Source organism: Flavobacterium sp. PS2 (genome assembly GCF_046250155.1).
Lineage (GTDB): Bacteria > Bacteroidota > Bacteroidia > Flavobacteriales > Flavobacteriaceae > Flavobacterium.
This window is the reverse complement of record NZ_CP176426.1, coordinates 807,402-922,744: the sequence shown is the minus strand read 5'-3', so window position 1 is coordinate 922,744 and position 115,343 is coordinate 807,402. Positions and strand designations below refer to the sequence as shown.

Below are 115,343 nucleotides of genomic sequence, written 5' to 3'. Positions count from 1 at the left end.
AATAAGTTTACTGTACTTGGTAAACACGTTAATGGAGAAGCAACTCAAGGAGAAAATATTGCCGATTTAGGTGGTGTTGTAGTAGGTTATGAGGCATTTAAGAAAACGGCTCAGTATAAAAATAATGAGAAAATTAGCGGATTAACGCCAGATCAACGTTATTTCCTTTCTTATGCTTATTCTTGGATGATCAATAGAAGAGATGAGTCTAAGATTAATCAAATCATGACCGACGTACATTCTCCAGAACAATTTAGAGTAAATGGACCTTTAAGCAATATGCCAGAATTCTACAAAGCATTTAATGTGAAAAAAGGGGATAAAATGTATCAGCCAGATAGTTTACGTGTGGTTATTTGGTGATTTTTTTTAAGATGCTGAGGGACTAAGGTTCTAAGGTTCTGAGATTTTTAGGTTCAAAGGCTTAAAAAAGGCTCAAAGGTTTTCTGTAGAGACGCACCGCAGTGCGTCTTTGTCAAAGAGAGTCAAATAGTTTTGAACATAAAATAAACATAACTTATTTTTTAGAGATAAGAGTAATCTCCGCAAGGAATTGACACAAACTAGTCAGTTTCTTATGGAGATTCTTTTTTTGGAAGAAAAAAGTTTGCGTTTGCTGTATGTTCAATCCAAACCTTTGTCCCTTTATAAAACCTTTGCACCTCTACGGCTTTTGAATCTTTTTTTATATCTTAGAACCTTAGTCTCTTAGAACCTTAAAAAAAAACTTTATCTAAAAAAAATGAAAAACTTTAAAATTATATTGTTGGCTGTTTTTTTATGTAGCTCCCTTTTATCTTATGGTGCCAAAGTAGATACGCTACAAATTGAGAGTGTTGCAATGGGTAAAACGTATAAAGCAGCAGTTGTTTTACCAAATTCGTATGCCAAAAGTAAAGCTTCGTTTCCTGTATTGTATTTGTTGCATGGTGCTTACGGACATTTTGGAGATTGGCTAAAAAACACACCAGATAAAAAATTGGTGCAAAATTTATCTGATCAATACAATTTGATAATTGTAATGCCCGAAGGAGAAACATTTAGTTTTTACTTGGATAGTCCAGTAAATAAAGGAAGTCAGTTTGAGACTTATATAACCAAAGAAGTAATTCAGAAAATAGATAAAACTTACCGTACAATTAGTGATAAAAAAGGAAGAGTAATCTCGGGGCTTTCGATGGGAGGCCATGGAGCATTGTATTTATCATCCAAGCATCCAGATTTGTTTTGCGCAGCAGGAAGCATGAGTGGCGCTGTAGATATGGGCGGAATGCTTAATCGTGATGCAGTACAGGTAACTAAATTAATGGAACCCGTTTTTGGTAAAGAAGGAGCACCACAAGAAGTATATGCATCATATGCTGTACTTGGTATGGTTGATAAAATGAAAGCCAATAAACTGGCATTGATAATTGATTGTGGAGTAGATGATTTTTTAATTGAACCGAATCGTGAACTACACCGAAGATTGGTTTACAGTAAAGTAGAACACGATTATACCGAAAGACCAGGAGCACATACTTGGGAATATTGGGAAAACTCATTGCCGTATCATGTATTGTATTTTAGTAAAGTATTGGCTAAAAATGGAGTTGTGGTACATTAAAACTATACAATTGTAAAAAATAGCCTTTTATGATTTAAATGTTATGTGTTGAAAATTAATGATTTGTATGTGATTGTGTAATTTTTTTTCAAGAAAATAGTACATATTATTTTTTTTGGTTTGATTTTTGGAATACCTTTATGTATAACTTAAAAAATAAAAAAACATGAAAAAGATAATTACACTTTTTGCAATAGTAGGATTGATAGTGTTCTCTAGTTGCGAAGGACCTGAAGGACCAATGGGGCCAGAAGGATTAGAAGGTTTACCAGGACCAGTTTCCGAAGTTATTGAAAGACAAGTAAATTTTAATCCAAGTGGATTTTCAGTGACAATACCATTAAGTCCACCAATTTATAAAAATGACGTTGTATTAGTTTATCATTTGTATGGTGCTTCAGCTGGAAATGATGTTTGGAGACTAATACCACAAACTTATTACATGAGTGATGGTGGAGCTCTTGATTATAACTTTGATTATACAATTAATAGAGTTAATATTTTTCTTGGTGCAGATTTTGATTTAAATACGCTTAGTCCAGATTGGACTCAAAAGCAGGTTTTTAGAATTGTAATTGTTCCGGCAGATATTTTTGAAACTGGAAAATCTGTTAATAAAGCGGATTATTCAGATTACAATGAGGTTATTAAAAAATATAATATTAATGATAGCAATGTTCAAAGAGTGAAGTTGTAATCTAAAAATAAAGTAAAAAAGGGAATCGTAAGATTCCCTTTTTTACTTTCTAAAAAATCCGTTTAATCCGTTTAATCCGTGTTTTCGCTTTAGCGAATCCGCATCATCCGCGTTCCATCTACATTTAGGAGAGAGTTAGAGGATTTTTAATGAATCTTAATCTCTTAATGGTTCGAAAAAAAACTGTTATATTTCTATTCTTCTGTTTTAGAAATCTTCTCTTTGTTTTTGCTTAATCGTAATGAAACAATGATTCCTATAATTAATGAAAGTCCGATAAAGGTAAGTGAACCCCATTCGGGTACTTCGATATAATCGTGTAGGAGCATTTTAAGACCTACGAAACTTAAAATAGCAATAAGGCTGTATTCTAAATAACTGAATTTAGCCAACATATTAGCAAGGAAAAAATACATCGAACGTAATCCGAGAATAGCAAAGATATTAGAGCTAAAGACTAAAAAAGGATCTTTGGTAATGGCAAGAATTGCAGGAACGCTGTCGATTGCAAATAAAACGTCCATAAACTCAATTACTATTAAAGCAACAAATAGCGGAGTGGCAGCTTTTTTTCCTTTTTCAGTTAAAGTGAAAAATTTTTCATGCTCCATGTGAGAGGTAATCGGAATTACTTTTCCTAATACCTTATATATAAAAGAGTCTTTTGGATGAAAATCTTCCTCTTTGCCCGAAAATAACATTTTCATTGCTGTTAACAGTAAGAAAGCACCAAATACATAAGTTGTCCAGGTGAATTTATTGATAAGCATAACGCCAAAGAAAATCATCAATCCGCGGAAAATGACAGCGCCTAGAATTCCCCAAAATAAAACACGATGCTGGTATTTTTGTGGAATCTTGAAAGAAGCAAAAATAATAGCAATCACAAAAATATTATCTACGCTTAAAGATAATTCGATTAGATATCCGGTAATGAATTTTATTGCGGCAGCAGCTGGTTTTAGTCCGTCGGGATTTTCGATATAATCAGTACCATATAACCAATATATTACGCCAGAGAATAAAAACGAAACGCTTACCCAGATAAGTGTCCACCTGCTAGCTTCTTTTGTGCTTATAATGTGTGGTGTTTTATTAAATACGCCAAGGTCTAGAGCAAGAATAAGTACTATTGCTATTAAAAAAAGTATCCAGACTATCATAAGCCGATTTTTTTAGTGAATTACAAAGATAGTTTTTGATTTTATACCTAAAAAGCATATTTCCAATATTTTAAATGCTGATTTGGTGAGAAGTAAAAAAGTTTTACCATTAAGAGGTTAAGGGAAATTAAGTTTTAATCTGTGGTAGGGAATTTAACCGCAAAGAGCGCAATCCCGAAGCGTCAGATACGCAAAGGTCGCTAAGTTTCAAATTCTATGCGAAGGGGACGCGGATTAAACGGATTCGCTAAAGCGAAAACACGAATTAAAAGGATTTTCTATCTGTTGTTTTTAAAAATCCGTTTTTCATCCGCGACTTTACTTTTGTAAATCCGTATCATCCGCGTCCCTTTAGATAGACAATTTAAGATTTGGTACTATTCTTAAATTTTCTTAATTACTTAATGGTAAAAACTTTTTTACAAAAATAAAGGGCATAAAAAAAGTGCCTACATATATATGAGGCACTTTTTGGTTTTATGAAGCTATGAGATTACAATGCTGATTTTACAGTTTTGATAATTCTTGCAGCAATTTTATATGGGTCACCGTTAGATGCAGGTCTTCTGTCTTCTAACCAACCTTTCCAACCTTTTTGTACTGTAATTAACGGGATTCTTATAGATGCTCCTCTATCAGAAATACCATAAGAGAAATCATGGATAGAAGCAGTTTCATGTTTACCAGTTAAACGTAAATCGTTGTAAGCTCCGTAAACTGCAATATGCTCAGCAGTAACAGGACGGAAAGCCTCACAGATTCTTTCGTAAGTAGCTTGGTCTCCACAAGTTCTTAAAACTTCGTTAGAGAAATTAGCGTGCATTCCAGATCCATTCCAATCTGTATCACCAAGTGGTTTTGGGTGATATTCGATATAGTAACCATATTTCTCTGTTAAACGATCTAGTAAGTATCTTGCAATCCAAATTTCGTCACCAGCTTTTTTGGCACCTTTAGCAAATAATTGAAACTCCCATTGTCCGCAAGCAACCTCTTGGTTGATACCTTCAAAGTTAATTCCAGCTGCGATACATAAATCTGCATGTTCTTCGACTAATTTTCTTCCGTGAGTATTTTTCCCACCTACAGAACAGTAGTACATACCTTGTGGAGCAGGATAACCTCCAACAGGGAAACCTAATGGCAATAAAGTTTTAGTGTCCATGATGAAATATTCTTGTTCGAAACCAAACCAGAAATCATCATTATCATCATCAATAGTAGCTCTACCGTTAGAAGGATGTGGAGTTCCATCAGCATACATAACCTCAGACATTACTAAGTATCCATTAATACGAGTAGGATCTGGGTAAATTGCAACAGGAACTAATAAACAGTCAGAAGATCCACCTTCGGCTTGTTTTGTAGAAGATCCATCAAATGACCAATTACCAAGTTCTTCTAGTGTTCCTTTAAAATTTTCGTGTTCTTCAACTTTAGTTTTGCTTCTAAGATTTTGAGTTGGTTCATATCCATCTAACCAAATGTACTCTAACTTTATTTTAGCCATAATAATATAAATTAATTTTTCTTTTTTTTTGGATTTTTTTGTTGGGTCAAATATATATTTATTTTTTTATTGCTAGAAAAACGGGGGTAGTTTTTATTTAGGGTAATGTTATTTTTTGCATAAGCTTAATTTTTGCGCCCTAAATTTAAAAATAGGTAATTTTAGAGGGGGATAAAAAATAATTTCGCAATTATGGGTGGTTTTTTTGAAAAGGAGCAAGGTTTCGCGATTGGCAAATTGTTTTATAAATACCGAAAAAGCTGCTCTTTTGTTAAATTACTTCGAAAAGACAGGGGTGTAGTTTGAATTAGTTTCATAAAATGCACAAAGGGGGCTATAATAAAGGGGATTAATTATTATATTTGCACTTTATTATCAAATCTAAATTAATAATAACTTAAAATTTGTCTGCATGTCAACATTACGTTTTCAAGCTTTAAAAGAAGCTTCAACAAGAAAATCTGTTCAGTTTGAAGAAACCGACAGAAAATCAACCATTTTTGGATCTAATGTATTTAACGATAAAGCGATGAAGCAGTATTTGACTTCAGATGCATTTAAAGGAGTACAAGGAGCAGTTCAGCATGGAACTAAGATAGACAGAAAACTGGCCGATTATATTGCGATGGGTATGAAAGAATGGGCACTCTCTAAAGGGGTTACTCATTATACACACTGGTTTCAGCCATTAACAGGAACAACTGCAGAGAAACATGATGCATTTTTTGAGATTTCTTATGATGGCAGTGATCCGGTTGAGAAATTTGGAGGTGCACAATTAGTACAACAAGAACCAGATGCTTCTAGTTTTCCAAACGGAGGAATAAGAAACACATTTGAGGCAAGAGGATATACAGCTTGGGATCCTACATCTCCAGCATTTATTTTTGGAACTACTTTATGTATTCCTACCGTTTTCATTTCTTATACAGGAGAAGCATTAGATAATAAAATACCTTTATTAAGAGCATTATCTGCAATTGATGATGCAGCAACAGATGTTTGTAAATATTTTGATAAAAATGTAAAGAAAGTTACTGCAACCCTTGGATGGGAGCAGGAATATTTCCTTATAGACAGATCTCTTGCAGAATCTCGTCCTGATCTTATGATGACAGGAAGAACCTTGTTAGGACATACATCTGCTAAAGGGCAACAATTAGATGATCATTATTTTGGTTCTATTCCTACTCGTGCTTTATTATATATGAGAGATTTGGAGCAAGAATGTATGTTATTGGGTATACCAGTAAAAACACGTCATAATGAGGTAGCACCAAATCAGTTTGAGTTGGCGCCGATTTTTGAAGAAACAAACCTGGCAGTAGATCATAACTGTTTATTAATGGATGTAATGCAAAAAGTGGCAGAACGCCATGACTTTAAAGTATTATTTCATGAAAAACCTTTTAAAGGAGTAAATGGTTCTGGTAAACATAATAACTGGTCATTAGCAACAGATACAGGAGTAAACTTGTTAAGTCCAAGCAAAACTCCTATGAGTAATTTACAGTTCTTAACTTTCTTTATCAATACGATTAAGGCGGTTAATGATTATGAAGAACTATTAAGAGCAGCAATTGCTACAGCAAGCAATGATCACCGATTAGGAGCAAATGAAGCACCACCGGCAATTATCTCTGTATTTATTGGTGAGCAATTAACAAAGGTTTTGGCTGAATTAGAAGGTGTAACAACTGGAAAATTATCTCCGGAAGAAAAAACAGATTTAAAACTAAATGTAGTAGGTAAAATTCCAGATGTATTATTAGATAATACTGATAGAAACAGAACTTCACCATTTGCTTTTACAGGTAATAAATTTGAGTTTAGAGCAGTAGGTTCATCTGCAAACTGTGCTAACTCAATGACAACTCTTAATGCAATTGTTGCAAAACAATTAAAAGACTTTAAAATAGAAGTTGATGCATTGATTGAGTTAAAAGACATGAAGAAAGATGATGCTATCTTTAATGTTTTAAGAGAGTATATAAAAGTTTCTAAAAAAATCCTTTTTGAAGGAGACGGATATAGTGAAGCATGGGAAATTGAAGCTACCAAAAGAGGTTTGAGTAATCATAAAACAACTCCTGAGGCATTAAAAGCCAGAGCATCTAAAAAAGCTTTAGATTTATTCTCGGAATTGGGTATCATGAACCATGTTGAGGTTGAGGCACGTTACGAAATTGAATTGGAAGAATACACTAAGAAAATTCAAATAGAAGGAAGAGTTTTAGGAGATATTTCTAAAAATCACGTTATCCCTACAGCTATTCGTTACCAAAATACATTAATAGAGAACGTAAAAGGATTAAAAGAAATCTTTGGAGACGATTTCCTTACTATAGCAAAAGAGCAAATAGTATTGATTAAACAAATTTCTGGACATATCGAAGGAATTAATTCTAAAGTAGAAGCAATGACAAACGAGAGAAAGAAAGCAAACCATCTTACAGATGCTCAGGAAATGGCCGAAGCATATTGTAATAACGTAAAACCTTATTTTGAGGATATACGTAATCATTGCGATAAACTAGAGCTACTTGTAGATAATGAAATTTGGACATTGACTAAATATAGAGAGCTATTGTTTACAAAATAAGAGCTTAAAGCGCATTATAAAAAGGTCTGGCATTTTGCCAGACCTTTTTTGTATAATAAATTCAAAAATGGGGTTTAAAATGCATTTTTTAGAATGAAACTCAAATCTGAATATTGATTTAATGATAAAGTAACTTTTTTCTGATAGCAATTTAAGATAAAATTAGCATTTCATCGTTATTGTTTTGCAGTTCATCGAAAAGATGATTAACTTATTGAAAAATAGGTGGTTGTATTTATTTCGTTAGCAGAAAGTTATTTAAATTTGAATCGTAATTAAGAAATAAAGCTTCACACTTTCCCCTTTATTTAACCTATCAATAATTACAATTTTGCAGTGATTCCCCGTCACGAAACCTACATAATAATTTGTATTAATAACCAATTAAATATATTTATTATGAAAAAAGTAGTTTTAAGCATCTCCGCGATGCTATTTGTTGGTACAGCTGCAATTGCGCAAGCTAATGTTAGTGATGTAGATCAAACAGGCTGGATAAATGGAGCCTTGGTATCTCAGGTAGGTTATTCAAATGATTCACAAGTTACACAATTTGGTTTGGCAAATTTAGCATTTGTTAGTCAAACTGGAGATGATAATGAGTCAGATGTTTCACAAGCAGGTATTTTTAATATCGCAGCTGTAAATCAAAACGGAGATGATAATAGTGCAACAGTATTACAATTAGGTCTGGCAAACGTGGCAACAATCGACCAAATGGGAGATGATAATGATGCGTTAACTGTACAATTAGGAGCATTTAACTCAGCTTCAACTATTCAATCTGGAGATAACAATAGTGCTACAACATTACAATTCTTTGTAGGTAACTCATCAACTATTGAACAAGATGGGGATGGAAACAATGCACTTGTTGTACAATCTTATTGGTTTAACACCTCAGATATTTATCAATTAGGAGATGGAAACACAGCAATTACAGCACAACTTGGTTATGACAATACATCTAGTGTTTACCAAGATGGTACTGCTAACTTTGCGTTAACACTACAATTAGGAAACGACCACATGAGTACAATTACTCAAACAGGTATTGCAAACGGAGCTATAGTTTTCCAATCTAACTAAGCTTTACTTGAAAAGAGTAGAATTTAATTCTGCTTACAATTCAGTTTATACCAGTTTTATTTATGAAACTGGTATAAATTTTTAAAGAAGATTTATTTTAAAAATATGTCATGAAACCAGCAGTGTATTTAATATTACTTTTATTTACAAATATTGCTTTCACACAGGAGTTAAATCCTTTAGATGTATATGCTATAAAAGCATTAGAAAGTAATAATGACTATAGAAACCAAAATGCAAATCTGTTTGTTCAAAATAATAATATTGTAAAAATTATGCAAATTGGAATTTACAATGCTACAGATGTAAGTATCATTAGTAATAAATCCAATGTAGTTCTTAATCAAATTGGTAATGACAATTATATAAATATGTATAAGAAAGCACCTGAAATTAATCAATCAGTTGTTCAGTCTGGAAATAACAATATGGTAAGCGACTTTTCTTTATACTCCAGTGGAGCTATAAATATGTCGATTAATCAAAGAGGAGATAATCTGACCATTTTTAATAATGGCTCAAACTCAATATCAGAGGGAATGAGAATTACCCAAACCGGAAATTCAGGCACTATTTATATTTTCAATCACTAATATTATGGAGCGATATAATCTAAATATTATTTTAATTATTATGATGTTAGTAGTGCAAAACACATTTGCACAAGTGGTTTATACAGAGGTAAAAGCAAAAATTGAAATTGAACAAATCGAAAATTCATTAGCAATTACCGGAACTGCAGAAAATTTAAAAGCAGAGTTTAAAAACATCTCTTATAAATTATCAGTTTTAAAAGTAAATAAATCCAATACTAATAAATCCAATAATGCACAAGATGGCAGAGTTACACTAGAACCAATTCAAAAAGTAAACCTCTCCAAAACACAAGTAAATTTTACTAAAGACGACGAAATAATTATTCTATTATTAATTTATGATGATAATAATGCAGTAATAGGAAAAGACAAAGTAATATTTGGAGGAAAAGATGAATCTAAAACAGAGATTCAAACACCTACAGACGGATTAGAAATGATTGGTATAGTTTCTAACGATACCAAGACTAAGTTGGGCAATGATTTTTACGATTATTTTTATTCAGAATATTCGAAATTAAAAATCAAATCACATAAGATCGTTACAGTTCGAGAAGAATTAACCTTCGGGAGAACAACTAAAATAATGATAGATGTTGATGGAGAAATAATTGATGAATTTATTTCAAGACCAGACGAAGATTTTTTAAAATACATGGCAGAATCATCTTCGGCCAAAATTTTCAAGTATTTTAAAAATATCGAAAGACAAAATAAATTGATCACTCAGTATTAAGTTGTGCATTTAATTAGTTGACATTCGAATAGATTAATTAAATGTTTTTTGGCAGTTATTTTTAAACCCTAAAAATACCAAAATGAAGACAATAACTTTACTATTTTGTTTACTAGGAATATGTTTTACTTCGGTTGCGCAAGATTTGGCCTATAAACCTATCAACCCAGCTTTTGGCGGAGATACGTTTAACTACAATTGGCTACTTAGTTCAGCGCAAGCACAAAACGACTACAAAGAAGATAAGACAACTGGATTCGAACAAAAATCAGATTTACAACGTTTCAAGGAAAATCTTAACAATCAGTTACTAAACAAACTTTCTAATTCATTATTCGAGGATCAGTTTGGTACAGGTACAGGAGGAGGTATAGGTACTGGTGGTACAGGAGGAGGAATAAAACCGGGATCTTATGTCTTTGGGACACTCTCTGTAGATGTTTATGACTCTAATCTTGGGCTTGTTGTAGATATCCTGGATATAGAAACAGGAGAACAAACGCAAGTAATTGTTCCTGGAAACAATTAGGATTAAATTTTTATTCCTAGTAATAAGTTTTATATTTTTTATCGCTAATAAGTTAATAAAAAATCACTTATGAATCAAAAATCACTTTTTGGAGTCCTAATAGCTATTTTATTCTCAGGTTGTGGTGCTTATTTTAATCAACCCGTTGGAGTACAAAAAGCTGTTTATGGAGAGAATACACCAGCTACCTCGGCATTAACCAATATCCCTAAACCCAAAGAACAAATTGTTGTAGGGGTTTATAAATTCAAGGATCAAACAGGGCAATACAAAGCCGTAGAACTAGGTAGTACATTTAGTACAGCAGTTACACAAGGAGCAACTTCTATCTTGATAAAAGCCCTTGAAGACTCAAAATGGTTTATTCCAATTGAACGAGAAAACTTGGGGAATTTGCTTAATGAGAGAAACATCATTAGATCCACAAGACAAGAATATGCTACCAAACCCAATGAAAAAGAAGCCCCATTAACGCCTCTTTTATTTGCCGGAGTTTTGCTGGAAGGAGGTATTATATCCTATGACACAAATATAATTACAGGAGGATTTGGAGCCAGATATTTTGGTGCCGGAGCTTCGGTAAGATATAGACAAGATAGAGTTACAGTTTATCTAAGACTTGTTTCAACATCAAATGGTAAAATCTTAAATACCGTTTATGTTTCCAAAACAATTTTATCACAAAGTGTTGATGCCAATTTATTTCGATACGTAAACCTAAACAGACTTCTGGAAGTTGAAACAGGATTTACCCGAAACGAACCCATACAATTAGCCGTTACCGAAGCTATAGAAAAAGCAGTCGAAGGACTTATTGTAGATGGTATCAAAGACAAATTGTGGGAAGTAAATGCCCCACAAACCCAGGTAGATAATTTTATTGCCAATTATGACAACGAAAAAAGCGAAGCCGATTTAGCACAACTATACGGAAGAAACCTAGTCGAAAAAAGAGGTCGTTTTGGTATAGAACTAGCAGGAGGAGCAACCCTTATGAAAGGGGATTATCCTAGTCCGGTTGCAAAACCAATGGGAAGAGGAGCCGTGAAATATTTCTTTACACCAAATTTAGATATAAGTGCCTCGACAAATGTTTTTAAACTCGGTAATAAAGATAAGCTAGATGTTGGGTATGCAACCCTCGATTTAAATCTAGAATTATTGGTATTGCCCTATGACAACTTTACGCCTTACATATTTGGCGGCGGCGGAATAGGATTTAATTCTAAATATGAAAATAGGCATAGCAAAGTTCAGTTTGGAGGAGGAGTAGAGTATTTGGTAACAAGTAATCTTGGACTCAAACTGTACGGAGAATACAATGTAAATTTCACAGATATGATAGATTATGTCGATAGCGGAGTCAGGGATGATTATTACTGGCGTTTCGGATTAGGGGTAACATATTACTTCCCGAAAAACTATCACAAGAAAAAAAAGATGTAAAAAAATATCATTCAAAAAATTCGTCGAATAAACTCGATAAAGTCTAACAAAATAAAATCTACAAATGAAAATAGGATTAAGAATTTTAGTGTGTTTTATTCTTTTGATTTCTTGTAGTGAAGAACAGCTAGAGGATGGAGCAAGTGGAACTGTAAAAGGAAGAGTAGTCGAATCGGGAACATTTACTCCCATCGAAAATGTACGAATATCTTCGAGCCCTGCAACAAGTACGGTATTTACAGATAAAGATGGTTATTTTACTTTAGAGAAAGTGTTGGTTGGAGATTACTCCTTTCAGGCTCAAAAAGACGGTTATATTGCCAGATTCGAACCCGGAAAAGTTACTGCCGATGCAACTATCCAAATTATATTCGAATTGCAAATTTCTACAGCAAACAACAAACCGCCAGATATTCCGGTTTTAACAGCTCCAGTAGATAATGCAAAAGACCAACCGTTAAATTTAAATCTAACCTGGACAGCAGCCGATAAAGAATCTGATTCTTTAACTTATACCGTTACCTTAAAAAATGGAACGACCGATGAGATTAAAACATATCCAGATCTTAAAGCAAAAACGCTGGCGATAAAAGATTTAAATTATAGTACAAAATACTATTGGCAGGTAGCCGTTTCAGATGGAATTAATAAACCAACTAATAGTGTAACCAATTCATTTACAACATTGGCATTTCCAAATCCAAGATTTTTATTTGTCAAAAAAATAAATAATAACAACGTAATTTACACCGCAGACGAAGCAGGAAATCAATTACAATTAACATCATCAACTGTTAATAGTTTTAGACCAAGAAAAAACCTAAGTGTAAATAAAATTGCGTACCTTAGTTCTGATGGTTCTCAGAGTCAGATATATACGATGAATCCTGATGGATCTGGAGTATTTAGAGTTACAAATTTTGTTCCCGTTGCAGGATTTAATATGGAATATGTAAATTACTGCTGGAATACAAACGGAAGTCAGATAATTTATCCAAACTTTGATAAACTATATCGTATAGATTCAGATGGAGGAGGACTCATTCAGTTATTTCAAACACCAAACGGAAAATTTATATCCGAATGCGATTGGAGTCAGGACGGATCACAAATAGCATTAAAAGTAAACGACAGATCAGGATATAATGTAGAAATTTATGTGATAGATATGGCGGGAACAGTTTTATATACAATACAAACAGGTTTAAGTGGTGCAACAAGCGGATTAAACATTTCTATAGATAATCAGAAAGTGATTTTTACAAGAGACGTTTCCGGTTTTGAAAACACAACATACCGAAGATTAGATTCCCGAATTTTCATGTACACACGTTCAAATAATACTGCAGCAGAATTAACAACTCAAAAACAGAATGGTTTTAACGATTTAGACGTGAAATTCTCACCAAATGAAGCCGAAGTTATTTTTGTAAATACATCCAATGATGGATTATCAGCACAAAATGTACAAAAAGTAAGTGTTAATAGTGCAAGTGGTTCCGCATCGTCAAGAACCACACTATTTCAAAACGCATCAATGCCCGAATGGAAATAAGCGTGGTATGGATCTAGATTTCCAAACACTTTTTTCTAAAAATCCGATAAGAGTCTCAAACTTATCGGATTTTTTTATGTTTCAGACAGCCATAAAACCCAACAATTAAAAAAACTGGTTATCTTTGCACCACATCAACAACACAAACTAATTTCATGAGTTCAGATTCTAGCAAAAGGTACGCACAAAGAGGAGTTTCGGCATCTAAAGAAGACGTACACAACGCCATAAAAAATATTGATAAAGGATTGTTTCCACAAGCATTTTGTAAAATCGTCCCAGATTATTTAACCCAAGATCATGATTATTGCCTTATCATGCACGCCGATGGAGCAGGTACAAAATCATCTTTGGCATATATGTACTGGAAAGAAACAGGCGATATATCAGTATGGAAAGGAATTGCACAAGATGCATTAATCATGAATATAGATGATTTGTTATGCGTAGGAGCAACCGATAATATCCTACTTTCATCAACAATAGGAAGAAATAAAAACCTAATTCCAGCCGAAGTAATTTCAGCAATCATAAACGGAACCGAGGAATTAATAAAAGAACTAGACACTTTTGGCGTAACCATTCATTCCACAGGAGGAGAAACTGCCGATGTGGGCGATATCGTTCGCACCATAATCGTAGATTCTACTGTAACAGCAAGAATGAAACGTTCAAAAGTAGTAGATAATGCCAACATCAAAGCAGGCGATGTAATCGTAGGATTAGCTTCATTTGGACAATCAACTTACGAAAAAAGCTATAATGGTGGTATGGGAAGCAACGGACTAACATCTGCACGTCATGATGTTTTTGGTAAATACCTGGCAACCAAATATCCAGAAAGTTTTGACGCAGCAGTTCCCGAAGAACTAATTTATTCAGGACAAGTAAAACTTACCGATGCTGTCGAGAACAGCCCGATAGATGCAGGACAATTGGTGCTTTCGCCAACAAGAACCTACGCACCAATTATCAAGAAAATATTAGATAAATATACACCAGAACAAATTCACGGAATGGTACATTGCAGTGGAGGAGCACAAACAAAAATTCTTCATTTTGTACAGAATTTGCACATTATAAAAGACAATTTATTTCCAGTTCCACCATTGTTTCAGCTTATTCAGGAACAATCTAAAACCGATTGGAAAGAAATGTACCAAGTATTTAATTGCGGTCACCGTATGGAATTATACGTTCCCGAAGAACTTGCAGAAGACATAATTGCTATTTCAAAATCATTTAATGTCGATGCACAAATCGTAGGAAGAGTAGAAGCAGCCGACGATAAGAAACTGACAATTACCAGCGAATACGGTACATTCGAATATTAATATTTTAAGGTACAAAGGTTCAAAAGGTTCTGAGTTACAAAGGTTTTTTATACTGGAGTTTACAACGGAACCTTTTTATTAATAATAGCTTTTTTTAGGAGCTAATCCCGCTATCCGCTATATCTTTTCGGGCGAACACCGCCCAAAAAGGATGTCGCTACTATCGGGGCTAAAAATCACGTTATCATGTACGAATTACTTTTTTGGAGATACTCAGAAGGAATTTATTTAAACCATCACGAAGTTTACGAAGCACTTATCGAAGAGCAGGAAGTTGACGGTTTAGAAGAACTTCCAGTTACTGTAATCCTAAACAGGATAGGTTCATTGTTTTCCAAATGGGAAAAAGTCGATGATAATAGCTGGAAAAGCAACGAAGGAAAAGGAGCATTTCAAGTTATAACTACACCGCAAAGCGTTAGAATAGATTGTTACGGAACCCAAGGAAAAGCAATGGATATTCTGGTAGGCGCCTTAGAAGAATTTAAATGTCCGCTTTACGACCCGCAAGTTCCAGAGCGTTACGACGAAATGAGCGAATAACAAAAAGAGTTTTTAAATAGATTATAAAAATATTTTTTTTACAAAATGGATTTCAATTTCTCTGAAAATATAGTACTCGAAGACGATTTGGTTTTATTACGTCCGTTACAAAAAACCGATGTAGAGAATTTATTAGAAATTTCTATCAACGAGCCCAATACCTGGGAATATTCGTTAGTTCGTGCCAACGGAAAAGAAAACCTAGAAAACTATATAGACATTGCCTTAAAAGCAAGAGAAAAGAAAATAGAATTCCCATTTATAGTCTTTGATAAAAAATCAGGAAAATACGCCGGAAGCACTCGTTTTTACGATATGCAATTTCAGTTTAAAACCCTGCAATTAGGATATACCTGGTATGGTTCAGCCTTTAGAGGAACAGGATTAAACAAACATTGTAAATTCTTGTTATTGCAATACGCATTCGAAACCATGGGAATGGAACGAGTAGAATTCCGCGCCGATAATAATAACCAACGAAGCATAGCAGCCATGAAAAGTATTGGTTGCAAAGTCGAAGGAGTTTTACGTAATCATATGCCTACTTTTGGCAGCGAAGTACGCCGAGATTCAATTATCTTGAGTATTCTGCGAGAAGAATGGTTTGATGAGGTAAAAGAAAACTTGAGGAAAAAGCTGTAAAATAAGTTGTTGGTAAAAAAATTAACCGCAAAGTTTTTAACCGCAAAGCACGCAAAGGATAAAAAATCCGTGTAATCTTTTAATCTGTGACTAAGGAAAAGGTACTAAGATTTTTAAGTCGCAAAGGTTCAAAGGTTTTATTGATAAAAAACTTTTTCATAGAGTTTATCACAAGATAACCTCAATATTGTCATTCTGAGCGGAGTCGAAGAATCGCGAGAAACTCCATAATCTTTATATTTCGATAGCTATCATAAGTGGCAAAGCAATTAAAACTTGTTTCTACCCATCAGCAAGAATAACATTTTGCTCTTTCCTAATTTTTACAACTAGCTTATCAATATGTGTTTTTACTTTTGTAGGTAATGAATTCCAGTTTTTATCTTTTTTAAAGCTTCTGCAATAATCTAAGTCACATTCAACAGCACGTATAACATACTTTTTACCTTTATAAAGAGTAATAATTTTAATACGTCTTAAGTCACCAACATCCGTTTTTGTGCCATAAACAAGTACTGGCTCAATATAACCATCATCGTCTAAATCTTGTGTGCTGCAATATTTTGTCCAGAACCAAATAGAAGTTTCTTCAACTTCGGCACTTTCAATTAAATCATTTATTTTCCATTTTTCGATATAACCACCATGATCGTTTAAATAGCAAACAGCTTCAATTTTGGTATTTAGCGTATCCTTGTCCGAAATTACTTTTTGGTTTTCGCTTAGAACCAATTCATAAACACCACCTTTATCTTGATATTCATAGGCTCTAAAAATGGGGAATTTACCACCATCTAAATCTCTTTCGGTTATTTCGGTTTGGCTTAATACTTTGCTTTGTACAGCTTGCGAAAAACTAATTGTAGAATAAAAGAAGAAGAATAATAAAATGAAATTTTTCATGAGATCAATTACTTTTTTGAATACTCAAAGATATTCATTTTTAGCCTTATTAAAAACAAGAGAATATATGATAGTATATCAGAGCTAATAAAATTCAGTAACAATTTTCATTAATAGAATTCGCAAAGTAATTTTTAAAAAACCAATATTTATTGTAATTTTCTAACCTGAAATTGTTATTAAATCGTTTTAGTAAAAACGAATAATGCTATAAACACAAAACCATAAACTAAAAAAGACCTGATGAATATTGTAAATTATAAAAGTTTCCTTTTCGGATTATCAGTTTTAATGCTCAGTCATACTAATAAAATGATTGGGCAGGAAAGAACTAATAAACTCAAAGATTTAGTTCAATATGTAGATCCTATGATAGGAACTGCCAAGATGGGGCATACATATCCAGGCGCAACAGTACCTTTTGGGAGTGTACAATTAAGCCCGGAAACCGATACGATTCCTTACGCAACAAATGGTAAGTATAATAAAGATGTTTACAAATATTGTGCAGGATATCAATACGAAGACAAAACGATTGTAGGGTTTAGTCATACTCATTTTAGCGGAACAGGACATTCCGATTTAGGAGATTTCCTTATTATGCCTACAACAGGAAAATTACAATTAAATCCTGGTACAGCAGCGCATCCTGAAACAGGATATCGGTCAGTATTCTCGCATAAAACTGAAAAAGCCGAGCCAGCTTATTATAGCGTACTCTTAGAAGATCATAATATCAAAGCCGAACTTACTGCAACAACAAGAGTTGGGATGCATCAATATACATTTCCAAAATCAGATCAAGCACATATAATCTTAGATCTTACAGCAGGAATTTATAATTATGATAAAAAGAATGTCTGGACATTTGTTCGCGTAGAAAACGACACTTTAATTACAGGATATCGACAAACAAATGGTTGGGCAAGAACAAGAACAGTATATTTTGCAATGTCATTTAGCAAGCCAATAAAAGGATACGGACAAGCTACACCCGAAAAAAGTGTGTATAAAGGTTTTTGGAGCAGATTTGATCAAATCAAAAACTTCCCAGAAATGGCAGGAGCAAACCTAAAATTATACTTTGATTTTGATACAAATGAAAATGAAAAAGTCAAAATAAAATTTGCTATTTCTCCAGTAAGTACCCAAGGAGCTTTGGCAAATATGAAAGCAGAAATTCCGGATTGGAATTTTGAAAGAGTTAAAAAAGAAAGTCAGGAAGTTTGGAGCAAAGAACTGAATAAAATTCAGGTACAAACCATCCAAAAAGAAGACATGGTTAATTTTTATACCGCAATGTATCATGCTTTTCTAGGACCAACAGTATATATGGATGCTGATGGAAACTACAAAGGATTAGACGGAAACGTTCATAAAGCAACTACATTCCAGAACTACACAAGTTTCTCATTATGGGATACCTATAGAGCTTTACATCCTTTATTTAATCTGGTTCAGCCCAAAAGAAACTCCGATATGATTAATTCTATGTTGGCGCATTACGACCAAAGTGTGCATAAAATGTTGCCAGTTTGGTCACATTATGCCAATGAAAACTGGTGTATGATTGGGTATCATAGTGTTTCGGTAATTGCAGATGCGATAGTAAAAGGTAACACCAATTTTGATGTAGATAAAGCACTTCTTGCAACCGTAAATACAGCCAAAGTTTCCTATTATGACGGATTAGAGTATTATATGAAAAAAGGATTTGTTCCAGAAGACAAAAATGGTTCATCGGTATCTAAAACTTTAGAATATGCTTATGATGACTGGGCAATTGCACAAGCAGCAAAAAAGTTAGGAAAAGAAGATATCTATAACGAGTTCTCTAAAAGAGCAACAAATTATAAAAATGTATACGATGCCAAAACAGGTTTTATGAGACCCAAACTCGATGATGGAACATTCAAGAAAGAGTTTGATCCATTAGACACACACGGGCAAGGATTCATCGAAGGAAATTCTTGGAACTACAGTTTATATGTGCCACAAGATCCTGCCGAAATGATAAAAATGATGAATGGTGCAGATGCTTTTACAAGAAGGTTAGATTCTCTTTTTTCTATGCATTTGCCAGATAAATATTTTGAAAATACTGAGGATATTACCAAAGAGGGAATAATAGGGAATTATGTGCACGGAAACGAACCTTCGCACCATGTAGTCTATTTATACAATTGGACAAAATCTCCTTGGAAAGCGCAAGATAAAATCAGGATGATTCTTAAAAGAATGTATAAAAATGGTCCTGACGGATTAGGAGGAAACGATGATTTTGGACAAATGAGTGCTTGGTATATTTTTAGCAGTCTAGGATTTTATCCCGTAGCACCAGGATCAGAAGATTATAGTTTAGGAAGCCCGCTAGTAGCAAATGCTATTTTTAATCTTGAAAACGGAAAAACATTTGAAGTTGCTACAGTAAATCAATCTGATAAAAATGTATTTGTGAGTAAAGTGCTTTTAAACGGAAAACCACTAACAAGTCCTGTTATAAAACACAGTGATATTGTAAACGGAGGAAAGATTACATTTTATATGAGTAGTAAGCCAAATAAGAAAATATATCTGGAAAAGGGACTAAGAGACTAAGGTTCTAAGATGCAAAGGTTCAAGGGTTTTGTTGGTGAATTTAAAAAGCATTTTAATCGTTTAAATTATTTTAGTATAAGCTAGAAGTTTTAGGTTATCATTCTGCAAGATCAAGAAAAAAAACTTGCAGGAATAGAATTTCTAAGAAGATTTGAGGTTAGCTCTTAATTTTCCTTAATTTCTTAATGGTTCGGTTTCTTGTCTTTAATTTTTTATTGAATTAAAATAGAAACATAATGCAGTTTGTAAAAAACTTCACGAAATTTGCCTTTTAAATTAATAGAAAGAGACACATGAAAATAAATCCAAAGAACGGAATAGACAAGTTGTTGTTCGGTATGAAACAGAACGATGTTACAGCTATTTATGGTAAACCAGATAGAAACTATAAAGACGAAGATGATAATGTAATTTTTGCTTATAACAAGCATAAAATAAGATTGACATTCTATCAGGAAGAAGCTTTAAAATTGGGTTATGTTGTGGCATCAAGTCCAGATTTAGAAATCTTTGGTTTTAAAATTATAGGAAGAAAAATTGCTGATGTAAAAAAAGATTTGGCAACCAAAGAAATTACAAAATTCACGCAAGAAGAGTTTGATACTTTCGAGAATTACTTTAACGAAGAAAACTGGATTATCTTCCAGACAGAATTTGAAGAAGTAGTAAAATTTGAAATTGGAGCAATCATTAATAATAAAGATGAATTCGATTGGAAGTTTCCAACTAAAAAATAAAATAAAAAAGAGTATAAAAAAACCGATAGTTGTAACTATCGGTTTTTTTTATGATATATAATTTAAGTAAATTATTGTTTTGGTGTTGGTTGATCTTTATAGATTTCCAATTCAAAAACAAGAGTTGTATTTGGAGGAATCACATTACCTGCACCTCTTTCTCCATAAGCAAGTTTTGAAGGAAGGAAGAATACTGTTTTCTCACCATAAGACATAAGATCTAAACCTTCGATAAAACCAGGAATCATACCATCTTTTTTACCAGCCTGAAAAGGAAATGCTTGGTATCCTCCTTGAGCGGCACGATTTGTATCATGTTTTCCGTAAGTTTTAGCGATTTCTTCGATACTACTATCAAAAAGAGTTCCGTCTTCAAAATATCCTGCATACTTAAAATAGAAAGTAGCACCATTTGCAGGTTTTTCTCCAGTACCTTTTTGAATTACTTTATAACTTAAACCAGATGGAGTAGTTGTTGCAGTTGCTTTAGCAGTTTCTAGGTATGCTTTTTTAGCAGCAATTACAGTCGCATATTTTTCTTTGTAAAGACGTTCTTGTTCAAGAGCAGCAGCTTGTGCTTGTTTGGTCTTTTCAGCCTCAATTAAAGCTTGTTTTTTAGCATCTTCAGCTTTGTTTTCATAATAAGCAGCAAATACCTTCGGAGCATCAAATTTCTTAGCCATAGCTCCCTTACGAGTAATCGTTACAGTAAGCATTACATCATCCTGAAGAATAAGATTAACAACATCCATTCCTTGTACAACGTGACCAAATATACTGTGTTTATCGTTTAACCAAGGTGTTTCTTTATGAGTGATAAAAAATTGACTTCCGTTTGTAGTTGGACCAGAATTTGCCATTGCAAGAATTCCGCCTTTATCAAATCTAAGATCAGATACAAACTCATCTTTAAATGCATATCCAGGACCACCAGAACCATTTCCGTCAGGATCACCACCTTGAATCATGAAGTCATTAATAACTCTATGAAATTTTAAACCATCATAAAAAGGTTTTCCTTTTAATTTATCAATAGTCACATAAGGATTAGTTCCTTCTGCCAATGATACAAAATTAGCAACAGTAATAGGAGCTTTTATGTATTCTAGTTGCAATACGATATTTCCTTTTTTTGTTGCAATTGTAGCAAAAATTCCTTCGTTAACAGAAGGCTTAGTTTCAACTTTTGTAATTGTTGTTTTTTTGCCTGGAACAGGCTTTTTAGTCTGCGCTTGTAGGTTAAGTACACCCAAGCAAAATAAAAAAAGAATTTTTAATTTCATCTTATTCGATTTTAAAATCTGTTAATTTCTAAAATAAACTTATTGTTGTGGCATTTTTTCCAACAACTGTACTTCAAATATAATATTTGCATTTGGCGGAATTACACCTCCTGCACCAGCTTGTCCATAAGCTAAATGAGAAGGGATAAAAAGTACTGCTTTATCTCCAAAAGAAAGTTTCTCGATACCTTCGATAAAGCCAGGAATCATACCTTCTTTACTACCAGCTTGAAATGGTATTGGGTTGTATTGCTTAGCTTCAGCTCTGGCTGCGTCAAATTTCCCAAAAGTTTGAGCTACATTTTCTATACTAGTATCAAATAAAGTTCCGTCTTCTAGGAAACCAGCATAATGTATAAAAACTTGTGCTCCGGCAGCAGGTTTTTTACCTGAACCTTTTTCAGTAATTACATATTCTAAACCTGAACTAGTTTTTGTAGTTTTTGATTTTAAACCAGCATAGTAAGCTAATTTCTCGTCACGAACTCCTTTAAATTTAGATTCAAATTCGCTTTTTTGTTTCGCTTCAGCAGAAAAATAATCATGAAAAACCTTAACAGCATCAAATTTCTTAGCTGCCTCACCATTTCTGATAATAGTTACTTTCTTGATGTAATCATCTTGTTTAACTTGGTTAACAACTTCCATTCCTTTGTCTACAACATGACCAAAAATAGTATGTTTTCCTTCTAACCAAGGAGTCTCAACATGCGTGATAAAAAATTGACTACTATTTGTAGCAGGTCCGTTATTTGCCATTGCAAGAACACCACCTTTGTCAAATTTTAAATCGCTAAACTCATCTTTAAATTTGTATCCAGTATCTCCAGAACCAGTTCCTAATGGATCCCCAGTTTGGATCATGAAACTTTCGATAACTCTATGAAATTTTAATCCGTCAAAAAAGTGTTTCTTTTTTAATTCAGGATTAGTAACAAATTCGTTTTTACCCTCTGCAAGCGTTACAAAGTTGGCTACAGTAATAGGCGCTTTTTGATAATTTAATTCAACAATGATATTTCCTTTATTTGTTTCAATTTCGGCATATAAACCATCAGGTAAATTGCTATGTTCGTCTTTACAAGAGTAAAGAGTTGTAATTGCAAGTAATAATAATATGAGGCTTTTTTTCATTTTAAAAATATTAGTTGTTTTTATTAATTTAATGAATCTTTCTTTATTGCAGGAGCTGCAGGTGTTGTAGGTTTAGGAGTCTCAGATTTTGGTTTTTTTGTTTCCATTTGTCTTCTATAAGCAGTTTCAGGAACAAAATTGTGTAACGTAACCGTACAGATTAAAGGCTGATTAATTCCAATTCTTTTTTCATCACCATGATAACCATAAGCCATATGAGATGGAAATAAGAAATTTACAGTTTCATTCTTGTGCATTAATTTAATACCATCACGCAACCCCATCATGATTTCTTGTTTATCTACAAAATAAGTTTGAGGTCTTAATTCCATTTCACTATAAATAACATTTCCTTTTAAGTCTTTTATTTCGTAGTCAAAAAAAGCAACATCTCCTTTTTTAGGAGTTATAGTATCTGTAGTATTTTGGTTTTCGTAAGCGTACCAATATCCTTTTGTCGAAGCAATATATTTTATTTTAGGATTGTTTTTTATAACAGCCTTAATTTGTTCTTCTTCAGTAGCTACAAGTTTTTTATTTCGCTCGATAGATTTTTTCATGAAAGTTCCCGAAGAAATAGAAATGGGTCTTCTGGCATCTTCATGTTGCTTACAGCTCGAAACTAAAACGGCTAAAACAATAGCTGAAGCAAATATTTTAGGATAGTTCATGATAGGTTATATTTTTAGTTTGGTTACTAAATCTTCAAATTTTTTCAAAGTTTCTTCCATCGAATCAACTGATTTTCCTCCAGCAGCATTGCTATGTCCGCCACCATTAAAATGAGCTCTAGCAAACTCATTTACATCAAAACCACCTTGAGAACGGAAAGAAATCTTGATTATTTTCTCGTCTTTATTTTCAATAAATATAGCAGTAAAAACGATACCTTTCATACTTAAACCGTAATTTACGATTCCTTCAGTATCACCTTTTACATAATTAAACTCATCTAATTCGGCTTGAGTTAAAGAAGTATAAGAAGTTTTATGCTCAGTTAAAATCTTCAGGTTTTGCAGTGCTCTTCCAAGTAATTGCAAGCGACTGTAAGAACTGTTGTCATAAAGCAAAATCGGAATCTGCGTGTTTTCGACACCCAAATCAATAAGCTCAGCTATAATGCGATGCGTGTTTCCTGTTGTTCCAGGAAAACGGAAAGAACCAGAATCGGTTAAAATTCCAGTATAGATACAAGTTGCGATAGTTTTATCTAAATCTTCTTTTTTGTCTAAGAATGAAATAAAATTATAAACCATCTCACAAGTAGATCCAAACGAAGTATCAGAATAGGTGTAAGCGGAGTAATCATCAGGTTTTTGGTGATGATCAATCATTATAAATGGAGCTTTTAGCTTTGCCAAAGTATGTTCCATTTCGCCAGTGCGATGTAAAGCATTAAAATCTAGCGTAAAAATAAGCTCAGCTTCTTCAAGAATTTTAGTGCAGTTATCGATATCTTTTTCGAATACTTTTACAGTTTCAGAACCTGGTAACCAAGCAAGGAAATCTGGAAAATCATTCGGAGCAATTACAATTGGCTCATGATTGTTTTTTAATAAAAAGTGGTATAAACCTAAGGTTGAGCCCATGGCGTCTCCATCGGGACCTCTGTGCGGAATTATGGCAATTTTTTTGGGAGTTGCAAGTAACAACTTTATGGCTTGAATGTCTTGTATTTTCATAGTGTGCGAATTTACATTTTTTTACTGTAAACCTGAAAACATTTTAGACATTAACATGCTTTTATATCTTCTTATTTTTAGTTGATAGTTGTTGGTTTATAGTTGTTGGTTTATAGTTGTTAGTTTATAACTTTAAGTTTTCAGTTGCAGTTGCAGTTTTCAGTGAGCAACTTTAGATTTGATTTTTTAACTGCAATCGCAACTGAAAACTGAGACTGGTACTGAGAGCTGCAACTGCATACTGCAACTAAATGCTATATCAAAACCATTTCTGATACAAATCATACTTAGGACCTTTTACAATTTGCGATTTGTAAATACCTACAGAGCCCGATGATAAGTAGGCTATAACACAGGCAATGGCAATAAAAATTCCGCTTTCAATACCAAAAAGTTCTATTCCCATAACGGTGCAAGCAATAGGAGTGTGGGTTGCACCAGAAAAAACGGCAACAAAACCCATTCCGGCAAGAAGCGCAATTGGCATAGGAACAATGAGAGATAAAGCACTACCAAAAGTTGCGCCTACAAAAAACAGGGGAGTAACTTCTCCGCCTTTAAAACCAGCGCCTAAAGTAAATCCAGTAAAGAGAATCTTGAGTAAGAAATCATACCAGGCATTAGTATTTGTAAAAGCGTCAACAATTACTGGAACTCCTAATCCTGAGAATTTTGAAAATCCGAAACCAGCAATAGCAATTGCCAGAATGATTCCGCCAACAAAAGGACGAAGTGGAGGATATTTTATCGTTTTAGAGAATAACGAACCCCAAAAATGTGTGCTACGGGAGAATAATAAAGCAGCAAACCCAAATAAAGCTCCACAAATTAAAGTATAAAATAGATTAGTCGCGGTGATTTCCGGCACAAGCGGAATACTATAATGAGTGTGTTTTACCTGCCAAATTTCGACAGTAAAATAAGCTGCGTAAGCCACTAAAAAAGAAAGTAAAATGCTTTTTAAGTTAATTTTACTAAAATATACAACTTCAAGGGCGAAAATAGCACCAGCTAATGGCGTTCCAAAAACAGATGCAAAACCGGCACTAATTCCTAAGATAATTAATGTTTTTCTTTCAGAATTATCAAGTTTAAAGATTCGGGTAAATTGATCAGCAATTGCACCGCCCATTTGCACTGCAGTACCTTCGCGACCAGCCGAACCACCAAATAAATGAGTGATTATAGTTCCAAAATAAACTAAAGGAGCCATTTTTAGCGGAATAATTTGCTTAGGATTTTCATATTCTTCGAGCAATAAATTATTGCCTTTTACAACATCTTTCCCTAAGTAATAATAGCTAAAACCTACAAGTAATCCGCCAATTGGCAAAAGCCAGATAATCCAATCGTGTAGGATTCTATATTGAGTAACAAACTCTAAAGTAATTAAAAAAAACGCCGAAGCAGATCCCGATAAAACACCTATTAAAACACAAATGAAAATCCATTTGAGAATGAGAAGTATAGTTGCTTTTAAATTCATTAAAGAAGGTTAACTGTGCTTGTGTGGGTACAAATATAATAAATCAGTTTTGAACACAAATTTCACTAATTACCACTAATTCTAAAGGCTAACTTAGTTTGTGATATTAATTTCACAAATGGATTTGTGGTAATTAGTGAAATTACTTCGTCTGTTCGTTCTTTCAGGCTCGAGTCGTGTTTGATTTTTATAATTTAATGATTGTTTGTTATTCTACAATTACAGCAGTAAATTCTATTTCTACCAAGTATTCAGGAGATACAAGTTTACTAATTTCGTAAAAACCAGTTGTTGGTTTTATATCTTTAAAAAACGCCGAATGGGCTCCAGCTACAGATTCAAAAGTCGAAATATCGGTGGTAAAAATTCGTGTTCTAATTACGTCTTTCATGCCGATTCCTAAATCTTCCAATACTTTTTCGACTCTTTCCAGTATGTTCAAAGTTTGTGCGTAAGCATCATCTGCTTTAACTTTGTCGCCATCAACAATTGCAACAGTTCCCGAAACTTCTACGATGTTACCAATGCGAACTGCGCGACAGTATCCCATTTTGTCCTCCCATGGTGATCCCGTCAAGATGTTTTCTCTTTTCATTATAAGGTTGTTTTGTGTGTTTTCGAACTGCTTTTTTGTGGTTTTAAAGAGCAATTCATAGTTAGATTAATATGCTGCAATTTATAAAAAATGCACAAGAAAATCTGTAAAACACCGCTAATAATTCCTTATAAATAATCAGTTTTTGTGATAAAATTTCAGGATTTGGGCGTGTCCCTACGGGTCGGGCTGTTCACGGCAAGTCCTCGCACTTCCTTCGTCAGGCTGTGGGCTTTCTGTTGCCATCCCTCACGCGAGATTGCGAATAAGAGAAACTTCTTAAACCAATTAAAGATTGTTTTTTAACACAAAAAAGAAAGTGTTTTATAGCATATTGTGACCTATATCCATTTTTCGTTGCTAGTATAATCATTAGGGAAATAAGTAAGATATTGTACCATTCTAGGAGATGTACCTCGGTTTGCAGATGCACAATGAGGCAATGTATTTTGCCAAATAATAAAGTCGCCTGCATTTGCAACAATTGGTACAGGTTGAGTTATTTTAAATATTTCCTCTCGAGGGTTTATATCAGACTCAAGGTTTTTTAACCAAGAATCAATTTTGTTATGAAATCCAGGAACACAATGAAAAGCACCATCTTGAGCGCCACAATCAGTTAGATAAAGTAGTCCTTGCAAGCCAAAACTAATAGGCAAACTTAAACTAACATCCCAATGAAGAGCGCCGCCTAAAAAAACAAATTTCTGAGTTTCTGGCGGATTAAAGCTTACTTTATCAATCGTTTTATATATATTGTTAGTTTTATAAAGCTGTTCATACGCTTTTTTTATACGAGGAGAAAGTCTATTTCTATTCAACGTTTCATGGTCAGAAAAATTAAGCATCAATCCTTTTTGATCTTGATGATTGTTATACCATGATTCCCTTTTATCAGGATCCATTTTTAAGAAATCCCAAATAGCAAGCTGTGTGGCTTCACAATCTTTTTTAGAAATAGCATTTTTTACAATAACATAACCGTTTTTATTCCAAAAAGCGAGATCATCATCAGATAGTACATTTTCAGTAAGGTCTTCAGGTTCTAAAGTTTTGTCTTTCTTATTTTTGTTAATCCAAATTTTAAAAGCTTCAAAATCGGGTTTCTCAAAATACAGATATTGTAAAGTATCTTCCATGCTAATTCCAAATTGGTAAAGCATTTCAATTTCTTTATCCCAAGTTATATTTTCATTAGTAGTAAACGTATTTGGGTTTAAAGTACGATTCCATAGATTTTCAAGAATATTCCAAGGCATAGTTTAAAATATAGATATGGTTTAAAATTAAGAAAATAAACAGATTACTGTATCATTTCATGTGGTAATTGGTCAAAATAGACTTGGAGTATAAAATCACCCACGACAATATCATTAACTAAAAGTAAGTGACCATTTGGGGTATTGTCCCACTTTATATTTGTCGAAATTTGGTGTGCACCACCTTTATGATTTTTAATACTAAGGTTGTCAATTTTTAATGATTTCCCGTCTTTATCGACTATTTCCTGTCCAGAAAAAAGTTTGTCGGCTCTGGTATATTTTCCATTCGGGAGTAAAAAAGGCAAATTAGAGTTACAAACTAAATAAGGAGTATCATTACGATCTAAAGTCATATATACCATTTTATTTGATTGATATTGATTACCTGCACTAAAAGAAATTTTTGCTTTAGATGATGATAATTTAATTTTTCCTCTGTATAGTTTTACTGATATTGCCGATACAGCATCTCCTTTTTCAAAATGATCTATTGGTTTTAAACCTCTGGGAATCGTAATTAAAGCTTTGGAAGTTGGAGTGAAATTGTTTTTCATAGTGCATTTTTTTTAGGAAGTTGTAGACTGTATTAAAAAAAATATGACTCAAAATTAATGTATTTAAAAATCTAGTCGTTACGTATAAATACCTGTTTTAAGAGTATAAAAAAACTAATTGAATGAATTCATTTATTTCTTGTCAGCGTAATTTGAAAATAAAAAGACTTCTTGCATTTAGTTAAGTTTCATAAAGAAAATCACTAAAAGCAAGAAGTCTTTTAGAATTAAGGGAATATTATTCCGAAGAATATATTCGTATAAGCAACATCATCATAATTAAGTATACTAATTAAATTATTCAACTTGATATTGTTCAAAAAGGCGAAGCTTATTTTGGGTTGCAGTAAGGTCTTTTTGTAATGCTTCTATTTTATTTAATAAATGAGCAATAGCATCAATACCTTCTAGATTAATTTTGAGATCATAATGCATTCGTATCATTTTTTCTATAGCTGGCAATTGTTCAGGTTGCAAATATTGTTCTTCTTCCAGAACAATAATTTCTACTAAACCATAATTATTTAGTTTAGCTATAAAGGTGTCTTCAATTTCATGATATATACAAAATTGCTTTATCTGGATTAAATTTTCACTATTCATGATTTCTTATTTTAGCTAATTCTTGGAATAATTCTTTTTCCTTTTCGGATAAATTTGTTGGAATTTTGATGGTATAAGTAATATACAAATCTCCAAACTGATTGTCTTTTTTATATACAGGAAAACCTTTCCCTTTTAGTTTAACTTTAGTTCCGGGTTGAGTTTCTGCAGGAACTTTAATTTTTACTTTTCCATCAAAAGTATTTACTAAAACTTCGCCTCCTAAAATTGCCGTGTATAAATCAAGATCAACATCGGCGTATAGATTATTTCCTTCTCTTTTAAAATCAGAATCGTTTGCAATTACAAACGTAATATACAAATCGCCATTTGGGCCACCATTTGCTCCAGGACCGCCATGACTGGGGATTTTTATAATTTGTCCGTTTTCTACCCCAGCAGGAATTGTAATTCTGATATTCTTACCGTTCACAGTCAGATTTTGTTTGTGAGTAGTATAGGCCGATGCCAGATCTAATTGTAATTCGGCATTAAAATCTTGTCCTCTGTATTTAGCCTGACCTCTGGAACTTCTTCCGCCAGAACCGTACATAGAATTGAAGAATTCAGAAAAATCACTTCCCGAAAAATCACCTCCGCCAAAACCAGAATAATCGGGATTACTTTGTTGTTGTCTGGAATATTGTTGCTGGTTAGGATCATATCCTGCTTTTTCAAACTCCTCAGCATGTTTCCAGTCTTTTCCGTATTTGTCGTATTTTTTACGATTCTCCGAATTGCTTAAAACTTCATTAGCTTCGTTTATTTCTTTGAATTTTTGCTCGGCTTCTTTATCATTCGGATTCAAATCAGGATGGTACTTTCTAGCCAGCTTTCTATACGCTTTCTTGATTTCGGCTTCAGTCGCAGATTTTGTGATTCCTAATGTTTTATAATAGTCTATATAATCCATTTTTATGAGGTTTTAATAATGGTAAATTAAAGCATTGAAGTTATGAATAAGTTATTAATTATCAAAATAGTACATTTTTTTATATTAAAAATTTGAAAGAAAAGTTTTAATATTATGTAATGTCAATTAAGTCTTTTATAATTTTTTGGCAGGTTTTTTGTATCTAAAAATTAGCCTAATATATTGTTATAAAACTCTTAAAGTTGTAGAGCCCATTTAAATTATGCTATTTTTGCGTATACTCTTGATTTTAAAAAAATCTAAAAATTGATTCCATAATATTATACCCGAATGAAACAGCTTTTATTTTTTATACTATTAATCACAACTGTTACAGCATCAGCTCAAGCAGAATTTAATACTAAGTTTAAACCAATTCCTCCAGCAAGTTTTGGTATTAAGCCTAAAAAAATACCGCCTGCGGGAACAATTCCGCCTGAAATACCTAGTATAAAAGCACCAAATGTTTTTAACAGCACAAGTATTGCACCCGTACAGTCACAATTAAACTCTACATATCAAATAGGTAAAAAGGATAGCTTTACAATGACACCTTCTGATGAATTTGCAAATCCTGGAGATCGATTCATACCAGGAATGGAAAAAGATTTGAATAAAACCCTAAAAGATCAAGGTTTAAAAGAAGGAAGAGGGACGTTGCTCAAACAGAATATTTCGTTTGGAGATTTTAAAACCAAAGCAAATTATTTTATTATCAGGCTTAGAGATTTCGGAGCAATTGATGGCGATTTGGTTAAAGTATCTTCTAATGATAAAGTTATACAATCGGAAATATTTTTGGATGTTAATTTTAAAGACATCAAAATCATTCTCGAAAAAGGATTTAATAAAATGGAATTCGAAGCACTAAATATTGGTACTTTAGGAGGTAATACTGCCGAAATCCAAATATTAGATGATCAAAAAAATGTGATTGTTCATGACTATTGGAATAATCTTGCTGCAGGTTTTAAAGCATCTGTAGTAGTTACTAAAGAGGAGTAGGTCTTTTAAAGGTTCAGAGGTGCAAAGGTTCTGAGGTTCTAAGGTTTCTCTTTTTGAGGTTCATTCTTTGAGGTTTAAAGGTTCTGAGGTTTTTTATAGAAACAGAAACATTCTTGTCTTTTGATGTGAGTGAAACTCATACCATATAAATCAAACCAATAGCTCTACAGCGTATTGTAAATACAAATAACATGTTATAAACATTGCCAACGGTTTCAACCGTTGGAGCACAATGCATTATCGCAAACCGTATTACACGGTTGAAACCATGAGCTATGATTAAAATAGGATAGAATTTAGTTTTTTAAAGGTACTGAGATACAAAGGTTCTAAGGTTTCTCTTTTTGAGGTTCAAAGTTACAAAGGCTCAGAGCTGCAAAGGTTTCTTTTAAGGTTTTGCTTTACTGTTTACCTTTATTATATAAAAATCCCTTATTCTGTTTAATCGTTAATTCAATTAAAACAAAATAAGGGATTTATAAAGTAAGAGTTAAGCTAATATATATTTAGCCTAGCGAAAGAATTTGTAATCGTGAGTAAGATTATACGAATCTATAATTTGTAATTTATATGGGCTGTCGCTTAAAGGCAATTTATCAACCTCTATAGAAAATTTGTTGCTAGTGAGATTATCTACTTCTAGTACTTTACTTCCAGTACTATCATACACAATTCCTGATTTTAAATTTTTATTGGCTGTAACATCAATTTTATCAACAGCAATAGTTTTTGTTGAGTCAATCTGATATTGGACTTCATGGTATCTATTAATCTTCAAACCTAATGCGATTTTTTGCATTTTAAGGAATTCATTATAATATCTTGCACCCATTTCTCTTTGTCCAGCAGCATCAAAATGAATATCATCAAAATTATTGTTAGGTTTAGAAATTACAGAAGGGAATTCAGAATCAGCATATCCTGTGTTCATAACTCTATCAGGAGTAGCTTTGATGATTTGCTGTTGTGTTCTTCTGTTGCTTGCTGCATTTACCCAATAAGGAACCATACCACCAAGTATAAATGGGACTTCCTGAATATCTTCCTGATGAATGTCGCTACGCATATCAGCAATCATTTGATCAAGCGTTGTTTGATATGGAGCCCACCCAACATTGGCTTCACCTTGATGCCAAAGTATAGCAGTTAATCTACTTCCGGGAATATTATCTAATAGGTAATTTACCCTTTCCATAGCATCTTTATATAAATTCTGGTTTTTTGTCCAGCTTGTAATACTACTTCCTGAATATCCGCAAGGAACAATTAAAACTTTTCTTTTTGAATTTTTTAAAATGTCATTTACATAAAGGTTAGAAAACGTAGTAGAAAAACTTACTCTGTCATTTGCTCTGGTCCAGAAATCTAGTGCTGGTTTTGCAGGTGCAATTCTATAGTTTAATCCATCTAATCTATAAATAGAATAAACTCTTGAGCTAACCGTATCGATAGCTTTGTTAAGTTGGTAACCATAGTGCGTATTAGATTGTCCAGCTACTAGGATTACATCATATCCTTCGCTTTGATCTAAATTTGTATTGTTTTGGGCAATTGAAAATTGGAAACAAAATAATATTAATAGTAATTTTATATATTTCATGTCGATTATTTTTTAATTATTTTTATTTGTTTAATCACATTGTCTTCAAGTGTTACTGATACAATATGAATTCCTGTTTGAAAATGATTTACTGCAATTACAACCTCATTTTGGTCATATTTGTTTTGAAAGACTACTTGCTGACTTTGATTAAAAATGGCTATATTTTTAATCTTTGACGTTGCCGATACAGTTAAGTTGTCAGTTGTAGGATTTGGATAAACCATTACATTTTCTGCTGTAATCTCAGGTTCAATCGATACCGTTTGTGCCTCAATTGCCGGTTCAATTAATACCGCTTGTTTCTCAACCGTTGGCTCAATTACTTTGGATGTACTTAATAATTGAGGTTTTGTATCATTATTAAGCATTCTTAAAAATTCCTTATAATATCTTGCTCCCATTTCTCTTTGTCCAGCTGCATCAAAATGAATATCATCAAAATTATTATTTGGCTTTGTAATTACAGTAGGAAACTCTGAATCAGCAAATCCAGTATTTAGAACTCTACTTGGTGTACTTTTTATAATTTCTTGCTGTGTTCTTCTGTTGCTTGCTGCATTTACCCAATATGGAACCATACCACCAAGTATAAAAGGAACATCCTGAATGTTTTTTTGATCAATGTCAGAACGCATATCTGCAATCATTTTATCAAGTGTTTTTTGATAATCTGCCCAACCTACGTTAGCCTCACCTTGATGCCAAAGTATAGCTGTTAACTTACTACCAGGAACATTCTTTAAAACATAGTTTACTCTTTGCATAGCATCATTATACAAGTTTTGGTTTTTTGTCCAGCTTGTAATACTGCTTCCCGAATAACCACAAGGAATAATTAGAACTCTTCTTTTTGAATTCTTTAAAATATCATTTACATAAAGATTAGAAAAAGTTGTAACAAACCCAACTCTGTCATTTGCTCTTGTCCAGAAATCTAGTGCTGGTTTAGCAGGTGCAATTCTGTAATCTAATCCGTCAAACCTATTAAGAGAGTATACTCTTGTGCTTACCGTATCAATAGCTTTGTTAAGTTGGTAACCATAATGAGTATTTGATTGACCCGCAACCAAAATCACATCATACGAAACATCATTAGCATTTATTGGATTTTTTTTGGTTTGTGCAACTGATGTTTTTAATCCTAAAAAGGTGAATAGGACCGAAAAGAGTAATAGCGTAATTTTATTTTTCATTGACTTGTTTTTTTAGTTTATCCTTAAAAAATAGATTTAATTTAAAGGACGTAATTAATATTCAATATTTTTTTTGTAAAAAAAGTATTATAATTTTTGCAAATGTAGAACATCTTTATGTAAATTTTTTCTTAATATTAAAATAATTTTTTTCTTTTGAGAGCAATTGAGATAGTTTTTATTCTGAAAAAAAATGATTTTAATATAGAAAATGTTTAATTGGTGTTCATTTATTAAGTTATTGATTATTAAAGAGTTATTTCGTTGCTCTTTTTGTAAAAATAATTTTCACAAAATTTAAGCTAATATTTAATTGTTTTGTAAGTTTTTAGCTTTTAAAAATTACATAAAGTACTGGTTTTTAGTTAGTAATGATTTTGTTTTGTGTGGTTTTTTTAAGTCAAACAGATAACTAATAATGAAGTTTTGTAATAAAATTTTCGGGTAAATTTGAAAATGAATAAAGGATGTATGCTAAGAATGGATAAAACCTTAAAATATAAACGTTCAAAATGATAAGACGTTATTGTAATGCTTTTGAAATCTCAGAACCTTTGTGGCTTTGAACCTTTGATTCTAATTTTGAAAAAAAAATCAGAATTCAATTTTTCAATTCGGAATATAAAAAGTATTTTTGCGCATGCAACACAACGTACTTATTTTAGATTTCGGATCGCAATATACTCAGCTTATTGCGCGTAGAGTTCGCGAATTAAATATATTCTGCGAAATCTTCCCTTACAATCATTTTCCGAGTGATTTATCAAGTTATAAAGCAGTAATTTTAGGAGGAAGCCCATTCTCTGTTCGCGCAGAAGATGCTCCACATCCTGATTTATCTCAAATTCGAGGTAAACTTCCAATGTTGGCAGTTTGTTACGGAGCACAATATCTAGCTCATTTTAGCGGCGGAAAAGTAGCTGCTTCAGATACTAGAGAATATGGTAGAGCCAATTTGACTTATATTAAAGAAGACGAAGTTTTCTTTGAAGGTGTTTCTGAAAACAGTCAAGTTTGGATGAGTCATAGTGATAGTATTAAAGCTTTACCTACAAATGGAGTAAAATTAGCAAGTACTCATGACGTAGAATTTGCTGCTTACAAAATTGAAGGTGAAACTACTTATGGTATTCAATATCACCCAGAAGTTTTCCATTCTACAGATGGATCAAAAATGCTAGAAAACTTTTTAGTAAAAATTGCTGAAGTTCCTCAAAACTTTACACCAAATGCTTTTGTTGAAGAAATGGTGGGAGAATTAAAAGAGAAACTAGGTAATGATAAAGTAGTTTTAGGATTATCTGGAGGAGTAGATTCGACAGTAGCAGCTGTATTATTGCATCAAGCTATTGGTAAGAACCTATATTGTATTTTTGTAAATAACGGTTTACTTCGTAAAAACGAATTCCAAAATGTATTAGATCAATACAAAGGAATGGGATTAAACGTAAAAGGAGTAGATGCTGGTGATCGTTTCTTGTCTCAATTAGCAGGAATTAGTGATCCAGAAACCAAACGTAAAACTATTGGTCGTGTATTCATCGAAGTTTTTGATGATGAATCGCACCTTATAGAAGATGTAAAATGGTTGGCACAAGGAACAATTTATCCTGATGTTATCGAGTCGGTTTCTGTAAAAGGACCTTCGGCAACTATTAAGTCACACCATAATGTAGGTGGATTACCAGATTACATGAAACTGAAAATTGTAGAACCATTACGTATGCTTTTTAAAGATGAAGTACGTAGAGTAGGTGCTACTTTAGGAATAGATCCAGAGTTATTAGGAAGACATCCTTTTCCAGGACCTGGATTATCAATTAGAATTCTTGGAGATATTACTCCAGAAAAAGTACAAATTTTGCAAGATGTTGATGCCGTATTTATCGACGGATTAAAATCTTGGGGATTATATGATAAAGTTTGGCAAGCAGGAGCAATTTTACTTCCTGTAAATAGTGTTGGTGTTATGGGCGATGAGCGTACTTATGAAAAAGTAGTAGCGCTTAGAGCTGTAGAATCTACCGATGGTATGACTGCTGACTGGGTACATTTACCGTATGATTTCTTAATGAAAGTTTCTAACGACATTATAAATAAAGTAAAAGGCGTGAATCGTGTAGTTTACGATATCAGCTCAAAACCACCTGCAACAATTGAGTGGGAATAGTATTTTTTTTCAAATTAAGGCATTACATTTGTAATGCCTTAATTTTTTCAAACCTACTATTTATGAGAGAACTTTTAACGATTTCTCTTGTCTTTATTTTGTCTTTTAACAAAATAACTGCGCAAGAATCAATTATTGAACACAAAATCCAAAAAGGAGAAACTGCTTATTTCATTGCCCAGAAGTATAAAGTTTCCTTAGACGAGATTTACAGATTAAATCCCGAATCGCAAAGTGGATTAAAGGATAGTCAGATTATCCGAATTCCAGTACATTCTCCAGTCAAGGAGAAAGAAACCAAACAACTTACGCACACAGTTGCTGCCAAAGAAACTTTGTTTGGATTATCAAAACAATACAATGTGAGTGTTGAAGCCATTCAAAATGCAAATGCTTCGATTCTTGCTGATGGATTAAAAATTGGTCAGGAACTTATTATTCCACAAGATGCCGCCAGTATAATTAAGATTGCATCTGCAAGTAATGTTACTTCATCAAAAGTGACGCATGAGGTTTTGGCCAAAGAATCGTTATTTAGTATTGCCAGACAATACAATGTTTCGGTTCAGGATTTAGAAACCTTAAATAAAGAAACTTTATTAAATGGTTTGCAAATAGGACAAACTATTGCAATCCCTAATAAAAGAAAAACACTCGATGGTCGTGTTCGTGTTATCAACGGAGAAACTATTTTTCATGTTGTAGCACCAAAAGAGACAAAATATTCGATTGCTAAAAAATACGGAATTACAATTGATCAGCTTGAAGCTCAAAATCCCGAAATTGTAAACGGACTAGTTGAAGGAAATAAACTAGCCATCAATACCAAAGAAATTACGCCTACCAACGACAATGAAGAATTGATGCTTGCATTGGCAGAGAAACAAGTTGTAGTCGAAAAAACGAAAGCCAAGACAATTGAATTAGAAGATTTAAAAGATAGACTTGTTGTTCAGAAAGAGATGAACGAGAAGGTTATTAAAATTAATGACCTTAATGTTGATCTTAAGGGAATGGATGGTTTAAAAGGAAATTCGGTAGAAAAACTAAGATTAGTTCTGGAAGCGAATAAAAATGTTCAGGAAGTTTTAATGTCAAAATTAGATTCATTAGTTGTTAGTATGACAGATGATTTATATGACTTAAAAAAGATGGATGTGTTGAATATGAAAGAATCTAAACGTTTAGAAAAACTTTCGTACGAGGGTATTGCTAAAACTAATGAGCTTTCTTCTCAACTTAAAAAAGAATTAGCCGAGAACAGAAAATCGTATGCGGGATTGATGAATAAAGTAGAGCGAATTGCTGTAGAAGAAAATCAAGAGTATAAGAGAAAGGTTCGTGAAAACACAAAGAATAAAACTGGCGAAACTCTTTTGCAAAGTCTTTCTTTAGAAAAAATCAAATATTATAAAATTGATCAGGAGAAAAATGATGCTCAGAATCAGAAATTGATTGCCAAAATTGATTCATTAGATACTCAGAAAAAAATTGAGGTAAAGCGACATATTAGTAAAGCATCATTTTATGGATCTGAGGCCAGAGCATTTGATGATAAAGTAGCTTTGGTTAAATTAAAAAGATACCAAGATAATGCAATTCAGAATCAGGGAAATACTGAAACTTCAATTGTAGCGTTATCATTAGACGAAATAAAACAGAAAATAAAAGAAGATCCTCTTTATACTAATAAAGATGTTAAAGTTGAATTTTTTGATAACCTGAAAGCAGTTCCCAATGGATATTACTTGGTTTTAGGTATATTTACAGACGCTACGCCAAGGGATCAATTTATTATGAAACTAATAGATTCGGGGGATTTTAATGCTAGTTTTTTCTATAATGTAAACAGTCAGTCGTATTATGTTTATGCTGAGAGTTTTGAAAACATAGAAGAAGCTTTGTATAAATACAAACAAAAAGAAAATTCACCGCTTTATAAAAATTGGAGTATCGCTAAATTAGAATTATACATTAGCAAATAATTAACAAGCTTGTGGAATCTTGTTTTATACAGAAATACTATCTTGTTTAAAATTTTTTATCTTATTATGAAATACATTTCAATACTAATTACAACTGCTTTTTTGATGTCTTATTCTGTTTTCCCACAGGATAAAATTAGTAAACACACGGTTACCAAAGGAGAAACAATTAACCAAATTGCCCAAAAGTACAAAGTAACACCTTATGATATTTATAAGCTTAACCCAGATGCACAAAGTGGATTAAAGTTGGATAGTGTTTTGTTGATTCCGAATAATTCAGGAAAAACAACAAGTTCAGATAAATCTACAGCAACCGTTACTCCTAAAAAAGCAAACGGAGCAACTACGCATGAAGTAGTTGCTAAAGAAACGCTTTTTGGTATTGAAAAAAAGTATAATGTTTCGGATGAAGCTTTGAAAAAAGCAAATCCATTTCTTGAAAAAGATGGTTTACAAATAGGACAGACGCTTACTATTCCTTCAGGAAATGGTTCTAAAGCGGCCTCAAAAGATTCTAAGATACCTGCTACAAAATTAGTTCCTGCTAAGCAACAAGATAAATATGTTTACCATGATGTTTTGGCAAAAGAAACTAAATATTCGATTGCAAAAGAATACGGTATTACAATAGAAGAATTAGAGAAACGTAATCCAGAAGTGGTGCCGAGTTTGCCAGTAGGATACCGTTTAACAATAAAAGGAACAGCTCCAAAAACTGTTGCAACAACGACTACTCCGGTTAAAAACGAAGTAAAAACTCCTGTAATCGAAACTACCAAAAAAGTATCGTATGCAGATTATCAGGTAAAACCAAAAGAGACATTATATAGTTTGTCTAAAACATTTGGTGTGTCGCAAGATGAGTTACTTAAATTAAATCCAACTTTATCTGGAGGAGTTCAGGAAGGAATGATTTTAAAAGTTCCTGCAGGAATTATGCCTCCACCAGAAATTAAATCTGAGACAAGACCAGAAATTAAAGAAGAAGCAAAAGAGATAGTTACTCTGACTAAAAAGAGAAGTAATGACCGTAAAAAGATAGCGTTATTATTACCTTTTAATTTATCTAAAATTCAAAGTGATACTACCAGTGCTGCTACTCGTTTGAAAAAAGATAAATTCTTGAATATGACTTTAGATTTTTATTCTGGAGCATTAATGGCAATAGATTCTGCTAAAGTTCTTGGACTACCAATAGATGTTTCGATTTTTGATTCTCAGGAAACCAAAAACGGATCAAATGTAGCGGCTATTATACAAAACAACAGATTGCAAGAAGCTGATGCTGTTATCGGACCATTTTATCAAAGTAATGCAGAAGCAACTGCTAAGTTATTAGGAGAAAATAAAGTTCCTGTAATTTCGCCGTTGTCTAAAGATCAAGGAAATTCATTTGATAATTTATATCAAACAATCCCATCTAATGATATTCTAAAAAATACAATGTTTGATTACATGCGTTCTAAAGGAGGTAATATAGTTGCAGTTGTTGATAAGAAAAAAGAATCAATAAGACAGTATATTCAGCAAAATCAGAAAGGTGTAATTTTTGCACCAGTTACCGAAGCAGGAGATTTTAATCCGGCAGGTTTAAAAATTCAGTTTGTACCTAACAGAATGAATTATGTTGTAATGGAAACAGGAAATACAGCTATGATTAATGCTACGATTAAAGTTATGTTGAGTTCTATGTCATCATATCAGGTACAGTTGGTGATTTTAGAACCAAACAGTACATTAGATACAGATGAAGTTAGTTTTGAAAGTTTAACTAAATTGAAATTAATGTACCCATCGGTAACACGTGAAAACGAATCTTCGGGAGCACTTATTTTTGAAAAAGAGTATAGAAACAAAAATAAGATCAATCCAAATACGTATGCTACGAGAGGTTTTGATGTAACTTTTGATACTATGATGCGATTATCACAAGGAAAAACGTATGAAGAAACTGCAAGTGAAATTGCAACAGAACAAGTAGATAATAAATTTCAGTTTTATAAAAAAGAAGATGGAGGATTTGCTAATAAAGGCGTTTACATCTTATATTATGATAGTGATTTAACAATTAAAGAAGCAAACTAATGACATCAAAAGTAACCTATTTAGGGGATTTAAGAACTAAATCAGTACACGTGCAATCAGGAAATGAAATCATATCTGATGCACCTATAGATAACAACGGAAAAGGGGAAGCTTTTTCTCCAACCGATACTGTTGCTAATGCTTTGGCAAGTTGTATGATGACTATTATGGGAATTAAAGCCCGTGATTTAAATGTAGATTTCATTGGTTCAACTGCCGAAGTAACTAAGATTATGAATGCTGAACCAAGAAGAATTGGAGCAATAGAAATTGTTTTTGATATGCAAGGTGTTGCAGATGAGAAAAATAGAACAATTCTGGAACGTGCAGGAATGACTTGTCCAGTTTTCCTAAGTTTGAATGCTGATATCGAAAAGAGAATTACTTTTAACTGGAAGTAATTTTGTTTTACACATATTTAAAAAGCCATCAAGGAATAATTCTTTGATGGCTTTTTTGTGTTTACTAAATGATTCTATAATCCTTTTTCAGGTCTTAAATCTTGAAGAATAGGAGTAGGGATAGTTTTTACTTCCTTTTGAATGGTTTCATTTTTTTGCTCAAAAATAACGATGTTGTTTTTTCCTTTTTTTAGCCAACATCCCGGTAAGTAAAGTGTTTGTTGTGGACCAACACTCCAATAACGACCAATGTTTATTCCGTTTACAAATACAATTCCTTTGCCCCAATCACGCATATCCAGAAATGCATCTCCAGTTTTGCTAAGGCTAAAAGTACCTTGGTATAAAGTTGGTCGATTTACTTTTGCAGAATTTTTATAAGCGGTTAAATCTGGTTCGGTTGTCATTGGTAATTTATACATTTCCCAATCGCCTGTAATTGTTTCTCCATTGATAATAACAGGACTTATGATTCCTTTATTATTGGCATTGATTTGTGAACCGTAATTAATGCGTCCCATGTTTTCGACAACAATATCTAATGTGGCATTAAATGGAATTTCTATTTCGCAATCGTATTTTTTGTAATAACGATTTAACTCCGCTACTTTTTTTCCATTTACATATACTATTGCATAATCGCGTAATCCATTCAATTCTAATTTCCCACTAATAGGTTGAGTAAATTTTTTGCTATACCAAACATAACCATCGCCTTGATTTAATTGTTCAAATGTTTGTGGATTATCTTCGATTACAGGAGAGATTTTAGATTTTAAATCGGCTAAATCTACTGCTTTTGTCAGCTTTATATTCGGAATAGTGATTACTGGTATTTGGTCAGGAATAGCTGGAGTTTCATTTGTTTTTAATAATTCTCTTAAAGCATTATATTTTGGAGTTGCCCAACCTGCTTCACTAATCGGGGCATCATAATCATACGATGTCATATCGGGTTGAATATCGTGTTCTTTATCATAATTAGCGCCCGAAGTAAAACCGAAGTTTGTTCCTCCGTGTACCATATAATAATTAAATGAAACCTGATTGTCCAGATATTTTTTTGTTTGACGAACAGTTTGTTCTGGTTTTTGAGTGGGGAATGGTTCTGCCCAATGATCTAACCAACCAGGGTAAAACTCAGCTACCATATAAGGACCTTGATTATTATTAAATTGATTCACGACTGCTTTTAGTTTAGCGATATCACTTTCACCATTTGCAGTGGGTAATGCACCTGGTAAAGCACCTCCTTCAAACAACCAACTTCCATCAGAGGTAAAGAAAGGAACTTCAAAACCAATATCTTTTAATTGCTGAAATACGGCTGCGCTATATTTTTTATGTTCTTCGAGAGGAACATCTTTGCGTTGAGCAACATAAGAACCAAATTCGTTCTCTCCTTGCACCATGATTATTGGACCGCCTTTGGTAATTTGTAAATCCTTAACCTGATTATACAATTCGGTAAAATAGGCTTTGGTCGCAGCCAAATATGCTGTATTGTAACCACGAATTACCATATTAGGAACATTCTGCAAGAACCACGGATAACCTCCAAATTCCCATTCGGCACAAACATAAGGACCTGGGCGTAGGATTACGAACAAACCCTCTTCTTGAGCTATTTTTATATATTCGGCTAAGTTTTTATTTCCTGTTTTAAAATCCCAAACTCCGGGAGCTATTTCATGATAGTTCCAGAATACATAGGTAGCAACGGCATTTAATCCCATTGATTTCATCATTTTTAAACGATGACGCCAATACGGTTGAGGAATACGAGAGTAATGCATCTCTCCAGAATGTATCTGGATTGGTTTATCATTTAATAAAAAGTTCCCATCGCTTATGGCAAAAGTTTGTTTTTGCTGTGCTACTAGTGGGGAGAGTATAAAGAAAGAAAACAGAAGGGTTAAATAAACTTTTTTCATTTTTAATTTGAATTAAAGATTATAATTTATTGTGTTTTTGGGTTTATAGAGGTTGGTTATTAATTATGTCACCCTGAGGCGAAGTGCTATATTGAGTTTCAATAGCGCTTAGTTGGGAACGCGGATGACACAGATTTACTCCGTAAAGACACGGATAAAAACAGATTTTTTTAAATTAAGGATAAGAAAAAATCCGTTTTTATCTGCGTTTTCGTCTTTGACGAACCCGTATTATCCGCGTTCCTGACTAAGCTTGATATTGATTAAGTTTATCTAGAGCAAAGTTGAATGAAATTAGTTTGACATTTTGCCTAAGCAAATGATTATAACAAAAAGAGGGCACTTTATAATGGTGCCCTCTTGATGCAATTTAACTAACTTCAAAATTTTATTTTATTTAGAAAATTCTAAACCTTTTAATTTATTCCAACCTCCACGTGTAAAATCTGGGATTTCTACTGGAGAAGAATTGTTGTCAAGAGAAATTTCTGTTAATGGACCTAAACAAGACCATTCTGCAAGATCATATACATCCATATCAAGAGGTAATCCATTTTGTAAGCAGTGAATCAAACGGTAATCCATGATGAAATCCATTCCACCGTGTCCACCAACTTGTTTTGCTTTTTCTTCGATTCCAACTACAATTGGGTGTTTGTATTTTTCCATTAATGCTTTTTTCACATCTTCTGGCATGAATTTGTGTGCACTTAAGTTTTCGTGATCTGGTTTAATATCTGAGCTAATAGATTTAGAATCTAATGCATAACCTTCTACAGGATATTTATTAGCAAATCCTTTAGTTCCGCTTAATTGGTACATACGGCTATACGGACGTGGAGATGTTACATCATGCTGGATTTGGATAGTTTTTCCATTTTCAGTACGAATCATTGTCATAGTATGATCTCCGTTTCTAAAATCTTTAATATCGATTCCAGATTTTTCTTTGATGTAAGCAGGGTTTCCAACTGCTTTTGTGTCCATAGAAACTAAATAGTTCATTTTGTCACCACGGTGGATATTTAATGCTTGACAAGCTGGCCCCATACCATGTGTAGCATAAATATCACCACGGTGTTTTATATTGTAATCCATACGCCAGTTATTCCAGTACTCTCCCCAAAATGGTTGAAGACCGTGAATGTAAGATCCTTCTGCATGAAGAATTTCTCCAAATAAACCTTGTTGAGCCATGTTTAATGTAGTAAGCTCGAAGAAATCATACACGCAGTTTTCTAATTGCATACAGTGTTTACGAGTTTTTTCGGAAGTATCGATAAGATCCCAAATTTCTTTCATTGTCATTGCACCAGGAACTTCGATAGCTACGTTTTTGCCATCTTTCATAGCTTGAACCCCTATAATAGCGTGGTGTTTCCAGTCGGTAGCGATATAAACTAAATCTACGTTTGGAAGCGCAGTTACTTGTCTCCAAATGTTCTCATCACCATAGAATTCTTTTGCTTTAGGAAGACCTTGTTTAGTAAGGATTTCATTTGCTGATTTGGTATTTTTTTCAAGCATATCACAAAGTGCTACAATCTCTACACCTGGAATATGTGTCATACGTTCTACTGCACCTGGACCACGCATTCCTAAACCAATAAAGGCTACACGAACTGTTGGGATTGGAGCAAGTGCCAAACGTAATACATCCTTTTGTCCTTTGGCACGCGCAGGAGTAGGTGTCTTAATCATTTGAGCTGAAGAAGTAGCATATCCTAAAAAGAAGCAGGATATCAGAATAAATTTAAAGATACTAGTTTTCATGTTGAATTAATTTTAATTTAAAATTGTGGGCAATCTATTTTGGGATTGTCTTACTGTTTTTTTATGGCAAAGTACTAAAATTTATACTTGGCTTATTATGCTTTAATGGTTTTGTAAATTTAGTTTTGGCTTTAGTGTATTTGTTAAAGAAACCTCCGTCTTTTAAAAAGAAGTATCCTTTTTCGACTCCACCAGAATAATCCATTCTATATCCTTTTCTTCCAGTATTATCTACTGTAAAAATAGCCGAATCTATTTCTGTCCAAACTCCCTTATCATCGCAATACCATTGATTGTTAAACAAAACTTTGCGAGATTTATTTCCTTGTTGTGGTACGAAATTCTCTAAGAAAGAATGAAATCTTTTTAAATAAGTATTGGTTTGCGGACGGTTAAAACTTGCTATTAACATCCATTTGTTTGTTTCTGGTGCATAAAAATAGGCAGTGTACGTGGTTGAGTTATCATTTTGAGGAACTCCGTTAAGCAAGAATTTATATGTTTTGCCAGCTTTCCAGTTGTATCTTAAATAACTTTGCCCACCAGAACCTTCGTTTCCGAATTCACCAGTTTGTACATTTTCTCCTTTTTTCAGCATTTTAATTTTATGCGATTCAGGAATACTTTTTGGATCATCTGTAACAAAAGGGCTCCAAACAGAAAACAATACGCGGCGCTCTGTTTCAGAATTTACCTGAATTCCAAAATAGCCTTCGCCAAAACCGTTTGCCATATAATAAGAACCTATTTTGTCCTCATTTACAGGAACGGTGATTTCGTTATAATACCATTGAACATTTACTTTTTCGGGTACTTCGTAATTTAAATGTACCGAAGGACCTCTTCGTCCCCAGTGAAAAAAGTTGTCATCATTATTAGGTACAAAAGCCGTTTTTCCTTGGAGTGCTGACCCACTAATGATTAATTTAGAAATAGAAGGGAAATTGTTTTGTGTTTTACTAATCCCTTTTATTTTTAAAGCAACATATCCTGTATCAATAATTTTCCATTCGTTTATTATAATTGGTCTTTTGTTACTTTCGTCAAATTCGATTTTTTTCAATTCTTTGTTAATACCAAATTCTAATGTAGATTTTCCTTGAACATTTACAAATTCATCTGTTGAGATTCTAACTAATCCTGGAGTTGAAACTCTAAAATAAACTGTGAAATATTCTTTAGGATCTGTCCAGTTTTCTATTCCGTTATCGGTTATAGTATTATTACTTTCAAGATTGTAGGAACTAAAAGCATTTCCGCCAAGAGGTAAATGGATTTCGTTTTTAGAATCTTGTGCCAATACATTTGTACTTATAAGTAACAATGTAAGGAAAGAGAAAATAATTTTGTAATATTTCATTTAGCCTGATTTTAGCTATTGTTGTTTTTGCATTTAACTTCTCTAGAATCCCCCTTATTTATATAAGAGGGAAATTCTAAAGAGAGCCTTATTTACTAACTAACCATTAAACTCAAAATTAGTTTTTCAAAATCTTTATTAAGGATTTTGAGTTAAAGTTCCAGGATAAGCATTTATTTCCGATTGCGGAATGTATTGTACTACTCTTGGACTTGTTGCCGGATAATCTACCATTGGTGTATGAGGACCAGGGTAATGACGTGTCATTGTTTGTCCGTTTCTATAAACGTCATATCCACGTTGTGCTTCAAAAGCTAGTTCCAGTTGGCGTTCTTCATCAATAAGTTGTACAGCATTTGTACTAGTTAAAGAAGTATATCCACCACCTACAATTGATCTTTCTCTAACAATATTTAAATTCTTAAGAGCATTCTGATAATCTGATTTTTTAGCATAAGCTTCGGCCATATTCAAATACATTTCGGCTAATCTTGAAATAATAGGCGAGTGTAGGTGAGAGCTATTGTCTTGCAAAGAACATTTTGTAACGTAGTACATAGGATATACACGATTTAATAACATCATGTAATCTTTTTCTCCTACATAGGTTTTACCAGCGTAATTTATTGAATAACTATTTTCGGCAGCATTTACTACAGTAAGATTGTAATCTGTATTTGCTATAGTAATATAGTATGAACCGCTAGAATTAGTTTTAAGAGGTTGTTGTACATAGTTATAACCAGTTTGTACTCCACTAGCATTAAAAGCATCTGTTATAAAACGGAAAGCTTCTGTTTTATTGTTAGCAGCATCCAATGCATATTGTGGATCGATAAAAGCCCATCTTGCATCTTTCTTTAAACCAGATTTACGTAATAAATCTAAGTATTTTGCACTAGCGTACATTTCTCCCCAACCTTGTCCTTGAATATTAGCATACATACCACCAATACCATAATAATGATCAAAACCAGAGTACTCTGAAGCCACACGTTTAACAGCAAAAATAGTTTCTGTTTGTCCGCTTGCATCTGGTGCAAAAGTGTTGTATTTCATAAAATCGGCTCTGCTAAGCATATTATAACGACCGCTAGAAATTACTTTGTTAGCATACTCAATAGATAAATCAGCGTATTGTTGATTTGGTGTTTCATAAGTTCCGCTCATGTATAAATATACTCTAGAAAGCATTGCCTGAGCAGCTTCTTTAGTTGCGTAAGTAGCAGTTCTGCTTTCATTCATTAAGGCTTCCCCTTTTTTAAGATCGCTAATTGCTTGCTCGTAAGATGCTTTTACTGTAGCTCTATCCGGAAGATTGATGTTGGCAATATCCTCCGGTAATCCGTTAACAATTGGTACACCCAAATTAGTTTCTGGAGATTGTGCATAAGGTCTGCCGTATGTTTTAACTAAATAGAAATAAACCATTCCTCTTAGGTAATAAGCTTCTCCTAATTGCTGATCCATTTTAGGGCTTTCTCCTTCAGAAATCATTTTCATTAAGTCACTAGATTGTGAGATAACTTTATAACTATTATTCCAGAAAGTAGATAGTCTATCATTAACTGGACTATGCTGATAAGAAATAAAAGTATAGAATGCATCAGTAGAAGTTCCTCTAATCATGATGTTGTCTCCAGGATATTCACCAACACGGTGCATTACATCTGACCAACCTTTAAGTTGTGCATAACATCCGTTAAGAAGTACTTCGACAGCAGCTTCTTTATCCTGCATAATTTTATCTTTTGTATATGAGCCAAATGGTTCTCGCTCCAGCTCACATGAAGATAGAAAACTAAGGGTAATAAATAATATGAATATTTTTTTCATGGTTCTGTTTTTTAAAGAGTAAGATTAAAACCTAATGCAAATCTGCGTGTCTGTGGATATACTGAGGTTGAAACTCCAGTTATTGTTCTTACACCATTTCTTTCAAATGGAGGTATTTCTGGATCTACACCTGAGAAATCGGTAATTGTAAACAAGTTTTCACCAGATACAAATATTCTTAGATTAGAAATATTCAAACGCTCAATAGATAAATTATATCCAAATGATACACTTCTCATTTTTAAGTATGACCCATCTTCTAAGAAACGTGATGATGCTTTATTTGAGTTGCTCGAATTGTTATAAATTGCTTGTGGGTGTGTAGCAATATCCCCTGGTTTTTCCCAACGACTCCATCCTTTTTGAAGATTCATTTGGTTACGATCTGTATAAGCTCCATCTGAATCAAATTCTGCACGAGCATAGTTATAAATTTTACCACCTACTGAATAACTGAATGTTGCTCCAAAATCGAAATTTTTATAATTTAAACTAGTCGAGAATCCTCCGTAATAAGATGGCGTGTAGGCATCGATAGCAATTTGATTTTTAGATGCATCTCCATAGTTAGATGTCTTAACACGTTCTCCAGCTGCATTGGTTGTAAACCATTCTGGCTTTCCATTATCAGGATTTACACCAGCCCATTCTGTAAGGTACCAAGTATCTACATCTTTACCAGGTGTTAATAGTTTATTTGCTGAACCTGAGATTCCAGTTCCATCAGGAACAATAATTTGTTGTTTTGTTCCGTAAAGGCTTGTCACTTCATTTCTATTTAAACCAATATTAGCATCTACATTCCATCTCCAGTTTTCATTTTTAATGATATCTACGTTAATAGATGCCTCAAAACCTTTGTTGTTTACAGCCCCAACATTTCTCCAGATACTTGTTACTCCAATTACTCCAGGTAAGGGTACCTCGTATAATAAACCAGAGGTGTCTTTATTGTAATAGTCTAATGTTAGATTAATTCTGTTTAAGAAACTAACATCTAAACCAATACCAGTTGTAAACGTTTTTTCCCAGCTTAAATCAGGGTTTCCTATTTGAGAAATAAGCGCACCAGGATTTTCATTATAACCAGAAGACACAGAATATAAAGGTAAGTGCAAGTATAAACCATTTGGTCTGTTTCCTACTGAACCATAACTAGCTCTAAGTTTTAAGTTATTGATATAATCGGCTTTAAAGAATTTTTCTTTATGAATATTCCAACCACCACTAATAGAAAAGAAATTACCATATCTTGCATTTTCTCCAAAATTAGAAGCCCCATCACGGCGTATAGAAAATTGTGCCATGTATCTGTCGTCATATGTATAGTTGATGTTGGTAAACAAAGATTGAACCGCCCATTGAGATCTGTTACCTTTAACTTTTTCTGGAACAGTTGCAGCATCTGCAACAATAAATCCTGGAGGTATTCCAGTTGAAACACCTTCAGTACTTTTACCATTATATTCATTCCATTCGTATCCAGCAATTGCGTTTATAGCGTGTGCTCCAAATGATTTGTTGAATTTGAATAATTGACTAGTATAAAAACGATTGCTACTAGTAGTTTCATCTGTAATTCTTCCTTTTACTGATAACCCTTCAGAAGATCTTGGATCAATGTAGGTCATTGAATTATAATTTGAGAAGGTATAGTTATTTGTAGAAGTGAATGATAGCCAACTATTAATTTTAGCATCAAAGTCTAAATTGGTTCGAACACTATATCTTTCAGATTCTCCATAATTCCATTGTAAGTCATACAAATAGTTTGAACCCGTTGTATTTACCCAAGTAGGATTTGGTTGGTTACCTACCAAAGTTCCATCAGGAAGATATGGGTTATCCCAAGGCATATTGCCATACATAGCACCGACAGAATGTTGTTTGTCTTCAGTTTCTGTACGTGTAATATTAGCTTGAGGACGTATGGTTAACCAATTGTTTACTTTATAGCTAAATTTAAGTAGTAAGTTATAACGAGTATAATCATATCCTTTTATAGCACCAGTTTCGTCATATATACCAAGAGAAACATAGCTTTTAAATACGTCACTACCACCGTTAATTGATAAGTTAAAATCTCTTGCAATACCAGTTCGAGTAGCATTTTTCCACCAATCGTAATTTTTGTTTCTTAATTCAGGGTTCCACCACCATGCATTACTAAAATCTTGTTTGTTAGGGAAAGAGTCATATAAGTCATATAATTCCTGACCATTCATGATGTCAAAATTTCCTGTATTTACAGTTGTTGCAGCAGTTTTGATAGAGGCATTAATAGTTGCCTTACCACTTTTTCCGCTTTTTGTAGTAACAATGATTACACCATTTGCCCCCTGAGAACCATACACGGCTGTAGATGCAGCATCTTTAAGTACAGTTAAAGTTTCGATATCGGCTGGATTCATATTTCCAGAACTACTTCCTACAATCACACCATCGATAACCCATAAAGGATCAGTACTTCCGTTAACAGTAGTTTTTCCACGAATAACGATTTTACCAGTATCTCCTGGCTGTCCATTTCCTGAACTTACATAAACTCCAGTAGCTTTACCAGCTAATAAATTCTCTACAGATGGTGTAGTGATATCAGTAAGTTTTTTATTATCTAACGTTTGTAAAGCTCCAGTAAGACTTTCTTTTTTGATTTTGCTGTAACCAACGATAACTACTTCGTCCATTACTTCTCCAGCTTCTTTTAAAGTTACAACGATAGGTCCTTTTCCAATCGTTACTTCTTGTTCTTGCATTCCCATATAAGAAATAACCAATATTGTTTGATTATCTGCTACTTCTATGGCAAATTCACCATTGTAATCTGTTTGTACACCGATAGCAGTTCCTTTAATAAGAACATTTACTCCAGGAAGTGGCATTCCATTAGAATCGGTTACTTTACCCTTAACAATTTTTTGTACCAATGATAAATCAATTCTATTTGTGCTTACTTCTTTTGATGAAGCAGCGGTTGAAATTTGAAAAGTCAAAGCGAACAATGAAAGAATTGCTAATTTAATTTCCTTTCTAGAAGGGGCGTTTAACCGAAAACTTCTAGGTTTTTGTTTAATTAATAAATTCATACTCTTAAAAATGGGTTTGGTTAATAATTTGTTTTGTGTTGTTGTGTTAACTGGTATTCATTTTTATTATAATCGATTTAAGGAAATCTGCCTTAAATGAAATCGTGATGCTATTCTTTTTTTACTATTAATTAGCTGAAAATTCAATTTTTACAATCTCAAACGTGTACACTTTTTCTTGTTTATTTAGTTATGTTTTTTTAACATAAATTGTACTTTAATTTTTAAGATATGACGAAACTATATATTTAATTTTTATTAAACAAGGAAAAACACAAAAAATGTGCTCGAACACACAATATTTGTGTTCTCGAGCACATTTTTTTTGTGGAAAATGTTTTTTTAGTAATAAAATTCTAGTTTCTTATTAAAAAACATGAAGCTTCTTGATTATTTAAAAACTAGTATTTTGATGGTAATTACCATAAGAAGATGAAATAAAGAAAGAGGATTGATAAAAAAAGTATCAAATTCTTATATAAGGGTACAGTTGAATATTAAATATTCCTGAAATATTGTGTTAACAAAGGCGATAATATAGTATCAATAACGGTATTATAAACTTAAGATTTAGTGTGTCTTTTTAGCTTAATGGAGATAACAGGAAATCCTTCAGATGACCGCAATCATTTGAAGGATTTTTATTGTGTGTATTTAAGTTAATTTTTGTTAAAAAATGTGAATTTGGAATGAAAAGAAACCAGGCTGTAATTTCAGTTTAAATAGTAATCGAAATATCGAATACAAACGGAATATTAAAAAAGTTTAAACCTTAAAAAATTACCTTTTACTATTAAGTTGAAACAAGCCAATTTCTTTACCAGAATCATTAAGCATTTGCAAATTTAAAACTTTAGGATTGGCTTCAATTCGTATTAAAGTTCTAATTCCAGTTTCTGGTCCACCGCCAATAACAAAATGATAGGAGTGATCTTTATTTGGTTCAAACATTCCGTATTCGTGTGTGTGTCCTGCGACAAACAAATCAATTTTATATTTTTCGAATAAAGGACCAAATAACCTGCGACATTCTGTTGTTCCGTGTTCTTCATCGGAATGATAATGCGGAATGTGCATTATTACTACTCTAAACGGAGCATTCTTAAAAGCCTTAGATTTCATTTGTTTCTCTAGCCAAACTGCTTGTTCTTCTCGATAAGAATCATAATTTACAGTTCCGCCATATACAGGATGTGAGTCTTTTTTATCTTCGCCAGTATCTAAAACAATTGTAAAAACGGGACCCATTTTAAAAGTATAATACTCTTTCTTATCGTAGTTGTAGTAATAATCTAATAGATTTCTTGAGTATTTACCTCTGGTTTCATGATTTCCTCTTACAAGCATAAATGGTTTCTCAGTTGAAAATATGCTACAAGGATTAAGCAAATGATTGATGATTTGGCTTTCATCCGTTTGATAGTCAAACATATCTCCGTTAAGGAAAACAAAATCGTAAGGTTTATTTTGGTTAAGTTGTATGAGTTCTCCAAAAGATTCTGGGCGGTCGTGTATGTCGTTTAAAACGAGCCAGCTTATTTCTTTTGCTTTTGGATTGAGTGTTTTAAAATGATATGTTTCACTGTTTATAATATCTCCAAAAGTGATTTTATATGGTTGAAAATCTAAAATTTGTTTGGAGAAAACTTTATAGTAATAGGTCGTATCTGGTTTAAGATTTGTGAGTGTTACAGTATTGATTCTAGAATTAATATTCATCATACCATGAGCACATTGCTGGACTTTGATCCCTAATTTTTCGGTTTCGCCATATTCTACCCAATTTAAGCAAAGTTGGTTAGTGAGCCACATTATGGTGATACCATCATTGGTAGGAGCTTGTAAATAGGGCTTCGTTAAAAAATCATGTTTCGAGTCTAGTACTTCGACATTTGTGTTTGATGCTAATGCTGATAATGGTAAGCCTGTTGCTATAACTGTTCCCGAAATACCTGCAATAGTCTTAGTTAAGAATGAGCGACGGGAGTTTTTTTCTTCTTTCATAAAAGATAAAAATTTGGTTATTTATAGTTAAAAAGGTCGTTCTTTTGAGGTTAATAGGAACGAAACTATAGATTATATTTTATTAAACAAAGAAAAGTATTGTAAAATGTGTTCGAGCACATTATATTTGTGTTGTTGTAATAATTATGTCAAAAAGATAATTGAAGAATAATATGAATCAGGGAATTAAGAATTACGAAGTAAAGTCAATAGCTGCAAACCAATTAATTGTATCCGGAAAAGGCGATTCTGATTTATGGAAGACAGCAATTATCCTGGATGATTTTTGTTCGCCTTGGGATTCTAAAGCGGTTTCCCGAATCGAGTTTAAAGCCTTGTGGGATGGGGAACAATTGTTCTTTTGTTTTACGGTTTATGATTCCGAAATTCATATAGTAGATAAGGATGATAGTATTGATAGCATCAATAATTCCGATAGGGTAGAGCTCTTTTTTAGGGCTGATAGTTCGCTTAATCCCTATTATTGCATGGAGATGGATACTAAAGCCAGAGTAATGGATTTTATAGCGTATCCAGATAAGAATTTAAATTTTGATTGGTCTTGGCCAAAAGATGATTTAGTAGTTAAATCATCTGTAAATGAGGATTCTTTTGTTGTAGAAGGCGTAATACGTATTGCATCCTTAAAGAAGCTTAATTTAATAAAGAATAATCAAATCGAAACTGGAATTTTTAGAGCCAAATATTCTAAAACCAGTGGCTCTGATTATGAACCGACTTGGATAACTTGGGTAAATCCTGTTACCGAAACGCCCAATTTTCATATTGCATCATCATTTGGAATTTTAACCTTGAAAGACTAGATTATTCCAAATAAAAATCGGCATTTTCGGAGTTAATAATATCAATAGGTAAGAGCGTAACAGCAGGTGTTTCTTTGTGAAAAAGGAAATGCTCTACAAGATATGTTATGCCAAGATATGCTTGTCTTTTTTGGTTTTGATGAATTAAAAAATCAATTACGCCAAGATTTAGATTATTTACATTCTCATCGATTAAGTCATAACCAATCATTCGGATTTTTCTATCCTTAATCTCACTAATGGGTTTGGCTATTTGATATGCTCTGGATGTGGTAATAAAAACACCAGATAAATCAGGATTTTCAGTGATGAAGTTTTTTAGAGTGACTTCAACATTCGGGCTTTTTAGTTTTAAAGTAGTAATCTTATAATCAAGTTTTTCTTTTTCGATAAAATAATTTCTAAAACCTCTTTCTTTTTCCTGCATGTGAATTGCATTCTTGTAGGTTTCATCAATATGTATAATTGCAATATGTCCTTTGTCTAGAATTGTATTCAATAATTTGGCTGCTACGCGACCACTTCTAAACAAATCTTGCCCAACAAAATTCTTTATTAAAGTAGATTCTACCTGATTATTAAATGTATTTACAATAATATTTAAAGAATCGTATTTTTTTATAGCATCTAATGTTTCCTTATGAAATAAAGGAGCTAGCAAAACTGCATCTGGCGATTTCTCTATAATCGTTTCATTTGTGTTGGTAAACGATTTTGTTTTTTCGGGATTAAAGTAAAATGTTTCAACACGTATATTGTATGCTTTAAATTCCTGAATAGCATCTTTAATTCCTTGGATGCAAGGAAGCCAATAAGGGTCGATTTGAGGATCGGGTAATAAAATACAGATATGATAAATCTTATTGTTCTTTAAATTTCGAGCAATAAGATTGGGTTCGTAATCAATTACATTTAAAACTTCGTTTACTTTTTCTAGAGCTAGCGGAGAAACTTTTCCTCTTTTATGCAAAACCCTGTCAACAGTACCTTTCGAAACACCTGCTAATTTAGCAATATCTTTAATCGTATATTTTTTATTCATAAGGAGGCAAATATATAAAAACTTTGTATTTATTCTTTTTAGGAGATATTTATAAAGTAAATGGCTTTTTTATTTGTAATGAAGTATTTGGTTGTGTAATAAATGGTTAATTTACTGAAAAAACGGAATGTAAAACAAAAATATAAAATTAGGTATTCTTATTTCAATTAACATAAAAATCTTAATAAATTTCAAGAAGATTTTTATCAACATTTTCAGGCATCTATATAAGTGTGCTCGATAACATTATTTAAGTGTGTTCGAGCACATTTTTTGTTTTTTCTTAGGTTAATTAAAATTTAATATCTAGTTTCGTAAAGTTAAAACTAAAATAAAAGCCTATTTTATAAACTAATAATAGTGTAATTACCAGTATTGCAGTATTTTAATATATTTTAAAAGTGAAGAAAATTATATCATTGGCACCAGGACGAACGTGCCTTTTTGGAGATCATCAGGATTATTTAGGATTACCTGTTATAGCTTGTGCAATAAATAGAAATATACAATTAACAGCAGTAGAAAATGAGACTTCGGTTTTTAAACTAAACATGGAGGATATTAATGAAGTTAGAGTCATTGATATCAACGCAACTTTTGAAGAATTAGAACCACGTGATTACTTCGCTTCTTCGCTGAGAGTTTTAAGAAGACACGGTTGTATCCCTACAGTAGGATATGATATTACTGTAAAAGGAGATATTCCGATTAATTCAGGAACGTCAAGTTCATCGGCATTATTAATGGCATGGATTAACTTTTTAATTACAGCTTACGGAGTTGATTGCGAAGTTACTCCAGAGTTTATTGCGCAAATGGGGTATGCTTCAGAAGTTTTGGAACATGGAGAACCAGGCGGAATGATGGATCATTTTAGCATAGGAGTAGGAAATATTGTTCATATTAATACAAGTGTTCCGTTCTCGTACAATATAATTGGCACACAATTAAAAGGATTAATTACAGGTGTTTCGGGAGTTCCAAAAGAAACAATTGGGTTAATAGGAGAATTAAAAGGCAATGCATTATTGGCCATCGATATTATAAAACAAAATTTTAAAGATTTTGATTTGCATAAAACCGAATTAGAAGATATAGATAAATATCGTAATTATTTACCAGACAGATTGATTCCGTTTTTTGAAGCAGCTATAAAGAACTATCAATATACAAAAGAAGCTTTAAAAGAATTTGATAAACCAACGCTTGATTTGGTTAGAATTGGTGAATTAATGAATATGCACCATGCTGTTTTAAGAGATTTATTAAAAATAACAGTACCAAAAATCGACGATATGATTAATGCAGCCTTACGTGCTGGAGCTTATGGTGCCAAGATTGTTGGTTCAGGCGGCGGCGGAAGCATTGTTGTAATTGCAGATCCTAAAAAAGAAGATGCAGTTGTAGCTGCAATATTAGCAGCAGGAGCAAAAGAAGCATATACTGTAACCGTTGATCCGGGAGCAAGAGTAATATAATAATTTTAAAATTTTAAAGAACAAATTATGCATGACAATTTAATTATTTTAGCAGGCGGTGCATCTTCTCGAATGAAAAAAGAAGTTGTATTAAATAATTTAACCGAAGAAGAAATCGCTCAGGCGAATGAAAGAAGTAAAGGCTTAATAGGAGTTGGTCCTAACGGAAGACCTTTGTTAGATTATCTTTTGCTAAATGCAAAAAAAGCAGGATATAAAAATATCATCATCATTATAGGAGAGCAAGGAGATTTGTTTAAAGAATTCTACGGAAATCAAGATAAAAACAATGATTTTCATGGATTAAATATTTCATTTGCTGTACAGTATATTCCCGAAGGCAGAGTAAAACCATTTGGCACAGCCGATGCGTTATTTCAGGCAGTAGCCCAATATCCAGAGATGAACACCCAAAGTTACTCAGCTTGCAATAGTGATAATTTATATTCTACAGCAGCGTTGCTTGCGTTAAGAGAAACTAACAGCCCAAATGCTTTTATTGGCTACGACCGTGACGCATTGGATTTTCCATCTGAAAGAATTTCTCGTTTTGCAATAGCCAAACTAGATAAAAATAATCACTTATTGGATATTCTGGAAAAACCAACCGCAGACGATTTAGAAAATTACAAAGATTCCGAAGGAAAATTAAGAGTAAGTATGAATGCTTTTAAATTTGATGGAGCAATGCTATATCCTTATTTAAAAAATTGTCCGGTTAATCCAGAAAGAGACGAAAAAGAATTGCCAACAGTGCTTTTAAATACAATAAAAGACAACCCAAATACAGCTTTAGGAATCCCTTTTTCGGAACATGTTCCAGATTTAACTGCCAAAGAAGATATTGCAGAAGTAAAAGAATATCTCAAAAAAAACTACCCAGAACTAAACTGGGAATCATAAAAAATTAACAAAAATTTCATATCTAATTTAGGAATAAGAAGAACTTATTGAGCTACTTTTGTCGTAGTATTGCAAAAAAATCGCACAACCCGTGATTAATTTGCAAAAATTATGAAAGTGTTGGTGCTATTTTAGATTGAAAAAAAATAACTAATCTATTAACCATCAACCAAAAAAAAACTATGTCAAAGATTGAAAGTGCAATACGTATAGACCAGAGGAGTACCATTATTCCTATGGTTATTTTAACCGCATTATTTTTTATTTTAGGATTTGTTACCTGGCTTAACGGGCCGCTAATTCCTTTTTTCGAATTAGCCTGTGAGTTAACTGCTTCTCAAGCTTATTTTGTAACATTTGCTTTCTATATCGCCTATTTTGTAATGGCAATTCCATCTTCTTGGGTTATCGAGAAAGTAGGATACAAAAACGGAATTTCGCTTGGCTTAATTGTAATTGCAGTAGGAGCTTTTATGTTTTATCCAGCAGCAGCAACAAGAACTTTCTTATTCTTTTTATTAGCATTATTTACCATGGGAACAGGTTTAGCAATTTTGCAAACTGCTGCAAATCCTTATGTAGTTGTTATTGGGCCGAGAGAAAGCGCAGCAGCAAGAATTAGCGTTTTAGGAATTGCAAATAAGTTTGCAGGATTTATAGCCCCATTAGCTCTGACAGCTTTGGTGTTATCAAATATGCAAGAATACACAGCAGATAAAATTGCACTTTTAGATGAGGTTTCTAAAACAGAAGCCTTAAATTTGCTCACATTACAATTGCAAACACCATATCTTTATATGGGATTGGTTATTTTGGTTTTGGCACTTTTAGTTAAGCTATCACCATTACCAGAAATTGATTTAGATGAAGAAGGTGATGTACTACATTTAAGTATTTTTAAGCAAATAAAAAATGCTTTCAAACATCCACAATTAGTTTTAGGAGTAATAACTTTAATGTTATATCTGGCAGCCGAAGTTTTAGCAGGAGATTCCATTGGAGGATTCGGAAAACATTTGGGAGTATATGGTAAAGACGGTAATTTTTATTTAAAATTAACCTCATTTACAATGTCAGCAATGGTAGTAGGATATGTTTTAGGAATTACATTAATACCTAAATATCTTTCGCAAGTTACTGCATTAAAAGCATCTGGAATTTTAGGATTAATTTTAGTAATTTTAATAGTTGTAATATCACCTGCAATAACAGTTCAGTTTTCGGGGATTCCAGCGATACCATTAGTTGTCATTTTAGTAGCATTAATGGGACTTGCAAATGCACTTTGTTGGCCGGCAATATGGCCAATGGCATTACAGGATTTAAAAGGATATACCAAAATAGGAAGCGCAATTTTAATCATGGGTATTATAGGAGGAGCAATCTTTCCTTTAATTTATGGAGCTTGGGCAGAAAGTGTTAATGCAGCCAATATAGCAAATGGAGTTGCTAAAACGGCTAAAAGCGGAAATCAGATAGCATATTTAATGTTAGTGCCATGCTACTTAATGATTATATTTTTTGCATTCAAAGGACATAAATACAGAAGTTGGTCACGCAAATAAAAAACAGGATAAATAAATAAAGTAAATATAAAAAGAAGCGAATAATGTTAAAAAGTTCCATAGATAAGGCGACAGGTTTCGAAAAACGATTCGAAAATATTGACACGGTAGTTTTTGAGAATTCCACCGATGCATCCAAAGCAGTTGCGCAGCAAATAGCGGCACTTATCAAGTCAAAACAAGAGAAAAACGAATCATGTGTATTAGGATTAGCAACAGGATCATCCCCAAAAGGGTTATATGCTGAGCTAGTACGTTTACACAAAGAAGAAGGATTAAGTTTTAAAAACGTAATCACTTTTAACCTGGACGAATACTATCCAATGGAGCCAGATTCAGTAAATAGCTACGTACGATTCATGAAAGAATTGTTGATGGATCAAGTAGATATTTTACCTGAAAATTACCATATTCCAGACGGACTTTTAACTAAAGAAGAAATCGCAGATTATTGCGCAGATTACGAAGCTAAAATAGAAGCTCTGGGCGGAATCGATCTACAAGTTCTTGGAATTGGAGCAAACGGACATATCGGATTTAACGAATCAGGATCATTACAAAACTCAAAAACAAGATTAGTAGCCTTAGACCATATTACCAGAGTTGCAGCAAGTAAAGACTTTTTTGGATTAAATAATACGCCAAGAACAGCCATTACACTTGGAGTAAAAAAGATAATGGAAGCCAAACAAGTTATTCTATTAGCTTGGGGAGAAGGAAAAGCAGACGTTGTAAAAAAATCTGTAGAAGGAGAAGTTACTAATAGAATTCCTGCGTCATTTTTGCAAGAGCACAACAATGTAGTTTTTGTTCTGGATAAAGAAGCATCATCAAAACTAACAAGAATCAACAGACCATGGTTAGTAGAGAAAATTGTTTGGACAGACAAATTAACTCGTAAAGCTGTTTTAGGATTAGCACTAGATTTAAAGAAACCAATCCTAATGCTTACCGATGCCGATTATATCGAAAACGGAATGAGCGATTTATTGGCAGATTCAGGACCAGCATACGATATCAATATTAAGATATTTAATAAGCTGCAAAATACCATTACTGGATGGCCAGGAGGAAAACCAAATGCAGATGATACCAAACGCCCAGAAAGAGCTGAACCAGCAAGAAAAAGAGTATTGATATTCAGCCCGCATCCAGATGATGACATCATTAGTATGGGAGGAACATTTATGCGTTTGCAAGAGCAAGGACATGAAGTACATGTAGCATACCAAACCTCAGGGAATATTGCAGTTGCTGATGATGAAGCCTTGCGTTTTGCAAGATTCGTTACCGATTACAACGAGAAATTCGGAATCAAAAGTGCTGAAGCAGAAAATATCTATCAAAAAGCAGTAACCTTCTTAACCAATAAAAAGAATAGTGAGATAGATATTCCAGAAGTTCGTTACATAAAAGGATTAATCAGAAAAGGAGAAGCACGCTCAACAAGTCATTTTGTAGGTTTGCCAGACGAACAAATTCATTTTATGGAACTTCCATTTTATGAAACAGGAACAATCGAGAAAAAACCAATTGGAGAAGAAGATATTCAACTTACAATGGCTTTAATCGAAAAAATCAAACCACACCAAATCTATGCTGCAGGAGATTTAGCCGACCCACACGGAACACATAAAGTATGTCTGGATGCTATTTTTGAAGCAGTAAAACGATTAAAACCAAAATCGTTTATGGATGATTGTTGGTTATGGTTATACCGTGGAGCATGGCAAGAATGGGGAATTGACGAAGTAGAAATGGCAGTACCAATGAGTCCGGATCAGGTATTAGCAAAAAGACATGGAATCTTTAAACACCAATCTCAAAAAGATGGAGTTGTGTTCCAAGGGTCAGATGCACGTGAATTCTGGCAAAGAGCCGAAGACAGAAATGCAGAAACAGCCGAATTATACAACCAATTAGGTCTATCACGTTACGCTGCAATGGAAGCTTTCGTGAGATGGCATTACTAAAAGGGTCAAAGGAACAAAGTTACAAAGGTTCTGAGTTACTAAGATTCTAAGTTTCTGAGTTTTTGTTGAAAAGGTTAAAAGAAAGGTTCAAGGTTTTTAAATCTGTGAAAATCTTTTTAATCAGTGGCAAAAATAAAAGGAAAATAATAATAGCTTTGCATTCAATAGAAGCAAGAAGAGAGAATAAGTCTATATTCTTTTTTCTTGCTTCTTTTTTTCTTAAAAAAAAATGGAACAAGACAAAAAACTTCTCATAAAATTAGCCCACACCAAGATGCCTTTCGGGAAATACGAAGGACGATTTTTAATTGATCTTCCTGAATATTATGTTGTTTGGTATCATAATAAAGGATTTCCTAATGGCGAGCTAGGCCAACAATTGGCGCTCGTCTATGAACTAAAACTTAATGGTTTAGAAGAGTTAATCAGGAATATCAAAAAGCAATATCCTAAGCTGTAGTTTAGACATCTTAGATTTTTAGACTACTTAGACTTACTTAGACTTACTTAGACTTTTGGATTATTTGGTTCTAGCTATTGGGACAACTGGAGTATGTAGATTATATACTATGTTAAATATAGAGTATATACTACTTAAAAAAGATTTTTTTTTTTGATATTGATTTTAGAATTTAGTGAAGACACAATGCTATGCACCTATACATTTCGTCTAAAAATCTAAGATGTATAAGAAAGTCTAAAATTCTAAGCAAGTCTAAGTTAGTCTGATAATCATTTATTTGTTAATAACTTTGGTTTATTCTCTCTAATAGGGATAAGTGTTTTCTTATTTTTGCAGCAATTAACATAAAAAACGATATGGATAACAATTTACAATCATCAAATGCAGGTCAAGGAATGGGAACTGCCGCTTTAGTTTTAGGGATATTAACAATTCTAATAGCATTTATTCCTTGTGTAGGATTAATATCGGTATTTTTTGGAATACTTGCAGTGATTTTTGGGATAATTGGTTACATGAAAGCCAAAAAAGGAAATGCTTCTACCTCAATGCCAATAGCAGGAATAGTTTTAGGAGTTGTTGGGACTATCTTTGCACTTATGTGGGTACTACTTTTTGTAGGTTCAGTTTGGGCAGGATCATTATCTGATGAAAATGAAATAAGATCAACTATAGATTCTATACATACAGAGACATTAAAATTGCAGGATTCTTTAAATAACAGTGTTGAAACAGTAACTGATTCAATTGAAGTTGAAGAACCAAAAGAATAATTTTTTGTGAAAACAAAACCTTCTTACGAAATTGATTCATACAAAAGGATAAACAAGATTTTTATTATAATAATCATGTTTATCTTTTTTTATTGTTATTTATCTTCTTTTTTAAATTTAGGAGTACGTTCCCTTTGCGAAGGAATGCCTTTGAGTTATTGTAAAAGTCGAGGATTAACAAGGGCGTTTTCTCAAATTCTAAATTTAAACTTCAAAGAAGCAATTGCCTATAATCCTTACAGTTTAAAAATTTTCTCCTTTTTTCTTATTCAGTTAATAGCACGTTTTCTCATTAATAAGATACTTCAATTTTCTAATTTTAAAATAGTATTGATTTTTGATGTATTCTTCAGTGTTGTATTTTTTATTTTTTCATTCTATAATTTAGTAATGATTTTAGACTAACTTAGATTATTAGACCTGCTTAGACTGCCTTAGACTTCTTAGATATTTAGACTCCTTAGACTTGCTTAGATTTTTTAGTATTGTCGGATTATTGAGCTTCTTAGAGTTTTCAGACTTACTAGGAATATAGGATTTTAAATTTTTACATTATATAGGTTATATACTACGTATCATATAGAGTATATGCTATGTAAATCACCAGAATAATGAGTCATTACTTTTATATTCGATTTTGAAATTTAATAATATAATTTGGGAAATTTTTTTAGGATTACTATAATTCATCAGTCTAAAATTAGACAATCCAAATATCCAAGAAGTCTGAAAACTCTATGAAGTCTAAGCAATCTAATAATCTAAGTCAGTCTAAAACTCCAAGTAATCTAATAATCTAAGTCAGTCTAAGTTGTCTGAAAATCTAAGATGTCTAAGCAAGTCTATGAATTCTAAGAAGTCTAGGATAAAATTCTAATAATCCAATTTTATTCACTATTTTTGCCACGTTTTTTACACAACTACAATACAAACAACAACAGAATGAATCAAACGAAATATATTTTTGTTACTGGCGGTGTGACTTCTTCATTAGGAAAAGGGATTATCGCAGCATCTTTAGCAAAATTGTTACAAGCAAGAGGTTATCGCACAACTATTCAAAAATTTGACCCGTATATAAATGTAGACCCGGGTACATTAAATCCGTACGAGCACGGAGAATGTTATGTGACTGATGATGGTGCCGAAACCGATTTGGATTTAGGTCACTACGAGCGTTTTCTTAACGTTCCTACATCACAGGCAAATAACGTAACTACTGGTAGAGTATATCTTTCGGTTATAGAAAAAGAGAGAAGAGGAGAATTTCTTGGCAAAACAGTACAAGTAGTACCACATATTACCAACGAAATTAAAGATAGAATGCAATTGTTAGGTAAATCTGGCGATTATGATATTGTTATTACCGAAATCGGTGGAACAGTAGGAGATATAGAGTCATTACCTTATATAGAGTCAGTTCGTCAGCTAGTATGGGAATTGGGAGAAAATAACGGAATTGTAATACACTTAACTTTAGTGCCTTATTTGGCTGCTGCGGGAGAGTTAAAAACAAAACCAACACAACACTCTGTAAAAACGTTGATGGAAAGCGGTATAAAAGCTGATATCTTAGTTTGTAGAACAGAACACGAATTATCAGATGAATTACGTAACAAACTTGCTTTGTTCTGTAATGTTAAGAGAGAAGCTGTAATACAGTCTATCGATGCATCTACAATATACGAAGTACCTAATTTAATGCTAGAAGAAGGCTTAGATGTAGTTGCTTTAAAGAAATTGGATTTACCTAAAAAAGCGGCTCCGGATTTAAAAAACTGGAACACTTTCTTAAAAAGATTAAAAAATCCAAAGCATACAATTAATATTGGTTTGATTGGTAAATATGTAGAAATGCAAGATTGCTACAAATCAATTTTAGAAGCATTTATACATGCAGGAGCTTCAAATGAAACAAAAGTAAATGTAGTTTCTATACATTCAGAGTTTATCGATGCTGATAATATAGAAGACAAATTGAAAGGTTTAGACGGAATTCTTGTGGCTCCAGGATTTGGAGAAAGAGGAATAGAAGGAAAAATCGAAGCAGTGCGTTATGCGCGTGAAAATAAAGTTCCATTTTTCGGAATTTGTCTAGGAATGCAAATGTCAGTAATCGAATATTCTCGTAATATTTTAGGTTATGCAGATGCAAACTCAACAGAGATGAATGAGAAAACAGCTCATCCAGTTGTAAATTTAATGGAAGAGCAAAAAACGATAACCGATAAAGGAGGAACAATGCGTCTTGGAGCATGGAAATGTGATATTACACCAGATTCATTGGCACACAAAATTTATGGTAAAACAACTATTTCTGAGCGTCACCGTCACCGTTACGAGTACAACAGCCAGTATGTAGATGAGTTACAAAAAGCAGGATTAATAGCATCAGGAGTAAACCCTGATACAGGATTGGTAGAAATTGTAGAATTAAAAGATCACCCATTTTTTATTGGTGTACAATACCATCCAGAATACAAAAGTACGGTAGCGAATCCGCACCCAATTTTTGTGAATTTTATAGCCGCTGCGGTAACGGCTCATAAAAAATAATACGTATTTGTATAAGTTTCTAAAAAACAGGAGAAACGCAAACATAAAACTTGAATAAAAATTACAATGGAAGAAAAAAAATTTGATCTCAATTCAATTATTGGTTTTATATTGATTTTTGGTATTTTGATTTGGATAATGTATCAAAACAAACCATCTGAAGCTACTATTGCTGCAGAAAAAGCCAAGAAAGAATTAGTTGCAAAACAAGAAGCTCAAGCTAAAGAAGCTACTACTGCTAAAACTGCAGTCTTGCCAGTTGCAGCAACTCCTGGAGATACAGTGCAATTAGCAAAATTGCAAAAAACATTAGGTGGATTTGCTTATTCAGCTACGCTTCCTTCTGCTAAAGATGCTTATACAACTATCGAAAATGAAAAGATTATACTGAAAATCGCTAATAAAGGTGGTTATATAGTAGAAGCTACATTAAAAGGATTCAAAAGATTCGAGAAAAATTCAGGACAATTAGTAGAGTTGATTAAAGACAACAATGCTCATTTAAATATTCAGTTGCAAACAACTGACAACAGAACTTTAAATTCAAAAGACTTATATTTTGAACCTACATTAACTAAAAATGGTGAGGATCAAATATTATCAATGCGTTTAAAAGCTGGTGCAAATGAATTTTTAGAGTACAAATATGTATTAAAACCAAATGAATATTTAGTTGGTTTTGATATTCGTTCTCAAGGATTGAACAAAGTTTTGAATTCGTCTAAACCATTAGATTTAGTTTGGGATTTAAAAACGAATAGAAATGAAAAAAGCGTTTCTATAGAAAAACGTTTTGCTGAAATCTTTTTTGAGTATGGAGATAAAAAGTACGATTTTGTAAGTCCTAACGGCGTAGGGAAAGAAGAAACACCTGAAAAAGTAAGTTATATAGCTTTCAAACAACACTTTTTTACCACTATTTTATCTACAGATAAGCCATTTGAAAAATCAAGATTACAATCTGATGATTTAGTAAAAGATGAAAAAATAGATACTAATTATATAAAACAATTTAAAGCAACAGTTCCTTTAGCTTTTTCAAACGGAGAAGTTGATTATAAAATGAGTTGGTATTTTGGACCAGCTGATTATAAAACATTAAAATCTTACGATAATAATTTCGAGAAAATTATTCCATTAGGTTGGGGTATCTTCGGATGGATTAATAAATTTATTTTTATTCCGTTATTCGGATTCTTGAGTTCTACAATTGGATTGTCATTAGGTATTGCTATTATTGTTTTTACAATTATAATAAAAATAGCAATGTCGCCTATTACTTATAAATCATTCTTGTCTCAGGCAAAAATGAAAGTGTTGCGACCAGAAATTACTGAGTTGGGAGAAAAATTCAAGAAAGACCCAATGAAGAAACAGCAAGAAACAATGAAGCTGTATAATAAAGCAGGAGTAAACCCAATGGCGGGATGTATTCCAGCCTTGATACAACTTCCGTTTATGTATGCTTCGTTCCAGTTCTTCCCATCTGCTTTTGAGTTAAGACAAAAAAGCTTCCTTTGGGCAGACGATTTATCTTCATTTGACTCAGTAGTGAAACTTCCATTCCACATCCCAATGTACGGAGATCATATTAGTTTGTTCCCGATATTGGCAGCAATTGCGATTTTCTTTTACATGAAAATGACATCTGGTGACCAACAAATGGCAGCTCCACAACAAGAAGGTATGCCGGATATGGCTAAGATGATGAAAATCATGATTTATGTTTCTCCACTTATGATGTTGATTTTCTTCAACTCTTACGGAGCAGGTTTGAGTTTATATAACTTTATCTCTAACTTAATTACAATCGGAATTATGTTTGTAATTAAAAATTACATTGTAGATAGCGATAAAATTCACGCTCAAATACAAGAAAACAAATTAAAAGAGCCTAAAAAACAAGGTAAGTTCCAAAGACGTTTACAAGAAGTTATGGAGCAACAAGAAGCTGCTAAAGCTGCCAAAGGCAAAAAATAATATACTTGTTAAAAATAAAAAAATCTCGATTTATCGGGATTTTTTTATACACGTATAATTTATAATACACTATTTCGTTAAGGTTTTAAATAGAAGATAAAATGATTTGTAAAAGAATAATACTCGGATTGCTTTTGTTGAATGCTTTTTTTATAAATGCTCAGGCAAACTTGAATAAGCTCGATGCGGAAGGAAAAAAGGATGGACTTTGGAAAGGGATTTATGAAGAATCAAAAAGACCTCGTTACGAAGGAACTTTTAGTCACGGTAAGGAAACAGGTATCTTTAAGTTTTATGATGATACCAAAGCTGCTAGTGTAATTGCAACGAGAGATTTTAGTGCTAATGACGGGAGTGCTTATACTATTTTTTATGATCAGAGCAAGAATAAAGTTAGCGAAGGCAAAGTAGTTAATAAGCTTTTTGAAGGGGAGTGGAAATATTATCACCAAGCTTCTCCAACTGTTATGACAATCGAGAATTACAGAAAAGGGAAGTTAAACGGTTTGCGTTCGGTTTTTTATCCAAATGGAAAAATTGCTGAAGAAATGAATTATAAAGACGGTATAAAAGACGGTCCTTATAAAAGATATGCGGAAAATGGAACTGTCTTAGAACAGTTGTATTATAAAAACAACGAATATAACGGAGAAGCTATTTTTAATAATGCTGATGGAACTGTTGCTTCAAAAGGGATGTTTTTAAATGGTAAAAAATCAGGTAACTGGCAATTTTTCGAAAAAGGAAAACTAGTAAAAGAAATCAATATGAGCGATCCGAAAAATGCAAACAAAACAGCTGATAAAGTCGAGAAGAAAAAAAAATAAAACAATAGATAAATTTGTTAAATTTGAGTCTTAACTAATAGATTCATATGGATTTACAAGAACTTTTCGGAAGGTTTGTATTATTGTTTTTTTCAATTCTGATTTTATACTTTTTTTCGAACAGAAAAGATAATGAAACAATTAATCCATTAATGGTTATTGTTGGGTTATGTACTTTTTCCTTATGTTATTTGTTTACCAGAATCGAAATAGGAGTAGGAATTGGCTTTGGCTTATTTGCGATTTTTTCTATTCTAAGATTTAGAACCCAAACCTTTACTGTAAATGCAATAATCTTTTTGTTTGCTACAATAACACTTTCTATTTTGGATATTATGTATCCATTTGAAAAAATAGAAGTGTTGCTTTTCTTTCAGTTAATTATCATTGGTTTTTACATTATAGCTTCCGTTTTAGTAAACAAAAAAGCATCGAGATATCTTAACACGGTTGATGTGAAAGTAATCCTGGGAGATGACTTTTCTTTGAATAATCAGAATATACGACAATTAATTCAAACACAAATTAATATAGAAAATTTCGACTTTAAAATCATTACCATAAATACCGTAACAAAAGAAATCGACGTTACAGTTTTGTATTGATTTTTATTAAAATAAAGGTTTTTAAAAAAGGTTTTACCATTAAGAGATTAAGAAAAATTAAGTCAAGTTTTAAAAATTTAGCAAATACGCAATGCAAGAGAGTAAGGACTTTAGCTTTACACAAAACAATCTCAAACTTGTCTTTTCGACGAAGGAGAAATCTCCACGGGTAGCTCGACAATTTAAGAAAAGAAAAAAAACTGTGAGTCAGTTTCTTGCAGAGATTTACTACGTCTGTTCGCTATCGCTCGAGTCTCCTTCGTCGAAAAGATAATATTGAGGATAAACCTTGCGAGAGATTTATGAAAACTTAATTTTACTTAATCTCTTAATGATAAAAAAATGGTAAAAAAATGGTGAAAGCTAATTATTAAAAGGGCGGACTTGTTTTATATATAAATCCCTGCTTTGGTTTACAATCTTAAATTCCATGTCGATAGCGCTACTTGAATTTTTCCAATAACGGGACATTTTGCTTTCTATCTTTTTGCTAACTAAATAAAGGTTATTGATCTCCTTTTTCGTTAGCAAAGGTTTATTGTCATTTAAATTTGAATTAGAAGTAAAATCGACATCAAAATCGGGATCTTTAGCTTCATCGAAAGTAAAATTATAAACTACAAATTGTTCGCAAACTTCTCCTTTTTCTGGTTTTACAACTGAGTTTTCTCCTTTTTGAATGTTTACAGTAATTCCAGGAAGGCTTTCTCTAAAGATATTCTTAGTAATAATAACACCATTTGCCAATTCATCTGGGAACGAACGATGAACGAGAACTCCCATTGCAATGTTTTGTTGGTCGATGCCAAAGAGTTCACGCTCCCAATACGAACTTTCATTCCATACGCTTGCCCAAACTTGTTTAATCGCTTTTTCGAATGTTTTAATAGTGTCTCCCAGAATTCCGGTTTTAGACTCATATAAGCCTGCACCATTAAATCCATCTATATCTTCGGCATTAGTAGAAGAGCGAAATCTAAAATTCTTAAAATCAGTTTGTTTTCCTAATTTTTCATTTAGTTTAGTAATCAATACATTATCGATGGGTTCTTTTTTTATCGCAGTTCGAATCTTTTTCAATTGATTGTTTATCCATTGTGCGGAGTCCTTATGCGGATTATCTAAAAGCTCTTTTATTAGTGGTGAAATACTTTTATTCTGAATGTGTTTTGTGTAATAATAAAATGGAATCGCATTAGCATTCTCTGGTGTTTTAAAAGGGGTTTCTTTTGCAATAGCAATTAGATAAGCGAGATTTTGTGCTTTTGCACCAATATAATTCACGCCATTTTTTGGAATGCTGGATAAATCAACTAGTTCTGTAACCGAATTATCTACGACTAGTTTTTTCTTTTTAGAGATTGGTTTCTCGGCTATTTTCTTGGTAGTTTCACTAATGTAAAAGGTATCAATAGCAATTTTTAATTCTACTTTTTTACCAATTAAATTTTTGATTTTATTATCCTTTAAAACTTCGGTATAAGCCATAATAGGAATCTTTCGGTTCTTTCCTAATATGACTAAATGACTCAGAGGAGTTTGTAATTCATTTACAATAATTCCTCTTACATTTGGTAGGATTTCTGGCGTTCCGTCTAGAATAATAATCTCGTCTTTGTTGGGTTTTATCTTTTCTAAATCTTTAGTTCGGTACATTTTTAAAATACCAACATTCTTTCCAGAAACGACTTCTTGGTATTTAAGTTCATTAAAGATATAGTCGGATTTTACACAAGGAATTTTAAATTTACCCAATTCATATAAATCGATATTTTCTCTGTTATTTAGATAGAATTTTAGGTTTTTTTCAATAAAACTAGTTTCGGTAATGAGGTTGTAAAACTGCTCAATCAGTGGAATTGGCATATGATCAGAAGCAGCCAGTTCAAAAATCCATTTTTCGGTTCCTTTTATATGGTTAAGATTCCCAAGTAGATAGTTTCTATTTTTGTCGGTATTGCTATAATTATCACGGTTAAAGATTTCTAATTCTTTACTATAACCCAAATAATCAACCACAAAATCATAATGGAGCTTAATTAATGTACTATTGAAATAGTATATCTTTTTGCTTTTAAGGTCATAAATAATCTTAACCGATTCGATATTCGAGAATTTATCAGATAGCGGTTTTCCTCTGAATGCTTTGTATGCTTCGTAGTTTGGTAATTTTGAAACATAATTTTGAGCATAAAAAGTGGTAATTATTACAAAGCAAATAATGGTATAAATACACTTTTTCATAGCAATTAATTTGAGTATTAAATGTAAACAAAAATTGTAATAACTTTTATCTACTACCCAATTGCATAAACTAATGGAAACAATAGTTATTATCTGCAATTATGGATTAACTTTGCAAAATAATTTTTTTTAGATTTCAAATATATGAAACGTGTTGTAGTAGGACTTTCCGGAGGTGTTGATTCTAGTGTTGCAGCTTACTTGTTGCAACAACAAGGATATGAGGTTATTGGTCTTTTTATGAAGAATTGGCATGATGATTCAGTTACTATTTCTAACGAATGCCCTTGGTTAGAAGATAGTAATGATGCATTATTGGTAGCCGAAAAACTTGGGATTCCTTTTCAAACCGTTGATTTAAGCGAAGAATATAAAGAAAAAATCGTTGACTATATGTTCAACGAATATGAAAAAGGACGCACACCAAACCCTGATGTGTTGTGTAATCGTGAGATTAAATTTGATGTTTTCATGAAAATCGCATTAAGTCTTGGAGCTGATTATGTGGCTACAGGACATTATTGCCAAAAAACAGAAGTCGAAGTTAATGGCGAAAAAGTATACCAACTTATTGCTGGAGCTGATACCAATAAAGATCAATCTTATTTCTTGTGTCAATTGTCGCAAGAACAATTGTCTAAATCGTTGTTTCCTATTGGAGAATTGACTAAGCCAGAAGTACGCGAAATTGCTGCTGAAATGGATTTGGTTACTGCCGAAAAGAAAGATTCACAAGGATTATGTTTCATTGGGAAAGTGCGTTTGCCTGAATTTTTGCAACAAAAACTACAACCTAAAGATGGTTTAATTGTACAAATTGATAAAAATGACCCAATATATAATGCTGAGAAATCTGAAGATTTATCTCTTGAAAAAGAATTAGAACTTGAAGCTAAGAAATTACTTTACACTCCAAAAATGGGTAAAGTAGTTGGAAAACATCAAGGGGCACATTATTTTACTACAGGTCAGCGAAAAGGACTTAATGTGGGCGGAACAACTGATCCGTTATTTATTATTGCAACCGACGTTGAGACTAATACTATTTATACTGGTTTAACAAGTCAGCATCCTGGTTTGTTCAAGAAAGCATTGTTTATAGAAAAATCTGAAGTACACTGGATTCGTACCGATTTAGCTTTAAAAAAGGGAGAACAAATGGAGGTAATGGCAAGAATTCGTTATCGTCAGCCTTTACAAAAAGCAACTTTACACCAATTTGAAGGTGGAATGTATGTTCATTTTGATGAGCCACAATCGGCTATAACCGAAGGACAATTTGTTGCTTGGTATTTAGATAATGAATTAGTTGGTTCGGGAGTAATTTCTTAGATTAGTACTTTTTTACGGAAGGTTTAACCTTATCTAAAAAAGTATCCTATGAAAAGATATTTCATAATTCTCTTATTATTCATTTCGGCAGCGAGTTTTTCGCAAGAAGAAGCATGGGTTTATTTTAATGCAAAACCCAATTCTCAAACCTATTATGATAATCCTTTATCTATGCTTTCTCAAAGAGCTTTGGATAGAAGAACCAATCAGAATATTGCTTTAGATTTTAAAGATATTCCTATCGAAACAGCTTATGTTAGTCAGGTACAAGCTAGTACAGGAATAACGGTTATGGCAAAATCGAAGTGGTTGAATGCAATGCATATTCGAGGAACACAAGCTAATATCAATAATCTAAAGCTATTATCGTTTGTATCTAAAGTTGATTTTGCAAATAAATCATTGAATCTTACTGGGAGAAAAGTAGCTTCGGATAAGGTTGAAGTAACAGATAAAGAGCTTAAAACTGCTGTGAACTATTCTTATGGGACTTCTGCAAACCAGATTCAAATGCTTAACGGACATATCTTGCATCAACAAGATTATACCGGTGCGGGCAAAATAATTGCTGTTCTCGATGCGGGTTTTCCAGGTGTTAATACCGCAAGTACTTTTCAGCGCTTAAGAGATAATAATAAGATTCTAGGCGGTTATAATTACGTTTTAAGAAATCCAGATTTTTATACCGGCGTTTCTCATGGTACCGAAGTTTTGTCGACTATGGGAGGATATAAAGTTAATGCGTTGGTTGGTACTGCTCCCGATGCTTCCTATTATTTGTTTATTACTGAAGATGATAACTCAGAGAATCCTGTAGAGGAATCTCTTTGGGTCGAAGCTGCAGAAGAGGCAGATAGGTTAGGGGCTGATATTATCACAACTTCTTTGGGATATTTTGGATATGATAATGCAAATTATAGCCATACATATAGCGATATGAATGGTACAACTAATTTTATTTCGCGAGGAGCTGAAATCGCTTTTAGCAGAGGTATGATTGTGGTTGCATCTGCTGGAAATGAAGGAGATACTGCAGAAAAACATATTGGAGGCCCAGCTGATGCTGCATCTGTAATTACTGTAGGTTCGGTAACAGCTACCAAGAATTTATCTTATTTTAGTTCTATTGGCCCTAGTTATGACCAGAGAATTAAACCTGATGTTATGGCTCAAGGTACGGCTGCTGTGGTATCGGATGTTTCAGGAAATATTGGTACAACAAACGGAACTTCTTTTTCATGCCCCATAATGGCTGGAACAATTGCTTGTTTATGGCAGGCTTTCCCGAATAAAACGAATCAGCAAATTAGACAATTGGTTTTGCAATCTGCAGATAGATATGCTTCTCCTAATCCACAATTTGGCTACGGAATCCCTGATTTTAGTTTGGCATTAAATAATGCTTTAAGTGTAAAATCGAATGAAAATATTGATTTTTTACTATATCCTAACCCAACTGATTCTGATATTTTCTTTACTTTATCAAATGGTATTAATGAAGCGTTTGTAACGGTATATTCTATTCTTGGACAAAAGGTACTGGAAAAGCAAATTACAAATGAGGCTTCGACGGTTTCATTACAATCATTACATTCTGGGATTTATTTTTATACTTTAGACGCAAATAACCTACACAAAACAGGTAAAATTATAAAACAATAATTGGCATTATTACATGAATAAGATTACAACTCTTTTTAATATAAAATATCCAATCATTCAGGCAGGAATGATTTGGAATAGTGGCTACAAACTTGCTAGTGCAGTAAGTAATGCGGGCGGTTTAGGAATAATTGGTGCTGGCTCGATGTATCCTGAAGTATTGCGTGAGCATATTCAGAAGTGCAAGAAAGCAACATCTAAACCATTTGGTGTTAATGTACCGATGCTTTATCCTAACATCGACGAAATCATAAAAATCATTATTGATGAAGGGGTGAAAATTGTATTTACATCGGCTGGAAATCCTAAAACATGGACATCTTTTTTAAAAGAAAATGGCATTACGGTTGTGCATGTGGTAAGTAGTACTATTTTTGCGTTAAAAGCACAAGAAGCAGGTGTTGATGCCATTGTTGCCGAAGGTTTTGAAGCTGGGGGACATAATGGTCGTGATGAAACAACGACTTTTACATTGATTCCGATGGTGCGCGAAAAAATTACTATTCCGCTTATTGCAGCAGGGGGAATCGCAACAGGTAAAGGAATGCTTGCAGCAATGATTCTGGGTGCTGATGGAGTACAGGTTGGTAGTCGTTTTGCAGCTTCGATAGAATCATCGGCACATGATAATTTTAAGCAAACTATTGTTAAGGTTAAGGAAGGTGATACTCAATTGACATTAAAAGAGTTGGCTCCTGTGCGATTAATTAAGAATAAATTTTATCAGGATGTTCAGGCATTGTATGAAAAATGTCCAACTAAAGAAGAACTTGTCGAACTTTTGGGTAGAGCGAGAGCGAAGCGCGGAATGTTTGAAGGTGATTTGGAAGAAGGAGAATTAGAAATCGGACAAATAGCTGGACTTATTCATGATATTAAACCTGCTGCTGAAATTATTGAAGAAATGATTTCGGATTTTGAAAATGCACGTAAGCAAACATTAAATTTAGATTTTTAGATAAATGAATCGCATAAAAATATACATAGTATTACTTTTTTTAGGTCTTGGTTTGCAACAAACCTATAGTCAGAGTTACAAGTTTAGGACTTCTGGTTATAGCGTTTTACAGAAAAATGAAAAGGGGAAATGGGGCAAATGGTCCGACTTGGAATTGGTTAATATTATGGTTGTTTTAGATACTGATAAAAACCGAATTGTTGTTAACTCTCAAGAGGTGCAAGTTTTTCAAATTTCTGATTATATAGCCAGAGAAGAGAATGATACCGATATTGTGTATTCTTTTATCTGTAAAGATTTAGGCGGAAACGATGCTAAGTTGTCTATCATTACCAGAAAAATGCAAGATAACAGAAAGCAATTGTATATAAATTACAATGACCGAATTGTAGTGTATAATATTTTTAATATGTAATTATATTAGAATGTGTTTTGCGTGAGGGATGGCAGCGAAAAGCCCACAGCCTGACGAAGGAAGTGCGAGGACTTGTAGCGAACAGCCCGACCCGAAGGGACACGCCCAAATTATTTAAGATACGATAATGTAAACGCTGTATCGGACTAATAAGGAAGAAATAGAAACTAAATAGAAAACCCGACAGATTTTAAAGTCTGTCGGGTTTTTTGTTTATTTTGAGATAATAACTACAACTTTATTAAAATCTGCGGCTGCATTTATAACTGCTTTGTATTGCTCGAAGCTCGATAAGGGGTAGTTTACGATATTGTAGAACTCACTATTCTCGATTATAACTTCGTTATTGTTCTTAGTGTATTTACTTGTAAAACCAGCTTCGGTTTTGCCGTTTATCTGTGTCTTGAAATCCATATTAAATTTCTCCAGATTTTTTATGGTCGCTCCTTTTGGGAGTATAAGCTTAATTTTTCTTGTGTAGGAATGTGGGTAATCAATTTCTATAGGTAACATTCTTTTATTTTCCTGGTAAAGCTCCATTTGTTTACCAATAGTTTTTCCAGCGGATACTAAGTAATTTGCCCCCGCTTTTTGAATTATTTCTTTTCCATCGAACGTAAGATTAATTATAAAAGGTTTTTTTCCTATAAAATCGGTTCCATCATTTTCGGTAGTTAATGTTTTGAATTCTGTTTGCGAAGTATAATTTTCGGCTATGCTTTTTAGCATGGTTTGGTATTGTTCATCAGAAACAAAATCTTTTATAGGCTGAAAATTTAGTCCTGAATAACCTCCGTAAGTAAATTTACTTGTTATTAATGGGTTTTCTATATCTTTTGTAAAATCTATAGTAATGTCCATGAAATCATGTGTGATTGTAGCATCAGGAATTTCGATAAAATTAATCTCGCTAATTCCCATTTTTACGCCTGCAAATACTTTTTCTTTTATAAATAAACCATTGTTATTTGCTAAGTAAGCGGGAAATAACGGAATACGGAATTCCATTTCTGTTGGGGTAAGATATTTTTTTATTGAAGGGAAATAGAATAAAAATTCGCTTAAGTTTTCATAACTCTCAAAATTTTTATCAAAAGGGATTTCGTATCTGTTTGAAGTAAATACGACGTTGTTCTCGATATTAAAATTCTTTAAAACGGTAACATATAATTTTAAAATATCGATACTACAGGCTTGCTTACTTTTAATTACCTCTGTTAATGTTTCTTTCTGGCTTACATATTTATCGTAAGCAATGCTTTTTTTAATTGTGTTTTCAATATTCCAGATTTGTTCTTGTAAGTCATTTGACTTAGGTATTTTAGAACAAAATTCTGTTATTGCTTTTTGTTGTTTTTTATCTAATTCTGGATTGATGCGTTCATATAAACTTGTAGCATATTCTTTAAAGTTATTGATGTTTTTTGAGCCGCTATAATTATTAGCGTTTAGTTTGTAACGTAGTAATCTTAATTGTACGTCCCAATTTGAGTATGCTTCGTCATTTTTTAAAGCAATGATGTTTTTATCGTTTATGCTCAATACCGTTTTGTTTTCAAACTTTTTATCGTCTAAAACTGGTTCACTTAATCCATTATATGATTTAGTTTTAAAAACGAGGTGTACTGGATAAATTAATTCAAAGTTTAGCTCGGCAATAGGGTATTGCGATTGCATTTTAATTGTTTTACCATCTAATTCTGGCGTTTCTTGCAGGATGTATAATTTCTCGATTACTGCTCCTTTTTCAAGTCCGTTTACAGCAAAATAATGATATTTTAATCCTTTTTCGGCATCAACTTCTTCTTTAATATCTCCTTTGTCTAAGGTTATTACTTTTCCATTTTTTAAAATTACTCTGGCTTTATTAAGCAATAGGGTTTCATCTTCATTAAAAGGGATATAGATTTTATTATTTCTTTCTATTGATTCATCAGAATTGATGTAAATTTTTTCATGAAATAATCGGTATTGTTGAGCTGCTTTTCCTACTACAATAATTTCTATTTTGGTGGTACGATTTAAAATTACTTCTTTTTCGTCTTTGTATTGTTTAGGAATTTCTATCGTGGTTTCTTTCTCTTTCCAATCATAGTCTTTGAAACTGTAATCTTGTGCAAAAAAAACGGAAGTGTTTATAATTGCAATAAAGGTTAAGATTGTTCTTAATAGTTCTTTTTTCATTATTTCTCAGATAAGATTAGGTTCTCGTTGTAGTTGGTTTTTAGTTTTTTTATCGTTTCATTCCAAGCAGCAAAATCAGAATTGATAAGTAATAATTTCTTCTGGCTTAACTCGATATTTAGATATAAAAGATTGTTTTTTAATATGTAAGTAAAATTTGCTTTTATATAATCGTTGTCTAATTCAAAGTTTTTTGGAAGATATTTTATCTTATAATTTTTAGGAATTTCAAGAATATACTGTGTATTGAATTTCGTTAGATATTCAAACTCATATGGAAAAGTTCGGTTTTGGTCTATAACAGCTTTATCTAGATATTTATCCAGAAATAAATTGATATAGACTTCATTATCTACTTTTACGATGTAATTATCTAAATCGAATTTGTAGTTTATTATATAGGCTTTATCTCTGTCATTTACATTTTCCTCGGTGTATTCCTCCAGATTAAACTTGTTGTTGCCTTTTATAACAAGACTTTTTATTCTTTCGAATCGGGCTTTATTTGTTGCATCTCCAATTTGCATTAATGTATGGCTTCTGTCATAACCTGTGCGTGATACTTTTCCTGACCCTATTAATTTATTTTTTGCAATAGTGATGTTTACGGTTTCTTTTATTTCATTTTTTTCGGCAGGTACTATCGGGACTTTAATAATTTTATAGGTACCATTTTCGCCAAACATGGCTTCTTTTCCTTGTATGAATGCTGTAGGGATTCCGTATCGGGTTTGTTTGTCGGTACCGTCTAAAAAGATGTATTCATCATTATTTTTAAAAAGAGCAATCATATGGTTATCAACAGCAGGTGTAGGTAAATCATCGTATGAATAGGGAATACTTCGTGTCCCTATCCAGGCTAGAGTTACATTGCTTACATTGGCATATTTTGCCATACAGGAAATTATGCTTGCCATGTCCTTACAGTCTCCAAATTTTCTCTGAAAAACCAAAGTTGCTTCACGAGGAATAAATCCTTCATAACCGTTTTCAAAAGCGATGTATTTAATGTTCTCTTTTACCCAATAAAAGATGCTTTTTATTTTATCGCTATCTGTTTTCTTATCTTTTGTAATTTCGAGAGATAGCGCTTTTAAGTCGGCATTATCGTCTTTATTTAAATCTTTAACAAAGCCTTTATAATAACCAAATAATTGATTTGTAGTACCTAATACTTCTGTTGGTTTATTGTCTATTTGATACTCTTTTATATAAAACGCAATATGAGGAACCAGATATAAATATCCTGGAGAATTGTCTTCGTATTTTACGGGTTTTATATCGGTTAATGTCCATTTATAAATCCATTTTCCTTTTTTCTCTGTTTTAGAAAATACGATTGTATTTTTAGGATCATTAAAAATCTTAAAATCTATCGAGATATTTTTATCCGTTTTTACTTCTAAGCTTGAATATTGAATTGGTAAATTATTTCCAAAAATGAATCTTTGTAATAAATACGGATCTATAAATTCAGTTTGATAATCATATACTTTTTTTGCACCCGTTTCAAGATTTGGAAATGTAAGCTGACGTTCCATAACATCATTATAAAACACAGAACTTTGTTGCGATTGCTTTTCGTTTGTTTGCGTTACTTTTATTTTTTTCTCTTTTCCGTTATCGTTAATAATGGTGTATGCATCGTAACTTTTTAGTTTTATTAAATCCGAATATGAAAATGATTCTTTGGTGTTTTGAATACCATTTTGGTTAAGAATCATTGATTCATAATGATTATCCTGTATGATTTTTAGTTTTTTATCTTTAATAGATATATCATAAGACTGAACCTCATTCAAAATGAGTTCATTATAATCTGGATACAAAATTTTATAGTCCTTAAGTGATTTCTGAGCAGAACTCGTTAATACAAAAGACGCAAAAAAAGCAATATATAAGAGGTGTTTATTTAGCAATATTGACCAATTCATTTGAATCGTATTTTTTTGTTAATACTAGCTTTCCTTCTTTATAAATTAATGTGTTCCCGTGTAACTCACCATTTTTATAAGCAGACTTAAGCCAAGGTTTTCCATCTTCTTTAAAATATTCCTGAATGCCTTCGAAGTCATTTTTTACAAAATGCTCTTTCTTATATATTTTACCATTTGCATAATATTCAATACGATCTCCGTCTAGAATACTATTTTTGTACATAGATTCATATTCAGGTTTACTCTCCATATTGTAAATGACTAATTTACCGTCTAGATTTCCTTTTAAGAGATTCAGTTGTATCGCAACTTTTCCGTTAGGGTAATAAGAACTAACTTCAGCTGTTTCGTTCTCTATAATTACTTTATCATTTAGTTCGCCTGTTTTACTTTTGCGGGTATAATACATAGGCTGATTATTTGTATAGCCAATAGCTAATATAGGTTCCCCTTTTTGATTGTAATAAATGTATTCCCCTTCCGTTAATCCGTCGAGTTCGTTATATTCTGATAATTTAGTTTTATTGTGGTAATAACGAATGGTTTTTCCGTTTTCATCCCCAAAAGTGTACTCGGTTGTAAGCCTTAAATTACCCACTAAATCGTATTGTTTACTCATACCATTTATATCTCCAGAATAATAATTACTATCGGTATAAATACTACCAGATGGGCTATACGATTTGTATGAATTATGTAATTTGCCATTAAGATATTCGGCTGTAGTAATAGGAGTATTTAGTTTGTCTTTTAATGTATAAGCACCGTTAAATACTCCATTTTTTAGGTTGTAATCCTGAATAACTGTACCATTATTATGTGATAAAACAAATTTTCCTGTTTTATTCTTATAATCAATTTCATTCTCTTTAATTCCTTTTTGATTATAGTATTCTTTACTAATCAAATAACCATCAACATAATTATCGATGATAGAGATTACTCCATTTTGAGAATAGCTATATTTTTTGAAATTCAAATCTCCATTTACAAAATAGCCCTCAATACTTGTTGTTCCATCAGAATAAAAAGATTTAAAAGGTCCGTTTTGAGTGTTGTTTTGATAATAGAAAGTTCTGTTTAATTTGTTATCCTCGTATACTTCAAAAGTTCCATTTATTGTATCATTTGCATAATTTCGGATGTTGTCTATATTTCCATTCTGATTATAAGCAGTATATAAACCATGCAGTTTACCTCGGGAATAAAACTCTTTAGATTTAGGGCTGCCAGATCTATAGTTATAATTCCATTCGCCATTTTTATTACCTTTCTCATAATTACCATAAACTACTACTTTTCCTTCGTAAGTTTTAATTTCAAAAGGTTTTTGTGACAGACTTATTTCTTTAGGTTTTGCATTTTTATCAGAATATTGTAATCCGTATTTTAATTCTCCAGATTTGTATTTTTCATCATAATATTTATTACCATTGATGTCAAAATAACTGTATGCTTCTAATTGCCCTTTTTGGTCGTATGTTAATTCAGTGGATTTTTTACCATTCGGGAAGTAATCATTTAATTTTACTATTTTACCTGCTGAAAAAGTACTTTCTCTTTCTAGAGTTTTATTACTGTAATAGGATTTGTATGTATCCTGTACAACACCATTTTTATAGGTAACTTCATTTTTTACTGTTTTGCCATCATGGTATTGAACAGATTTTCCGTCGACTACATCATTAACATAATTCGCACTCTCTACTATATCACCAGCTACATTGTACTCTAAGTAATTCCCGTTTAATTTTCCGTTTTCATACCCTGTTTCAGATTTTTTTCCACCGTTTTGATACAAACAAATTAGCTTTCCGTTACGTTTTCCACCAGTGAAAGTTATCTCGCAATTTTTCCCTCCATTAGGATAATAAGAAGTGCATATTCCATCTAAAAGACCATCTTTATAATTTTCGACTAAGTCTATAGATCCATTTTTATAATATGTTGTTCTGGTACCTTCTAACTTTCCATTTATAAAATATTTTTCTTCGCTTAGGTTTCCTTTGTCATCATAATATTTTTGATGTCCATCTAATAAATTATTCTTAAAGTTGATTTCTCCTTTAAGATTTCCATCACTATTTAAGTATTTATATTTTCCTTCTGATTTTCCATTTATTTGCGGACCAATAAGATAAGGTCTGCCGTTTTCTAATGTTATCACAACATCTTCTTGTTTTCCAAAAACATCTAAGTTTCTCTTAGCATATTTTGACCAAAAGCTTTTTTTAATGTAGTTTTCATTAAAAGAGGTGATTTTCTTTACGTTCTTGGTTAATGTTTTTCCTAACTTTTCTTCCATTGATACTAACATATAATAGGAGAATCCTTCAAATTGGTTTTCTTCCATCATGGTTTTTACCCATGGAATATAAATAGTTTCAAAAAAACCATCACCCATTTTGTGCTCTAATGTATATTCGGCAACTGCCTGAACTTGACGTGTTATAACATCATCGATATTAGACTTTACTTTGTAAGCACTTTTTAAAGGCAATTGGTTTCTAAGTATAGTTTCTATTTCTTCAAAATTATCTCCTGTTTTAGAAAAAACAACTTTGCTTTCGTCAAGATAATTTTGACCATATTTAGCATTTAATTTTAAAATAGCAGCTTCTGCATATGGGCCAGTTGGAGCAATTATAAGGTAGCTCATTAAAGCAAGTGTGCCTTCGGTTATTTTTCCGTTCTCTAATGCAATCGATCCCAAGAAAAAGTGAGATGAAGGGTGGTTAGGATTATTTGTAATTATGCGTTCAAGTATATCAACACTTTTTTGTGTTTCTCCTTTTCGAACATACAGAATTGCAAGATTATATAGAAATGAAGAAGAGTTAGGTAAGTATTTTTCTCCTTCTTTAAAAATTTTCTCTGATTTGTCATACTCTTTTTCATCACTCAAATAATTAGCATAAACCGCGTAAAGTTCAGGGAACTCGGGCATTACATTTTTAGTGTATAAGCTTTCGATAAAGGATTTGAATTCTTCCTTTTTATCAGATTGTCGAAGGCTAATTGCTTTTTCATATTGAGCATTAAAGAATTTAGGATCAGTTTTACTGATTTTTTCATACTCCTTAATTGCTTCATCATATTTTTTTGCATCGTGTAGAGAGATTCCTTTTTTAAGTATGGAATCATTATTATAAACGAATGCGTAATTTGTTTGAGAATAAGTTTTAGCAAATGAAACTAAAATAATTGCGAGTAAAATTTTTTTCATTGATTAGGTTTAATTTTGTCAAATATAAAAATTTTATTAACGTTTGTAAGAAATTAAGTGTTTTAATTTGAGTTTTTTTGCTGATATTAATTTGTTGTTTTTGAAGCTAAACAAAACTGATTTTTAGCTTTTATCGCAATAATTAGTAACTAAAAAAACAAACCCGATAAGTTATAAAACTTGTCGGGTTTGTTTGTTCCTTTTTATAAAATTATATTGCCACAATTCATAGAACCTTTGTTTCTTTGAACCTTTAGACGCACTGCTGTGCATCTCTACAGGAAAACCTTCGAAACTCTGAATCTACTCAATATCCTTAATAAATTCATCGTACTCTAGATAAAACATTTCCAGTGCATTCATTTTCTCGTAATAGAAATCAAAAATAGCATCCCAATAATTACGATTGCTAAAACCAACTCCAAGTTTTTCAACCCAAATTCGGCTAATAGTTTTTCCGCTTTCCAGTGTGTATTCTTTTTCGAAAATTAGATCTTTAATAAATTCTTCTTCCAGAATATTTTTTAAGGCTTCTAGCTTTTCATAGTAAGCATTTCGTTTTTCATCACTACGATGTTCGATATCTATTAAGACTTGTGCTTTTTTATTATCGACATAAAATTTAAATGAAAAATCTTTTATTTTGGTATCATAAAGCACCCATTTTCGAGGATATTTTTCTGCGAAAGAAACCCAGAATTCTCGTTTTAATTTTTGTGATTCTTCTTTACTATACATTTTTATTGGCTTAAGATCTAGAAAATTTGTGAGACACCATTTTCTAAAGTATATTTATATATTATTTGAGACTACAAAAATAGACTTTGATTATGGATTTTCAAGACTTTTTACATTTTGTTCCCAATTTTGCGCATGCAAAACTTCCAGCTATTGATGCTCACTTAAAAATGGCACCTTTGGAAAGAGTAGAGTCCTTGATAAATCAGGATATGAATACTAAGAACCCAAGAATTGCTGCGGTTATGATGTTGTTTTATCCCAAAAACGGAAAAACACATTTGGTATTAATTGTTCGTAATGCCTATAATGGAGTTCACTCGTCACAAATAGCTTTTCCTGGTGGGAAATATGAACTCGAAGATGAAAATTATGAGCAAACTGCTTTAAGGGAAACATATGAAGAAGTAGGAGTTTCACCTGAAAAGATTAAGGTATTAAAGGCTTTTACACCTATGTATATTCCACCTAGTAATTTTATGGTACATCCTTTTCTTGGAGTTTGTAATGAGGAAATTCATTTTTATCCAGATTCTAGAGAGGTTGCTGATATTATTGAGTTGCCACTTTTAGTTTTTTTAGATGATGAAATAGTTATTGATACCATTTTATCAACTTCGTATGCGGCTAATATTTCGGTTCCGGCTTTTAAGATAGAAAATCATATTGTTTGGGGAGCTACTGCTATGATATTAAGTGAATTGAAAGATTTTTTAAAAGAGAATTTTGTAACCAAATAGTTTTAGCACGGTATTTAAAAGCTCACACCTTAGGTAAAAGTAATAGAAAGTCTTATTTTTTTAAGATACAATTATTTAACATAAAGAGACGTTTATTTTTAATAATTGACAGTATTAATGCTGATATTAAATAAGTTGCAATTTGCATTCATAGACTAGTTTCTACTTGGTACGACAAAAATAAATTTCGTAAGTTTGTCCTTCTAATTTTTCAAAATAACACATAAATTTATGGGATTGTTTAAAAGAAATCCTTTTGGTCATATATTATTCATTAAAAAATGGTTAATTCGAGTTTTTGGAGCAGTTACGCACAGACGCTATCGTGGTTTTAATGAATTACAAATTGATGGCTCAGAAATTATAAGAAGCTTACCCGATACAAATGTTCTTTTTATATCCAATCATCAGACTTATTTTGCCGATGTTGTGGCTATGTTTCATGTTTTTAACGCAAGTTTAAGTGGGAGAGAGGATAATATAAAAAATGTAGGTTATCTATGGCAACCTAAAATGAATATTTATTACGTTGCTGCCAAAGAAACAATGAGAGCAGGGTTGCTACCAAGAATTTTATCTTATGTAGGAGCAATTACAGTAGAGCGTACTTGGCGTGCTAAAGGCGTAGATGTTACCGAAAAAAGAGAAGTAAACCCAAATGATACCGAAAATATTAAAATGGCACTTAATGATGGTTGGGTAATTACGTTTCCGCAAGGAACAACCAAATCATTTAAGCCAGTTCGTAAAGGTACAGCACATATTATTAAAGAACACCGACCAATAGTAGTTCCGATTGTGATAGATGGTTTCCGTCGTTCTTTTGACAAAAAAGGATTACGATTGAAAAAGAAAGGAATTCTGCAATCATTTATTATCAAAGAGCCACTTGTTATTGACTATGATAATGAAACTATAGAAGAGATTGTTGAAAAAGTAGAATTTGCTATCGAACAACATCCTTCATTTTTAAAAGTTATTCCATCTGAAGAACTAAAAGTTCAGGAAGAACTAAATCAAATGCGTAGATGGGATTATTAGTTTTCCAAGTAAATGATTTTTGTAAAAAGGGAGATGTAAATATATTTTACATCTCCCTTTTTAGTTTTATAGTATTTCTATTTGCAAAAGTCTTTGAGTCTTTGTAACTCTGTCCCTTTGAACCTTATGATTATAAATCAATCTTTTTAAGTTCTTTATAATTAGAGTACAATCTTCGTAGTAACGTACCATATATAAGTCTGTAAAAACACCAGAAGAGCCCTAGGAATCCAAGAGTCACTAATAGTAAAATTCCTATTACCATTAACATTACCGTTGCGTTGGTAGCAATCTTTTCTTTAAGATAATTCATTTCTGGGCTTGAAAAAGCAATAAAGAAACTTATAACAGAACTTAAAACAGCCATTGCCAAGTTGTACCAAACGTAGTATTGAACCGTTTTTCGGGTTTTTAAAATACTACTCATTAGTAATTTTGTAGATTTTGTTGTAGAAATTGTTGTGTAGTTCTTATAGAAAAAATACACAAAAATTAATACTACTACATAATTAAAGTAAGTTATTACTTCAAGATATAGTATGTATTCAGGATGATTGATTTGTTTTAAAAAATCATCAATGCTAAATACAAAATTTGATATTGTCCAAAATAATATTTCTAGAAGACTTATAACTAAAATCCATTTCACAATCGAAGACGATTTTTTATGAATCATGTTATAAATTTCAACTTCAGATACTTGATGAAAAGTGTCTGCCGTTTTGTTCCAATCTTTTTTTAGTAAATCCAGTTCTTTCATAATTTTTTTAAGGATTTAATATTTTTTTAAGTTTCCCTTTAATTCTATTCATTTTCACTCGTGCATTCACTTCACTAATACCCAACGTTTCGGCAATTTCCTGATAATCTTTATCTTCAAGATACATAAAAACCAATGCCTTTTCGATATCGTTTAGTTGGTAAACGGCTTTGTACATTAACTTAATTTGTTCTTCTTCCTCATAGTTGTAATCAACTTCTTTTATAAAATGTTGGTGATTTTCAAACTCTACAGTTGCTATCGAGCGTTTCGTTTTTCGATATAAAGTAATAGCAGTATTTAACGCGACACGATAGGTCCAGGTAGAGAATTTGCTGTCGCCCCTAAATTTTGGGTATGCTTTCCATAGCTGAATCGTAATTTCCTGAAACAAATCTTTGTGAGCATCTTGGTTGGCAGTATATAATCTACAAATCTTGTGGATTATATTCTGGTTTGCCTGCAATTGCACAACAAATGAATGTTCTAAATTATCGCTCATAAATATATTAGTGTTAGGAACACTGATTTTGTTACAAAGTACATCTTTTTATTTTATATTTTTTTGATATTAATACTTCATAATAGAATTATTGCTGCAAGGTTTATATCATGAGAAGAATATTTCCATAATAAGATTATTACTAGCTTATAAATTCAAGGTTCTTATTTTTATTTTAACAAAAGAAAAAGAATGTAAGGCAAAATTAACAATTTATGTCTTCGTATATCTTTATAAATTGTAAGAATAGTTATAATTTCGCGTTTCAGAAACTTAGTAATTCAATAATCTAAAATGAACACTCAGTCTGTATCAAATATAAAAGCATCATTATATTGGTGTAAATTAAAAACTTTGAAAAATATTTAGCGAAACAACTAATAGTTTCTTTTTGACTGTCAAGTACATTTGATTATCTGAATATAAACATAAAATATGCTGTATTAGTAAGCAACGTAATTTGAATCTTAATTTTATAATAAATGCTAACTAGAATATCTAATACTCATCCTGAGCTGGGTGATATTATTGCTAATTACAAAGAATTTTGGTCAGAAATAAATTTGCCGTCTAAGCGAACCGTTTTAAAAGAAGGAGATGTTTCTAATACGCTATACTTTGTAGTAAAAGGAAGTATGCGACTTTCTAATAACAATAACGGTAATGAAATAACGATACAGTTTTTCTTTGAAAATGATTTTGTTGCTTCTTTTGAGAGTTTTTTAAAAGATACTCCCAGTTTTTTTAGCTTAGATACTATAGAAAATACGACAGTTTTGGTAATTAGAAAGGAACATTGGAAAATTATCATGGATGAAAACCCTTCGTTAAAAGAACTATTTTTTGATTTTACTTCGGATAGATTTATTAATTATATACATCATTTTTTATCTTATATAAAAGAGAAACCCGAAGAACGATATCAAAATTTGTTAAAAAACAAATCACATATATTGCAACGTGTTCCTTTGCAATATATCGCTTCCTATTTAGGAATTACTACGGTATCTTTAAGCCGGATTCGAGCGAGGAAAAGTAAAAAATAAGGTTTCCAATGTAATTGAGATATTTTAAGGGTGGGTTTTTTGTACGTTTTTAATTAACAATTGTTAATTTTTAAAAAACAAATTTGACTGAAATTTGTTTAAAACTAACCCCCCCCAAAAAAAATGAACAAAAAAATTATTTTATTTAATTTCCAACCTATCCTTGTAGGGAAATTAATTGACCAAAGGAAACTTAATGAATACACTAAATTTCTTTACCATCATTTTCAAAACCAATCTGTTTTATCGCTTGCTGGAGAAGACGAGGTATCAACCAGCTTTGAGTTTGTCTCAGATCAAGTTGATAAGTATTCTATTTCTCCCGAAAACATTAGTCAAAGGCAGATTTTAATTTTTGAAGAAGTAGCCCAGTTTATTGAAAACGAAATGGATGGTGTTTCACATTTAGATTATCAATACCCTAATAGTCTTACGAATGAGTCTGGCGATTTGTGTATCCCTAAAATAGGGAACCGCATGCAATGGTTTAAAGAAAAAATGAGTTATGTTTTTGACGAATTTTATTCTAAAACAGTAACTGCTCCAGAAAATCTCGTGCATGTTACATGTTCTGGTTATGCCTCACCTAGTGTAGCTCAAGAAGCCGTTATAAAAAGAGAATGGGAAACAGCTCAAGTAACACATTCTTATCAAATGGGATGTTATGGAGCTTTTCCGGCGATTCGTACAGCAAGCAGTTTAATCAGCGCTAGTCCTGGTAACGGAAGGGTTGATGTTATTCATACAGAACTATTGTCTGCCCATCTTAATTTAACTGAATTTTCTATCTCTAATACTATGATTTGCTCTCTTTTTGCAGACGGATTTATTGGATATTCTTTACTCGAAGAAGAGGCTTTCATGAGTGATGATAGTATAGAGGAGAAAAAAGGATTGCGTGTTTTGGCCTCACATGAAGTTATTATACCAGATTCTTTAGAAGATATGTCATGGGATTTAGGGGAGTTTAATTTTATAATGACACTTTCTAAGCGAGTTCCTGTTTTTATTCGTAAAAATATCAAATCATTTTTGTCAGTACTTTGTGAAAAAGCAGGTATAAATCTTGAAGAAGAAAAATACAATATGCATTTTGCAATTCATCCTGGTGGTCCTAAAATAATTGATTATGTAGTTGACGAAATAGGAGTTTTTAAAGAACAAGCCCGCTGGTCTTACGAAATATTACGTCGCCAAGGTAATATGTCATCAGCAACAGTACCTCATATTTTTAATGAAATTATAAATGATCCAACAATAAAACAAGGGACAAAAATTGTAGCAATGGCATTTGGGCCAGGACTTACAGCAACAGCCTTGTTAGTCGAAAAATTATAATTTAAATATCATATGGAAGAAGTATATGATGTAATAATAGCAGGATGTGGCCCCACAGGAGCCACATTTGCTAATTATTTTGGCAAGCAAAATTTAAAGGTTTTACTCTTTGATAGGGGAGCGGATATTATCGAATATCCTAGAGCTGTACACATTGATGAAGACGTAATTAGAATTTTTCAGGAATTAGGACTTTATGAAGGAATGAAAAAAGATGCGATAAAGCCTTTTGTAAATTATTCATTAGTTTCAAAAAAAGATAAGCTGCTTTTTCAGTTTCAACCCAATTCAAGTATTTCCGAAGACATTCCTGATTGTAGTTGGATTTTACAGCCTGAAATAGAGAAACATTTGCGAAACGGGTTTTTGCAGTATCCAAATGTCGAATTTTTAAAAGAAACAACTTGGAGTGATTTAGATAAAAAAGTAGATACAGTTTCTTTGGTATTAACCAATAATAGAAAGGAATCTATAAATGTAAAAGGTAAATTTCTTATTGCCTGCGACGGAGGTAGAAGTGCCATTCGAAAAAAGATGAATATAGCTGTTCATGATTTTGGATTTAAAAAAGAATGGTTTGTTGTTGATACAAATTATACAGGAAAAAAGATTTTCTCCGAAGATCATAAACAATATTGTGATCCAAACCAACCTATGACCTATGTAAATGGGGTTAAAGATCATTTTAGGTGGGAATTTATGATTTCTAAAAAACATGCTAAATTTTCTGATGAAATGCTGGCAGATACGATGATTCCAAGATTGGCATCTCATTTTCCTATACATGATTTTGAAATTATTAGAAAGAAAAAATATGTATTCCATACTTTAGTAGCTAAGGAATGGCGTTCAGACACTGTTTTTCTTGCAGGTGATGCAGCACATCAAATGCCACCTTTTTTAGGGCAAGGTATGTGTTCTGGTATAAAAGATGCTAAAAACTTATCCTGGAAGATTGTTAGCGCTTGTACTAATTTTAATGTAGCAACAAATGAATTATTAGATTCTTATTACAAGGAAAGAGCACCGCAGGTAGAAAAAATAATAAAAGTGGCTTCTGTTTTAGGTGGATTTATTCAGTATTCTAATCCTATTTTGGCATCTTTTAGGAATGGATTCTTGCGATTGCTGAATGTTTTGCCCAGCAAACCTATTGATGCACTTATAGAAAAATATCTTTATGGTTTAGAGGTCAAAAATTTTTCAAAATTAAAGCATCCTTTGGTAGGCAAACGAATCCCTCAACCCCTTGTTATTTTAAAAAATCAAAGAAAAGTATATTTAGATGAATTATGTGGTTTTCATTGGGTTGTGCTATTTCGTTCAGATTGCAAAATAATCCCTTTTAACCCTTCAGGTTTTTTAAAATACATTTCGCTAGTGGAAGATTTTTCGGATTCCTCGATCGAGATTAAATCTGTTTTTTTTAATAAATGGATGATTAAAAATAAAGTAGATTTTGTTGTAATCAGACCTGATAAATTCATTTTCGATATCGGAAAAGTTAAGGATTATGACGAGATTATCAGAAACATTGATTCTTATATTAATAAAATTAGTTCAAATTAAATAAAAAGCTATGAATTATTTAATCATCTTTAATCACCCGTTTAAAGGAAGTTATTGTAATGCTTTACTCGATGCGGTACAAGAAGGCCTTAAAACTGCGCAACATTCTATGGATTTAATTCATCTGGATAATGAGCAATTTAATCCAGTAATGACAGCCGAAGATTTAAAATCGTTTAGAGATAAAAAACCTAGCGACAGACAAGTTATAGCTTATCAGCAACGACTGGAAAAAGCGGATTATCTCGTTTTTATATTCCCTATCTGGTGGGAATTGATGCCAGCTTTAATGAAAGGTTTTATTGATAAAGTTATTTTTCCTGGACTGGCTTATGACTATGCAAATGATAAGAATACAAGAATGAAACCTTTATTAAACAATATAAAAGGAGTTACTGTAATTACAACAATGAATACGCCGAGATATATCTATCGTTGGATTTTTGGCAATGCAATTCAAAAAGCTTTCATGAGAGGCATATTTTGGAAATTAGGCTATAAAAATAGAAAATGGATTAGTTATAATAGAGTAAAAATGGTGAGTCAAAGCAAACGTGAAAATTGGTTGGATGAGTTAGAAAAAAAGTTCTCAAAGTTATAGTTTAAACCATTGAATATATAGTTTTTCTAAATCTATAGTTCTTTTCCTTTATAGTAATTAACCATTAAATCGACAAATTTGCTGTAGCTTTCCATGCCATCTTTTTGCTGATTTATTTTTAAGAAATTATCATAGAAAATATGGAAACCAGTTTCGATAAAAGTCTCATATTGTTTCCAGAAATCCTGACTTTCTTTATAGTTTTTTATAATTCCGGGATGAACGGTTTTTACTAATTGTTTAGATAATTTTTCATCTTTTGCTTGAATAATCCCTAAGCAATAACGCAAAGCCAAGCTATAACCTGAATATTGAATATAGATATTGTCATTTTTTATCGATGCCAGAAAGCCTATGAAATTGCATTCGTTTTCGCTAGCATATCCCATCTGGTGTGCCATTTCATGATTTGTAGTCATTGGAAAACTATACATGGGACCAAGACTATTTACTTGAGCCTCATTAGTAAATGGGTTTAAATAACCACCAAAACCCATATAAGTGAGCGGTAAACTAAATAATGATTTCTTGACACTTAAATGTGAATAGGTAAAATAAGGATGTTCGGCAGCAAGATTATTATATCCGTTTAAGTTCATGTTAAAAACCTGTTCTTGCGAATAAGGAAACACAACTTTAAGGCTATCATTCTTGGTTATTTGTAATTGAATGGTGTTGGTTTTCGTAATTAGTTTTTTGGTAAAAGCCAATAAATCGGCATCAGAATAATCCTTTTGAATTCCCATTTTTTCAAATAAAGGCTCTCGGTAATAATTAAACGCCCATAGAAAATGAAATAAAAAATAAAATACCGACAGATAACTTAAAACAGTCAGGAGGTTATCTTTCCATAATAATTTCCATGATTTTCGTTTTATCCAAAGCCATCTTAAAAACAATACAATCAAGATAAAATAAATACAATCTCCTATCGAAAAAGGAATTCTGCCAAGTACAATTCTAGAAAAGGAAGCAATTTTTAAATACAATCCGTTACTATAATTTTTTTCAATGAACTCTGGAAAGAATGGAATAATCTTTAAGATGATGATTTGTAGGAGTAAAAAAAGAGGAAGGATATATTTTCGTTTCACAGTGTAAATTTTGGATACGTAAATATAAATACAATATCAATTAGTATCGAAAAAGAATTTAAACTTTGTAACTTTGAAGTTGGAAAATGTTAAACTTCAAACAAAACATAAATGAGTCAAGAAATAAGAAATTTAGAACCAAAAGCACTTTGGAATAAGTTTGCCGATTTGAATGCTGTACCTCGTCCGTCTAAAAAAGAAGAGCGTGTTATTGAGTTCATGAAAAACTTCGGTACTAGTTTAGGATTAGAAACTTTTGAGGATGAAATTCGCAATGTAATTATCCGTAAACCAGCCACTCCGGGAATGGAAAATCGTAAAGCAATTGTTTTACAAGGACACTTGGATATGGTACATCAAAAAAATGCCGATACGGTTTTTGATTTTGATACACAAGGAATTGATATGTATGTTGATGGGGATTGGGTTCGTGCTCGCGGAACTACACTTGGTGCAGACAATGGACTTGGAGTTGCAACAATAATGGCAATTTTAGAAAGTAAAGATATTCCGCATCCTGCAATCGAAGCATTGTTCACAATCGATGAAGAAACAGGAATGACTGGTGCATTAAATTTAAAAGGAGGAATTCTTCAAGGTCAGATTTTATTAAATTTAGATACTGAAGAAGATGACGAAATTGATATTGGTTGTGCAGGAGGAATTGATGTAACAGCTACAAGAACCTATAATGAAGAAGAAGTTCCAGAAGGTTCTGTTGGGCATATTATTACTGTAAAAGGTTTAAATGGTGGTCATTCAGGAATGGATATCAATAAAGGTTTAGGGAATGCAAATAAAATAATGAACCGTTTATTATTTGATGCTTTCGAAAACTTCGGATTACAAGTTGTTGAAATCAATGGAGGAAGCTTACGTAATGCAATTCCGAGAGAAAGTGTTGCGAAAGTGATTATTTCAGAAATGTTTGATGAAGCTTACATTTTTGATATGCAAGAAATCATCAACGATATTAAAACTGAATATAAAACAACTGAACCAAACCTTACAATAGAAATCGTAAAATGCGATTTACCTAAAAAAGTTATGGATTTAGGTGTTCAGGAAGGAATTATTCGTGCTATTTATGCAGCTCACAATGGAGTTTACAGAATGAGTGCTGATATGGACGATTTGGTAGAAACATCTAACAATATTGCTCGTGTAATTGTAAAAGACGGGGAGATTTCTATAGGATGTTTAACACGTTCTTCTGTTGAAACTTCTAAATTTGATTTAGCAAATTCATTGCGTTCTGCTTTTGAACTAGTAGGGTGCGAAGTAGAACTTTCAGGAAGTTATCCTGGTTGGACTCCAAATGTAAACTCTGAGATATTAGATGTTTTAGTTGGAATCTACGAGAAACAGAATAATGAGAAACCAAAAGTTGTAGCTTGTCACGCTGGTTTAGAGTGTGGAATTCTAGGAACAAATTATCCAGATATGGATATGATTTCTTTCGGTCCAACAATTCACGGAGCACATTCGCCAGACGAAAGAGCAAATATTTCATCTGCTCAAAAATATTGGAAATTTGTATTAGAAATTCTATCAAATATTCCTGTTAAGTAATAAAGTTCACAGTCGCAGTTTTCGGTTTTCAGTTAAAAAAACTGTATACTAAAAACTGCGACTGATTACTAAAAATTAGTCTCTTTTAGGACTATTTTTCTTTTCTCTCTTTTCCTCTTTTTTTTCTTTTGCAGTTTTAAGAGGTTCTTTTTTTGCTGTTTTTTTAGCGTCTTGACTCTTTGCCATGATATTTAAGTTTAGTTAATTTCTTTTTATATATAAGTAAATATAGTGACTATTTTTCAGATGTTTATACTTGTAAAGAGTAAAACCTTTTTTGTTAAAATAATTTCAGATGCTATTTCTTATTTAGATGCCTGTTTATACACTTCTATCGAATCTTTTGCTAGTCGAATTTTGAGCCATGATTTTAATCTTTTATCCATTTCACGGTCTAACTCTTTCTTGCTTTGATATAAAACTATTGGAATTATTTTAGTAGTTTGTCCATCTTTATAAGAGTAATTTCCAATGGCTAATGCCGATATATAAGGGAATAATGCTTTTGATTCGTTTGTAATTTGCTCATTGTTAAATTGATATTCGGATAGTTGTTCTCGTAAACTATTAATGAGAATATCTTTTTTATCTACTAAATCCTTGCTAGAGTTTATCCTTTTAAGAACATCATTGCTTAGATTAAAAGTATCTTGCTGAATTATTAGTTGCGTATTAAGTAGGTTGTATTCGACCAATTTTTTATTCAAATCAACAATTTCCTGATGGTTGAATTTTTTAGATAAAAAGGCAAGTTTTATTTTCTTAGGTTTCGAATTATATTCTATTTTCTCATATATTATTGGGTAATCATGGTCGGTAAATTCTTTTTTAATGAAAATTTCAGTCCTTTGAGTGTAGCTTTTTTCAACAAATAGCTGATAAGCAAAATAAATACTAGGCAAAATCATAAGCATTATAAGAATTGAAATTCCGTATTTTACTTGTCTCTCGCGTTTTAAATCCAGTTGTTCTGCAACAGGATATTCTAGAAATTTTACAATCACAAAAGTGGCAATACAAATAAACACACAGTTTATAGTGTATAAGTACATGGCACCAAAAAAATAGCTAATGTTTCCTAATGCCAAGCCATATCCAGCAGTACATAAAGGAGGCATTAATGCTGTGGCAATAGCTACACCAGGAATAGGATTTCCTTTTTCGACTCTGGTTACTGCAATTACACCAACTAATCCCCCAAAAAAGGCAATTAGGATATCATATATGTTTGGTGATGTTCTTGCTAAAAGCTCAGATTGAGCTTCTTTAAAGGGACTTACATAAAAATAGATAGTCGATATAGCTAAGCTTACAAATGTAGCGATAAGAAGGTTCTTAATGGATTTTTTGACCAATTCGAAGTCGTACATGCCTAAACCAAAACCAGCTCCAACAATCGGCCCCATTAAAGGCGATATTAGCATGGCACCTATAATTACAGCAGTAGAATTTACGTTCAGACCAACAGATGCAATAAGTATCGCACATGCTAATATCCATAAATTAGAACCTCTAAAAGAAATGGCACCGGTAATATTTTCGATTACCTTCTTTTTGTCTTCTTCTCCTTTGTGAAGGTCTATAAAATCCAAGACTTTGTTTATTCTTCGTTTCATTGTAATAGAGGTTTTATTTACAGTTAAAGTACGAATTTTATATTGAAATAGCTATGATGCCTAATGCTGACGCAAAAAAAAAATCCTCAACTACTTTTGGTAGAGAGGATTTGCTTTTTATTATTTAAAGTAATTTTAATTACGTTTAAGTATTTTATATTGTTCGTAGCAACCGCTTATGGCATCCATTATTTGTAAGTCATTTGCCGATTGTATAAAAGAATCGGAGTAGTTGCAACGTTTTAAAATCTCAGGAATTTCATCTTTGCTTACTCCAAGAAGTACAGCTACGGTTTCCCTGTCAAATTTAGATTCTAATAAGTTACGCACTGTATCGTCTTTTTTCATTTCCTTGAGTTTCTTGAGCTCCTTGGGGTTTTTTCCGAAAAAGTTATAAAGTACATCTGTCGGATTAAAGATGGATCCTAATACTTTACCAAAGGCATTTGGCGAATATTCTCCAGCTTCATATCCTTGGGTTAAACCCGAAATACTATATCGATAATTTTCTTTTGCAGGAATCAGTTTAGAGTCAACTTCCAGATAACCAGTTAGGTTAAAAGGGCGTATAATTACCTCTTCAAGGGCAATTGCTTTTTCAGTAAGTTGAATTTTTGTGACTTTGTTTTTTATCCAGTCATTCGTAACACGAATTCTTAAGGATTGGAATCCTAAAATAGAGAAGTGTAAGGTATCATTTGGTTGTACATCAATTTCAAAATATCCTTTAGCATCAGATGTAGCACCTCTTACCTTATTAAGGTTAATGATGTTTACGCTAGATAGAGGAAGTTTTGTGTTGTCGTTAACAATGTAACCAGATACTCGTTGAGAATGCTCAATGTCTTGAGAAAACGCGGTCGTGGAAAGTACTAAAAATAAGAAAACTACAAAATATTTCATAAACTGATTTAAAACTTTAAAAGTAGTAAATCAGGATTAAATATTTTGTAGTCTTCAAGTATAATTATAAGAAAATTAACAAAGAGTATTAATCTCTTCTTGGTCTTCTTGGTCTTGATGAATCACCAAAGCTTTCAGAACGTCTTGGAGCTCTATCAGAACCACCTTCACTTCTTGGAGCCGAGCTTCTGAAACCTCCTTCTCTTGGAGCTGAGTTTCTGTCGCTTCTAAAACCACCTTCTCTTGGAGCAGAATTTCTGTCGCTTCTAAATCCGCCACCAGAACCTTCTCTTCTTGGAGCAGAACTTCTTCCGCCACCAAAACCACCACCAGAACTTCTTCCGTTATGGTCACGTCTTCCACCACCGTCATTTTTAGAAATTTCAACATTAATACGACGTCCTTCTAATTGTACGTTGTTTAATACTTCCATTACTTTGTCAGTGTGCTCAGGATCAGTGTTAAAGAAAGAGAAACCTTCTTTTACATCTACCTTGAAAACGTCATCACGACCTAAGTCTAATGTTTCTTTCAAGTAATCTTTTAATGACATCCAATCAAAATTATCTCTTGATCCAATGTTTACGAAATATCTTGTTGCACCACCATTGTTATTAGGTCTTGCAGCACCATCTCTATCATCACGTCTTTCAGAACCAGATGATTGATTAGAGATATCTCTGTTCTTTTTGTAATAAGCAATAAAACGGTTAAATTCAACAGAAACCATTTTCTTGATTAATTCTTCTTTAGATAATCCTTCTAAAACATTGTTAATAGCAGGAAGATAGTTGTCAATTTCGTGATCAACCTCAGTATCTTTAATCTTGTTTGCTAAGTGCAATAATTGGATTTCGCAAATTTCGATTCCAGAAGGAATAGTTTTTTCTTCAAACTTTTGTTTGATAATTCTTTCGATAGAAGAGATCTTACGTAATTCACTTTTAGTAACAATTACGATAGAAGTTCCTAATTTTCCAGCTCTACCAGTACGTCCAGAACGGTGATTGTAAGTTTCGATTTCGTCAGGTAATTGGTAGTTTACAACGTGAGTAATACTATCAACATCAATACCACGTGCAGCAACGTCAGTAGCTACAAGCATCTGAATTTGTCTTCCACGGAAAGATTTCATTACACCATCACGTTGCGCCTGAGATAAATCTCCGTGCAATGCAGCAGCGCTGTATCCATCTTCGATTAATTTTTCGGCAACAGCCTGAGTATCTCTTTTAGTACGACAGAAAACTACAGAGAAAATGTCTGGATTAGCATCAGCTAAACGTTTCAAAGCCTCGTAACGATCACGTGCATTTACTAAGTAAAATTCGTGAGATACAGTTGAAGAACCTGAGTTTTTAGCTCCAACAGTAATTTCTAATGGCTCGTGCATGAATTGTTTTGCAATTCTAGCAACTTCTTGTGGCATAGTTGCAGAGAACAACCATGTGCTTTTTTCGTCTGGAGATGTAGATAAGATGTTTACGATATCTTCGTAGAATCCCATGTTTAACATTTCGTCAGCCTCATCAAGAACACAATAGTTGATTTGAGAAATGTTTACCAATCCTCTGTTAATCATATCTTGCATTCTACCTGGAGTAGCCACAATAATTTGTGCTCCTCTTTTTATGTCTCTAGCTTGTTCTGTTATACTTGCACCACCGTAAACTGCTACTACATTAATACCTTTTTCGTATTTAGAGTAGTTTTTAATTTCGTTAGTAATCTGCAAACAAAGCTCGCGGGTTGGAGATAAAATTAATGCTTGTGTATTTCTGTTGTTGGCATCAATTTTTTGAATTAGCGGAAAACCAAAAGCTGCCGTTTTCCCTGTCCCTGTCTGAGCCAACGCAACCATATCTGTGTCTTTTTCCAATAATAGGGGAATCGCTTTCTCCTGTACTTCAGTCGGATTTTCAAATCCTAGATCTAAAATCGCCTTCAGTAACGATTCACTCAATCCTAATTGTTCAAATTTATTCATATGTATTTTTAAAATAGGGTGCAAAATTACTGTTAATTATTCAGATAAACTAATGCTATTTTAAGAATTGTATATTTATTATGATTTGATTATCAAACGGTTATGTTTTTGATTAAGTATTTTATCATCGTTTTTTATGAAATTGCAGCAAAAAAACGTCTAGAAATTTAAAATTTGGGATGTAAAATGTTGCATTCTAAACAATTATTGAACGAGGTTCAGAAAATCAATAAGTTGTTGGGTTGCTTTTCCGCGATGACTAATTTTATTTTTAACAGTTAAGGGTAATTCAGCAAAAGTTTCTTCATAGCCTTCAGGTTGAAAAATCGGGTCATAGCCAAAGCCTTGATCTCCTTTTTTATCCTGAGTAATACTTCCATCAGCAATACCTGTAAATAGGTGTTGCTTTCCGTTTAAATTTAATGCAATTACAGTTTTAAAATGAGCCTTTCGGTTAGAAACATTATTAAGCCCGTTTAAAACTTTATTCATATTATCATCAGAGTTGCGTTGTTCTCCGGCATATCTGGCTGAATATACTCCAGGTTCTCCATTTAAAGCACTTATTTCAAGTCCTGTATCATCGGCAAAACAATCGTAACCATATTTTTTGGTTACATAATCGGCTTTAAGAATAGCATTACCTTCAATAGTATCAGCAGTTTCTGGAATGTCTTCGTGACAACCAATGTCTTCTAAGCTTAATATTTTTATACTACCGTCGAGTATACTTTGTATTTCCACAATTTTATTTTTATTGTTCGAAGCAAAAACGAGATCCATTATATATAGGTGTGTAATTAAAAAGATGTTCATACAAAGTTACAAAGTTTTGATGGAATTTCGACTTTGTAGTTTTTATGAGGCTTCAGGAGTTTTAGGGACACTGTATGTTATATTTTATATGGTAATCCTGCGGAAAGTAGAATATGTTCCTTGCAGCCTTGGTTCAAAACTTTGACAAAGGTGTATGAATGTCAGTCCAATGATAGGTATTGCGTATGAAATATAATTAGATTATGTTTGAATTAATGATTTATTGATTCAACTCAAAAGAAAAAAATATGATTAAGAAAATTATCCAACTCTCATTTGCTATCGTTATTATATTGTCATTAGTAAGTTGTAAAAACACCAAACAAAAACTTCAGGAATACGTTATTACTTATAATACTAGTATAGCGCCAAGTTTTAAAGGTGAAAATATTACTGGAACTACTGCCAGAGGATATTTAGAAGATAATAAAATTGAAATAAGAATAGAAACCGATTTAGAGCAAAACGAATCAAATAAACAAAAATATAGCAAGGCATTTCCTGATTTGTTGGCTGAAATGATTAAAAAAGAACAACTCCCTAAAGCGTTAATCGAGGAAGGAGTATCTTTTCATGTGTATTTTTTAGCTAAGGATAATACAGTTTTGTCCAAAGTGATAATTAATAAGGAAGAATTAAAAGAGTTGCTAAAAGAAAAGTAAACTTATAAAACGTCCTAAAAATTTAAAAGCCTCTTTGTGTAAAACAAAGAGGCTTTTTATATTTAGCGTTTGGTAACGCTTGTTAGATTATCTGGGAAATATAGTTCGGATAAATTGGTAAATTCATCACCACGCATAAAGATATTAATGTCGACATCAGCAAAACGTGTTTTTCCTGCAGCAGCCAATAATTCATTTGCCGAATGCAAGGTATTTTTATGGAAATGAAATACACGGTCGGATTTATCAGTAACTACTAAACCTTTCATCAACATTTTATTTTGTGTTGCAACTCCAGTTGGGCATTCATTATTATGACAACGTAAAGCCTGGATGCAACCTAATGAGAACATAAAACCTCTGGCACTATTACACATATCAGCACCAAGTGCTACAGCATGAAGGATAGAGTATCCAGAGATGATTTTTCCGCTACCAATTACTCTCATTTTATCTCTAATATTTAGAGAAATCAATGTTTTATTTACAAAAATTAAAGCAGGCTCAAATGGCATACCCACACCATCTGCAAATTCTAGCGGAGCTGCACCTGTACCACCTTCGGCACCATCGATAGTTATAAAATCAGGAAAACAATCTTCGGAAATCATTTCATGACAAATGTCTTCAAATTCTTTAGTGCTACCGATACAAAGTTTAAAACCAATAGGTTTACCGTTAGATAATTCGCGTAAGCGAGCCACAAAATGAACTAATCCTTTAGCATCAGAGAATGCGCTGTGACTAGGAGGAGATAAAATTGTGGTATGTGGTTGTACGCCTCTTATTTTAGCTATTTGTTCTGTATTTTTAGATGCAGGAAGTACACCACCATGTCCTGGTTTTGCTCCTTGTGATAGTTTAATTTCTATCATTTTTACATTTGGAAGTAATGCTTTTTCTTTAAATTTTTCTCCATCAAAGTTTCCATTTGCATCACGGCAACCAAAATATCCAGTACCTATTTGCCAGGTTATATCACCGCCACCAGCAAGATGAAATTCTGTAAGTCCACCTTCACCAGTATTTTGATAGAATTTTCCTTTTTGTGCACCTATATTTAAGGCACGAACAGCATTTTCGCTTAGCGAACCAAAACTCATTGCCGATATATTTAGTAAAGACGCTAAGTAAGGTTGCTTACAATCTTTACCACCTACAAGTACACGAGGTAATTCTTCATTTACTTTGGCGGGAAAAATGGAATGTTTTATTCCTTCGTAACTATCATGATTAAGATTTAGTTGTGTTCCAAAAGGAGAACTAGAATCTATATTTTTGGCTCTTTGATAAACTAATGAACGTTGATTTCTAGAGAAAGGTTTACCGTCTGTAGATCTTTCGATGAAGTATTGCTGAATTTCAGGTGCAATCATTTCAAATAAATACCTGAAATAACCTAAAACAGGAAAGTTTCTTAAAATAGCATGTTTTGTTTGAATTGTATTATAAACACCAACAACTAATAGTATTGGAATAATAATAAGGAGTAAGAAACCACGTCCTGACTCAGAATAATGATAAATTGCTGCAACAACTAGAAACAATAAGAATCCGTAGATAAAGAATTTTTTTCTCATGTTTTTTAATTTTTAATTTGAAAAGTGTAAATGTAAATTGTAAAATATGTTAGCTGTATCTCAAGCGAACGTAATTATGTTTGATTCCTTTTTTATCCGAATCTCTTTCGTCGATTTCAAGAATATCCGTTAAGGATTTTAGCATTGGAGTTAATTTTGAAAAGCCATAATTTCTTGGGTCAAATTCAGGTTTCTTCTTAACCAAAAGATTACCTATGTCACCTAAGAATGCCCATCCATCATCATCTCCAATTGCATCAATTGTATCTTCGATAAGTTCAATTGTTTGAAGATCAATTTTGTTTAGTGGCTTTTCGGTTTGTTTCTCAGGTTGTTTTCCAGTTGGTTTTTCAACAGGTTTTTTAGAGTCAGAAGTAGTAGGTTTTGGCTCTTTCTTTTTGATAGCGCCATCTAATACTTCAATATATATAAAACGATCGCAGGCTACAATAAATGCACTTGGTGTTTTCTTTTCACCAATACCAATTACTTTCATGCCAGATTCACGCAATCTAATAGCCAATCTGGTAAAATCACTATCGCTAGAAACGATACAAAAACCGTCTAGTTTACCTGAATATAATAAATCCATGGCATCGATAATTAATGCCGAATCGGAAGAGTTTTTACCTACGGTGTAACTATATTGTTGGATAGGGGTAATGGCATGTTCTAGTAATACACTTTTCCAGCCGTTTGCATTAGGTTTAGTCCAGTCGGCATATATACGTTTAGTTGTTGGAGTACCAAATTTAGTAATTTCCTCCATCATCCCTTTTACATTGCTATACGGTACATTATCGGCATCGATAAGTACAGCAAGTTTCAATTCTTTGGTGCTGTTTAAAGACATTTTTTGGTTTTACAAAATTATAATCTACCAAAGATAAAACTAAAATTAGTTTTTATAGGATCTTGCTTTATAATATGTGTTTCTGAATAATTAAATTATTCTGGTTATAAATAAGGTAAGATTTTTATTTTGGAAATCTATTAAAGATAAATTTGTCTTTTAATATGTTTTTAAATACATTTGTATAAAATTAAATCAACTAGTCTATGTTTTCAAAAGCCTGTGAGTATGGTATTCGCGCCTCGATATTTATTGCTACAAAATCATCACAAGGAATTAGGGTTGGGATAAAAGATGTGGCAAAAGAAATTGACTCTCCAGAACCGTTTACTGCCAAAATAATGCAGATTCTTACCAAAAACGGAATTATAGATTCGGCAAAAGGTGTAGGAGGTGGTTTTGAGGTTTCTACTGATAAAGTAAAATCTATTAAATTAATTCAGATTGTTGATGCCATTGATGGAGACAACATATATAAAGGATGTGGTATTGGCTTAAAAGAATGTTCAGAAGTGCATCCTTGCCCGGTACATAATCAATTTAAGCAAATACGTGAATTACTTTTAGATATGCTTACGAATACAACCCTGGAAGAACTCGCATTAGGTGTAAAATCAGGAGATTCTTTTCTTAAAGCATTAAACAAAAACAATTAATATTATATAATTTAAATACTCAAAAATGAATAAAAAAGTCAAAATTTCGATTGTAATGCTAATGGGATGTTTAGCAATAACTTCATGTGGTAAAAAAGAAACAGCACCAACTGATACGCCAACAGAGGTAAGTGAGCCAACAGAGGATTCTGAAGGGCAAACAGCAGCAGTTAGTAATGTTTTGGTTATTGAAGGAAATGATCAAATGCAATTTAATACCAAAGAGTTAAAAGCTGTAGCAGGAAAACCTATCACGTTAACATTAAAACACGTAGGTAAGATTCCTAAAGCTGCGATGGGACATAACGTAGTTATTTTGCAGGAAGGTACAGATGAAGCTGCTTTTGCGGGTAAAGCTGCTGCTGCTAAAGACACTGATTATATTCCTGCTTCAGAAAAAGCTTCGATTATCGCTCATACTAAATTAATTGGTGGAGGAGAAGAGGATACTATTGAGTTTACTGTAGATAAAAAAGGAACATACAATTTTTTATGTACTTTCCCAGGGCACGTTGCCATGATGAAAGGTGTTTTAATTGTTGAATAATTAAAGAACTCTAATCCATAAATTAGTGGGTTAGAGTTTTTTATTAAACTAATAAAGGATAAAAAAGTCTTTTATTGATGAAATTTAAAAAAATGAAAAGAGAAAAAAAATTATGGATAGCATTTGCTTTGGTAATGAGCATATCGTTTGCTGTTTTGGGGTATTATGGCTATGAAATTTACCAACAGGCGCCACCAATCCCTAAACAAATAGTTTCAGATAGCGGAAAACTTATTTTTTCTGAAGATGAGATTAAAGACGGGCAAAATGTTTGGCAAAGTATAGGAGGACAAGAGGTAGGATCTATTTGGGGGCACGGTGCTTATGTAGCACCAGATTGGACTGCCGATTGGTTGCATAGAGAAGCCATGTTTATTCTGAACAAATATTCGAAAGAAGATTATGGTAAGGAATTTAATGACTTAGATAAGGAAAAACAAGCAGCATTAAAGATACGCTTACAAAAAGATGTGAGAACAAATCGTTATGATAAAAATTCACAAACACTTACAATTTCAGAAAATAGAGTAGCAGCAATTCAATATCTTAGTGAATATTATCAAGGACTTTTTACCAATGATCCTAAGTTTGATAAATTAAGAGAAGAATATGCAATTCCTAAAAACTCAATAAAAGACGAAGCAAGAATGCATAAAATGAATGCATTTTTCTTTTGGGCAACTTGGGCAACTGTAACTCAACGTCCCGATTCGGATATTTCATATACACACAACTGGCCATCAGACGAATTGGTTGGTAATAATGCCACAAAAGAATTGCTTGCCTGGTCGGGTGTCAGTATTATTTTACTGATTTTTAGTATCGGAATCCTAGTATTTTATCATGCGAAATCGGGTGAAGAAGAGGAGTTTCCGCTTCCTAGTAAAGATCCAATACTTAATCAGGGAATGACTCCATCGATGCATTTGATCAAAAAATATTTCTGGGTTGTGAGTTTGTTGATGATTTTACAAATGGCTTTAGGGATAATTACAGCTCATTATGGTGTAGAAGGAAATGCTTTATATGGCATTCCCATAGATCAAATTTTACCTTACGCAGTTACACGAACCTGGCATACCCAATTGGCTATTTTTTGGATAGCAACAGCTTGGTTGGCTACAGGATTATATATTGCTCCGGCAGTTTCGGGTAAAGACCCTAAATTTCAATGTTTTGGAGTGAATTTCTTGTTTATTGCTTTATTAATCATTGTTTTGGGTTCTATGGTAGGACAATGGTTTGGGGTAATGCAAAAACTAAATTTGGTACAAAACTTTTGGTTTGGACACCAAGGTTACGAATATGTAGATCTGGGACGTTTCTGGCAAATATTCCTTCTAGTTGGATTATTCCTATGGTTGGCATTAATGATACGTCCGTTGATTCCTATTTTAAAGAAAAAGACAGAAGAAAAAAATCTAATCATTTTATTCTTGATTTCTTGTACAGCAATTGCCATGTTTTATGGAGCAGGATTAATGTGGGGAAGACAAACAAATTTAGCCATTGCCGAATATTGGAGATGGTGGGTTGTACACCTATGGGTAGAAGGATTCTTTGAAGTATTTGCAACAGTTGTTATCGCATTTTTATTTGTTCGTTTGGGATTATTAAAAACTAAAACAGCTACTTTAAATGTGTTATTTGCAACTATTATTTTTATGTCGGGAGGTATTCTTGGAACTTTCCATCACTTGTACTTTTCTGGAACACCAACAGCTATTATGGCATTAGGAGCTTCATTTAGTGCACTAGAAGTTGTACCGCTTACCTTAATAGGTTTTGAAGCATATCAAAATTATAAACTGTCAAAATCTACACAATGGATTATTGATTACAAATGGCCAATTTACTTTATGATAGCCGTTGCGTTCTGGAATTTCCTTGGAGCTGGAGTTTTCGGATTCATTATCAATCCGCCAATTGCATTGTATTATGTACAAGGTTTAAATACAACTCCTCTTCACGCACACACAGCATTGTTTGGTGTTTACGGAATGTTAGGAATTGGTTTAATGCTTTTTGTTTTAAGAAGTTTATACAGAAATATTACCTGGAACGAGAAACTGCTTAAAATTACGTTTTGGTCATTAAATATTGGGTTGTTTTTAATGGCTGTATTGAGTTTGTTGCCAATAGGAATTTGGCAAGCTATCGAAAGTATTGATCACGGAATGTGGTATGCACGTTCATCAGAGTTAATGCAACAACCTACAATGATTACTTTAAAATGGATGCGTGCCATAGGGGATTCTATCTTCGGAATAGGAATTATAACTACGGCTTGGTTTGTCTTTGATTTGACATTAAAAAACAGAAGAAAATAATAAAATAAAAATAATATCATGGAAAATTTACAAAATAAAACAATAGGAACATTTGTAGCAGAAGACTTTAGAACTGCTGCAGTATTTTCAAAATATAAAATCGATTTTTGTTGCAAAGGAAACAGAACCATCGATGAAGTTTGTGCAAAGCAAGAAATTGACTCTAAAGTTTTGCTTAAAAAAATTAAAGAAGCTTTATCAGCCGAAGATACTAATGCAATAGATTTTAACTCATGGCCATTGGATTTATTGGCTGATTATATTGAGAAAACACACCACCGTTATGTAGAGGATAAATCAATCATTATAATGCAATTTCTAAATAAACTTTGTAGTGTTCATGGAGGGAATCATCCAGAATTGTTTAAGATAAACCAATTGTTTACCGAATGTGCTGGCGAATTAGCTCAACACATGAAAAAAGAAGAATTGATGTTATTCCCTTTCATAAAAAAGATGGTTAAAGCAAAAGAAACAGACGAAGCTTTAGCACAACCTCCTTTTGGAACTGTATCGAACCCAATTGCAATGATGATGCATGAGCATGATGCCGAAGGAGAACGCTTTCGCGAAATTGCCAGTCTAACTAATGATTATCAGGCGCCAAGCGACGGATGTACCACTTACAAAGTAACGTATGCTATGTTAAAAGAATTTGAAGAGAATTTGCATACACATATTCATCTGGAAAATAATATCTTGTTTCCTAAAGCAATGATTATGGAAAAAGAGTTTTCTTAAAAAATAAGAATGTATAATTAATGAAAAGAATGCACCGATAAATTAATTAACATCGGTGCATTTTTATTTCTATAAATATGAGATTAGGATTATTTTGAACTACTTTTAATTTAAATAAAGATGAAATTATTAACTAAAATGAGTTCGCAAAAAAGTTGGGTTGTATGTTGCTTCTTTAATTTTTTAATAGCTTCGCTTATGGGGTTGTTAATGCGTTATGTCTATCTATTTCCTTTAAATATAAATTATAGTTTCTTACTTCATGCACATTCACATGTAGCGATGTTAGGTTGGGCTTATTTGATGATTTATGTTTTAATTGTTCGTTTTTTTATCCCAAAAGAAAAAAGTCAGAAACCAATTTATAATCAGTTATTCTGGGTTACCGAATTTGCTGTTATTGGTATGATGGTAACTTTCCCGATTCAGGGATATGCTTTGTTTTCGATTATATTTTCTACAATGCATATTGTACTCAGTTATGTTTTTTGTTGGCTGGTTTGGAGAGATGGTTTTAAGGATAAAAGAAGCGATCATAAACTTTTATTGGCAGTGATTTTATTTATGGTTTTCTCGACTTTCGGAGTTTGGTGTTTAGGACCAGCAGTAAGTATGTTGGGGAAACAAAGTGCTTTTTATCAAATTGCAATTCAGTTTTTCCTGCATTTTCAGTTTAATGGATGGTTTTTGTTTGCGGTTTTGGCTTTGTTCTTAAAGCAATTTGAAGATAAAATAGAAAAAAAGTCGTTCAAAATATTCTTTACTCTACTCATCATAGCTACATTTTTAACCGTTGCATTTCCTGTAAGTTGGTATGTCGAGAATAATTTATTAAGTTGGATTAATACTATTGGAGTTGTTTTACAATTGGTTGCTTTTGTCCATTTTTATAAAATGCTAAAGCTTCAAATAAACTCGTTTAAAGCTAATTTAGATTCAATGACTAAAATAGTATATGGTTTGGCGTTGTGTTCTTTATTCTTGAAAATTGGCATACAATTATTGGTTTTGATACCTAATCTAGCTGAAATTTCACATCAGATCCGAAGCTTTATAATTGGCTTTATTCATTTAACAACTTTAGGTATAATCACAGGATTTTTGCTTGGAGTATTAATTCAGAATAAGCTGCTTTCGCATCAATCTTATTTACTTCGTGCAGGAATAAAGTGTTTTATTTTGGGATATATAGCAACAGAAATATTGCTATTTATTCAAGGGGGATTTCTTTATTTTGGTAAAGGAGCACTTTGGGGTTATTACGAAGAAATTTTCGGAACAAGCGTCCTTATTGTTGTAGGGTTAAGTTTGATTACAGCTTCAATCATTAAGACAAAAAATGTTAGATTGTAATATTTTTTCGCCACAGATTATTATGATTAAAAGAATTCTAACACTTTGTCAATAAAAGGAACGCGGATTAAACTGATTCGCTAAGGCGAAAACGCGATCCCGAAGCGTCGGGACGGATTTTCTTTTTATTGTTTTAAAATCCGTTTTTATCCGCGTCTTTACTTTTATAAATCAGCGCTAATCCGCGTCCTTTTTTTGCTACAGGTTAACTTTGCGCTCCTTGCGGTTAATTCCTCAGTATATTATAAAACAAAAAACAAGAGTCGATTAATCAAAATCTTCCCTTGTTCTTTACGAATTAATTAACCTATTTAATTTTTTCTGCTTCCAGATTTATTCTGTCTACTGTTTTGTCATTGTTTACTCCTAAGCCTTCTTGTTGGTAAATCAATTCTCCATCAGGATTAAAAACACTTATAATATTGGAGTGTGAAAAATCTATGGGAGATATTTTTTTATAATTAACAGCTAGAACAGCTGCAAATTCTCGAGTATTATCTTCTGTAGAACGTAAGAAAATCCACGGGTCATTTTCCATTTTATTAGCAATAGCAAATGCTTTTAGTTTTTCGGGAGTATCAGTTTCTGGGTCAATACTTACGAGAATAAGTTTTACGTTTTTCTTTGTTTCTTTATTTAATCGAGATTCTATATTTCTCATGTCAGCAACTAATCTTGGGCAAGCAGCTTTACAAGTTGTATAAATCATTACCATAACCAGAACATTTCCTTTTAGACTTTTTAGTTCGATATCTTTTCCATCTTGAGTTGTCCATTGTGAGGGCAAATTATAAATAGATAAATCACTAATTGGTTTGTCTTCTGTGGCTAATAAACCGTCTTCTTTTTTAGATTCTTTGCAACTTTGCAAAGTAAAAAGAAGAATGAAAATTGCCATTATTGTTTTTTTCATTTTTAAATGATTTAAAATTATAGCTTTGTTGTACTAGCACATCTAAAACCTAGATTTCGCGTTGAATATTGCGCTTTAAGACTTCCTCTAAAAGCATATCGCATAAAAGCAGCATAATCCATCAAGTCGGATGCATTTACAGATGCGCCTCCGCAAAAAAGATTCTTATCGTCGCTTTTATCTTTTCTGGATTCTCCAGATAAAAAGATACTATTAAAGTCTGAAGTCCATTCCCATACTAAACCATGCATATCATAAACGCCCCAATAATTTTTGAACGTTTGTCCAATAGGATTTTCATACGTTTTTGATTTCTCGTACCAGGACAAAATGTATTTATTAAATTCCGTTTTAGTTCTGGCATCAATCCTTTTTTCATCTGCCATGGCAACATATTCCCATTCGTCCATTGTAGGCAATCGCTTTCCTTGACATTCACAATATTTTTTGGCAGCAAACCAAGAAACGTTGGTAACAGGAGCTTTTGGATTTGAATTTCCGAAATCAAAATCCGATTTCCAATAAGACAGATAACTTTTGTCTGCAAAAAGTCCTTTTATTTTAGATTTGCTATAGCTTGGATTCTTTTTGAGGAAACTCAAAAACTCATTGTTTGTAACAGGGTAAGCATCTATAAGAAAGGGTTTTACAATGACAGGCGTTTTTGTTGTAGCCCCGTAAAGAGGGACAAAGAAGCCCTCTTTTATCGGAACCATTTTCGATTCTTGTGCCCATACCATTCCCGTAATATGAGCCAAGAAAAGAATAATAATGAAAATGCTTTTTTGCATACTATTTGGTGTTGTTATCTTTGTGCTTTTACCATTTCGGGAGTAACATCTGTTTTATTATTTCCCCAACTGTTGTATATATAAGTCATAACATTTGCTATTTCATCATCAGATAAATTCTGGCTAGGCATAACATTGTTATATTTTTTACCATTTACAGTTATCTCTCCACTTAAACCATGCAGGATTGTTTTAATTGCTCTGTTAGCATCTGCATTAAGATAATCTGATTTTGCAAGAGGAGGGAACGTACTAGGAATTCCTTGCCCTTCGGATTGGTGACAAGCAAAACAGGTTGTGCCAAAAATCTCTTTTCCAATTTTCACCTTTTCTGCTACAGTCCTTTTTGGAATTACTGTTTTAGCAGCTCCATTATCAGGCATTTTCTGAATTGTTCCTCCTTCTGGTAAATAGATACCTTCTTGGATAGTTCCAGAATATATGTTTTTATGCTCAGCACCTTCTACTTTTAGTATTCCTAGTGCACCTTTATTAAATGCTCTAAAAATGGAGTGATCGACTATGACAAAACTTCCCGGAGTTTCTACTTTAAAATCAACTATAGATGCTCCACCAGCAGGAATTAGCGTAGTTTGAACATTTTTATTAATCATGCTTCCACCTTCTACATGTACATTATCAAATATTTCACCAATAACATGGAAAGAAGATACTAAGTTTGGTCCACCATTACCAACAAATAAACGAACCGTTTCACCAACTTTTGCAGTAAGTTCACCTCCATTTGTTAATGAACCAACTTTCCCGTTAAATACAACATAATCAGGTGTTTCTTTTACCGCTTTATTCATGTCAAAAGGCTGAAGTCCTTGAGCTCCATATTCACCTTGAGTGTAAAAATCACCTTGCATAACGTAGTATTCTTTGTCTACTGGAGGAAGACCGCCTTCAGGCTCTACCAAAATTAAACCATACATTCCGTTTGCAATGTGCATTCCAACAGGAGCTGTAGCGCAATGGTAAACATATAGTCCAGGATTTATTACTTTAAAGCTAAACACTTTTTCATGACCAGGTGCTACAAGTGATGATGATGCTCCACCACCAGGACCCGTAACGGCATGTAAATCGATATTGTGTGGAAGTTTATTATCCGGATGGTTTTTTAAGTGAAATTCGACTTCATCACCAACACGAGTTCTAATAAAACTTCCTGGAACAGAACCTCCAAATGTCCAATAGGTATATTTTACACCATCAGTCATAGTTCCTTCCTGCTCTTTAATTTCCATATTAACTTTTAGTTTCATGGCAGGTCTGTTACCAACTGGTTTTGGTACCATTGGTGGAGCTGTAAGTTCAGCTTCCATTTCTCCATCAGTTTTAATATCAGTGTAATTCGTAGATTCTTCTCCTTTTTTACATGATGCTAATAATAGCATTGCAAAAATTGCACAAAAAACAGCTCTCAATTTTAAGGGCATTTTATAATTCTTTTTCATAACAAGTTTGGTTTATTTTAGTTTTAAATCTTTAAGCAAAAATAAAAGACTATTTTGTCTTTTATTATGATAAAAATCATGTAAGGCATATAACTTAAAATTTAATTTTGTACTTATAATTGGGTTTAATCTTGTTAAAGATGGGGCTTTAAAATAGGGTTTAATTTTTAAATATTGATATTCAGAATATTTTTTAATAAAAATAAATGGCAAACTCTATTTTAGAATAATAATCATTATTTTTGCACGCTGTTTAAATTAAAATTATTACTTCAAAATATATTTATGGTAAAAGATTTATTCGAAAGAATTCAAAACAATAAAGGACCATTAGGAAAATGGGCTTCACAAGCTGAGGGCTATTTTGTGTTTCCTAAATTAGAAGGTGAACTTGGCCCAAGAATGCAGTTTGGTGGAAAAAATATTTTAAACTGGAGTTTGAATGACTATTTAGGTTTAGCAAATCATCCAGAAGTACGTAAGGCTGATATTGATGCTGCAACTCAGTTTGGTGCAGCTTACCCAATGGGAGCACGTATGATGTCTGGTCATACTAAATATCATGAGCAATTAGAAAATGAATTGGCTGATTTTGTAATGAAACCAGCAGCTTATTTATTAAATTTTGGTTATCAGGGAATGGTATCTATTATTGATGCTTTGGTTACTAAAAATGACATTATTGTATACGATGTAGATTCTCACGCTTGTATTATTGATGGTGTTCGTTTGCACATGGGTAAACGTTTTACTTACAAACACAATGATCTTGAGAGTATGGAGAAAAACCTGCAACGTGCTACAAAAATGGCAACTGAAACAGGTGGTGGGATTTTATTTATTACCGAAGGTGTCTTTGGAATGCGAGGACAACAAGGAAAATTGAAAGAAATCGTTGCTCTTAAACAAAAATACAATTTCAGATTATTAGTAGATGATGCACACGGTTTTGGTACACTTGGTAAAACAGGAGCTGGAGCAGGTGAGGAGCAAGGAGTTCAGGATGATATTGATGTTTACTTCTCTACTTTTGCTAAATCTATGGCTAATATCGGAGCTTTCGTAGCTGCAGATAAAGACATTATCGATTATTTAAAATATAATTTGCGTTCTCAAATGTTTGCAAAAGCATTGCCAATGATTCAAACAATTGGTTCATTAAAACGTTTAGAATTATTGCGTAATCACCCAGAATTGAAAGATAAACTTTGGGAAAATGTAAATGCATTGCAAAACGGTTTACGTTCTAGAAACTTTAATATTGGTGATACAAATACATGTGTAACTCCAGTTTATCTTCAAGGAAGTGTACCAGAAGCGATGGTAATGGTAAATGATTTAAGAGAAAACTACGGTATTTTCTTGTCAATTGTTATCTATCCAGTTATTCCAAAAGGAATTATTTTATTAAGAATGATACCTACTACATCTCATACTTTGGCAGATATTGATGAGACACTTACAGCTTTTGAAGCTATTCGTGAAAAATTAGAAAATGGAACTTATAAAGAAATTGCTAGTAGAACTACAGTTGATTTAGATGCATAGTTACAATCCAATATTCAATTGAATATATGGGAATTATATAAAAAAATCCATTCGTTATGCGAATGGATTTTTTTTGTTTAAGACTATTATGTACTATATTTAACATTCAAACTTTTAAACGGAATAATTATGAAGAAAATAATAGCAATAATAGGAGCCGTTACATTAGTATTGGTTTCTTGTAAAAAAGAGAAACAAGAAGAGATAATCCCTAGTACGGTCGAATCTGCAAAAATCGAAGAATCTGTGGGCAAACAATGTTTTCAATCAGTAACTAATAAGGATACAGTCATACTGACTTTAAACACAAATTCTCATAATGAAGTAGATGGGCAATTGACGTACAAGATTTATCAAAAAGATAAAAACGAAGGAACTATAATAGGGAGCATAAAAGGAGATACACTTATTGCTGATTATACTTTTAAATCTGAAGGAGTTTCTTCTATAAGAGAAGTTGCTTTCCTGAAAAAAGCAGGAACTTTTATTGAGGGATATGGAGACCTTATAGAAACAAATGGTAAATTGGTATTTAAAGATAAAAAGCTTTTAAAATTTGATTCAAAAATGACTTTATCAAAGGTCGATTGCAAATAGTTTGGGAGCTGAGAGAATAAAAAAATCCATTCGCATAACGAATGGATTTTTTATTATAATTCTTTACGAAAAGTAGCTCTTCGCTTGTGTATTACAGGATCAAAATGTTTCCATAAATTATGGATAGCTACATTATCTGATAATTCAGGAGTTCTATAGCAATTAACAATTCCTTTTTCTTTAAAAGTATGGTAATATTCATTGAAGATAATAGCTGTTACAGCCTTGTTCTGATACTCAGGGTGAACACCAATCAAGTAAAAAATCATATCCTTACTATGCTTTTTTGCTTTAAGTAAATGAAGAAATCCAAACGGGAATAATTTTCCTTTTGTTTTCTGTAAAGCTTCCGAAAAGGATGGCATTACAATACTAAAAGCTACAATGTTATGGTCTTTATCTTCTACAAATTTTATAAATTCGGGATTGATAAAACTGATGTATTTCTTTTTGAAGTATTCTTTCTGTACATCCGATATTGCTACAAATGAAGATAAAGAAGCGTAAGATTCATTAAATAAATCAAACATTTTATCTACGTGAGGCATAACTTCTTTAGTTGTCTTAAAGTTAAGCGGTTTTAATTGGTATCTTCTCTTAACCAACTCATTTGCCTTTTCAAAAAACTCAGGTTTTACGTTAGCAAAAGGGAATTTACTTTCGTCGTATTTTTTTTCTACCACATAACCCAATTGTTCAAAATGAGTTGCGTAATAGGGATGATTATACCAAGTAATCATCGTTCCTATTTCGTTAAAACCCTCGGTTAAAACTCCAACTTTATCCAGATTAGAGAATCCCATTGGACCCTCAACATATTCCAGGTTGTTTTTTCGCCCTAATTCATATACTCTTTCAAGTAAAACTTTGGTAACTTCGATATCATCAATAACATCAAACCAGCCAAAACGAACTTTCTTTTTTTGTTGGCCATTAACTTCATCCCAGTTAATTATGGCAGCAATTCGTCCTACAATTTCATTGTTTCTAGAGGCTACATAAAAAGTAGCTTCGGCATTTTCGAATGCAGGATTTTTGGTTTTATCAAAAGTCTCTAACTCATCAGCAATAATAGGCGGAACCCAATATTTATTGTCTTTATATAAAGAGAAAGGGAATTTTACAAATTCGGTTAATTCCTTTTTAGTTTTAGCTTCTTGTATTGTAATCATTAAGACGGTATTGTTTATTTAAAATTCTCCTTTTTAAGAGATAGTGTATTAGTAACTACAGTTTTTATTCAAAAGTAGCTTTACGCTTTTGTTCCATTAACTGATAATCTTCTTCTTTTTCTTTTTTCTTGCTTTTTTTAGGGTTTTTGTCTTTTTTACCTTTTTTATCAGTAAAATTCATCTGAACCTCTTTGTATTTTGCATCGTAACGCCAAGAAAAACCTACTCCACCATAAAAAATAGAAGGAGTGTCTTTAAAATTAGTACTTATAGAAGCGTCAATTTGCATGCTTTTGTTTAGTAAATATGCAGCACCACCTCTAATAATACAATCGCTATAAAAGTCGCTTTTGTATCCTTGATTTTCGACAAAACCAGACCATTTATCATTAAAACCTCTTGTAAGTGTTAATACATATCCATAACTAGGATAGTCGGTGGTAATATAATCTGCAATGATATTGGTTACAAAAACCCATTTCCCATCGCCTAAGTGGTTTTGAGTAATCAACATGATTTTAGGAGAAATGCTAGATTCATTTGAAAAAGCATACGGATTTCCTGCAAAAGTAAAATTAGCTCCTGCAAAAATAGAAACCGCAGGAATTAATTGATGCCAGTCAAACTTTTGATTAGCCTTCCAGCTATAAATATTAGGTTTCTTTTCGTAGTTTTTAAAAGGATCGTAGATTAAATATTTAGCTCCAAGTATGGTTTGTTTAAAATCATTTTTTTTGTAACTATTAAAAGGAGTACTGTAATCTTCCATTTGGTATTGCAAATCGGCGATAAGCTCAAGTTGCTCACGAAAAAGTCCCCAACGAAGCGTTAAATCAGTACCGAAACCACTTGCGTTATAATTTAATAAGTCATGTTTTTCATTAATTCCGTAAACACCAACTTCAGCTTGTATTACAGATTTTCCTACAGCAAAAGCAGACATTGTTTCTCCTGGGCGGTTTGAATTAATTACATCGGTATGTTGTCCGAAAAAAAGATAAGGCGTTAAAAAAACGCTGGAAATAATCAAGTTTCTGATTTTAAACATATTATTTTTATTAGTTAAAAAGTAATAACGCATTTCAAATGTACTATATTTTATTATTAATTTAAGATTGATATTTTAATTTTGAAGAATGGATTTATTATTTTTGAAAAAAATTATATGATTATGCAAACAGCATCTTTTTCAGGTCTTATAAAAGCGATTTTTTATATGATTGCTTTTTATTACATTTTTAGATTCTTGGCAAAATTATTTCTGCCAGTTTTAGTTAAAAAAGTAGTAGATAAAGCAGGTGAAAACTTTCAGAGACAACAGCAACAACAATATAGACAACCACAAGATAATTCATGGCAAAAAACCAGAACAAATGATGAGGTTATAATTGACACGGCCAATGCGAAAAATCCTCGTGAAACCAAAAAAGTAGGCGATTACGTTGATTACGAAGAAATAGATTAAGTTTGTAGTTAAAATAATAGATTTTCATCCATAACCAAACCCACCAAAATTGAAAGTAATAAATAAGCTTTATCCGCATGCCCTTGTTATATTGGGATTTGTACTCGTTTCTTTAATTTATTTTTATCCTGTATTACAAGGAAAACAGATTTTTCAATCGGATATTGCACAATATACCGGAATGGCCAAGGAACAAAATGATTTCAGAGCAACTGAACATTCTGAACCATATTGGACAAATTCGGCTTTTGGCGGAATGCCAACTTATCAACTAGGAGCTAATTATCCGCATGATTATGTAGGTCAGATAGATGATGCTTTACGATTTTTACCTCGTCCGGCAGATTATCTGTTTCTATATTTCTTAGGGTTTTATGGTTTGTTATTGGTTTTGAGAATCGACCCGCTTAAGGCTTTTATCGGAGCATTAGCTTTTGGATTCTCTACTTATTTAATTATCATTCTTGGAGTTGGACATAATGCCAAAGCGCATGCTATTGCGTATATGCCATTGGTTATCGCTGGATTTATACTTGTATTCCAGAAAAAATACATTCTCGGAGGTTTGCTCACCATGTTTGCGGTAGCGTTAGAAATTAATGCTAACCACTTCCAGATGACGTATTATTTATTGATATTCTTATTGATTCTTTCAGGATATTATACTTTCAATTTTATTAAAGAAAAAGAATATAAGCCACTTTTAATTTCATTTGGAGTTTTGGCAGTAGCCGGAATTTTCGCTTTAGGCGCAAATGCTACTAATTTATTGGCTACTAGCGAATATGCTAGTTTTAGTACCAGAGGAAAAAGTGAACTAACATTTAATCCAGATGGTTCAAAAAGTAATACAAACGGAAGCGCATTAAGTCGTGATTATATTACAGAATACAGTTACGGAATTGCTGAAAGTTTTAACTTAATTGCACCAAGATTATTTGGTGGTTCTAATAGTGAAAATGTTGGTACAGATAGTAAGATGTACGAATTCATGATTGGACAAGGTGTTCCAGAAGGTCAAGCTCAGGATTTTGTTTCGGCAATGCCAACGTATTGGGGAGATCAGCCTATTGTGGCAGCTCCAGCATATATTGGCGCTATTGTTTTCTTTTTGGCAATTTTGGCTTTGTTTATTGATGACCGAAAAATTAAATATGTATTCTTTT

At 32.5% G+C, this 115,343-nt stretch carries 94 protein-coding genes (2 of these 94 cut by a window edge); 53 read left to right on the top strand and 41 right to left on the bottom strand.

Features of this window, described 5'->3' with window-relative positions; translation table 11 throughout:
• The 3 genes from ACJ6WR_RS03865 to ACJ6WR_RS03855 all read left to right on the top strand — a co-directional run.
• A protein-coding gene (locus ACJ6WR_RS03865; RefSeq protein ID WP_409417099.1) for a M13 family metallopeptidase crosses the window boundary here: on the top strand, positions 1 to 363 show its end. It extends 1,677 nt beyond the left edge of the window; 363 of the gene's 2,040 nt are visible here — the last part of the coding sequence; its start codon lies beyond the left edge, outside the window; its stop codon occupies positions 361 to 363.
• Between the two features lie 379 nt (positions 364 to 742).
• Positions 743 to 1,606: an alpha/beta hydrolase gene (locus ACJ6WR_RS03860; RefSeq protein WP_409417098.1), complete on the top strand. Its 864-nt coding sequence runs from the start codon at positions 743 to 745 to the stop codon at positions 1,604 to 1,606.
• A gap of 166 nt (positions 1,607 to 1,772) precedes the next feature.
• Entirely contained in the window at positions 1,773 to 2,303 is a 531-nt protein-coding gene (locus ACJ6WR_RS03855; protein ID WP_409417097.1) for a hypothetical protein, read from the top strand.
• 194 nt (positions 2,304 to 2,497) lie between these two features.
• On the opposite strand, the gene ACJ6WR_RS03850 is transcribed toward ACJ6WR_RS03855, so the two are convergent.
• Complete coding sequence (locus tag ACJ6WR_RS03850) at positions 2,498 to 3,466, bottom strand: TerC family protein (protein WP_409417096.1); 969 nt, start codon at positions 3,464 to 3,466, stop codon at positions 2,498 to 2,500.
• A gap of 493 nt (positions 3,467 to 3,959) precedes the next feature.
• Positions 3,960 to 4,976: a glutamine synthetase beta-grasp domain-containing protein gene (locus tag ACJ6WR_RS03845; RefSeq protein WP_039111076.1), complete on the bottom strand. Its 1,017-nt coding sequence runs from the start codon at positions 4,974 to 4,976 to the stop codon at positions 3,960 to 3,962.
• A 412-nt stretch (positions 4,977 to 5,388) separates the two neighbouring features.
• Between ACJ6WR_RS03845 and ACJ6WR_RS03840 the strand changes: the two genes are divergently transcribed.
• From ACJ6WR_RS03840 to ACJ6WR_RS03795, 10 genes are all read left to right on the top strand, one after another.
• Positions 5,389 to 7,578: a glutamine synthetase III gene (locus tag ACJ6WR_RS03840; RefSeq protein ID WP_039111075.1), complete on the top strand. Its 2,190-nt coding sequence runs from the start codon at positions 5,389 to 5,391 to the stop codon at positions 7,576 to 7,578.
• Between the two features lie 399 nt (positions 7,579 to 7,977).
• Positions 7,978 to 8,667: a hypothetical protein gene (locus ACJ6WR_RS03835; protein ID WP_086894608.1), complete on the top strand. Its 690-nt coding sequence runs from the start codon at positions 7,978 to 7,980 to the stop codon at positions 8,665 to 8,667.
• A gap of 110 nt (positions 8,668 to 8,777) precedes the next feature.
• Positions 8,778 to 9,260 (top strand): hypothetical protein, encoded by a 483-nt coding sequence (locus ACJ6WR_RS03830; RefSeq protein WP_409417095.1) that lies wholly within the window; start codon positions 8,778 to 8,780, stop codon positions 9,258 to 9,260.
• A gap of 4 nt (positions 9,261 to 9,264) precedes the next feature.
• Positions 9,265 to 9,999, top strand: a complete 735-nt coding sequence (locus ACJ6WR_RS03825; RefSeq protein ID WP_052259321.1) for a CsgE family curli-type amyloid fiber assembly protein — start codon at positions 9,265 to 9,267, stop codon at positions 9,997 to 9,999.
• A gap of 82 nt (positions 10,000 to 10,081) precedes the next feature.
• Positions 10,082 to 10,528, top strand: coding sequence for a curli assembly protein CsgF (locus ACJ6WR_RS03820; protein WP_039111072.1), 447 nt, complete (start codon positions 10,082 to 10,084; stop codon positions 10,526 to 10,528).
• 69 nt (positions 10,529 to 10,597) lie between these two features.
• Positions 10,598 to 11,974: a CsgG/HfaB family protein gene (locus tag ACJ6WR_RS03815; protein ID WP_409417094.1), complete on the top strand. Its 1,377-nt coding sequence runs from the start codon at positions 10,598 to 10,600 to the stop codon at positions 11,972 to 11,974.
• Positions 11,975 to 12,038: 64 nt separating this feature from the next.
• Positions 12,039 to 13,529 (top strand): carboxypeptidase regulatory-like domain-containing protein, encoded by a 1,491-nt coding sequence (locus ACJ6WR_RS03810; RefSeq protein WP_039117752.1) that lies wholly within the window; start codon positions 12,039 to 12,041, stop codon positions 13,527 to 13,529.
• 155 nt (positions 13,530 to 13,684) lie between these two features.
• Entirely contained in the window at positions 13,685 to 14,863 is a 1,179-nt protein-coding gene (locus ACJ6WR_RS03805; RefSeq protein ID WP_409417093.1) for an AIR synthase related protein, read from the top strand.
• A 186-nt stretch (positions 14,864 to 15,049) separates the two neighbouring features.
• Positions 15,050 to 15,406 (top strand): hypothetical protein, encoded by a 357-nt coding sequence (locus ACJ6WR_RS03800; RefSeq protein ID WP_086894611.1) that lies wholly within the window; start codon positions 15,050 to 15,052, stop codon positions 15,404 to 15,406.
• 45 nt (positions 15,407 to 15,451) lie between these two features.
• On the top strand, positions 15,452 to 16,048 hold the full coding sequence (locus ACJ6WR_RS03795) for a GNAT family N-acetyltransferase (protein WP_409417092.1): 597 nt from the start codon (positions 15,452 to 15,454) through the stop codon (positions 16,046 to 16,048).
• Positions 16,049 to 16,330: 282 nt separating this feature from the next.
• On the opposite strand, the gene ACJ6WR_RS03790 is transcribed toward ACJ6WR_RS03795, so the two are convergent.
• Positions 16,331 to 16,951 (bottom strand): M949_RS01915 family surface polysaccharide biosynthesis protein, encoded by a 621-nt coding sequence (locus tag ACJ6WR_RS03790; RefSeq protein ID WP_039111066.1) that lies wholly within the window; start codon positions 16,949 to 16,951, stop codon positions 16,331 to 16,333.
• Between the two features lie 291 nt (positions 16,952 to 17,242).
• On the opposite strand from ACJ6WR_RS03790, the gene ACJ6WR_RS03785 reads away from it, so the two are divergent.
• Positions 17,243 to 19,549 carry a GH92 family glycosyl hydrolase gene (locus tag ACJ6WR_RS03785; RefSeq protein WP_409417916.1) on the top strand — a complete coding sequence of 769 codons (2,307 nt, stop codon included), beginning with the start codon at positions 17,243 to 17,245 and terminating at the stop codon, positions 19,547 to 19,549.
• A gap of 293 nt (positions 19,550 to 19,842) precedes the next feature.
• A complete protein-coding gene (locus tag ACJ6WR_RS03780) occupies positions 19,843 to 20,286 on the top strand; it encodes a hypothetical protein (RefSeq protein WP_039117756.1) in 444 nt (147 codons plus the stop codon).
• A gap of 71 nt (positions 20,287 to 20,357) precedes the next feature.
• Here the strand turns inward: ACJ6WR_RS03780 and ACJ6WR_RS03775 are convergent, their stop codons facing one another.
• The 10 genes from ACJ6WR_RS03775 to ACJ6WR_RS03730 all read right to left on the bottom strand — a co-directional run bounded on the left by ACJ6WR_RS03775 (position 20,358) and on the right by ACJ6WR_RS03730 (position 29,798).
• Positions 20,358 to 21,569: a peptidylprolyl isomerase gene (locus ACJ6WR_RS03775; RefSeq protein WP_039111063.1), complete on the bottom strand. Its 1,212-nt coding sequence runs from the start codon at positions 21,567 to 21,569 to the stop codon at positions 20,358 to 20,360.
• 39 nt (positions 21,570 to 21,608) lie between these two features.
• A complete protein-coding gene (locus tag ACJ6WR_RS03770) occupies positions 21,609 to 22,703 on the bottom strand; it encodes a peptidylprolyl isomerase (RefSeq protein ID WP_409417091.1) in 1,095 nt (364 codons plus the stop codon).
• Positions 22,704 to 22,726: 23 nt separating this feature from the next.
• On the bottom strand, positions 22,727 to 23,374 hold the full coding sequence (gene gldI, locus ACJ6WR_RS03765) for a gliding motility-associated peptidyl-prolyl isomerase GldI (RefSeq protein WP_086894616.1): 648 nt from the start codon (positions 23,372 to 23,374) through the stop codon (positions 22,727 to 22,729).
• Between the two features lie 6 nt (positions 23,375 to 23,380).
• On the bottom strand, positions 23,381 to 24,385 hold the full coding sequence (locus tag ACJ6WR_RS03760; RefSeq protein ID WP_039111060.1) for a bifunctional oligoribonuclease/PAP phosphatase NrnA: 1,005 nt from the start codon (positions 24,383 to 24,385) through the stop codon (positions 23,381 to 23,383).
• Positions 24,386 to 24,644: 259 nt separating this feature from the next.
• Complete coding sequence (locus ACJ6WR_RS03755; protein ID WP_409417090.1) at positions 24,645 to 25,871, bottom strand: voltage-gated chloride channel family protein; 1,227 nt, start codon at positions 25,869 to 25,871, stop codon at positions 24,645 to 24,647.
• A gap of 208 nt (positions 25,872 to 26,079) precedes the next feature.
• Positions 26,080 to 26,466 (bottom strand): RidA family protein, encoded by a 387-nt coding sequence (locus ACJ6WR_RS03750; RefSeq protein WP_039111058.1) that lies wholly within the window; start codon positions 26,464 to 26,466, stop codon positions 26,080 to 26,082.
• A 341-nt stretch (positions 26,467 to 26,807) separates the two neighbouring features.
• Entirely contained in the window at positions 26,808 to 27,725 is a 918-nt protein-coding gene (locus tag ACJ6WR_RS03745; RefSeq protein ID WP_409417089.1) for a phytanoyl-CoA dioxygenase family protein, read from the bottom strand.
• A gap of 44 nt (positions 27,726 to 27,769) precedes the next feature.
• Positions 27,770 to 28,282, bottom strand: a complete 513-nt coding sequence (locus ACJ6WR_RS03740) for a hypothetical protein (RefSeq protein ID WP_409417088.1) — start codon at positions 28,280 to 28,282, stop codon at positions 27,770 to 27,772.
• A 297-nt stretch (positions 28,283 to 28,579) separates the two neighbouring features.
• Positions 28,580 to 28,885 (bottom strand): chaperone modulator CbpM, encoded by a 306-nt coding sequence (locus ACJ6WR_RS03735; RefSeq protein ID WP_409417087.1) that lies wholly within the window; start codon positions 28,883 to 28,885, stop codon positions 28,580 to 28,582.
• Positions 28,878 to 29,798, bottom strand: coding sequence for a DnaJ C-terminal domain-containing protein (locus ACJ6WR_RS03730; RefSeq protein WP_409417086.1), 921 nt, complete (start codon positions 29,796 to 29,798; stop codon positions 28,878 to 28,880). Before ACJ6WR_RS03730 ends, ACJ6WR_RS03735 begins: the two co-directional genes overlap by 8 nt.
• A gap of 291 nt (positions 29,799 to 30,089) precedes the next feature.
• Here ACJ6WR_RS03730 and ACJ6WR_RS03725 point away from each other — a divergent pair, with 291 nt between their 5' ends.
• The gene (locus ACJ6WR_RS03725) at positions 30,090 to 30,803 is read left to right on the top strand and encodes a hypothetical protein (protein ID WP_039111053.1); all 714 of its coding nucleotides are present in this window, start codon (positions 30,090 to 30,092) and stop codon (positions 30,801 to 30,803) included.
• 511 nt (positions 30,804 to 31,314) lie between these two features.
• Here the strand turns inward: ACJ6WR_RS03725 and ACJ6WR_RS03720 are convergent.
• Both ACJ6WR_RS03720 and ACJ6WR_RS03715 read right to left on the bottom strand, forming a co-directional pair.
• Positions 31,315 to 32,403, bottom strand: a complete 1,089-nt coding sequence (locus tag ACJ6WR_RS03720; protein WP_409417085.1) for a sialate O-acetylesterase — start codon at positions 32,401 to 32,403, stop codon at positions 31,315 to 31,317.
• Positions 32,404 to 32,408: 5 nt separating this feature from the next.
• Positions 32,409 to 33,599, bottom strand: coding sequence for a sialate O-acetylesterase (locus ACJ6WR_RS03715; RefSeq protein WP_409417084.1), 1,191 nt, complete (start codon positions 33,597 to 33,599; stop codon positions 32,409 to 32,411).
• Positions 33,600 to 34,239: 640 nt separating this feature from the next.
• Here ACJ6WR_RS03715 and guaA point away from each other — a divergent pair.
• The 4 genes from guaA to ACJ6WR_RS03695 all read left to right on the top strand — a co-directional run bounded on the left by guaA (position 34,240) and on the right by ACJ6WR_RS03695 (position 40,243).
• A complete protein-coding gene (gene guaA, locus ACJ6WR_RS03710) occupies positions 34,240 to 35,769 on the top strand; it encodes a glutamine-hydrolyzing GMP synthase (protein WP_039117766.1) in 1,530 nt (509 codons plus the stop codon).
• Positions 35,770 to 35,831: 62 nt separating this feature from the next.
• Positions 35,832 to 37,754 (top strand): LysM peptidoglycan-binding domain-containing protein, encoded by a 1,923-nt coding sequence (locus ACJ6WR_RS03705; RefSeq protein WP_039117767.1) that lies wholly within the window; start codon positions 35,832 to 35,834, stop codon positions 37,752 to 37,754.
• Between the two features lie 66 nt (positions 37,755 to 37,820).
• Complete coding sequence (locus ACJ6WR_RS03700; protein ID WP_409417083.1) at positions 37,821 to 39,842, top strand: LysM peptidoglycan-binding domain-containing protein; 2,022 nt, start codon at positions 37,821 to 37,823, stop codon at positions 39,840 to 39,842.
• The gene (locus tag ACJ6WR_RS03695; RefSeq protein WP_409417082.1) at positions 39,842 to 40,243 is read left to right on the top strand and encodes an OsmC family protein; all 402 of its coding nucleotides are present in this window, start codon (positions 39,842 to 39,844) and stop codon (positions 40,241 to 40,243) included. Before ACJ6WR_RS03700 ends, ACJ6WR_RS03695 begins: the two co-directional genes overlap by 1 nt.
• A gap of 74 nt (positions 40,244 to 40,317) precedes the next feature.
• Here ACJ6WR_RS03695 and ACJ6WR_RS03690 read toward each other — a convergent pair whose 3' ends face one another.
• The 6 genes from ACJ6WR_RS03690 to ACJ6WR_RS03665 all read right to left on the bottom strand — a co-directional run bounded on the left by ACJ6WR_RS03690 (position 40,318) and on the right by ACJ6WR_RS03665 (position 52,236).
• The gene (locus ACJ6WR_RS03690; RefSeq protein ID WP_409417081.1) at positions 40,318 to 42,177 is read right to left on the bottom strand and encodes a glycoside hydrolase family 35 protein; all 1,860 of its coding nucleotides are present in this window, start codon (positions 42,175 to 42,177) and stop codon (positions 40,318 to 40,320) included.
• A 393-nt stretch (positions 42,178 to 42,570) separates the two neighbouring features.
• On the bottom strand, positions 42,571 to 43,950 hold the full coding sequence (locus ACJ6WR_RS03685; protein WP_086895427.1) for a Gfo/Idh/MocA family protein: 1,380 nt from the start codon (positions 43,948 to 43,950) through the stop codon (positions 42,571 to 42,573).
• 61 nt (positions 43,951 to 44,011) lie between these two features.
• A complete protein-coding gene (locus ACJ6WR_RS03680; RefSeq protein WP_409417080.1) occupies positions 44,012 to 45,310 on the bottom strand; it encodes a DUF3472 domain-containing protein in 1,299 nt (432 codons plus the stop codon).
• A 138-nt stretch (positions 45,311 to 45,448) separates the two neighbouring features.
• Entirely contained in the window at positions 45,449 to 47,146 is a 1,698-nt protein-coding gene (locus ACJ6WR_RS03675) for a RagB/SusD family nutrient uptake outer membrane protein (protein ID WP_409417079.1), read from the bottom strand.
• 11 nt (positions 47,147 to 47,157) lie between these two features.
• Entirely contained in the window at positions 47,158 to 50,232 is a 3,075-nt protein-coding gene (locus ACJ6WR_RS03670; protein ID WP_409417078.1) for a SusC/RagA family TonB-linked outer membrane protein, read from the bottom strand.
• Positions 50,233 to 51,012: 780 nt separating this feature from the next.
• Positions 51,013 to 52,236, bottom strand: a complete 1,224-nt coding sequence (locus tag ACJ6WR_RS03665; RefSeq protein WP_409417077.1) for a metallophosphoesterase — start codon at positions 52,234 to 52,236, stop codon at positions 51,013 to 51,015.
• 173 nt (positions 52,237 to 52,409) lie between these two features.
• Between ACJ6WR_RS03665 and ACJ6WR_RS03660 the strand changes: the two genes are divergently transcribed.
• Positions 52,410 to 53,060, top strand: coding sequence for a sugar-binding protein (locus ACJ6WR_RS03660; protein ID WP_082017780.1), 651 nt, complete (start codon positions 52,410 to 52,412; stop codon positions 53,058 to 53,060).
• Between the two features lies 1 nt (position 53,061).
• On the opposite strand, the gene ACJ6WR_RS03655 is transcribed toward ACJ6WR_RS03660, so the two are convergent.
• The gene (locus ACJ6WR_RS03655; protein ID WP_409417076.1) at positions 53,062 to 54,102 is read right to left on the bottom strand and encodes a substrate-binding domain-containing protein; all 1,041 of its coding nucleotides are present in this window, start codon (positions 54,100 to 54,102) and stop codon (positions 53,062 to 53,064) included.
• 401 nt (positions 54,103 to 54,503) lie between these two features.
• Here ACJ6WR_RS03655 and ACJ6WR_RS03650 point away from each other — a divergent pair, with 401 nt between their 5' ends.
• From ACJ6WR_RS03650 to ACJ6WR_RS03600, 11 genes are all read left to right on the top strand, one after another.
• The gene (locus tag ACJ6WR_RS03650; RefSeq protein ID WP_409417075.1) at positions 54,504 to 55,580 is read left to right on the top strand and encodes a mevalonate kinase; all 1,077 of its coding nucleotides are present in this window, start codon (positions 54,504 to 54,506) and stop codon (positions 55,578 to 55,580) included.
• Positions 55,581 to 55,607: 27 nt separating this feature from the next.
• Complete coding sequence (locus ACJ6WR_RS03645; RefSeq protein ID WP_409417074.1) at positions 55,608 to 56,483, top strand: sugar phosphate nucleotidyltransferase; 876 nt, start codon at positions 55,608 to 55,610, stop codon at positions 56,481 to 56,483.
• Positions 56,484 to 56,665: 182 nt separating this feature from the next.
• The gene (locus ACJ6WR_RS03640; RefSeq protein WP_409417073.1) at positions 56,666 to 58,048 is read left to right on the top strand and encodes an MFS transporter; all 1,383 of its coding nucleotides are present in this window, start codon (positions 56,666 to 56,668) and stop codon (positions 58,046 to 58,048) included.
• A 44-nt stretch (positions 58,049 to 58,092) separates the two neighbouring features.
• Positions 58,093 to 60,021: a glucosamine-6-phosphate deaminase gene (nagB, locus tag ACJ6WR_RS03635; protein ID WP_323489073.1), complete on the top strand. Its 1,929-nt coding sequence runs from the start codon at positions 58,093 to 58,095 to the stop codon at positions 60,019 to 60,021.
• 229 nt (positions 60,022 to 60,250) lie between these two features.
• On the top strand, positions 60,251 to 60,481 hold the full coding sequence (locus tag ACJ6WR_RS03630; protein ID WP_409417072.1) for a DUF3820 family protein: 231 nt from the start codon (positions 60,251 to 60,253) through the stop codon (positions 60,479 to 60,481).
• Positions 60,482 to 60,840: 359 nt separating this feature from the next.
• Positions 60,841 to 61,257: a DUF4190 domain-containing protein gene (locus tag ACJ6WR_RS03625; RefSeq protein ID WP_052249930.1), complete on the top strand. Its 417-nt coding sequence runs from the start codon at positions 60,841 to 60,843 to the stop codon at positions 61,255 to 61,257.
• A gap of 75 nt (positions 61,258 to 61,332) precedes the next feature.
• Positions 61,333 to 61,662, top strand: a complete 330-nt coding sequence (locus tag ACJ6WR_RS03620; protein WP_409417915.1) for a DUF2752 domain-containing protein — start codon at positions 61,333 to 61,335, stop codon at positions 61,660 to 61,662.
• Between the two features lie 537 nt (positions 61,663 to 62,199).
• Complete coding sequence (locus ACJ6WR_RS03615; protein WP_039112574.1) at positions 62,200 to 63,813, top strand: CTP synthase; 1,614 nt, start codon at positions 62,200 to 62,202, stop codon at positions 63,811 to 63,813.
• A gap of 66 nt (positions 63,814 to 63,879) precedes the next feature.
• The gene (yidC, locus tag ACJ6WR_RS03610; RefSeq protein ID WP_409417071.1) at positions 63,880 to 65,793 is read left to right on the top strand and encodes a membrane protein insertase YidC; all 1,914 of its coding nucleotides are present in this window, start codon (positions 63,880 to 63,882) and stop codon (positions 65,791 to 65,793) included.
• A 101-nt stretch (positions 65,794 to 65,894) separates the two neighbouring features.
• Positions 65,895 to 66,620, top strand: coding sequence for a toxin-antitoxin system YwqK family antitoxin (locus ACJ6WR_RS03605; RefSeq protein WP_409417070.1), 726 nt, complete (start codon positions 65,895 to 65,897; stop codon positions 66,618 to 66,620).
• 47 nt (positions 66,621 to 66,667) lie between these two features.
• The gene (locus ACJ6WR_RS03600; RefSeq protein WP_409417069.1) at positions 66,668 to 67,225 is read left to right on the top strand and encodes a DUF4956 domain-containing protein; all 558 of its coding nucleotides are present in this window, start codon (positions 66,668 to 66,670) and stop codon (positions 67,223 to 67,225) included.
• A gap of 363 nt (positions 67,226 to 67,588) precedes the next feature.
• On the opposite strand, the gene ACJ6WR_RS03595 is transcribed toward ACJ6WR_RS03600, so the two are convergent.
• Positions 67,589 to 69,469, bottom strand: coding sequence for a PEP/pyruvate-binding domain-containing protein (locus ACJ6WR_RS03595; RefSeq protein ID WP_409417068.1), 1,881 nt, complete (start codon positions 69,467 to 69,469; stop codon positions 67,589 to 67,591).
• A gap of 144 nt (positions 69,470 to 69,613) precedes the next feature.
• On the opposite strand from ACJ6WR_RS03595, the gene mnmA reads away from it, so the two are divergent.
• The 4 genes from mnmA to ACJ6WR_RS03575 are packed head-to-tail and all read left to right on the top strand — an operon-like array spanning position 69,614 to position 73,836.
• A complete protein-coding gene (mnmA, locus tag ACJ6WR_RS03590) occupies positions 69,614 to 70,801 on the top strand; it encodes a tRNA 2-thiouridine(34) synthase MnmA (RefSeq protein ID WP_409417067.1) in 1,188 nt (395 codons plus the stop codon).
• A 48-nt stretch (positions 70,802 to 70,849) separates the two neighbouring features.
• Complete coding sequence (locus tag ACJ6WR_RS03585; RefSeq protein WP_409417066.1) at positions 70,850 to 72,463, top strand: S8 family serine peptidase; 1,614 nt, start codon at positions 70,850 to 70,852, stop codon at positions 72,461 to 72,463.
• A 13-nt stretch (positions 72,464 to 72,476) separates the two neighbouring features.
• Complete coding sequence (locus ACJ6WR_RS03580; RefSeq protein ID WP_409417065.1) at positions 72,477 to 73,421, top strand: NAD(P)H-dependent flavin oxidoreductase; 945 nt, start codon at positions 72,477 to 72,479, stop codon at positions 73,419 to 73,421.
• A gap of 4 nt (positions 73,422 to 73,425) precedes the next feature.
• Complete coding sequence (locus ACJ6WR_RS03575) at positions 73,426 to 73,836, top strand: hypothetical protein (protein WP_039112582.1); 411 nt, start codon at positions 73,426 to 73,428, stop codon at positions 73,834 to 73,836.
• Between the two features lie 213 nt (positions 73,837 to 74,049).
• Here the strand turns inward: ACJ6WR_RS03575 and ACJ6WR_RS03570 are convergent, their stop codons facing one another.
• The 4 genes from ACJ6WR_RS03570 to ACJ6WR_RS03555 form a co-directional block, all read right to left on the bottom strand.
• Positions 74,050 to 76,020 (bottom strand): DUF3857 domain-containing protein, encoded by a 1,971-nt coding sequence (locus ACJ6WR_RS03570; RefSeq protein WP_323489078.1) that lies wholly within the window; start codon positions 76,018 to 76,020, stop codon positions 74,050 to 74,052.
• Entirely contained in the window at positions 76,020 to 77,954 is a 1,935-nt protein-coding gene (locus ACJ6WR_RS03565; RefSeq protein WP_039112584.1) for a DUF3857 domain-containing protein, read from the bottom strand. Before ACJ6WR_RS03565 ends, ACJ6WR_RS03570 begins: the two co-directional genes overlap by 1 nt.
• The gene (locus ACJ6WR_RS03560) at positions 77,929 to 81,183 is read right to left on the bottom strand and encodes a tetratricopeptide repeat protein (RefSeq protein WP_409417064.1); all 3,255 of its coding nucleotides are present in this window, start codon (positions 81,181 to 81,183) and stop codon (positions 77,929 to 77,931) included. The genes ACJ6WR_RS03565 and ACJ6WR_RS03560 overlap by 26 nt, the downstream gene beginning before the upstream one ends.
• A gap of 303 nt (positions 81,184 to 81,486) precedes the next feature.
• Positions 81,487 to 81,921 carry a DUF4268 domain-containing protein gene (locus tag ACJ6WR_RS03555; protein WP_039112587.1) on the bottom strand — a complete coding sequence of 145 codons (435 nt, stop codon included), beginning with the start codon at positions 81,919 to 81,921 and terminating at the stop codon, positions 81,487 to 81,489.
• A 92-nt stretch (positions 81,922 to 82,013) separates the two neighbouring features.
• Here ACJ6WR_RS03555 and ACJ6WR_RS03550 point away from each other — a divergent pair, with 92 nt between their 5' ends.
• Together ACJ6WR_RS03550 and ACJ6WR_RS03545 are read left to right on the top strand one after the other, a co-directional pair.
• The gene (locus ACJ6WR_RS03550; RefSeq protein WP_086894232.1) at positions 82,014 to 82,661 is read left to right on the top strand and encodes a CoA pyrophosphatase; all 648 of its coding nucleotides are present in this window, start codon (positions 82,014 to 82,016) and stop codon (positions 82,659 to 82,661) included.
• Between the two features lie 231 nt (positions 82,662 to 82,892).
• Positions 82,893 to 83,702, top strand: a complete 810-nt coding sequence (locus tag ACJ6WR_RS03545) for a lysophospholipid acyltransferase family protein (protein WP_039112589.1) — start codon at positions 82,893 to 82,895, stop codon at positions 83,700 to 83,702.
• A gap of 130 nt (positions 83,703 to 83,832) precedes the next feature.
• Here ACJ6WR_RS03545 and ACJ6WR_RS03540 read toward each other — a convergent pair whose 3' ends face one another.
• Both ACJ6WR_RS03540 and ACJ6WR_RS03535 read right to left on the bottom strand, forming a co-directional pair.
• Positions 83,833 to 84,462 (bottom strand): hypothetical protein, encoded by a 630-nt coding sequence (locus tag ACJ6WR_RS03540; protein ID WP_039112590.1) that lies wholly within the window; start codon positions 84,460 to 84,462, stop codon positions 83,833 to 83,835.
• Positions 84,463 to 84,469: 7 nt separating this feature from the next.
• A complete protein-coding gene (locus ACJ6WR_RS03535) occupies positions 84,470 to 84,964 on the bottom strand; it encodes an RNA polymerase sigma factor (RefSeq protein WP_035623144.1) in 495 nt (164 codons plus the stop codon).
• Positions 84,965 to 85,446: 482 nt separating this feature from the next.
• Here ACJ6WR_RS03535 and ACJ6WR_RS03530 point away from each other — a divergent pair, with 482 nt between their 5' ends.
• The 4 genes from ACJ6WR_RS03530 to ACJ6WR_RS03515 all read left to right on the top strand — a co-directional run bounded on the left by ACJ6WR_RS03530 (position 85,447) and on the right by ACJ6WR_RS03515 (position 89,518).
• Positions 85,447 to 86,010, top strand: a complete 564-nt coding sequence (locus ACJ6WR_RS03530) for a Crp/Fnr family transcriptional regulator (protein ID WP_039112591.1) — start codon at positions 85,447 to 85,449, stop codon at positions 86,008 to 86,010.
• A 123-nt stretch (positions 86,011 to 86,133) separates the two neighbouring features.
• Entirely contained in the window at positions 86,134 to 87,348 is a 1,215-nt protein-coding gene (locus ACJ6WR_RS03525) for a 3-oxoacyl-[acyl-carrier-protein] synthase III C-terminal domain-containing protein (RefSeq protein ID WP_409417063.1), read from the top strand.
• Positions 87,349 to 87,360: 12 nt separating this feature from the next.
• Complete coding sequence (locus tag ACJ6WR_RS03520; protein WP_323489082.1) at positions 87,361 to 88,917, top strand: FAD-dependent monooxygenase; 1,557 nt, start codon at positions 87,361 to 87,363, stop codon at positions 88,915 to 88,917.
• Positions 88,918 to 88,927: 10 nt separating this feature from the next.
• On the top strand, positions 88,928 to 89,518 hold the full coding sequence (locus tag ACJ6WR_RS03515; protein WP_039112592.1) for an NAD(P)H-dependent oxidoreductase: 591 nt from the start codon (positions 88,928 to 88,930) through the stop codon (positions 89,516 to 89,518).
• Between the two features lie 32 nt (positions 89,519 to 89,550).
• Here the strand turns inward: ACJ6WR_RS03515 and ACJ6WR_RS03510 are convergent, their stop codons facing one another.
• Entirely contained in the window at positions 89,551 to 90,612 is a 1,062-nt protein-coding gene (locus ACJ6WR_RS03510; protein ID WP_039112593.1) for a DUF3810 domain-containing protein, read from the bottom strand.
• A 111-nt stretch (positions 90,613 to 90,723) separates the two neighbouring features.
• On the opposite strand from ACJ6WR_RS03510, the gene ACJ6WR_RS03505 reads away from it, so the two are divergent.
• Positions 90,724 to 92,184, top strand: coding sequence for an aminoacyl-histidine dipeptidase (locus ACJ6WR_RS03505; protein WP_409417062.1), 1,461 nt, complete (start codon positions 90,724 to 90,726; stop codon positions 92,182 to 92,184).
• Positions 92,185 to 92,489: 305 nt separating this feature from the next.
• Here ACJ6WR_RS03505 and ACJ6WR_RS03500 read toward each other — a convergent pair whose 3' ends face one another.
• The 4 genes from ACJ6WR_RS03500 to ACJ6WR_RS03485 form a co-directional block, all read right to left on the bottom strand.
• Entirely contained in the window at positions 92,490 to 93,800 is a 1,311-nt protein-coding gene (locus ACJ6WR_RS03500) for a TIGR00341 family protein (protein WP_409417061.1), read from the bottom strand.
• Positions 93,801 to 93,935: 135 nt separating this feature from the next.
• Complete coding sequence (locus ACJ6WR_RS03495; RefSeq protein ID WP_039112597.1) at positions 93,936 to 94,703, bottom strand: carboxypeptidase-like regulatory domain-containing protein; 768 nt, start codon at positions 94,701 to 94,703, stop codon at positions 93,936 to 93,938.
• Between the two features lie 88 nt (positions 94,704 to 94,791).
• The gene (locus ACJ6WR_RS03490) at positions 94,792 to 96,690 is read right to left on the bottom strand and encodes a DEAD/DEAH box helicase (RefSeq protein ID WP_039112599.1); all 1,899 of its coding nucleotides are present in this window, start codon (positions 96,688 to 96,690) and stop codon (positions 94,792 to 94,794) included.
• A gap of 204 nt (positions 96,691 to 96,894) precedes the next feature.
• Positions 96,895 to 97,473, bottom strand: coding sequence for a non-canonical purine NTP diphosphatase (locus ACJ6WR_RS03485; RefSeq protein ID WP_039112600.1), 579 nt, complete (start codon positions 97,471 to 97,473; stop codon positions 96,895 to 96,897).
• Positions 97,474 to 97,754: 281 nt separating this feature from the next.
• On the opposite strand from ACJ6WR_RS03485, the gene ACJ6WR_RS03480 reads away from it, so the two are divergent.
• Positions 97,755 to 98,168: a hypothetical protein gene (locus ACJ6WR_RS03480; RefSeq protein WP_409417060.1), complete on the top strand. Its 414-nt coding sequence runs from the start codon at positions 97,755 to 97,757 to the stop codon at positions 98,166 to 98,168.
• A gap of 62 nt (positions 98,169 to 98,230) precedes the next feature.
• On the opposite strand, the gene ACJ6WR_RS03475 is transcribed toward ACJ6WR_RS03480, so the two are convergent.
• Positions 98,231 to 99,748, bottom strand: coding sequence for an FMN-binding glutamate synthase family protein (locus ACJ6WR_RS03475; protein ID WP_039112603.1), 1,518 nt, complete (start codon positions 99,746 to 99,748; stop codon positions 98,231 to 98,233).
• Positions 99,749 to 99,797: 49 nt separating this feature from the next.
• Complete coding sequence (locus tag ACJ6WR_RS03470) at positions 99,798 to 100,601, bottom strand: NYN domain-containing protein (RefSeq protein ID WP_039112604.1); 804 nt, start codon at positions 100,599 to 100,601, stop codon at positions 99,798 to 99,800.
• A gap of 206 nt (positions 100,602 to 100,807) precedes the next feature.
• Between ACJ6WR_RS03470 and ACJ6WR_RS03465 the strand changes: the two genes are divergently transcribed.
• From ACJ6WR_RS03465 to ACJ6WR_RS03445, 5 genes are all read left to right on the top strand, one after another.
• Positions 100,808 to 101,257 (top strand): Rrf2 family transcriptional regulator, encoded by a 450-nt coding sequence (locus tag ACJ6WR_RS03465; RefSeq protein WP_039112605.1) that lies wholly within the window; start codon positions 100,808 to 100,810, stop codon positions 101,255 to 101,257.
• A gap of 25 nt (positions 101,258 to 101,282) precedes the next feature.
• Positions 101,283 to 101,804 carry an azurin gene (gene azu / locus ACJ6WR_RS03460; protein WP_039112606.1) on the top strand — a complete coding sequence of 174 codons (522 nt, stop codon included), beginning with the start codon at positions 101,283 to 101,285 and terminating at the stop codon, positions 101,802 to 101,804.
• 92 nt (positions 101,805 to 101,896) lie between these two features.
• On the top strand, positions 101,897 to 104,134 hold the full coding sequence (locus ACJ6WR_RS03455; RefSeq protein ID WP_039117188.1) for a nitric-oxide reductase large subunit: 2,238 nt from the start codon (positions 101,897 to 101,899) through the stop codon (positions 104,132 to 104,134).
• Between the two features lie 18 nt (positions 104,135 to 104,152).
• Entirely contained in the window at positions 104,153 to 104,875 is a 723-nt protein-coding gene (ric, locus tag ACJ6WR_RS03450) for an iron-sulfur cluster repair di-iron protein (RefSeq protein WP_409417059.1), read from the top strand.
• A 120-nt stretch (positions 104,876 to 104,995) separates the two neighbouring features.
• Positions 104,996 to 106,228, top strand: a complete 1,233-nt coding sequence (locus tag ACJ6WR_RS03445) for a hypothetical protein (RefSeq protein ID WP_409417058.1) — start codon at positions 104,996 to 104,998, stop codon at positions 106,226 to 106,228.
• 307 nt (positions 106,229 to 106,535) lie between these two features.
• Here the strand turns inward: ACJ6WR_RS03445 and ACJ6WR_RS03440 are convergent, their stop codons facing one another.
• From ACJ6WR_RS03440 to nirK, 3 genes are read right to left on the bottom strand one after another with little or no spacing between them, the layout of a single operon-like run.
• Positions 106,536 to 107,141: an SCO family protein gene (locus ACJ6WR_RS03440; RefSeq protein WP_409417057.1), complete on the bottom strand. Its 606-nt coding sequence runs from the start codon at positions 107,139 to 107,141 to the stop codon at positions 106,536 to 106,538.
• A 17-nt stretch (positions 107,142 to 107,158) separates the two neighbouring features.
• Entirely contained in the window at positions 107,159 to 107,932 is a 774-nt protein-coding gene (locus tag ACJ6WR_RS03435) for a formylglycine-generating enzyme family protein (RefSeq protein WP_409417056.1), read from the bottom strand.
• Positions 107,933 to 107,946: 14 nt separating this feature from the next.
• Positions 107,947 to 109,335: a copper-containing nitrite reductase gene (nirK, locus tag ACJ6WR_RS03430; RefSeq protein WP_409417914.1), complete on the bottom strand. Its 1,389-nt coding sequence runs from the start codon at positions 109,333 to 109,335 to the stop codon at positions 107,947 to 107,949.
• A gap of 345 nt (positions 109,336 to 109,680) precedes the next feature.
• Here nirK and ACJ6WR_RS03425 point away from each other — a divergent pair, with 345 nt between their 5' ends.
• Positions 109,681 to 110,943, top strand: coding sequence for an aminotransferase class I/II-fold pyridoxal phosphate-dependent enzyme (locus ACJ6WR_RS03425; RefSeq protein ID WP_039117131.1), 1,263 nt, complete (start codon positions 109,681 to 109,683; stop codon positions 110,941 to 110,943).
• Positions 110,944 to 111,072: 129 nt separating this feature from the next.
• A complete protein-coding gene (locus tag ACJ6WR_RS03420; protein ID WP_039112616.1) occupies positions 111,073 to 111,540 on the top strand; it encodes a hypothetical protein in 468 nt (155 codons plus the stop codon).
• Between the two features lie 53 nt (positions 111,541 to 111,593).
• On the opposite strand, the gene ACJ6WR_RS03415 is transcribed toward ACJ6WR_RS03420, so the two are convergent.
• Both ACJ6WR_RS03415 and ACJ6WR_RS03410 read right to left on the bottom strand, forming a co-directional pair.
• A complete protein-coding gene (locus ACJ6WR_RS03415; RefSeq protein WP_039112617.1) occupies positions 111,594 to 112,712 on the bottom strand; it encodes a hypothetical protein in 1,119 nt (372 codons plus the stop codon).
• A 64-nt stretch (positions 112,713 to 112,776) separates the two neighbouring features.
• Positions 112,777 to 113,760 (bottom strand): transporter, encoded by a 984-nt coding sequence (locus ACJ6WR_RS03410; RefSeq protein WP_039117133.1) that lies wholly within the window; start codon positions 113,758 to 113,760, stop codon positions 112,777 to 112,779.
• A 123-nt stretch (positions 113,761 to 113,883) separates the two neighbouring features.
• Between ACJ6WR_RS03410 and ACJ6WR_RS03405 the strand changes: the two genes are divergently transcribed.
• Both ACJ6WR_RS03405 and ACJ6WR_RS03400 read left to right on the top strand, forming a co-directional pair.
• Positions 113,884 to 114,177 carry a DUF4834 family protein gene (locus tag ACJ6WR_RS03405; RefSeq protein WP_039117189.1) on the top strand — a complete coding sequence of 98 codons (294 nt, stop codon included), beginning with the start codon at positions 113,884 to 113,886 and terminating at the stop codon, positions 114,175 to 114,177.
• Between the two features lie 49 nt (positions 114,178 to 114,226).
• On the top strand, positions 114,227 to 115,343 hold the 5' end (the start) of the coding sequence (locus tag ACJ6WR_RS03400; RefSeq protein WP_409417055.1) for a YfhO family protein. Its footprint extends 1,325 nt past the window's final position; only the first 1,117 of its 2,442 coding nucleotides appear in the window; the start codon lies at positions 114,227 to 114,229; its stop codon lies beyond the right edge, outside the window.

Coding starts and splice junctions, on each gene's coding strand:
- ACJ6WR_RS03860 (WP_409417098.1), top strand. CDS start 743: ATGAAAAACTTTAAAATTATATTGTTGGCTGTTTTTTTATGTAGCTCC.
- ACJ6WR_RS03855 (WP_409417097.1), top strand. CDS start 1,773: ATGAAAAAGATAATTACACTTTTTGCAATAGTAGGATTGATAGTGTTC.
- ACJ6WR_RS03850 (WP_409417096.1), bottom strand. CDS start 3,466: ATGATAGTCTGGATACTTTTTTTAATAGCAATAGTACTTATTCTTGCT.
- ACJ6WR_RS03845 (WP_039111076.1), bottom strand. CDS start 4,976: ATGGCTAAAATAAAGTTAGAGTACATTTGGTTAGATGGATATGAACCA.
- ACJ6WR_RS03840 (WP_039111075.1), top strand. CDS start 5,389: ATGTCAACATTACGTTTTCAAGCTTTAAAAGAAGCTTCAACAAGAAAA.
- ACJ6WR_RS03835 (WP_086894608.1), top strand. CDS start 7,978: ATGAAAAAAGTAGTTTTAAGCATCTCCGCGATGCTATTTGTTGGTACA.
- ACJ6WR_RS03830 (WP_409417095.1), top strand. CDS start 8,778: ATGAAACCAGCAGTGTATTTAATATTACTTTTATTTACAAATATTGCT.
- ACJ6WR_RS03825 (WP_052259321.1), top strand. CDS start 9,265: ATGGAGCGATATAATCTAAATATTATTTTAATTATTATGATGTTAGTA.
- ACJ6WR_RS03820 (WP_039111072.1), top strand. CDS start 10,082: ATGAAGACAATAACTTTACTATTTTGTTTACTAGGAATATGTTTTACT.
- ACJ6WR_RS03815 (WP_409417094.1), top strand. CDS start 10,598: ATGAATCAAAAATCACTTTTTGGAGTCCTAATAGCTATTTTATTCTCA.
- ACJ6WR_RS03810 (WP_039117752.1), top strand. CDS start 12,039: ATGAAAATAGGATTAAGAATTTTAGTGTGTTTTATTCTTTTGATTTCT.
- ACJ6WR_RS03805 (WP_409417093.1), top strand. CDS start 13,685: ATGAGTTCAGATTCTAGCAAAAGGTACGCACAAAGAGGAGTTTCGGCA.
- ACJ6WR_RS03800 (WP_086894611.1), top strand. CDS start 15,050: ATGTACGAATTACTTTTTTGGAGATACTCAGAAGGAATTTATTTAAAC.
- ACJ6WR_RS03795 (WP_409417092.1), top strand. CDS start 15,452: ATGGATTTCAATTTCTCTGAAAATATAGTACTCGAAGACGATTTGGTT.
- ACJ6WR_RS03790 (WP_039111066.1), bottom strand. CDS start 16,951: ATGAAAAATTTCATTTTATTATTCTTCTTCTTTTATTCTACAATTAGT.
- ACJ6WR_RS03785 (WP_409417916.1), top strand. CDS start 17,243: ATGCTCAGTCATACTAATAAAATGATTGGGCAGGAAAGAACTAATAAA.
- ACJ6WR_RS03780 (WP_039117756.1), top strand. CDS start 19,843: ATGAAAATAAATCCAAAGAACGGAATAGACAAGTTGTTGTTCGGTATG.
- ACJ6WR_RS03775 (WP_039111063.1), bottom strand. CDS start 21,569: ATGAAATTAAAAATTCTTTTTTTATTTTGCTTGGGTGTACTTAACCTA.
- ACJ6WR_RS03770 (WP_409417091.1), bottom strand. CDS start 22,703: ATGAAAAAAAGCCTCATATTATTATTACTTGCAATTACAACTCTTTAC.
- gldI (WP_086894616.1), bottom strand. CDS start 23,374: ATGAACTATCCTAAAATATTTGCTTCAGCTATTGTTTTAGCCGTTTTA.
- ACJ6WR_RS03760 (WP_039111060.1), bottom strand. CDS start 24,385: ATGAAAATACAAGACATTCAAGCCATAAAGTTGTTACTTGCAACTCCC.
- ACJ6WR_RS03755 (WP_409417090.1), bottom strand. CDS start 25,871: ATGAATTTAAAAGCAACTATACTTCTCATTCTCAAATGGATTTTCATT.
- ACJ6WR_RS03750 (WP_039111058.1), bottom strand. CDS start 26,466: ATGAAAAGAGAAAACATCTTGACGGGATCACCATGGGAGGACAAAATG.
- ACJ6WR_RS03745 (WP_409417089.1), bottom strand. CDS start 27,725: ATGCCTTGGAATATTCTTGAAAATCTATGGAATCGTACTTTAAACCCA.
- ACJ6WR_RS03740 (WP_409417088.1), bottom strand. CDS start 28,282: ATGAAAAACAATTTCACTCCAACTTCCAAAGCTTTAATTACGATTCCC.
- ACJ6WR_RS03735 (WP_409417087.1), bottom strand. CDS start 28,885: ATGAATAGTGAAAATTTAATCCAGATAAAGCAATTTTGTATATATCAT.
- ACJ6WR_RS03730 (WP_409417086.1), bottom strand. CDS start 29,798: ATGGATTATATAGACTATTATAAAACATTAGGAATCACAAAATCTGCG.
- ACJ6WR_RS03725 (WP_039111053.1), top strand. CDS start 30,090: ATGAAACAGCTTTTATTTTTTATACTATTAATCACAACTGTTACAGCA.
- ACJ6WR_RS03720 (WP_409417085.1), bottom strand. CDS start 32,403: ATGAAATATATAAAATTACTATTAATATTATTTTGTTTCCAATTTTCA.
- ACJ6WR_RS03715 (WP_409417084.1), bottom strand. CDS start 33,599: ATGAAAAATAAAATTACGCTATTACTCTTTTCGGTCCTATTCACCTTT.
- guaA (WP_039117766.1), top strand. CDS start 34,240: ATGCAACACAACGTACTTATTTTAGATTTCGGATCGCAATATACTCAG.
- ACJ6WR_RS03705 (WP_039117767.1), top strand. CDS start 35,832: ATGAGAGAACTTTTAACGATTTCTCTTGTCTTTATTTTGTCTTTTAAC.
- ACJ6WR_RS03700 (WP_409417083.1), top strand. CDS start 37,821: ATGAAATACATTTCAATACTAATTACAACTGCTTTTTTGATGTCTTAT.
- ACJ6WR_RS03695 (WP_409417082.1), top strand. CDS start 39,842: ATGACATCAAAAGTAACCTATTTAGGGGATTTAAGAACTAAATCAGTA.
- ACJ6WR_RS03690 (WP_409417081.1), bottom strand. CDS start 42,177: ATGAAAAAAGTTTATTTAACCCTTCTGTTTTCTTTCTTTATACTCTCC.
- ACJ6WR_RS03685 (WP_086895427.1), bottom strand. CDS start 43,950: ATGAAAACTAGTATCTTTAAATTTATTCTGATATCCTGCTTCTTTTTA.
- ACJ6WR_RS03680 (WP_409417080.1), bottom strand. CDS start 45,310: ATGAAATATTACAAAATTATTTTCTCTTTCCTTACATTGTTACTTATA.
- ACJ6WR_RS03675 (WP_409417079.1), bottom strand. CDS start 47,146: ATGAAAAAAATATTCATATTATTTATTACCCTTAGTTTTCTATCTTCA.
- ACJ6WR_RS03670 (WP_409417078.1), bottom strand. CDS start 50,232: ATGAATTTATTAATTAAACAAAAACCTAGAAGTTTTCGGTTAAACGCC.
- ACJ6WR_RS03665 (WP_409417077.1), bottom strand. CDS start 52,236: ATGAAAGAAGAAAAAAACTCCCGTCGCTCATTCTTAACTAAGACTATT.
- ACJ6WR_RS03660 (WP_082017780.1), top strand. CDS start 52,410: ATGAATCAGGGAATTAAGAATTACGAAGTAAAGTCAATAGCTGCAAAC.
- ACJ6WR_RS03655 (WP_409417076.1), bottom strand. CDS start 54,102: ATGAATAAAAAATATACGATTAAAGATATTGCTAAATTAGCAGGTGTT.
- ACJ6WR_RS03645 (WP_409417074.1), top strand. CDS start 55,608: ATGCATGACAATTTAATTATTTTAGCAGGCGGTGCATCTTCTCGAATG.
- ACJ6WR_RS03640 (WP_409417073.1), top strand. CDS start 56,666: ATGTCAAAGATTGAAAGTGCAATACGTATAGACCAGAGGAGTACCATT.
- nagB (WP_323489073.1), top strand. CDS start 58,093: ATGTTAAAAAGTTCCATAGATAAGGCGACAGGTTTCGAAAAACGATTC.
- ACJ6WR_RS03630 (WP_409417072.1), top strand. CDS start 60,251: ATGGAACAAGACAAAAAACTTCTCATAAAATTAGCCCACACCAAGATG.
- ACJ6WR_RS03625 (WP_052249930.1), top strand. CDS start 60,841: ATGGATAACAATTTACAATCATCAAATGCAGGTCAAGGAATGGGAACT.
- ACJ6WR_RS03620 (WP_409417915.1), top strand. CDS start 61,333: ATGTTTATCTTTTTTTATTGTTATTTATCTTCTTTTTTAAATTTAGGA.
- ACJ6WR_RS03615 (WP_039112574.1), top strand. CDS start 62,200: ATGAATCAAACGAAATATATTTTTGTTACTGGCGGTGTGACTTCTTCA.
- yidC (WP_409417071.1), top strand. CDS start 63,880: ATGGAAGAAAAAAAATTTGATCTCAATTCAATTATTGGTTTTATATTG.
- ACJ6WR_RS03605 (WP_409417070.1), top strand. CDS start 65,895: ATGATTTGTAAAAGAATAATACTCGGATTGCTTTTGTTGAATGCTTTT.
- ACJ6WR_RS03600 (WP_409417069.1), top strand. CDS start 66,668: ATGGATTTACAAGAACTTTTCGGAAGGTTTGTATTATTGTTTTTTTCA.
- ACJ6WR_RS03595 (WP_409417068.1), bottom strand. CDS start 69,469: ATGAAAAAGTGTATTTATACCATTATTTGCTTTGTAATAATTACCACT.
- mnmA (WP_409417067.1), top strand. CDS start 69,614: ATGAAACGTGTTGTAGTAGGACTTTCCGGAGGTGTTGATTCTAGTGTT.
- ACJ6WR_RS03585 (WP_409417066.1), top strand. CDS start 70,850: ATGAAAAGATATTTCATAATTCTCTTATTATTCATTTCGGCAGCGAGT.
- ACJ6WR_RS03580 (WP_409417065.1), top strand. CDS start 72,477: ATGAATAAGATTACAACTCTTTTTAATATAAAATATCCAATCATTCAG.
- ACJ6WR_RS03575 (WP_039112582.1), top strand. CDS start 73,426: ATGAATCGCATAAAAATATACATAGTATTACTTTTTTTAGGTCTTGGT.
- ACJ6WR_RS03570 (WP_323489078.1), bottom strand. CDS start 76,020: ATGAAAAAAGAACTATTAAGAACAATCTTAACCTTTATTGCAATTATA.
- ACJ6WR_RS03565 (WP_039112584.1), bottom strand. CDS start 77,954: ATGAATTGGTCAATATTGCTAAATAAACACCTCTTATATATTGCTTTT.
- ACJ6WR_RS03560 (WP_409417064.1), bottom strand. CDS start 81,183: ATGAAAAAAATTTTACTCGCAATTATTTTAGTTTCATTTGCTAAAACT.
- ACJ6WR_RS03555 (WP_039112587.1), bottom strand. CDS start 81,921: ATGTATAGTAAAGAAGAATCACAAAAATTAAAACGAGAATTCTGGGTT.
- ACJ6WR_RS03550 (WP_086894232.1), top strand. CDS start 82,014: ATGGATTTTCAAGACTTTTTACATTTTGTTCCCAATTTTGCGCATGCA.
- ACJ6WR_RS03545 (WP_039112589.1), top strand. CDS start 82,893: ATGGGATTGTTTAAAAGAAATCCTTTTGGTCATATATTATTCATTAAA.
- ACJ6WR_RS03540 (WP_039112590.1), bottom strand. CDS start 84,462: ATGAAAGAACTGGATTTACTAAAAAAAGATTGGAACAAAACGGCAGAC.
- ACJ6WR_RS03535 (WP_035623144.1), bottom strand. CDS start 84,964: ATGAGCGATAATTTAGAACATTCATTTGTTGTGCAATTGCAGGCAAAC.
- ACJ6WR_RS03530 (WP_039112591.1), top strand. CDS start 85,447: ATGCTAACTAGAATATCTAATACTCATCCTGAGCTGGGTGATATTATT.
- ACJ6WR_RS03525 (WP_409417063.1), top strand. CDS start 86,134: ATGAACAAAAAAATTATTTTATTTAATTTCCAACCTATCCTTGTAGGG.
- ACJ6WR_RS03520 (WP_323489082.1), top strand. CDS start 87,361: ATGGAAGAAGTATATGATGTAATAATAGCAGGATGTGGCCCCACAGGA.
- ACJ6WR_RS03515 (WP_039112592.1), top strand. CDS start 88,928: ATGAATTATTTAATCATCTTTAATCACCCGTTTAAAGGAAGTTATTGT.
- ACJ6WR_RS03505 (WP_409417062.1), top strand. CDS start 90,724: ATGAGTCAAGAAATAAGAAATTTAGAACCAAAAGCACTTTGGAATAAG.
- ACJ6WR_RS03500 (WP_409417061.1), bottom strand. CDS start 93,800: ATGAAACGAAGAATAAACAAAGTCTTGGATTTTATAGACCTTCACAAA.
- ACJ6WR_RS03495 (WP_039112597.1), bottom strand. CDS start 94,703: ATGAAATATTTTGTAGTTTTCTTATTTTTAGTACTTTCCACGACCGCG.
- ACJ6WR_RS03490 (WP_039112599.1), bottom strand. CDS start 96,690: ATGAATAAATTTGAACAATTAGGATTGAGTGAATCGTTACTGAAGGCG.
- ACJ6WR_RS03485 (WP_039112600.1), bottom strand. CDS start 97,473: ATGGATCTCGTTTTTGCTTCGAACAATAAAAATAAAATTGTGGAAATA.
- ACJ6WR_RS03480 (WP_409417060.1), top strand. CDS start 97,755: ATGATTAAGAAAATTATCCAACTCTCATTTGCTATCGTTATTATATTG.
- ACJ6WR_RS03475 (WP_039112603.1), bottom strand. CDS start 99,748: ATGAGAAAAAAATTCTTTATCTACGGATTCTTATTGTTTCTAGTTGTT.
- ACJ6WR_RS03470 (WP_039112604.1), bottom strand. CDS start 100,601: ATGTCTTTAAACAGCACCAAAGAATTGAAACTTGCTGTACTTATCGAT.
- ACJ6WR_RS03465 (WP_039112605.1), top strand. CDS start 100,808: ATGTTTTCAAAAGCCTGTGAGTATGGTATTCGCGCCTCGATATTTATT.
- azu (WP_039112606.1), top strand. CDS start 101,283: ATGAATAAAAAAGTCAAAATTTCGATTGTAATGCTAATGGGATGTTTA.
- ACJ6WR_RS03455 (WP_039117188.1), top strand. CDS start 101,897: ATGAAAAGAGAAAAAAAATTATGGATAGCATTTGCTTTGGTAATGAGC.
- ric (WP_409417059.1), top strand. CDS start 104,153: ATGGAAAATTTACAAAATAAAACAATAGGAACATTTGTAGCAGAAGAC.
- ACJ6WR_RS03445 (WP_409417058.1), top strand. CDS start 104,996: ATGAAATTATTAACTAAAATGAGTTCGCAAAAAAGTTGGGTTGTATGT.
- ACJ6WR_RS03440 (WP_409417057.1), bottom strand. CDS start 107,141: ATGAAAAAAACAATAATGGCAATTTTCATTCTTCTTTTTACTTTGCAA.
- ACJ6WR_RS03435 (WP_409417056.1), bottom strand. CDS start 107,932: ATGCAAAAAAGCATTTTCATTATTATTCTTTTCTTGGCTCATATTACG.
- nirK (WP_409417914.1), bottom strand. CDS start 109,335: ATGCTATTATTAGCATCATGTAAAAAAGGAGAAGAATCTACGAATTAC.
- ACJ6WR_RS03425 (WP_039117131.1), top strand. CDS start 109,681: ATGGTAAAAGATTTATTCGAAAGAATTCAAAACAATAAAGGACCATTA.
- ACJ6WR_RS03420 (WP_039112616.1), top strand. CDS start 111,073: ATGAAGAAAATAATAGCAATAATAGGAGCCGTTACATTAGTATTGGTT.
- ACJ6WR_RS03415 (WP_039112617.1), bottom strand. CDS start 112,712: ATGATTACAATACAAGAAGCTAAAACTAAAAAGGAATTAACCGAATTT.
- ACJ6WR_RS03410 (WP_039117133.1), bottom strand. CDS start 113,760: ATGTTTAAAATCAGAAACTTGATTATTTCCAGCGTTTTTTTAACGCCT.
- ACJ6WR_RS03405 (WP_039117189.1), top strand. CDS start 113,884: ATGCAAACAGCATCTTTTTCAGGTCTTATAAAAGCGATTTTTTATATG.